The organism is Candidatus Paracaedibacter symbiosus, assembly GCF_000757605.1.
Taxonomy (GTDB): domain Bacteria; phylum Pseudomonadota; class Alphaproteobacteria; order Paracaedibacterales; family Paracaedibacteraceae; genus Paracaedibacter_A; species Paracaedibacter_A symbiosus.
In genome coordinates this window covers 703,153-818,495 of record NZ_JQAK01000001.1, presented here as the reverse complement: position 1 = coordinate 818,495, position 115,343 = coordinate 703,153, and the positions used below count along the sequence as shown (strand labels likewise).

Annotated in this window: 96 protein-coding genes and 6 pseudogenes (2 of these 102 only partly in view); 53 read left to right on the top strand and 49 right to left on the bottom strand. The window is 40.9% G+C overall.

The features are described 5' to 3' along the window. Positions 1-24, top strand: partial view of a pyridoxal phosphate-dependent aminotransferase gene (locus IG80_RS0103760; RefSeq protein WP_232224315.1) — the final stretch only. Its footprint begins 1,221 nt before the window's first position; 24 of the gene's 1,245 nt are visible here — the last part of the coding sequence; its start codon lies beyond the left edge, outside the window; it ends in the stop codon at positions 22-24. A 284-nt stretch (positions 25-308) separates the two neighbouring features. Then, positions 309-1,514, top strand: a complete 1,206-nt coding sequence (locus tag IG80_RS0103750; protein WP_032112627.1) for a cation:dicarboxylate symporter family transporter — start codon at positions 309-311, stop codon at positions 1,512-1,514. A 227-nt stretch (positions 1,515-1,741) separates the two neighbouring features. Here the strand turns inward: IG80_RS0103750 and IG80_RS0103745 are convergent, their stop codons facing one another. Further along, positions 1,742-4,777: a YhdP family protein gene (locus IG80_RS0103745; protein ID WP_032112626.1), complete on the bottom strand. Its 3,036-nt coding sequence runs from the start codon at positions 4,775-4,777 to the stop codon at positions 1,742-1,744. Between the two features lie 113 nt (positions 4,778-4,890). Between IG80_RS0103745 and IG80_RS0103740 the strand changes: the two genes are divergently transcribed. From IG80_RS0103740 to IG80_RS12380, 3 genes and pseudogenes are all read left to right on the top strand, one after another. Then, positions 4,891-5,079 carry a hypothetical protein gene (locus IG80_RS0103740; protein WP_032112625.1) on the top strand — a complete coding sequence of 63 codons (189 nt, stop codon included), beginning with the start codon at positions 4,891-4,893 and terminating at the stop codon, positions 5,077-5,079. Positions 5,080-5,290: 211 nt separating this feature from the next. Continuing rightward, positions 5,291-5,755 carry a thioredoxin-dependent thiol peroxidase gene (gene bcp / locus IG80_RS0103735; protein WP_032112624.1) on the top strand — a complete coding sequence of 155 codons (465 nt, stop codon included), beginning with the start codon at positions 5,291-5,293 and terminating at the stop codon, positions 5,753-5,755. Positions 5,756-5,757: 2 nt separating this feature from the next. Next, a pseudogene (locus tag IG80_RS12380) lies at positions 5,758-6,253 on the top strand (nucleoside deaminase). On the opposite strand, the pseudogene IG80_RS12375 reads toward IG80_RS12380, so the two are convergent. Beyond that, positions 6,250-7,463, bottom strand: a pseudogene (locus IG80_RS12375) (acyl-CoA dehydrogenase). The pseudogenes IG80_RS12380 and IG80_RS12375 sit on opposite strands and share 4 nt — an antisense overlap. Before the next feature lie 247 nt (positions 7,464-7,710). Here IG80_RS12375 and IG80_RS13860 point away from each other — a divergent pair. From IG80_RS13860 to cydX, 5 genes are all read left to right on the top strand, one after another. Then, positions 7,711-7,869: a zinc-finger domain-containing protein gene (locus IG80_RS13860; RefSeq protein WP_075553152.1), complete on the top strand. Its 159-nt coding sequence runs from the start codon at positions 7,711-7,713 to the stop codon at positions 7,867-7,869. Positions 7,870-7,969: 100 nt separating this feature from the next. Continuing rightward, on the top strand, positions 7,970-8,128 hold the full coding sequence (gene cydP, locus IG80_RS15570; protein ID WP_198027155.1) for a cytochrome oxidase putative small subunit CydP: 159 nt from the start codon (positions 7,970-7,972) through the stop codon (positions 8,126-8,128). Continuing rightward, positions 8,119-9,651 carry a cytochrome ubiquinol oxidase subunit I gene (locus tag IG80_RS0103720; RefSeq protein WP_156962021.1) on the top strand — a complete coding sequence of 511 codons (1,533 nt, stop codon included), beginning with the start codon at positions 8,119-8,121 and terminating at the stop codon, positions 9,649-9,651. Before cydP ends, IG80_RS0103720 begins: the two co-directional genes overlap by 10 nt. A 12-nt stretch (positions 9,652-9,663) precedes the next feature. Then, positions 9,664-10,809 (top strand): cytochrome d ubiquinol oxidase subunit II, encoded by a 1,146-nt coding sequence (cydB, locus tag IG80_RS0103715; protein WP_032112622.1) that lies wholly within the window; start codon positions 9,664-9,666, stop codon positions 10,807-10,809. A gap of 50 nt (positions 10,810-10,859) precedes the next feature. Next, on the top strand, positions 10,860-10,970 hold the full coding sequence (gene cydX / locus IG80_RS13855) for a cytochrome bd-I oxidase subunit CydX (protein WP_075553151.1): 111 nt from the start codon (positions 10,860-10,862) through the stop codon (positions 10,968-10,970). Between the two features lie 137 nt (positions 10,971-11,107). Here the strand turns inward: cydX and IG80_RS0103710 are convergent, their stop codons facing one another. The 3 genes from IG80_RS0103710 to IG80_RS0103700 all read right to left on the bottom strand — a co-directional run bounded on the left by IG80_RS0103710 (position 11,108) and on the right by IG80_RS0103700 (position 14,085). Next, a complete protein-coding gene (locus IG80_RS0103710; protein ID WP_032112621.1) occupies positions 11,108-11,839 on the bottom strand; it encodes an HAD domain-containing protein in 732 nt (243 codons plus the stop codon). A gap of 21 nt (positions 11,840-11,860) precedes the next feature. Next, on the bottom strand, positions 11,861-12,640 hold the full coding sequence (locus tag IG80_RS0103705; protein ID WP_032112620.1) for a 3-hydroxybutyrate dehydrogenase: 780 nt from the start codon (positions 12,638-12,640) through the stop codon (positions 11,861-11,863). 77 nt (positions 12,641-12,717) lie between these two features. Beyond that, positions 12,718-14,085, bottom strand: coding sequence for an APC family permease (locus IG80_RS0103700; protein ID WP_032112619.1), 1,368 nt, complete (start codon positions 14,083-14,085; stop codon positions 12,718-12,720). 332 nt (positions 14,086-14,417) lie between these two features. Here IG80_RS0103700 and IG80_RS0103695 point away from each other — a divergent pair, with 332 nt between their 5' ends. Continuing rightward, complete coding sequence (locus IG80_RS0103695) at positions 14,418-14,939, top strand: hypothetical protein (protein ID WP_032112618.1); 522 nt, start codon at positions 14,418-14,420, stop codon at positions 14,937-14,939. 244 nt (positions 14,940-15,183) lie between these two features. Here IG80_RS0103695 and der read toward each other — a convergent pair whose 3' ends face one another. From der to IG80_RS0103670, 5 genes are all read right to left on the bottom strand, one after another. Then, a complete protein-coding gene (der, locus tag IG80_RS0103690) occupies positions 15,184-16,563 on the bottom strand; it encodes a ribosome biogenesis GTPase Der (protein WP_032112617.1) in 1,380 nt (459 codons plus the stop codon). 14 nt (positions 16,564-16,577) lie between these two features. Further along, positions 16,578-17,879 (bottom strand): PQQ-binding-like beta-propeller repeat protein, encoded by a 1,302-nt coding sequence (locus IG80_RS0103685; RefSeq protein ID WP_052045979.1) that lies wholly within the window; start codon positions 17,877-17,879, stop codon positions 16,578-16,580. A 485-nt stretch (positions 17,880-18,364) separates the two neighbouring features. Continuing rightward, entirely contained in the window at positions 18,365-19,204 is an 840-nt protein-coding gene (locus IG80_RS0103680) for a CvpA family protein (RefSeq protein WP_032112616.1), read from the bottom strand. Between the two features lie 4 nt (positions 19,205-19,208). Continuing rightward, positions 19,209-20,597 carry a DNA repair protein RadA gene (gene radA / locus IG80_RS0103675; RefSeq protein WP_032112615.1) on the bottom strand — a complete coding sequence of 463 codons (1,389 nt, stop codon included), beginning with the start codon at positions 20,595-20,597 and terminating at the stop codon, positions 19,209-19,211. Between the two features lie 103 nt (positions 20,598-20,700). After that, positions 20,701-21,993 (bottom strand): hypothetical protein, encoded by a 1,293-nt coding sequence (locus tag IG80_RS0103670; protein ID WP_032112614.1) that lies wholly within the window; start codon positions 21,991-21,993, stop codon positions 20,701-20,703. A gap of 347 nt (positions 21,994-22,340) precedes the next feature. Between IG80_RS0103670 and IG80_RS0103665 the strand changes: the two genes are divergently transcribed. Continuing rightward, entirely contained in the window at positions 22,341-22,904 is a 564-nt protein-coding gene (locus tag IG80_RS0103665) for a LexA family protein (RefSeq protein WP_032112613.1), read from the top strand. Continuing rightward, positions 22,904-24,163 (top strand): Y-family DNA polymerase, encoded by a 1,260-nt coding sequence (locus IG80_RS0103660; RefSeq protein ID WP_032112612.1) that lies wholly within the window; start codon positions 22,904-22,906, stop codon positions 24,161-24,163. The genes IG80_RS0103665 and IG80_RS0103660 overlap by 1 nt, the downstream gene beginning before the upstream one ends. A gap of 358 nt (positions 24,164-24,521) precedes the next feature. Here the strand turns inward: IG80_RS0103660 and IG80_RS12370 are convergent. Further along, positions 24,522-25,597, bottom strand: a pseudogene (locus IG80_RS12370) (enoyl-CoA hydratase/isomerase family protein). Between the two features lie 2 nt (positions 25,598-25,599). Further along, positions 25,600-26,739 (bottom strand): acyl-CoA dehydrogenase family protein, encoded by a 1,140-nt coding sequence (locus tag IG80_RS0103650; protein ID WP_032112611.1) that lies wholly within the window; start codon positions 26,737-26,739, stop codon positions 25,600-25,602. A 79-nt stretch (positions 26,740-26,818) separates the two neighbouring features. Between IG80_RS0103650 and hemB the strand changes: the two genes are divergently transcribed. Next, on the top strand, positions 26,819-27,820 hold the full coding sequence (gene hemB, locus IG80_RS0103645) for a porphobilinogen synthase (RefSeq protein WP_032112610.1): 1,002 nt from the start codon (positions 26,819-26,821) through the stop codon (positions 27,818-27,820). A gap of 381 nt (positions 27,821-28,201) precedes the next feature. On the opposite strand, the gene IG80_RS0103640 is transcribed toward hemB, so the two are convergent. The 3 genes from IG80_RS0103640 to IG80_RS0103630 all read right to left on the bottom strand — a co-directional run bounded on the left by IG80_RS0103640 (position 28,202) and on the right by IG80_RS0103630 (position 31,023). Continuing rightward, positions 28,202-28,687, bottom strand: a complete 486-nt coding sequence (locus IG80_RS0103640; RefSeq protein WP_032112609.1) for a hypothetical protein — start codon at positions 28,685-28,687, stop codon at positions 28,202-28,204. 163 nt (positions 28,688-28,850) lie between these two features. Next, on the bottom strand, positions 28,851-29,933 hold the full coding sequence (locus IG80_RS0103635) for an ATP-dependent 6-phosphofructokinase (RefSeq protein WP_032112608.1): 1,083 nt from the start codon (positions 29,931-29,933) through the stop codon (positions 28,851-28,853). Beyond that, entirely contained in the window at positions 29,926-31,023 is a 1,098-nt protein-coding gene (locus IG80_RS0103630; protein ID WP_032112607.1) for an anhydro-N-acetylmuramic acid kinase, read from the bottom strand. Before IG80_RS0103630 ends, IG80_RS0103635 begins: the two co-directional genes overlap by 8 nt. An 89-nt stretch (positions 31,024-31,112) precedes the next feature. On the opposite strand from IG80_RS0103630, the gene tyrS reads away from it, so the two are divergent. Beyond that, a complete protein-coding gene (gene tyrS / locus IG80_RS0103625) occupies positions 31,113-32,363 on the top strand; it encodes a tyrosine--tRNA ligase (RefSeq protein ID WP_032112606.1) in 1,251 nt (416 codons plus the stop codon). Between the two features lie 100 nt (positions 32,364-32,463). Here tyrS and IG80_RS0103620 read toward each other — a convergent pair whose 3' ends face one another. The 4 genes from IG80_RS0103620 to IG80_RS0103605 form a co-directional block, all read right to left on the bottom strand. Continuing rightward, positions 32,464-32,919 carry a flagellar export chaperone FliS gene (locus IG80_RS0103620; protein ID WP_032112605.1) on the bottom strand — a complete coding sequence of 152 codons (456 nt, stop codon included), beginning with the start codon at positions 32,917-32,919 and terminating at the stop codon, positions 32,464-32,466. Positions 32,920-32,939: 20 nt separating this feature from the next. Further along, a complete protein-coding gene (gene fliD / locus IG80_RS0103615) occupies positions 32,940-35,486 on the bottom strand; it encodes a flagellar filament capping protein FliD (RefSeq protein WP_032112604.1) in 2,547 nt (848 codons plus the stop codon). A 71-nt stretch (positions 35,487-35,557) separates the two neighbouring features. Beyond that, positions 35,558-37,045 carry a flagellin gene (locus IG80_RS0103610; RefSeq protein WP_032112603.1) on the bottom strand — a complete coding sequence of 496 codons (1,488 nt, stop codon included), beginning with the start codon at positions 37,043-37,045 and terminating at the stop codon, positions 35,558-35,560. A 357-nt stretch (positions 37,046-37,402) separates the two neighbouring features. Beyond that, positions 37,403-38,875 carry a replicative DNA helicase gene (locus IG80_RS0103605; RefSeq protein WP_032112602.1) on the bottom strand — a complete coding sequence of 491 codons (1,473 nt, stop codon included), beginning with the start codon at positions 38,873-38,875 and terminating at the stop codon, positions 37,403-37,405. Positions 38,876-38,961: 86 nt separating this feature from the next. Between IG80_RS0103605 and IG80_RS0103600 the strand changes: the two genes are divergently transcribed. Both IG80_RS0103600 and IG80_RS0103595 read left to right on the top strand, forming a co-directional pair. Next, positions 38,962-39,981, top strand: a complete 1,020-nt coding sequence (locus IG80_RS0103600; protein WP_032112601.1) for a hypothetical protein — start codon at positions 38,962-38,964, stop codon at positions 39,979-39,981. 124 nt (positions 39,982-40,105) lie between these two features. Next, the gene (locus IG80_RS0103595) at positions 40,106-41,512 is read left to right on the top strand and encodes a flavin monoamine oxidase family protein (protein WP_032112600.1); all 1,407 of its coding nucleotides are present in this window, start codon (positions 40,106-40,108) and stop codon (positions 41,510-41,512) included. Positions 41,513-42,068: 556 nt separating this feature from the next. On the opposite strand, the gene IG80_RS0103590 is transcribed toward IG80_RS0103595, so the two are convergent. After that, positions 42,069-42,629 (bottom strand): lysozyme family protein, encoded by a 561-nt coding sequence (locus IG80_RS0103590; RefSeq protein WP_032112599.1) that lies wholly within the window; start codon positions 42,627-42,629, stop codon positions 42,069-42,071. A 252-nt stretch (positions 42,630-42,881) separates the two neighbouring features. On the opposite strand from IG80_RS0103590, the gene lpxC reads away from it, so the two are divergent. The 5 genes from lpxC to IG80_RS0103560 all read left to right on the top strand — a co-directional run bounded on the left by lpxC (position 42,882) and on the right by IG80_RS0103560 (position 52,872). Next, positions 42,882-43,820 (top strand): UDP-3-O-acyl-N-acetylglucosamine deacetylase, encoded by a 939-nt coding sequence (lpxC, locus tag IG80_RS0103585; RefSeq protein ID WP_084756119.1) that lies wholly within the window; start codon positions 42,882-42,884, stop codon positions 43,818-43,820. A 354-nt stretch (positions 43,821-44,174) separates the two neighbouring features. Beyond that, positions 44,175-46,775 carry a type VI secretion system ATPase TssH gene (tssH, locus tag IG80_RS0103580; RefSeq protein WP_032112598.1) on the top strand — a complete coding sequence of 867 codons (2,601 nt, stop codon included), beginning with the start codon at positions 44,175-44,177 and terminating at the stop codon, positions 46,773-46,775. Positions 46,776-46,979: 204 nt separating this feature from the next. Continuing rightward, positions 46,980-48,530 carry an efflux RND transporter periplasmic adaptor subunit gene (locus IG80_RS13095; RefSeq protein ID WP_052045975.1) on the top strand — a complete coding sequence of 517 codons (1,551 nt, stop codon included), beginning with the start codon at positions 46,980-46,982 and terminating at the stop codon, positions 48,528-48,530. 11 nt (positions 48,531-48,541) lie between these two features. Continuing rightward, positions 48,542-51,808: an efflux RND transporter permease subunit gene (locus tag IG80_RS12365; RefSeq protein WP_052045974.1), complete on the top strand. Its 3,267-nt coding sequence runs from the start codon at positions 48,542-48,544 to the stop codon at positions 51,806-51,808. 227 nt (positions 51,809-52,035) lie between these two features. Then, positions 52,036-52,872, top strand: a complete 837-nt coding sequence (locus tag IG80_RS0103560; RefSeq protein ID WP_052045972.1) for a class I SAM-dependent methyltransferase — start codon at positions 52,036-52,038, stop codon at positions 52,870-52,872. Between the two features lie 55 nt (positions 52,873-52,927). On the opposite strand, the gene recJ is transcribed toward IG80_RS0103560, so the two are convergent. Continuing rightward, a complete protein-coding gene (gene recJ, locus IG80_RS0103555) occupies positions 52,928-54,727 on the bottom strand; it encodes a single-stranded-DNA-specific exonuclease RecJ (RefSeq protein ID WP_075553149.1) in 1,800 nt (599 codons plus the stop codon). 6 nt (positions 54,728-54,733) lie between these two features. Beyond that, a complete protein-coding gene (locus IG80_RS0103550) occupies positions 54,734-55,105 on the bottom strand; it encodes a hypothetical protein (RefSeq protein WP_032112596.1) in 372 nt (123 codons plus the stop codon). A gap of 58 nt (positions 55,106-55,163) precedes the next feature. Between IG80_RS0103550 and IG80_RS0103545 the strand changes: the two genes are divergently transcribed. The 5 genes from IG80_RS0103545 (at position 55,164) to IG80_RS0103525 (ending at position 61,800) form a co-directional block, all read left to right on the top strand. After that, positions 55,164-56,972 (top strand): PHA/PHB synthase family protein, encoded by a 1,809-nt coding sequence (locus tag IG80_RS0103545; protein WP_052045970.1) that lies wholly within the window; start codon positions 55,164-55,166, stop codon positions 56,970-56,972. A gap of 107 nt (positions 56,973-57,079) precedes the next feature. Continuing rightward, positions 57,080-57,808: a hypothetical protein gene (locus IG80_RS0103540; RefSeq protein ID WP_032112595.1), complete on the top strand. Its 729-nt coding sequence runs from the start codon at positions 57,080-57,082 to the stop codon at positions 57,806-57,808. Between the two features lie 112 nt (positions 57,809-57,920). Continuing rightward, positions 57,921-59,537 carry a flagellar hook-length control protein FliK gene (locus tag IG80_RS0103535; RefSeq protein ID WP_032112594.1) on the top strand — a complete coding sequence of 539 codons (1,617 nt, stop codon included), beginning with the start codon at positions 57,921-57,923 and terminating at the stop codon, positions 59,535-59,537. Positions 59,538-59,556: 19 nt separating this feature from the next. Next, positions 59,557-60,456 (top strand): flagellar hook assembly protein FlgD, encoded by a 900-nt coding sequence (locus IG80_RS0103530; protein WP_032112593.1) that lies wholly within the window; start codon positions 59,557-59,559, stop codon positions 60,454-60,456. An 18-nt stretch (positions 60,457-60,474) separates the two neighbouring features. Continuing rightward, positions 60,475-61,800, top strand: a complete 1,326-nt coding sequence (locus IG80_RS0103525; RefSeq protein ID WP_032112592.1) for a flagellar hook-basal body complex protein — start codon at positions 60,475-60,477, stop codon at positions 61,798-61,800. A gap of 41 nt (positions 61,801-61,841) precedes the next feature. Here the strand turns inward: IG80_RS0103525 and IG80_RS0103520 are convergent, their stop codons facing one another. Continuing rightward, positions 61,842-62,423 carry an LOG family protein gene (locus IG80_RS0103520; RefSeq protein WP_032112591.1) on the bottom strand — a complete coding sequence of 194 codons (582 nt, stop codon included), beginning with the start codon at positions 62,421-62,423 and terminating at the stop codon, positions 61,842-61,844. 280 nt (positions 62,424-62,703) lie between these two features. On the opposite strand from IG80_RS0103520, the gene IG80_RS12360 reads away from it, so the two are divergent. The 3 genes from IG80_RS12360 to IG80_RS13090 all read left to right on the top strand — a co-directional run bounded on the left by IG80_RS12360 (position 62,704) and on the right by IG80_RS13090 (position 66,064). Next, positions 62,704-63,003, top strand: coding sequence for an STAS domain-containing protein (locus IG80_RS12360; RefSeq protein WP_052045968.1), 300 nt, complete (start codon positions 62,704-62,706; stop codon positions 63,001-63,003). A 193-nt stretch (positions 63,004-63,196) separates the two neighbouring features. Further along, the gene (locus IG80_RS0103510) at positions 63,197-64,381 is read left to right on the top strand and encodes a PP2C family protein-serine/threonine phosphatase (protein WP_052045967.1); all 1,185 of its coding nucleotides are present in this window, start codon (positions 63,197-63,199) and stop codon (positions 64,379-64,381) included. Between the two features lie 18 nt (positions 64,382-64,399). After that, positions 64,400-66,064, top strand: coding sequence for a sensor histidine kinase (locus tag IG80_RS13090; protein WP_052045965.1), 1,665 nt, complete (start codon positions 64,400-64,402; stop codon positions 66,062-66,064). Positions 66,065-66,238: 174 nt separating this feature from the next. On the opposite strand, the gene IG80_RS16510 is transcribed toward IG80_RS13090, so the two are convergent. The 3 genes from IG80_RS16510 to IG80_RS0103495 all read right to left on the bottom strand — a co-directional run bounded on the left by IG80_RS16510 (position 66,239) and on the right by IG80_RS0103495 (position 67,974). Continuing rightward, the gene (locus IG80_RS16510; RefSeq protein ID WP_198027151.1) at positions 66,239-66,565 is read right to left on the bottom strand and encodes a PDDEXK nuclease domain-containing protein; all 327 of its coding nucleotides are present in this window, start codon (positions 66,563-66,565) and stop codon (positions 66,239-66,241) included. Beyond that, complete coding sequence (locus IG80_RS12355; protein WP_198027149.1) at positions 66,523-67,272, bottom strand: PDDEXK nuclease domain-containing protein; 750 nt, start codon at positions 67,270-67,272, stop codon at positions 66,523-66,525. Before IG80_RS12355 ends, IG80_RS16510 begins: the two co-directional genes overlap by 43 nt. A gap of 192 nt (positions 67,273-67,464) precedes the next feature. Continuing rightward, positions 67,465-67,974 (bottom strand): hypothetical protein, encoded by a 510-nt coding sequence (locus tag IG80_RS0103495; RefSeq protein ID WP_232224314.1) that lies wholly within the window; start codon positions 67,972-67,974, stop codon positions 67,465-67,467. A 925-nt stretch (positions 67,975-68,899) separates the two neighbouring features. Between IG80_RS0103495 and IG80_RS0103485 the strand changes: the two genes are divergently transcribed. Then, a complete protein-coding gene (locus tag IG80_RS0103485) occupies positions 68,900-69,445 on the top strand; it encodes a hypothetical protein (RefSeq protein ID WP_032112588.1) in 546 nt (181 codons plus the stop codon). 50 nt (positions 69,446-69,495) lie between these two features. Further along, on the top strand, positions 69,496-69,945 hold the full coding sequence (locus IG80_RS0103480) for a hypothetical protein (RefSeq protein WP_032112587.1): 450 nt from the start codon (positions 69,496-69,498) through the stop codon (positions 69,943-69,945). Between the two features lie 241 nt (positions 69,946-70,186). Here the strand turns inward: IG80_RS0103480 and IG80_RS0103475 are convergent, their stop codons facing one another. Beyond that, positions 70,187-70,624: a hemerythrin domain-containing protein gene (locus IG80_RS0103475; RefSeq protein ID WP_052045964.1), complete on the bottom strand. Its 438-nt coding sequence runs from the start codon at positions 70,622-70,624 to the stop codon at positions 70,187-70,189. A gap of 155 nt (positions 70,625-70,779) precedes the next feature. Between IG80_RS0103475 and IG80_RS13850 the strand changes: the two are divergent. Beyond that, positions 70,780-70,926, top strand: a pseudogene (locus IG80_RS13850) (IS6 family transposase); the annotation flags it as partial. A gap of 86 nt (positions 70,927-71,012) precedes the next feature. Here IG80_RS13850 and IG80_RS0103470 read toward each other — a convergent pair. Beyond that, the gene (locus IG80_RS0103470; RefSeq protein ID WP_032112586.1) at positions 71,013-71,504 is read right to left on the bottom strand and encodes a leucine-rich repeat domain-containing protein; all 492 of its coding nucleotides are present in this window, start codon (positions 71,502-71,504) and stop codon (positions 71,013-71,015) included. A 16-nt stretch (positions 71,505-71,520) separates the two neighbouring features. On the opposite strand from IG80_RS0103470, the gene IG80_RS13845 reads away from it, so the two are divergent. Both IG80_RS13845 and IG80_RS13840 read left to right on the top strand, forming a co-directional pair. Further along, positions 71,521-71,811, top strand: a complete 291-nt coding sequence (locus tag IG80_RS13845) for a transposase (RefSeq protein ID WP_075553188.1) — start codon at positions 71,521-71,523, stop codon at positions 71,809-71,811. A gap of 45 nt (positions 71,812-71,856) precedes the next feature. Next, positions 71,857-72,525 carry a transposase gene (locus IG80_RS13840; RefSeq protein ID WP_198027147.1) on the top strand — a complete coding sequence of 223 codons (669 nt, stop codon included), beginning with the start codon at positions 71,857-71,859 and terminating at the stop codon, positions 72,523-72,525. An 82-nt stretch (positions 72,526-72,607) separates the two neighbouring features. Here IG80_RS13840 and pdeM read toward each other — a convergent pair whose 3' ends face one another. Both pdeM and IG80_RS0103445 read right to left on the bottom strand, forming a co-directional pair. After that, on the bottom strand, positions 72,608-73,294 hold the full coding sequence (gene pdeM / locus IG80_RS0103450) for a ligase-associated DNA damage response endonuclease PdeM (RefSeq protein WP_052045962.1): 687 nt from the start codon (positions 73,292-73,294) through the stop codon (positions 72,608-72,610). Then, positions 73,284-75,740, bottom strand: coding sequence for a ligase-associated DNA damage response DEXH box helicase (locus tag IG80_RS0103445; RefSeq protein ID WP_032112584.1), 2,457 nt, complete (start codon positions 75,738-75,740; stop codon positions 73,284-73,286). Before IG80_RS0103445 ends, pdeM begins: the two co-directional genes overlap by 11 nt. A gap of 51 nt (positions 75,741-75,791) precedes the next feature. Here IG80_RS0103445 and IG80_RS0103440 point away from each other — a divergent pair, with 51 nt between their 5' ends. From IG80_RS0103440 to IG80_RS0103420, 6 genes are all read left to right on the top strand, one after another. Beyond that, the gene (locus tag IG80_RS0103440) at positions 75,792-76,790 is read left to right on the top strand and encodes a ligase-associated DNA damage response exonuclease (RefSeq protein WP_032112583.1); all 999 of its coding nucleotides are present in this window, start codon (positions 75,792-75,794) and stop codon (positions 76,788-76,790) included. Beyond that, a complete protein-coding gene (locus IG80_RS15560) occupies positions 76,787-77,761 on the top strand; it encodes an ATP-dependent DNA ligase (RefSeq protein ID WP_052045960.1) in 975 nt (324 codons plus the stop codon). The genes IG80_RS0103440 and IG80_RS15560 overlap by 4 nt, the downstream gene beginning before the upstream one ends. Continuing rightward, positions 77,728-78,447 carry an ATP dependent DNA ligase gene (locus IG80_RS15555; RefSeq protein WP_052045958.1) on the top strand — a complete coding sequence of 240 codons (720 nt, stop codon included), beginning with the start codon at positions 77,728-77,730 and terminating at the stop codon, positions 78,445-78,447. Before IG80_RS15560 ends, IG80_RS15555 begins: the two co-directional genes overlap by 34 nt. A 632-nt stretch (positions 78,448-79,079) precedes the next feature. Beyond that, complete coding sequence (locus tag IG80_RS0103430) at positions 79,080-79,586, top strand: hypothetical protein (protein WP_032112582.1); 507 nt, start codon at positions 79,080-79,082, stop codon at positions 79,584-79,586. Between the two features lie 94 nt (positions 79,587-79,680). Next, positions 79,681-80,040 (top strand): helix-turn-helix domain-containing protein, encoded by a 360-nt coding sequence (locus IG80_RS13070; RefSeq protein WP_052045956.1) that lies wholly within the window; start codon positions 79,681-79,683, stop codon positions 80,038-80,040. A 932-nt stretch (positions 80,041-80,972) separates the two neighbouring features. Then, positions 80,973-82,352, top strand: a complete 1,380-nt coding sequence (locus IG80_RS0103420) for an MFS transporter (protein ID WP_198027145.1) — start codon at positions 80,973-80,975, stop codon at positions 82,350-82,352. A 311-nt stretch (positions 82,353-82,663) separates the two neighbouring features. Here the strand turns inward: IG80_RS0103420 and IG80_RS0103415 are convergent, their stop codons facing one another. Both IG80_RS0103415 and IG80_RS0103410 read right to left on the bottom strand, forming a co-directional pair. Continuing rightward, positions 82,664-83,374 carry an IS6 family transposase gene (locus IG80_RS0103415; RefSeq protein WP_032112581.1) on the bottom strand — a complete coding sequence of 237 codons (711 nt, stop codon included), beginning with the start codon at positions 83,372-83,374 and terminating at the stop codon, positions 82,664-82,666. Between the two features lie 163 nt (positions 83,375-83,537). Beyond that, on the bottom strand, positions 83,538-85,196 hold the full coding sequence (locus tag IG80_RS0103410; protein WP_198027143.1) for an inverse autotransporter beta domain-containing protein: 1,659 nt from the start codon (positions 85,194-85,196) through the stop codon (positions 83,538-83,540). A gap of 893 nt (positions 85,197-86,089) precedes the next feature. Between IG80_RS0103410 and IG80_RS0103405 the strand changes: the two genes are divergently transcribed. The 4 genes from IG80_RS0103405 (at position 86,090) to IG80_RS13055 (ending at position 90,967) form a co-directional block, all read left to right on the top strand. Beyond that, complete coding sequence (locus tag IG80_RS0103405) at positions 86,090-86,680, top strand: PAS domain S-box protein (protein ID WP_032112579.1); 591 nt, start codon at positions 86,090-86,092, stop codon at positions 86,678-86,680. Between the two features lie 26 nt (positions 86,681-86,706). Beyond that, positions 86,707-87,651 carry a sensor histidine kinase gene (locus IG80_RS13065; RefSeq protein WP_052045954.1) on the top strand — a complete coding sequence of 315 codons (945 nt, stop codon included), beginning with the start codon at positions 86,707-86,709 and terminating at the stop codon, positions 87,649-87,651. Continuing rightward, positions 87,629-88,399, top strand: a complete 771-nt coding sequence (locus tag IG80_RS13060) for an ATP-binding protein (protein WP_232224361.1) — start codon at positions 87,629-87,631, stop codon at positions 88,397-88,399. The genes IG80_RS13065 and IG80_RS13060 overlap by 23 nt, the downstream gene beginning before the upstream one ends. Positions 88,400-88,555: 156 nt before the next feature. Then, positions 88,556-90,967 carry an ATP-binding protein gene (locus tag IG80_RS13055; RefSeq protein ID WP_052045950.1) on the top strand — a complete coding sequence of 804 codons (2,412 nt, stop codon included), beginning with the start codon at positions 88,556-88,558 and terminating at the stop codon, positions 90,965-90,967. Between the two features lie 46 nt (positions 90,968-91,013). On the opposite strand, the gene IG80_RS0103390 is transcribed toward IG80_RS13055, so the two are convergent. The 4 genes from IG80_RS0103390 to ltrA form a co-directional block, all read right to left on the bottom strand. After that, positions 91,014-91,889 (bottom strand): SDR family NAD(P)-dependent oxidoreductase, encoded by an 876-nt coding sequence (locus IG80_RS0103390; RefSeq protein WP_032113319.1) that lies wholly within the window; start codon positions 91,887-91,889, stop codon positions 91,014-91,016. Between the two features lie 481 nt (positions 91,890-92,370). Beyond that, a complete protein-coding gene (locus IG80_RS16145) occupies positions 92,371-92,571 on the bottom strand; it encodes a YrrC family ATP-dependent DNA helicase (protein WP_032112578.1) in 201 nt (66 codons plus the stop codon). A gap of 10 nt (positions 92,572-92,581) precedes the next feature. Further along, the gene (locus tag IG80_RS0103380) at positions 92,582-92,833 is read right to left on the bottom strand and encodes a hypothetical protein (RefSeq protein WP_032112577.1); all 252 of its coding nucleotides are present in this window, start codon (positions 92,831-92,833) and stop codon (positions 92,582-92,584) included. A gap of 18 nt (positions 92,834-92,851) precedes the next feature. After that, on the bottom strand, positions 92,852-94,369 hold the full coding sequence (ltrA, locus tag IG80_RS0103375; RefSeq protein WP_032112576.1) for a group II intron reverse transcriptase/maturase: 1,518 nt from the start codon (positions 94,367-94,369) through the stop codon (positions 92,852-92,854). A gap of 424 nt (positions 94,370-94,793) precedes the next feature. On the opposite strand from ltrA, the gene IG80_RS0103370 reads away from it, so the two are divergent. After that, positions 94,794-95,003, top strand: a complete 210-nt coding sequence (locus IG80_RS0103370; protein WP_032112575.1) for a hypothetical protein — start codon at positions 94,794-94,796, stop codon at positions 95,001-95,003. Between the two features lie 466 nt (positions 95,004-95,469). Here IG80_RS0103370 and IG80_RS0103365 read toward each other — a convergent pair whose 3' ends face one another. The 8 genes from IG80_RS0103365 to IG80_RS0103330 all read right to left on the bottom strand — a co-directional run bounded on the left by IG80_RS0103365 (position 95,470) and on the right by IG80_RS0103330 (position 105,657). Continuing rightward, the gene (locus IG80_RS0103365) at positions 95,470-96,561 is read right to left on the bottom strand and encodes a Fic family protein (RefSeq protein ID WP_032112574.1); all 1,092 of its coding nucleotides are present in this window, start codon (positions 96,559-96,561) and stop codon (positions 95,470-95,472) included. A 93-nt stretch (positions 96,562-96,654) separates the two neighbouring features. Then, entirely contained in the window at positions 96,655-96,849 is a 195-nt protein-coding gene (locus IG80_RS0103360) for a helix-turn-helix domain-containing protein (protein ID WP_156962017.1), read from the bottom strand. A 467-nt stretch (positions 96,850-97,316) separates the two neighbouring features. Further along, complete coding sequence (locus IG80_RS0103355; protein ID WP_032112572.1) at positions 97,317-98,687, bottom strand: IS110 family RNA-guided transposase; 1,371 nt, start codon at positions 98,685-98,687, stop codon at positions 97,317-97,319. 642 nt (positions 98,688-99,329) lie between these two features. After that, entirely contained in the window at positions 99,330-100,250 is a 921-nt protein-coding gene (locus tag IG80_RS0103350; protein ID WP_032112571.1) for a phospholipase D-like domain-containing protein, read from the bottom strand. A 151-nt stretch (positions 100,251-100,401) separates the two neighbouring features. Continuing rightward, positions 100,402-100,689 carry a hypothetical protein gene (locus tag IG80_RS0103345; protein WP_032112570.1) on the bottom strand — a complete coding sequence of 96 codons (288 nt, stop codon included), beginning with the start codon at positions 100,687-100,689 and terminating at the stop codon, positions 100,402-100,404. A gap of 121 nt (positions 100,690-100,810) precedes the next feature. Then, complete coding sequence (locus IG80_RS0103340) at positions 100,811-103,774, bottom strand: patatin-like phospholipase family protein (RefSeq protein WP_198027141.1); 2,964 nt, start codon at positions 103,772-103,774, stop codon at positions 100,811-100,813. A gap of 310 nt (positions 103,775-104,084) precedes the next feature. After that, entirely contained in the window at positions 104,085-105,053 is a 969-nt protein-coding gene (locus IG80_RS0103335) for an IS5 family transposase (protein WP_052045949.1), read from the bottom strand. A 37-nt stretch (positions 105,054-105,090) separates the two neighbouring features. Continuing rightward, on the bottom strand, positions 105,091-105,657 hold the full coding sequence (locus tag IG80_RS0103330; RefSeq protein WP_032112568.1) for a nucleotidyl transferase AbiEii/AbiGii toxin family protein: 567 nt from the start codon (positions 105,655-105,657) through the stop codon (positions 105,091-105,093). 175 nt (positions 105,658-105,832) lie between these two features. On the opposite strand from IG80_RS0103330, the gene IG80_RS0103325 reads away from it, so the two are divergent. From IG80_RS0103325 to IG80_RS0103310, 4 genes and pseudogenes are all read left to right on the top strand, one after another. Further along, positions 105,833-106,039: a hypothetical protein gene (locus IG80_RS0103325; protein ID WP_032112567.1), complete on the top strand. Its 207-nt coding sequence runs from the start codon at positions 105,833-105,835 to the stop codon at positions 106,037-106,039. A 75-nt stretch (positions 106,040-106,114) separates the two neighbouring features. Next, positions 106,115-106,405: pseudogene (locus IG80_RS0103320) on the top strand (recombinase family protein); the annotation flags it as partial. A 285-nt stretch (positions 106,406-106,690) separates the two neighbouring features. Next, positions 106,691-107,428, top strand: coding sequence for a M15 family metallopeptidase (locus tag IG80_RS0103315; RefSeq protein ID WP_032113316.1), 738 nt, complete (start codon positions 106,691-106,693; stop codon positions 107,426-107,428). A gap of 592 nt (positions 107,429-108,020) precedes the next feature. After that, entirely contained in the window at positions 108,021-108,380 is a 360-nt protein-coding gene (locus IG80_RS0103310; RefSeq protein WP_032112566.1) for a hypothetical protein, read from the top strand. A 267-nt stretch (positions 108,381-108,647) separates the two neighbouring features. Here the strand turns inward: IG80_RS0103310 and IG80_RS0103305 are convergent, their stop codons facing one another. Beyond that, positions 108,648-109,214, bottom strand: a complete 567-nt coding sequence (locus tag IG80_RS0103305) for a hypothetical protein (RefSeq protein ID WP_032112565.1) — start codon at positions 109,212-109,214, stop codon at positions 108,648-108,650. 254 nt (positions 109,215-109,468) lie between these two features. On the opposite strand from IG80_RS0103305, the pseudogene IG80_RS12340 reads away from it, so the two are divergent. Next, positions 109,469-110,140: pseudogene (locus tag IG80_RS12340) on the top strand (IS3 family transposase); the annotation flags it as partial. Between the two features lie 550 nt (positions 110,141-110,690). Here the strand turns inward: IG80_RS12340 and IG80_RS0103290 are convergent. From IG80_RS0103290 to IG80_RS0103280, 4 genes are all read right to left on the bottom strand, one after another. Further along, complete coding sequence (locus IG80_RS0103290; RefSeq protein ID WP_032112563.1) at positions 110,691-111,614, bottom strand: ComEC/Rec2 family competence protein; 924 nt, start codon at positions 111,612-111,614, stop codon at positions 110,691-110,693. Positions 111,615-111,642: 28 nt separating this feature from the next. Further along, positions 111,643-111,882 (bottom strand): hypothetical protein, encoded by a 240-nt coding sequence (locus IG80_RS16725; protein WP_420887379.1) that lies wholly within the window; start codon positions 111,880-111,882, stop codon positions 111,643-111,645. A 6-nt stretch (positions 111,883-111,888) separates the two neighbouring features. Continuing rightward, the gene (locus IG80_RS15550) at positions 111,889-112,068 is read right to left on the bottom strand and encodes a hypothetical protein (protein WP_032112562.1); all 180 of its coding nucleotides are present in this window, start codon (positions 112,066-112,068) and stop codon (positions 111,889-111,891) included. Positions 112,069-112,144: 76 nt separating this feature from the next. Beyond that, positions 112,145-113,623, bottom strand: a complete 1,479-nt coding sequence (locus IG80_RS0103280; RefSeq protein ID WP_032112561.1) for a hypothetical protein — start codon at positions 113,621-113,623, stop codon at positions 112,145-112,147. Between the two features lie 394 nt (positions 113,624-114,017). Here IG80_RS0103280 and IG80_RS0103275 point away from each other — a divergent pair, with 394 nt between their 5' ends. Together IG80_RS0103275 and IG80_RS0103270 are read left to right on the top strand one after the other, a co-directional pair. Then, complete coding sequence (locus IG80_RS0103275) at positions 114,018-114,620, top strand: F-box protein (protein ID WP_198027135.1); 603 nt, start codon at positions 114,018-114,020, stop codon at positions 114,618-114,620. After that, positions 114,613-115,343, top strand: partial view of a leucine-rich repeat domain-containing protein gene (locus IG80_RS0103270; RefSeq protein WP_032112559.1) — the 5' portion only. 10 nt of this gene lie beyond the right edge of the window; only the first 731 of its 741 coding nucleotides appear in the window; its start codon is at positions 114,613-114,615; its stop codon lies off the right edge, out of view. The genes IG80_RS0103275 and IG80_RS0103270 overlap by 8 nt, the downstream gene beginning before the upstream one ends.

Below are 115,343 nucleotides of genomic sequence, written 5' to 3'. Positions count from 1 at the left end.
GCAGCCGTTGCAGAATTGACGTAAGTTCAAGCGCCTGAAAGAGATTGCCATACCTTAAAGTGAGGGGTTTCACTGATAAGTGAATAAGGCAAATAGAGTATTTGCCTATTTTCTTGTATCGAATTGAGGTTGCTTAGATCTTTTTTCTTGACTTTAGTTGGGAGATATTGAATAGCTAGAAGTATGATGAAAGTATTTTTCTTGACTATTTCCTCCCAAACTACCTCCGCCAAAAGGCGGTAATATCTCTATTTGTTTCTTGAATTCTAATTAAATAATGTTTACCTCACTCTTGAAGGAGTGTAAAAATGCTTAAAAGCTTACCAGTTCAACTTGTTGTGTGTGTTGTCATCGCCTTGTTGATCGGAACCCATCTAGATTTTTCTGTCGTGCAGCTGTTTTTTAGTTTGAGCTGTGCCATTAAAGATATTTTGATGATGATCTTGCCGTTTGTTATCGTTACTTATATTGCCTCAGCCATTTTATCTCTTGAGCAGCGGGCACCTTTACTCCTTATTTGTGTGATGTTGATGGTGTGTCTATCCAATATCACAGCCGTTTTTAGTTCTTATTGTGTGGGGCAATTAGTTCTTCCATGGCTCACGGCAGGGAAAGTGATTGATTTAACCGTCGTCCAAGATGGCATTACTCCCCTGTTCACCTTGCCATTGCCGAAGCTTCTTGAGCCCAGTCATGCCCTGATGATAGGGATGGGGTATGGCTTATTGTTTAGCTTTTATAAACTCTCTCAGGCTAAAGATCTGGCATTAAATTTGCGTGATTATGTTACTTTATTTTTGCGCAAAGGATTTATTCCATTCTTGCCAGTGTATGTTTTTGGTTTTGTTTTAAAAATGCAGGCAGAAGGCAGCCTTGTGACATTATTCACCAATTACGGGCAGATCTTTTTGGTTGTTTGTTTGTTATTGGTGGTCTATATCACCTTTGTTTATGCGCTGGCCGAAGGGTTTAAGCCCAAGCAATTTATTGCCAGTATTCGCACGATGTTACCCGCAGGCTTAACAGGTTTTTCAACAATGTCGAGTGCTGCGAGCATGCCGGTAACACTTACTGCTACCGAACAGAATGTCCAAGATGCTGGCTTTACTCAGCTGGTGATTCCAACAACTGTGAATATTCATTTGCTAGGAGATGCTTTGGGGATTCCCTTGATTGGTCTGGCGATTTTGCAATTGGGTGGCCTTCCGATGCCAGGTATCGAAGAATATATGATTTTTGCCGCCTATTTCTGTATGGCTAAGTTTTCTACGGCAGCCATTCCTGGTGGGGGAGTCTTAGTATTGCTGCCAACATTACAAACTCATCTTGGGCTGACGCCGGAAATGACAGGCTTAGTAGCGACAATTTATATCTTACAGGATTCATTGTTTACAGGCGCCAATGTGATGGGAAATGGGGGGTTTGCCCTTGTCTGCCATCGCTTATTTAAGATGATTCGTTTAGTGCAGTCGCAACCTGCTAAAGCGGATGAGGAAGCGTTGGCTCAAGTGTAAGTATTTTCTATCATGACGTGAGTTGATTTTTAGCCGATAATGAGTTTAAATTCGGCTAAAAATATCTCGAACTTATGCTCATCTTCAAGGGGTTAATCACCTTAAATATATGAGATTTAAGCTGAGTGATAATTGAATAAATCATATCTCTTTCTAAAGGGAAAGCCGATGACCTTCAAGGCTAATTGGGAAAAAGCAGATCAGCAATTTCAATTTCCTTTAGGGGCTTATGAAGCGATGATAAAGTTCTCTCGCCCTTCATTTCCAGGTGCTTGCGACTGATGGGGTTGGCCTTTCTCAACCCCTATTTCTAGCATGCGGCGCATCCCTCCTGGTGCTAAAGTTGTGAGTGGTTGGACATGAATATTCGGATTACTTCTGTTGCCAGAAAGGGCAAAAGGAGTGGAGAAGATGGCATGTTCTGAGTTGCCGCTTAAGATTTGTCCCATCAAGGGGATCCTACTTAAAATATTATTGAGCGCGTAAAAAGGAATGACTTCCCCCGTAAAATGGATGCTCTCCCCAACGATCATCCCTGTAAAGGTAAGGCCTAAAGCAGTGCCTATCACATAAGCATTGTCCAGCAATATTTCCCCTTTTTTCCAGCTAAGATGGGCATGGCCATGATCAAACTTTAATCCATCCCCTGAAAGAGTACGCATAATCCCTTCTAATGACGATAATGATAAAATTTTTGCCAGAGTAGGGGCTTCATGAACAGTTAGACCTTTAATATCAATCTCCCCCTTCAGATGAGAATAGCCTTCTACTTTTCGGCGTTGCCCAACAAAATTGATTTTGCCGCCACTTAAGTCATTTCCAGGTGTTAGTAATTCTAGGAGCTCTGCCGCATTCGTGGATTCAAGGTTAAAATGTTGGATGCCATTTTCTTCAGGTGTTAAGGTGAAATTGAATTCATCAGCCTTATCCTTAATGTTGATTGTTTGTAAATTACCATTAGTGAGTTGGAGAGTGAAAGCTGCTTTTTTAACGGCATAGGAATCTGAGAAGATAAGATTACCAATGGTCAGACGAATATCCGCATCAAGTTGAGAGGGCGTTTCTGGTTTGTCATCAACCAAAGGTAACTCATTAAAGAGGGTGAAAACATCAAATTCATTAATAGATCCCTCGAGTTTTAGGCGATCGTTGTGACGTATTGCACTAAAGTTTCCCTGCATTTCACCAATTCGCACTTTTGAGAGAGTAAGTTTAGATAAAGCAGCGCCCCAGGTGCCAAAAATCTCAGCATTTAAGTCTTTACCTGTTAGGCGCCCATGGCTAAACATAAGTTCATCGGCGGTGTCAGTGCTTTTTGCTTCCAGATAAAGTGAAGCAGGTTCTTGTTCATTTTTGTGATAGCTAAACCAAGGTAAACTTAAGCGCGCGCTCTTCAGTGATGTGGTCAAGCTTAAGGCGATTTTATTTTGCTGGTCTTTTGTATAAATAAGTTCAATAGGCACCTCCCCTATGATGGGTGAGAAATCTTCATTTTTGGCCTTAAAGTCTTTCTTGACTGCCAAACTAAGCTTGCGTGCAAAGGGTGCTTTTACATTATTAAAGTTCTCAGTCCACTCAAGGGTTGCCGGCATAGCATTCAACTCCGCTTCTCCTGAGAGATATAAATGATCATTGTCTACAGCAATTTCCAAACCCCCTTTAGAAAGGTTAATCGATTGTCCGGCGATAACATCTTCCAGAATCACCTTTGCATTCGAGAGATGAGATTGAGCTTCCACCTGCACTTGATCAATGGTGAGGCCAGACTCAAGAGGGAATTTTAGTAAGACACGGGTTGCCATCAATCCTTGAGGCTGATTTAAAGAAAGACCAAGCTTTTGTAACAGCAATAAAGGTTTGGCAGAAATAATTTCAAATGCTTGGCTCACATCACCCAAAAGATCAGTCACAATTTGAATATGTTGATCATTTTTATGAAGATCATCAATAATAATGTGACCCTGGGAGAGGTGAAGACCATTCACCGTGCCAACAATATTCTCGATAATCAATTGCTGTTTTGTGTAATAACAGTGTCCAGACGTACCCCTTACTGGAGGTAAATTTCCCAGATAATTGACAGTTACATCTACGGGATATAAATCACCGGATATGTCCTGAATAATGACATCGGATATTTGTCCCTTGGGGGCGAGGGCAACGACAAAATCACTCTTGATCGTGCCCTTTACTGCTCCGTGAGAAAGGTTGGTTGTTACCCAGTGGCGGGGTTTGGGAGCAAGACCTACAGGCCAAAGTGTGGCGAGATTGTCGAAAGGTATTTCTGTAACATTCCCTAAAAGTTTGATTTCAATTTTACCTCCCTCTACCCAAAGATCAGTCAATGATTCTGGAAAGATGAGCTGTGCTTGAGTATTTAACTCTGACATACCGACGGTGGTTTTAAAAGCTAGGTTCAGAGTATTCGGTTCTGTATTCTTAAATAAGGAGAGGGACAAATCTTTGGGAGAAATGATTGTTGGAAAGTAGGGGAGGAGAGTAAAATCTCCCCCGTCTGATGCCATATTAAGCTCAAAACAACTTAGCTGGTTTTTTTTGAGATCTAATTTGCCAGTAATTTTCAAAGGAAGATGTATGGTTGCTAGAGCTTCTTTTAAATTGTCAGGACATAGGGTGAAATTCGCCAGATTTTTTGGGTTTAGGCTCAAATGGTGGAGGATGAAGTTTTTTTCATCGGTGTGTAACTGAATGGTTAGATTGGCGGTTGCAATTGTTTTTTTCTGATATTGGAAGTTGCTATTCTCGATAATCAGTTTTGAAGGGTTGAAATGCTTATGCAAAAAACCACCCCATGACCAGCTTAGATACAGTCTTTCAATGGACAGAGTTGCCTCATGCGCATCATTTGACTCTGTACACCTACTCTCACCCCATTCATGTTGGCCCTTTTTGATTGAGAATTTCCCCCACTTTCTCGAAGGAGAGGGGCTATTCCAGTGAAACCTTCCCCCATTTTCACCTAAAAAATCCTTAAAATTATCGGTATGTGAAGTAGGTATACAAAACTTAACCTCAAAATTTTTCAATGAGAGCGACAATGGATGTCTAAATCCCCCCCATGTGATTTGTGAGTATGAAATCTTAGAATCTTTAAATGGTGTATTTACAGCGATAATTTGGATTACCGCATCCAGAATTTTTTGTTGTCCCCAAGGAGATTGAACAACTTTTAGACCCGCAATAGCAGTTACTATTATGAGAGAAAAGGCGAAAAAGCTGAATTTTAAATAACGTTGTAACAAGAAACGGGGACGCCTTTATAAAAATTTAAAAAGTTAACAAAATTTTTAATTATGTTAGTTATAATGAGAGTTGTAATGTATTACTACTGTATGATAATGGATGGAGTGTTAAAATGAAAAGAATTTTATTGATGTTGGCGATGGGTGCAGCGGTTGTTGGTTGTGATAACAAACCTCACGAAGGTAAAGACCAATCAGCAGCAGAACACAAAGCTGATGAAGCAAAAAAAGAAGCATCCCCTGAGGTAAAAGCTGAACACAAGGCAGAACATAAAGCTGAAGAAGGAAAAAAAGCTGAGTAGATTTTTACTCGTTTTTGACCTTGATTATAAGGTGATTTATACTTAAGCAAAAACCTTCCTCAGTGGAGGGTTTTTGCTTTTTAAGTACTCATTGATGTATAATTGATTCAAATGCCAAATAGTGCGATCACTAATATCCCCATCTGCATATCTCTTCAAGTCTTTGGGGGATAGTGGGCAAACGGCTATAAATTTTAAGAAAGAGAGAATCATGAAATTAGAAGTTGGTGCCAATGCCCCAGAATTTACTTTGCCTTCCGACACTGAAACCACCGTGTCTTTAAAAAATTTTCGGGGAAAAAACCTTATTATTTATTTTTACCCCAAAGATGATACCTCGGGCTGCACGGCTGAGGCTTGTCAATTTCGCGATATGCTGCCAAATTTTGCTGGCATTAATGCAGCTGTGTTGGGGATCTCCCGAGATTCTGTGAAGTCGCATCAAAAATTTCGTGACAAATATGAACTGACCTTTCCTCTATTGTCTGATGAATCAGGTGAAGTGTGCCAAAGTTATGGCGTGTGGGTTGAAAAATCCATGTATGGTCGCAAATACTTTGGCATTGAACGCACAACATTTTTAATTGATGCAACTGGTGTTATTCAAAAAATCTGGTCAAAAGTAAAAGTACCAGGTCATGCTGATGCAATCTTAAAAGCAATAGGATCCCAATAATAATGGCAGTTGAAGACAAAGAATTTTACCAAGAAGCATTAACCGAAGCCAAGATTGGTTTAGCTGAAGGGGGGATTCCTATCGGTGCTGTCTGTCTTAGTTCATAAGGGCCAAATTATTGGTCGAGGACATAATCAACGAATCCAGTCAGGGAGTGTGATTCGTCATGGTGAAACTGATTGTCTAGAGCGCGCTGGCAGACTCCCTGCAGAGGTTTACGCCGAGTCAACTCTCTACACGACTCTGTCACCCTGCATTATGTGTAGTGGCACTGTTTTGTTGTATAAAATCCCGCGTGTTGTGATAAGTGAAAACCTTAATTTTACAGGAGAAGAAGAGCTTCTCAAATCCCGCGGCGTTGACGTAATGGTCATAAATGATATTGAAACCATTGCCATGATGCGTTCTTTTATTCAGGAAAACCCAACTATCTGGCACGAAGACATTGGTGAGAGATCTGTTGATGAGGAGGGGAGCGGGCCCCCTCTTTATTCTTAAAAGGCGGCGATACCTGTTTGATAGCGACCTAAGATCAATGCATGGACGTCGTGGGTTCCTTCATAGGTTGTGACTGTCTCGAGATTGATCATATGGCGGATAACGTGATATTCATCAACGATGCCATTACCACCATGAATATCGCGTGCCTCTCGGGCAATGTCTCGCGCTTTAAGGCAAGAATTTCGTTTGATCAACGAAATTGCATCAGTGGCTGCATATCCTTGGCCCTTCAACCGGCCTACACGCAGACATCCTTGCAAAGCGAGGGCAATATCTGTTTGCATATCAGCTAACTTTTTTGAATTAACTGGTTAGCGGCGAGAGGTTTATTGAATTGGAGACGCTCTATAGCATAGCTGCGGGCAGCTTGCCAACAGAATTCAGCAGCTCCCAATGCACCCCACGCAATACCGTAACGGGCATTATTCAGACAACCAAATGGCCCCTTGAGCCCCTCCACCTGGGGCAGAAGTGCAGATTCAGGAACGGAGACATTATCCATTACAATCTCGCCCGTAATGGAAGCTTTGAGCGACATCTTGCCAATAATTTCAGGAGCGGACAGTCCTTTCATTCCTTTTTCCAAAACGAAACCGCGGATACGGTCGTTATCACACTTTGCCCAGACAACAAACACATCAGCAATGGGGGAATTGGTAATCCACATTTTAGAGCCATGGAGGATATAGCCGCCGGCGACTTTTTTGGCCCGCGTGCGCATACTCGCCGGATCCGACCCTGAATCGGGTTCAGTCAAACCAAAGCAGCCAATTAGCTCACCACTGGCAAGACCGGGAAGGTAGCGTTGTTTTTGCTCCTCACTGCCATAAGCATAAATGGGATGCATAACCAAAGAAGATTGGACACTCATCGCTGATCTATAACCGGAGTCAACACGTTCTACTTCTCGGGCAACGAGTCCATAACTAACATAGCTGGCACCGGTGCACCCATACCCTTGAATCGTCATGCCCAAGAGGCCCAGTCTCCCCATTTCTCGCATGATCTCGCGGTCAAAGTAGCTGTTTCGAGTAGCTTCAATAATCCTCGGTATTAACTTTTCTTGGGAATAAGTGCGGGCAGTGTCACGGATAAGACGCTCTTCCGCATCTAATTGATCGTCCAGTAAAAGGGGGTCTTCCCAGGGGATCGTCGTTGCTGAGTGATGGGAGGATTTTTCTGCTTGTTTTTGTGCTGACGCTGTCATGGTGCCCGCTATAATTTAAATCTTACTAAATATAGCGTAAATCTGATTTGACTATCGTGCAAGAGCAGACAGGAATTATCCTCAATTTAGCTCAGAAAATATTAACTTTTCGAGTATAGCGGCGTTAAAATAAAACCTTCTAGGAAAGAAGGATGGGTGAATTAGCCCAGCGTCCCCTCAAATCTTGATGGTATAAATCCGCATTTCCAATTATGATGAGTATATTTAAATAAAGTTGGAGTTAAATATGACGCAAGAGATTCGATACGTGGATGAAACTATTGTCAATTGTGATGGCAATGGAAATAGCTTGAGTGGAGGCCATCCTCTGGTTTATTTAAATTTGGGCCAGGCGGGGGAAACTGAATGCCCTTATTGTAGTCGCGTATTTATACTTAATAAATAAACCAAATTTTAACGGTTTGCGCTGCGACAATTTTCTTCATGACAGGGGATTAAAAAGAAGTTACGCTTAAAATATTGGTTTTAAATGTGAAACAACGTTCTTGCGGCAATATTTTCGACAAATTAGCTTTGTGTTGGTGATTAAACTTATCGCCATCACCTCCCTTTATTACTGCTTTTTCTCAAAAGAACATCGATTTAAGATAACGCCGCAGCGCATTTCTGAACAGCTTATAGGATCCCACCAAACATGGAATTAGTTGTTGATTTATCACGCCTTCAGTTTGCTATAACAGCGCTTTACCACTTTCTTTTTGTGCCTCTCACCATCGGTTTATCGTTGCTGCTGGCTATTATGGAGAGTGTTTATGTAATGACCGGTAAGGACATTTGGCGCCAGATGACAAAGTTCTGGGGGGTGCTCTTTGGTATTAATTTTGCCATGGGCGTTGCGACAGGAATTACAATGGAGTTTCAGTTTGGTACGAATTGGGCTTATTACGCTCACTATGTTGGTGACATCTTTGGCGTCCCACTGGCGATTGAAGGGTTGATGGCTTTTTTTCTCGAAGCAACCTTTATTGGACTATTCTTTTTTGGTTGGAATCGTTTATCCAAATTGGGGCATTTGATCTCCACTTGGATGCTCGCATTTGGTACTAATTTTTCGGCGCTGTGGATTTTGATTGCTAATGCCTGGATGCAAAATCCAGTTGGCGCCAAGTTTAATCCGGAATCCATGCGAATGGAATTATCCTCTTTTTATGAGGTGTTTTTCAATCCAGTGGCCCAGTCAAAATTTGTTCACACCATTAGCGCGGGCTATGTGACGGGATCTATGTTTGTCATGGCAATCAGTGCGTTTTACCTTCTGCATAATAAGTATCGTGATATTGCTAAACGTTCCATGACGGTGGCGGCAAGTTTTGGTTTTGCCTCAGCTCTTTCTGTTGTTGTTTTAGGGGATGAAAGTGGCTACGCGCTGACAGAAAACCAAAAGATGAAGATTGCGGCCATAGAGGCAATGTGGGAAACAGAATCAGCCCCTGCTGGCTTGACTCTCATCGGTTTTCCCGATGTAAAGACTCAGACAACTAAGTATGAAGTTAGAATTCCTTGGGCCCTTGGAATAATTGCAACAAGGTCGTTTAACACACCGATTCCCGGGATCAAGGAGTTGGTTGAACATGCTAAAGTACGTATTCAAAATGGAATGGAAGCGTATAAAGCCTTGCAGATACTCAAAAAAACAAAAGACCAACACGAACGTGACACAGCTTTAATTACCTTCGAAGCAAATCAACAAAACCTTGGGTATGCTTTTTTACTAAAGCGTTATATGGAAGATATCACAGCAGCAGGTCAAGAAGAGATTGATAAAGCGGCGAGCTCCATTATTCCCAATGTCCCGGTATTATTTTGGTCATTTCGGATTATGGTTGGGATTGGTTTCTTTTTTATTCTCTTTTTTGGATATGCTTTTTATCTTTCCGCTAAGCGTCAATTGGATAAGTATAAATGGTTTTTGCGTCTGGCTGTATGTTCTTTGCCATTGCCATGGATTGCAATGGAATTGGGGTGGATTGTGGCGGAATATGGCAGACAGCCTTGGGCTATTGAAGGGGTTCTTCCTACCTTCTTGGGGGTTTCATCAACGTCACCGGCACAGGTATCAATGTCGCTATTTGGATTTATCCTCTTTTATACAGTTTTACTTGTTGTAGATGTATTCTTGATGGTGCGTTATGTTAAATTGGGCCCGGTAATCGTCGATAAAGAATAGGATACTGAAAGCATGATAGTACCAATAGATTACGAAACCTTAAGAGTCATCTGGTGGATGATTTTAGGTGTTCTTTTGTGCGGATTTGCTATTATGGACGGGTTTGATCTTGGTGTAGCGATGTTGCTGCCGTTTGTGGGAAAAACAGATACAGATCGCCGTGTTATTTTGAATACTATTGGCCCTGTCTGGGAAGGAAACCAGGTGTGGTTTATTCTTGGTGGAGGCGCAATTTTTGCAGCTTGGCCATTTGTATATGCTGTTGCTTTTTCTGGTTTTTATGTGGCAATGTTTCTGATTTTATGGGCGTTGATTTTACGTCCTGTGGGGTTTAAATTCCGCAGTAAACTCTCGCTGCCCGCATGGCGTCAAGTGTGGGACACCTGCTTATGTATTAGCGGCACTGTTCCTTCTCTTATTTTTGGTGTCGCTGTTGGCAATGTGATGCAGGGTGTTCCTTTCTTTTTAGATGAAAACTTACGTTGTTTTTATACAGGAAGCTTTTTTGATTTACTGGGTGCTTTTCCCCTTCTATGCGGTATTTTAAGTGTTACCATGTTTTTACAGCATGGCGCTCTCTATTTAAGCATTAAAACTGAACCAGAAATGGGCAGTCGGGCTTTAAGCATTCTTCCTTTAACAACTTTAATCTGGTTAATTTGTTTTTCGATTGGTGGTCTTTATGCCGCGGGGCAACTCCAGGGATTTACATTGCTGCCTGGCTATCATGTTGATGGGGCCTCAAACCCCCTCTCTAAAGAAGCACTCATTTTGACTGGGGCTTGGATCAATAATTATTTCACCTATCCCCTTTTATGGCTTGTCCCTTTTTCGTGCTATGTGACAGTGATTAGCGCCTGGTATCTCGCTTCTCTCAGATATCTTAAGAGTGCTTTCGTCTTAAATGGTTTAGCGATTGCCACAGTGATTATTACGGTTGGCATTAGTATGTTTCCCTTTATTTTGCCTTCCAGTATTCATACCTCCAGCAGCTTGACCGTGTGGGATGCCTCTTCAAGTCAGCTGACATTGTTTATTATGTTGTTGGCAGTGATTGTGTTCTTACCAATTATTCTTCTTTATACCCGTTGGGTCTATAAAGTATTGGCAGGTCCGGTGACGGCAGAATCAATTGATAAAGACATGAATAGTTATTAGGCAACTCCCTCAGGCAAGTTGTAAAAGCAGTAGATAAAGCGGAGAATTTAATGTGGTATTTTAGTTGGGTATTAGGACTTGGGTTTGCGTGTTTATTTGCAATTCTTAATGCAATGTGGCTAGAGCATGATCATATGAGTGGCAAGAAAAAATCAGATTAAACTCTCAAGATTATGGAACAGTTACGGCTTTATTTTTTCTTATGAACTCATTACTTTCGAAGGCCAGACAGAGGGAGTCCTTTGATTTTTAACTCTCTGTTAGGCGCCTCGAGAAAGTAATGACCAAGAGCAATCTACTATTTTATAGGTATTGGCTCTGTGAGTAAGTAATTGTAGATCTGTATGTTGGGGTATAAATCAAAAGTGAGTATATCGTTAATAAATACTTCGTGATTTTGTGCACTGTCATCAAGAAAATAGATCGTTTCAATTTGTTCCGGCAAACCTCCCTCCTGCAAAAACATCAGAGAAAATGCTTTATTGCGGAAATACGTTTTCTTTTCCCATGGTTTTTCGTGTTTGACACTAATGACATTGCCAAGTTTCTTGAAATTAATAATATACATGGTTTTATTATGCGTTAGAGAGACTGCTTGAGTTTGCTCTTGCTCTTCTTCGCTGATACTCAGATCCTCATCGGTGAAGCCAATTTGTCGCAATCGTTTAATAGTTTCATCTAACTTATGCCAGGCGCTGCAAAAAACAATCAAAGCACCTTGTTCCATTAATCTTCTCAGGTTTTCAACAGCCCGACCACGTTCGGTGACAATTTGATTCTCACCTAAATTTTCTGGATTGTCTTCATTACTAAGGGTGCCATCCACATCCAAAATAAAAGCTGTTTTATCAGCTTTATGAGAGTTTAAAATCGCCTTATATATCCTGTCAGGATCGTTTATTTCACCATATATCATTGTTTTTAAGGAAGTTTTCTGAAATCTTATTTCTTCTAAACGCCCGTCTATTTCTGCCGCTGTTACACTACTTGTCAACACCCATCCGGTAAAAGCTATTTTTTTTATTAACATCGATCAGAACCCCCAATTTTTCTAATGAGCTGTCCAACCACCATCAATGGAGAGCATCGTTCCAGTTATTGCAGCTGCATGGTCACTGCTAAGATAGGCAGCCAGTTCTGCAATGTCTTCCACCTTAACAAATTCTTTGGTTGGTTGGCTACCCAAAATTACGTCGCGAATTACTGTTTCTGGGGAAATGCCACGGGCCTTTGCAGTATCTTGAATTTGGTTATCAACGAGAGGAGTTTGAACGTAGCCTGGGCAAATAGCATTACAGGTAATGCCATGCTCTGCAACTTCTAAGGCGACGGTTTTGGTTAAACCGGCTAAGCCATGTTTTGCAGCAACGTAGGCAGATTTAAAAGGGGAGGCAACAAGGGCATGGGCAGAGGCAATATTGATAATTCGGCCCCACTTTTTTTCTTTCATAAGAGGGAGGGCATGATGAATAACATGAAAAGCAGATGTGAGATTAATCGCGAGGATCATATCCCATTTTTCAGGAGGGAATTCATCTATAGGCGCCACATGTTGAACCCCTGCGTTGCAGACAACAATATCAAGGCTTCCAAAACTATTTTGCGCCATATGAATCATTTTTTCGATTTCATCAGGTTTGGTCATATCGGCATTCGAGTGGACAACTTCAATCTTATACATCTCTGCGATTGAGTTAGCCGTCCACTGGATTTTTTGGGGATCCCCAAATCCGTTGAGGATAATATTATGCCCACTCTGCGCCAATCTCATGGCTATACTTAGACCAATTCCACTGGTTGAACCGGTAATTAAGGCAACTTTCTGTGTCATAGATCTTCCCCTCTTATCTCTATTAATATCATGAAGATAGTGCATTAGGCTTAACAACTCGTTAAGCGATAAATGGATTACACAGTCCTGGGTATGAGATATCTATTCATCACCAACGGGAAGATCCCAATGGCTATACCGCCAATTCCTAAAAGGATAGATTCTTTATCAAAGCTATTTAAGGCGCCGTAAATTGCAATGGAGATAAGAGAAAAAGCACTTATAAGGGGCCATATAATTAATAAAAGTGTCTTTGAAAAATCTTGGAGGACAACAGCGCGATAGTACCAGGCGCAGGCAAATCCACACAGACTGTAATAAAAAGCAACTTGAAAACTAATCACATTAATCGAAATATCAATAATAGCGCTGACCGTGGGTTCTTGAGAGGCAACAATCAAAAAGACCATTCCCAATGCCCAAATAAGAAGTGTCGCTGTCCAAGGCGTTTGCCACACATTGTGGACTTTGCTCCATCGTTTGTGAAGGGCTCCATCTCTTGAGGTGGCAAAAATTGTGCGGGTGAATTGAAGAATAGAGGTCTCAATAGTGCCGATTGAGCTTAGAATGACACAGATTAAGGCTATATTTCCCCATGGTGAGGGGAGAATTTTGTTCGCAATTTGAAGGAGAACGTTTGTGCCGGACTGTTGGATTTCTTGGTCTGTTAATGCAATCAGCGCACACATTACAAAAGCAACAAACAAGAGGATAGTGATAATCATTGACCACAAGGCTGCTTTGCCAGGAGCGCTATTTGGATTCTTAGTCTCTTCAGTGAGGTTCATGGTTACATCCCAGCCCCAAAAGAAAAATAAAGAAATGAGAGCTCCTTTTGCAAAAAGCTCTAAGGAAAAATTGAAAGGATTGAAAGTTTCAATGGTAATAATATGAGCTGGTTGTTGGATAAAGGTTACAAAAGCAGCAATGATAATGAATATAAGAATACTCACTTCAATTATGGTTAAGATAACTTGTAAATAGCTGGTTGGTCTTATTCCCTTTAAAATAATCGCACTTATAATTGTGAGCCATCCGGCAGCAATTAGAGTCACCCACATAGGATCATTGACCATTTGTGGATTTAAAAGTGCTAACGTTGAGGTGGCTGCGGGAATCGTACCCGAGACCATAAAAAGCGCAGAGGCCACAAGAAGTGACCAGCCAGCAAAAAAACCAAGGTTTTTGTTAAAAATTGTGCTGATCCAGGTATAGGATGCTCCCGCATTGGCAGAGATACGGTTAAGGTACATGAACGAAAACGTTACCCCAAACATGATAAGACCGCAGTAGAGAATGCTGCTAGGCGAATGAATGCCAACGGCAGCCACAAGAGCAGTTGTTGTGGCTGCAGCGCTAAATGCTGGTGCTGTGCCAGAGATGCCCATAATAATAGATTCTGCCGTCCCCAAAGATCCTGTGGCTAACTTTGTTTCTTCTGCCATAACTATAACTTTTTTAAAGTATCAATAAATTAATTCTATAAGAAAAATAAAAAGCTGAACAGAGATTAAGAATTATTATTTGTGTTATGTACTCAAAATACTAGCGTCTATGCCTCTAATTTTCTCCACCTTCATTTTAGTCTCATTTTCCATAACAAACGCGACAAAACCTAAAATTACTGACCGAGACAGTGGTCCTACTCTGACAATTAGTATAAAAAGATTATATTATAATTTTTATTGAAATTTAATATTAATTGCGCTAACTGTTTTCTATTGTTCCTAGTAATTATACATGACTTTATTTTTATTGAACTAGGAGAGATTTTTAGATGTATAAATTCTTATTTTATTTTAGTTTGTTAATAGGCACGACCAGCCAATCCTTGGCGACGCAGATCGAAGATAACTCAACCCCAATTAGTGGGGATGTATTGAATGATCCAAAATCATGGGAGATTATTAATGAGTCACATGAAGATCCTTGGGATTATATATATGACTTAGATATTGAAATAACATCAAAATTAGAAAACTCTTTCATCCAATATATTGCAATAAATTGCACTCCTCCTATCGTTACGACAAAGTTTTTAATATCGTTTAATTCTCTTGAATCTTATCCGGAGCCTCTTCAAAAAAAATATAGCCAATTATTAGAAGCACTAAAACAGATAGATCCAAAGCTTAGAAAATACTCAGGGCCACTATGCTTTAATTTCACCGAGGAAACTAAATTTGGAGACGTTCTGACAATACTCTATGATGGAGAAATCCTTCCAAAGCATCTATTTGATCTCCTCCATTCCGAATTTGAAAAAGGTGAGTATCCAATCAATGATTTAGACAGATAGGGAGATAATTGTTTCAATTAATGAGAAGCTAGTAGAAAAAGAAAATCCTGAGAACTTTAAAATTATAACAATAGAAGATTTAAACAAACTTAAGGATGCTGCTAGCCGCCAGAATATTGTCTTGCACCTCATTCATGAGGAGCAGATGCTCCGTGGTAATCTCTTCAAGGATAGAGACAGAAGATTGCCACGGGCCATACGTCACCCTCGAGGGTGACAAACTATTAAAGCATGAACGTTATAACTACTTTTTCTTTGGATCATAAGGATTAGCGCTTCCTCTGATTTGGATGCGAATAGGCACGCCAGGTAAATCAAAATCTTTGCGCAAATTATTGACCAAATAACGAGTGTAAGAGGTTGGTAATTCGTCGGCTTGGGAGGCAAATAAAGCAAAAGTAGGGGGTCTCGTTTTTATTTGTGTCATATATTTAATTTTGATCCGTCGACCATTGACAGCAGGTGTGGGATGCGCTGTCAAAACATATTCAAGCCACTTGTTGAGTTGGCCGGTGGAAATTCGTTTGTTCCAAAGACGGTAAATATCCAAAACAGCATCCATCAGACGGTCAAGATTTTTGCCTTTTTCCGCTGAGATGGGGATTAAGGAAACGCCTTTGATTTGGGAGAGATGAGTTTCAATGGTCTCTTGCAATTCTTTCAATAGCGCCGTTTTATCGTCAACTAAATCCCATTTGTTAAGGGCAACCACAACCGCACGGCCTTCAGAAGTTAGGTTTTGCGCAATTGTTAGATCCTGCTTTTCAAAGGGGCAGGTGGCGTCAATCATCAACACAGCCACCTCAGCAAATTGGATTGATCGATCTGTATCGAGAATCGCCAATTTTTCAGGCGAAGCAGTCACTTTACTGCGACGGCGAATTCCCGCCGTATCAATCAATTTGATTTGCGTATCTTTATATGTCCAATCAATGCTGATTGCATCGCGTGTCACCCCAGGCATGTCGGCGGTCAAGAGACGGTTCTCGCCAATTAATTTGTTAATGAGTGTCGATTTGCCTACATTTGGTCGACCAACAATCGCCAGCTGAATTGGTTTTTTTGGCCGCTCTGACTCTTCTTTTGCGGGCTCCTCTTCAAAAGAGTCATCCGTTTCTTCTTCTGCAATTTCATCTGCAAAATAAGGGCAAAGCGCCTGATAAAGATCACCCATTCCAATGCCATGTTCGGAGGAAAAAGGAATTACTTCACCCAAAGAGAGGCCGATTCCTTCAGCAATACCAAACTGCTCATGACCGCCTTCAGATTTATTAGCGATCACTAAAATCGGTTTGCCTGCTTTACGCAAGACATTGGCAAGCTCACGGTCGTAAGGAGTACAGCCTTCGCGTGCATCGATGACGAATAACACGACCGTTGCATCTTCAACCGCCATCATGGTTTGTTGGTACATGGCTTTGGTGAGAGACGAGTCATCTGGATCAGCCAAGCCCGCAGTATCAGTGAGGAGGAAGGTAAGGCCATAAAGAGTGGCTTGTTCCTCACGCCGGTCACGTGTCATTCCCGGTTGATTGTGGACAAGGGCGATGCGACGCCCAACCAAACGATTAAAGAGAGTAGATTTGCCGACGTTAGGTCGACCGATGATAGCTATTTTTTTCATTTTTCTTCTATTAATTAATGCCAAGCAGTAATGTCAGCTGAATCGTTGAGGGTATAAATTTTCTTATCAACCACAATAGGAGAAAGCGAGAAATGCTGGCCTGTTTGAATGCCGTGAAGCTTTTTGCCATCCTTAGCAGAGTAAAAGTCCATTGCGCCATTGGAGCCGGTAATAAGCAAGCCATGCGAAGTGGCAAGAGGACCCGCCCAGTTAATTTTAGAGCTACCATCTGACATCGGCAAACTTATCGTCCACACAATCTCGCCAGTTTGGCGGTCTAAACAAACAAGCTCATTATTAATGCTGATGAGATAGAGATAGTTACCAATGATGGCAGGGGTGCGGACGCTGCTGATATCTTTTTGCCACAAGCGAATCCCTGAGTTGACATCGATTGCTGCCATCCGACCACCATGGCTCACCGCATAGAGGATGTCTTGATAAATAATCGGTCGGGCGCGAATGTGACTAATGCTTGACAGGGAATCGGCTGAGATCGTTGGGCTGAGCGTATCTGTCCAGACGGAGTAGCCGTTTTCAACTCGCAACGCATAAAGCTCACCAGAGGAATAGGGGACAATAATCAAGTTATTTTCAACGGCTGGAACGCCCCCACCGAGAAGGCCGGTTGCTTCAGGAAGTCCTGCGTGGGCCCACAAAGATTCACCAGTTTTGGTGCTAAGTGCATGAAGTTCATTGCCAATAGTCACAACAAAAATGCGGCCATTGGTGACAATAGGGGCAATTCGCATAGGCGTGACTAAGATTTGACGCCATAATTCTTTGCCGGTTTTGGCTTCAAGGGCAATCACATCACCAAAGGAGGTTGTCACAAAAATTTTATCTTCGCCGTAAGCAATACCACCACCTAAAGTATCGTTGCTACGACCTTCATGGGATGTTTCTACTGACCAGAGTTGTGTTCCTGTTTGTTTATTAATAGCGGTCACATTCCCTTGGGTATCCATGCCAAAGACAGTATCATTCGCCACAATAATGTTGGAGATCAAGCGTTTTTCTGAGGAGTTACCTGAGCCAATATTTGTTTTCCATGCTTCTTTGGGCGCTGCCGGGGCGTTTAAGATTGGGAGAGCGTGATTCAGATTGCCGCCCGCCACAGTCCACTCCTTATTGGTTGTGGCATTGGAAGTATCAACAGCAGCCGTGTTCATGCCGTTTTCTGCTTTGAGAAACCTATCTGTGGAAAATAGAGTTTCACGTTTGCCGCTCAATGGTTCTTTGGAGGTAAACATATCACAGCCAGCAAGAAGCGTAGATCCAAATAAAGTGCTGAACACAATTTTATTAATTTTCATTGGTCACCCAATCATAAAGTTAACGATGCCTTTCTCATTTAATACCTGTTTCTTTGGATAAGGTAAAGAGTTACCAAACGAGTAGCGGATTTTATATCCAAAATATATGGAGAAGCCTCTTTTGGGCTTCCGGTCTGGGGCTTTCTTCCCTCTCTCTGAGTTCAGAAAAGATCAAAACAATCTGTGTCTTCCTTTTATCTTGGTGCTCCTTCATTGAAGGATACGCTGCTTGATGCCGAATGTGCGTTCAGTGAGATAGATTTATTACATTCAGATTTGATCAGCTGCACCCTCCATGTGAAAGTTTCGGCTTGTAATGGGGTAGATTGCTTCCTACATATTTCTCTATAGCTTACACTTTACCTAATTAAAATCACTATAATTAAACCCCATTTCTTTGCTGAGAAGGAGATTGTCCCATCCCTTTTGTGTCGGGCAATTATTAACTATTTGATGTGAAAGGCGATCAGTAAATATCAATAGGGTTACTGATTAATTTGCACTAACCGATCTAAGTCGCGACGTTGACGTGTATTGTAATCTCCATCGGCGCCTTTGAGGTCCATCGCCTGAGGGGTCAATTTTGCTAAGGATTCAGCGGTTTTTTCTCGATCTTCTTCAGGTTTTGGTGCGAGTGTCGCCTGAGGGGCTGTGACAGCCTGACTCTGCTGTTGTTTGGGTTGTAGAAGTTTTCTGACATGTTCTGGTTGGCCCTGCATCATCTTTTCTGCCACTACATCTGTAAGCGACGTTGAGACAATTTCGTCAAGAGACTTAACGTGAGGATTTTGAGGGTGGTGCGGCGGGTTTTTTGCGCCAGATTCTGCCTGTTGTGTGGTAATAAACTCACGCACCTTATGAGGCAACCATAAGCTTAAGCTATCGGCACCGTGGCGAATCATAGGTATAAATCTGGCGTTTTGAATAGTTTCCGGCTGATTGGGGCGCAAGGTAAAAGTGCTTAAAATAATCTCAGTCCCACAAATAATCACAACAGCACGAACAATTCCAAAAGAAACACCAAGGGCATGATCCACACTACCAAGGCTGCTGCGTTTAACAGAATTTGCTAAAGCACCACTTATAATACTGAAAATAATTAAGAAGAAGATGAATAAAACGACAGCAGTGACAGCATCAGCAATCATCGGATTGGCAATATATCCTTTGGCAATACCGCCCAGCAGTGGAACAGCTATATAGGTTGCAACAGCTGATCCTACCCACGTAAAAACGCCCAAAATCTCCCGTGTAAAGCCACGCATAAACCCAGCTAAACAGGAGATGCCAAAAATAACAAGAATACCAATATCAACCGAATTCATAAAATTAACTCGCTATACATTTGTTTTCAATATGCGACTGATTGCGATAAATGTCCAATAATTCCACTGCATAGCCCAAATTTTGTTGAGAGAGTGTGGATTTAGCGTCAACGATTTTGCTCCGCTGGGCAAAAAAACCTGTTTCAAAACCAAGCTTTTGACTTTCTTTCAAACGGAGATCCGTTTGATGCACCGGGCGAATTTCGCCAGATAAACCAATTTCACCAAAAAAGACACTTTGCGGAGGCGAAGGGGTATTTGTCAACGCCGACACCAGCGCAGCGGCAACGGCAAGGTCAGCAGCCGGCTCATTAATTTTTAAACCACCGGCAATATTAAGATAAACGTCTTTATTGGCAAAAGAAAGACCACAGCGTGTCTCTAACACAGCAATAATCATTGAAAGGCGGCTTGAATCCCAACCTACCGATGTGCGCCTAGGGGTGGCCAGATAGGAAGGTGCAGTCAACGCCTGGATTTCCATCAAAATAGGCCGTGTTCCTTCAATGCCTGCAAAAATCGCAGAACCACTCACCGGGAATTCATGGTGACTTAAGAATAAGGCTGACGGGTTAACAACTTCTTGAAGCCCAATCCCGGTCATCTCAAACACCCCGATTTCATCAGTGGCACCAAAGCGGTTTTTAACCGAGCGTAAGATGCGATAGTGATAGTTGCGATCGCCTTCAAAATACAACACCGTATCCACCATATGCTCAAGGACGCGGGGACCGGCAATCACTCCTTCTTTGGTGACATGACCCACAAGGATGACGGTGATATTTTTCTTCTTTGCCATGTTAATTAGCTCGTAAGTACAGGCACGTACTTGAGAAACCGTACCGGGCGCGGAGTCAACTCCTTCGCTCGTCAAGGTTTGGATGGAGTCGATAATAGCAATCTGTAATTTTTCCGGATGAGATTCAATAGCTTGAATAATTTCTTGAACATGGGTAGCCGAGGCTAATTGTAAGGCAGGGCCATGACTTACATTAAGGCGTTTGGCACGCATCCTGACTTGAGATACCGCCTCTTCCCCTGAAATATAGACGCAAGCGCCATGGTGTGAGTAAGCTGCCACTACCTGAAGAAGGAGAGTCGATTTACCAATGCCAGGGTCTCCCCCTACTAATAGGACCGAGCCAGGGACAAGGCCACCGCCGCAAACTCGATCAAATTCCCCAAGGTTAGTGAGAAGGCGTGGCAATTCTTCTGTCATCGCATTAATGGAGGTAAATTGGGTTTGTAATTGTGTTGGTAAGACAGACTTTTTTGACTGGACGACTTCTTCTACGAGGGTGTTCCAAGCATGGCAGCCTTCACACTTGCCAGCCCATTTAGGATGCCAGGTGCCACATTCTTGACAGACATATTTAATTGCTGCTTTGGCCATTAGTTTATTGTTTTATTAAAGTTCATTTAGGGGCACCATACCCCAATTCCAAACATAAAAAAAGCACCCAATTGGGTGCTTTTAGGAAAAGTTTTTTTGATTCTTAGTAAGCTTCTTGATCTTCCTCTGGAATTTCATAATTTTCATAGCCGTTATAGGCATCCGCTTCCTCACCTTGCTGATAAGAGTGGTCTTCCTCATCACCAACCCCTTGAGTGCTGTCGTCATGATCAGAAGAGTGGTCATCATTTTGATCATGACTGCTATAGGGATCTTGGGCAGAGTACTGGTCTTTCTCAGAGTCATCACCTTGACCAGCATACATATCTTCATGGTTATAGCTTTGATTTTGATTGTCATCACTTTGATCAGCATACGTATCTTCTTGAGGTTGGTTTTTGTAATTTGGATAGTCGGGAACCTCATCATAAAGGCGAGAATTTTGTGCTGGCTTTAAATTTTGACGTGGTTGAGGAGAGCCCCCTTGGTTTTGTGGAGCAATGCGATTGTTCATGGGGCGCATTTGTTGTTGGTTCTGATTCCGATAGTTTGGAACCTCATCATAAAGACGAGAGTTTTGCACAGGCTTTAAATTTTGACGTTGTTGCTGCAATATTTGAGAAGAAACCCCTGGGTTGTGATTGATTATGGTGCGATTGTTCATGGGACGCACATTTTGCTCTGGGAGGCGATTGTTTATTGGTTGAGCAAATTGCCCTTGATTAGGATAGGCGGATTGCCCTCTTTGTTGGGGGCTATTTTGAGGGAAAGATTGTGCCCTGTTTGGCGCTACCCGTGGTTGAGCGCTATAGGAAATGCCTTGTCCTGATCCTTGTTGTTGGTTGGGTCGTACATTGCCGCCGCCTTTGAAGGTGCGGCAACCTTCTTGGATATCTTGCTTGAATAGTGGAAGGACTAAGCTCGTGCCTTTTAGACTACAAAAAGAGTCGAAAAATTTAATTTGGGCAGGATTATTGCCAAAACGACCCTTTTCTAACTGGCGTTTCAAGTGCACTGACACATGTTCGCCATCTCTATAGGTCCATGTCTGGGTGTTGAGACCCCATTTGTTTTGGGATTTGCGGATACAGGTAGAGGCGATAAAGTCTGGTCTATCTCCGCAAATAATAGCGCAAGAAGAAACAAGATCTTTGGAAAACTCACAAGGTATACCTTCAAATTTACGACAAACACCACCCTGTTTACAGATTTGATCTTTTGCACCGTTGCTAATAGCTGAGCCAAGAGAGGCTGTGAAAGAAACCAAATTGAAACCACCACCTCCAGAAGAGTTGGAGCTATCATTTCTATTAAAGATGCTGCCCAGGCTAAAAGCTTCGGCGGGTGCATTGAGAGAGAGTGCAATCATGGCGATGGTAATAATTTTGTAAATCATTGTACATCTTCCCAGTTTTAGATCTATGTACTTAGTAGTATAATTTAAATAATGTTAATAAAAGTTTAAGAACACATTCTCTATCTAGTTTTTGGGACTAAACAGATCATTTTTGAATTTGTACAATAATCAAAAGTGTGCTAAATTAAAAAAAATAGTAATTTTTCGGCTCAATTTTCTATCCCCAAAGAACCTGAAGATCCGGCATTATGGCGAGGAGATAGGGGGCCAGATTTTAGGCAAAAAACGACGCGAATAAAGGCGTTTTTGTCTAAAATTGAACCCATAGATAGGAAAGCAGAAAATGGTATCTTCATGTTCTTTGGAGATATAGCAAGGAGAATAAGATGTCACGGGGTGGATCAAGGCCTGGCGCGGGCCGTAAAAAAAGATATGGGGAGAAAACGGTGGCGATGCGGGTGCCAGAATCAATGGCCCAGCAGTTGCTGCAAGTAAGGCAGGAGGGAGCACAAAGTCTAGGGGAAAGTATTGCGATGATGGCAGGTCTACGCCCAGCAGAGACGAAGGTTTTTTTACCTCTTTATTCTAACTCTGTTTCTGCTGGTTTTCCTTCTCCAGCAGAAGATCATGTAGAAATGGCCCTTGATTTAAATGAACTCTTGATCGCCCATCCAGCGGCTACTTTTTTTGTGAGAGCAAGTGGTGATTCGATGATTAATGCGGGAATTCATTCAGGTGATATTTTAATTGTTGATCGCGCCTTGCCTGTCAAAAACAAAGCAATTATTATTGCGGCGGTGAATGGAGAATTGACAGTCAAGCGCTTTATAAAAAATGAAACCGGGACTTATCTAATGCCCGAAAATGACGCTTATCCGCCGCTTGAAATTCGCGATGAGATGGCGTTTAGCGTTTGGGGAGTGGTCAAAACAGTGATTCACTCTGTATAATGTTTGCATTGGTTGATTGTAATAACTTTTTTGTCTCCTGCGAGCGGGTTTTTCGGCCAGATCTGCAAAATAAACCGGTGATGGTGCTTTCCAATAATGATGGTTGTATCATTTCGAGATCTAATGAGGTGAAGGCTTTAGGGATTCCGATGGGGGTGCCTCTCTTTAAGGTGAAAGATATTGTTGCAAAACATCGGGTGACTTTATTCTCTTCCAACTTTAAGTTGTACGGTGATCTCTCGTCTCGCGTGATGCAGACGCTGAAACACCTCTGCCCGCGGATGGAGGTGTATTCTATTGATGAAGCTTTTATTGATTGTCAGGGGATTGCTGACTTGCGGCAGTTTGCTGAGATGGTGCGACAAACGGTGTTGCAGTGGACGGGGATTCCAATCAGTATTGGTATTGCGCCGACCAAGACGCTAGCTAAAGTAGCTAATTATTTTGCCAAAAAAGATCTTGCCAATTGCCATATTTATATTATGCGGTCAGAAACAGAAATTGACCGGGCGCTCGCAATTATCCCCATTAACGACATTTGGGGAGTAGGGCGCCAGACAGCGGATAAATTAAAGGCCCATGGTCTTTTTACTGGGCTGGACCTGAAGCAGGCGCCTCTTAAATGGATACGTCAACTCTTCACTGTGATAGGAGAGCGGTTATTACAAGAGCTTCGAGGAATTCCTTGCCGAGGGATGGAAAATCACGGAGCGCCCAAGTCAATTCAGGTGACCCGCAGCTTTGATCAGCCAATTCGGAACTTTGAGCAATTGTGCCAGGTTGTTGCCTTTTATGCTTCTTGTGCGGGCAGACGGCTGCGGCAATCGAGGCAAACAGTTAAATCCGTCATGGTTTATGCGCGGACCAGTCGATTTCATTTTCAAACCTATCATTCTAGATCAGCAACTGTGACATTGCCAGGCGGGGTTGATGATGATTCAGCCCTGATTAAGGCTTGTACTGAGGCACTTCAGGAACTGTTTGTGGCGGGGCAGCCTTATAAAAAGGCTGGCGTGATTTTGTTGGACCTCATGCCAAAAGAGGTGTTGCAATATGATTTGTTCTCTTTGAGGCCCACGGCCACTGAGCAGGCAAAAACCGACCAGCTATCTAAGGCAATTGATCAGTTGAATGGGCGTTATGGGCGGGGAACAATTTTTTATGCAGCCTGCGGGAGGGGGCTCAATTGGCGGGATAATAAAGGAAATTTATCCCCCGGATATACCACCAATTGGCAGGAGATTTTGACGGTTAAGTAAGAGACCTCTTGCGAAACTATCGCCTTTTGCTCCCTAGTGGCGATAACCTTTAACTCGCAAGCTTCATTTATTTAAGTAAACTCTCGTTGCTCGTCCCCCTTTACCTAGCGAAAAAACAAAATTCTTAGGCCCGGAGAGAGATTTGCTGATTTTTGGCGTGCTTTCGTCATCTTAAAAACCTTTAAGAGGTCAACTATCTGCGATTTTTAAGATAGGGGGTTTTGGCTAGAGAATGGCAGAAATACTGCTCCCTCTGGATAAGGATAACAATAAGGAGGGATAGGTATCCCTACTTACTTTCTCCTGAAGAACTCGAGACATGACGTCAGCAATGCCTGGCTGTTCTCTTTTTATTGCTTCAGCCCAGCTGCAGCTCCAATGTCCCCAGGGGCAAAAAATACTCATCTATCATTTCGCGAGTCACTTGGCTTAAGTGGCGCGGTTGCCAATGGGGAGTATGATCCTTGTCCACCAAGAGGGCGCGAACGCCTTCAAAAAATCATACTTACGGGAAAATCGTTGGCTGAGACGGAATTCAATCGGCAAACACTTTTTTAATGACTTGCCGCGATTGCGTTGCAGTAGTGCCAACGAGATTTTCAGGCTGGTGGGTGAACGCTTATCTAAAAGATGCAGCCATTTGGATGCTTGAGGTGTGCCATATGCCACAAGATTTTCTATAATTGCCTCAACCGTATCAGCAGCAAAGCAGTGATCAATTAAACTTTGATGCTGCGCTAACGAAGAATTGGGGGCGGTTTCTGTGAGTGCTTCAATATGCTGAAGCGCGTCCTCAACGGAGGTGGCTGTCAACAGATTTTGCTTTAATTTAGGGAAATTGCTTGAGGGGACATAATGGGTAGCAAGATTGGTATAAATTGCATCAGCATAATCAATTATTTCTCCCACAACACCCATAAAGGTGCCGATCTTGCCAGGGCATTGGTTCAAGAAATAGCTGGCACCAATATCAGGAAAATAGCCAATCCCTGTTTCTGGCATCGCCAGGAGTGCGTTTTCACTCACAATTCTATGACTTCCATGAATGGAAATTCCCATGCCACCCCCCATGCAGATGCCATTAATCAAGGCAATATAGGGTTTTGGGTACTTAGAAATCATATAGTTAAGTTGATACTCTTCCCGGAAAATCGCATCACAAAAAGAAAAATCATCTTGGAGTCTTGCCGCATAAACCGCTCGAATATCGCCTCCTGCACAAAAGGCTTTGGAGTCGTTACTGCAAATGACAACAAACTCAACAGCGGGATCGGTTTGCCAATCGTTCAGGGTTTTAGAAAGTGTGCGAATCATCGGCACGTTAATGGCGTTTAAAGCTTTTGGTCGATTGAGGCTGATAACCCCTGCTTTACCAATTATGCTGGTAATGATTTCTGCTTCGATTCCAAGTTTTGTTGCTGCCGTTGTCTGCATGATTAATCCCCTAATAATTTACGTGAGATGATGAGTTTCATGATTTCATTGGTTCCTTCTAGAATTTGGTGGACTCGAAGGTCGCGTACGAATCGCTCAATATGATAATCTTTGATATAGCCATAACCCCCATGAAGCTGGAGCGCTTCATTGACGATCTTAAAGCAAATGTCCGTGGCAAATCGTTTCGCCATGGCGCCGTGGAGCGAGGTATCACTCTGATTATTTGATAAAGAATGGGCTGCTTTGTAGACCATAAGTCTGGCAGCTTCTAACTCAGTTGCCATGTCGGCCAGTTTAAATTGAACCGATTGTAACTCTGCCAACGACTTCCCAAACTGTTGGCGCTCTTTAACATAGGCTAAGCTCAATTCCAAACATCGGGCCGCCCCGCCAAGGGAACAAGCAGCAATATTAATTCGTCCTCCATCAAGGCCGGTCATGGCAATTTTAAAGCCTTCTCCCTCACTCCCTAATCGATTCGCAATGGGAATTCGGCAATTATCAAAGAGGACGGCGGTGGTTGGTTGGGAGCGCCATCCCATTTTTTCTTCAGGTTTACCAAAGCTAAGACCAGGTGTGTCTTTCTCCACAATTACCGCTGAGATGCCTTTAGGTCCTGGCTCCCCAGTTCGCACCATACAGAGGTAAATATCACTGACGCCGCCACCGGAAATAAATGCTTTAGATCCATTCAAAACATAGTGGTCACCCTCTTGAACGGCTTTGGTTTGAAGGTTAGCGGCATCAGATCCTGCTCCTGGTTCAGTCAAACAATAACTCGATAACCAAGAGAGATTTGTCAATTTTGGTAGCCATTGTTGATGCTGTACTTTGCTGCCAAATCGCTGAATCATTCCCACCACCATGTTATGAATGGAAAGATAGGCCGACGTTGGGACACATCCGGTGGCAAGGGCTTCAAAGATCAACGCACCCTCAAAGCGGTTCAAATGACAACCGTCGTAGGCTTCTTCAGCAAACAGCCCGGCAAAACCAAGCTCAGCGGCACGGCGCATTGTCTCCACCGGAAAAAATTCTTGGTCGTCCCATTCTTTAGCGTTCGGTTGTAAATAATCCTTGGCAAACTGGCGTGCTAATTGTTGAATCGAAGTTTGTTCCGGATTCAAGAAAAAATCCATGGCATTCTACCGTAATTTTTTTTAGTGTTAACTCAAGAGTAGCAGTACTTTGCATGAAAGCCAAAGAAAGAATTTTACGATGTTTTACGGTAAATACCCTGCATCCCGCTTAAGACGCTTACGCCAAAGCAGTTGGATGCGCGATTTGGTTAGCGAAACCAGTCTCACGCCAAAAGACCTCATCTGGCCAATTTTTGTTCGTGATGAGTTTTCGCCTGCTGACATTCAAGGCATGCCCAATGTTAAACGTCTCACTATCTCGGAATTACAAGAGGCCGTGCAATATGCAGCTGATCTTGGAATTTCATCTGTTGCCTTGTTTCCCTATACGCCCTTACCGTTACGTTCTCACGATGGATTAGAAGCGGTGAATCCAGATAATTTGATGTGTCGAGCAATTCACGCAATTAAGAATCTCAACCTTGATATTGGTGTGATTACGGATGTCGCTTTGGACCCCTATACTGATCATGCACACGATGGCATCATTATTAATGGTCGTGTTCATAACGATGCGACCATCGAAATTCTTAAGCGACAAGCTCACATTCAGGCTCAAGCTGGTGCGGATGTCCTCGCGCCCTCAGATATGATGGATGGGCGCATTGGGGCTATTCGGGGTCATCTTGATGAAAATCATTTCCATGACAAGATTATCATGAGTTATGCAGTGAAATTTGCCTCAAGTTTTTATGGACCATTTCGCAGTGCTGTGGGGGCTGAGTCCCTCCATGGTCTTTCGGATAAAAAAACTTACCAAGTCAATTTTTCCAACAGTGATGAAGCGATGCGTGAAATTGCCCAGGATATTGAAGAAGGCGCCGATATGATTATTATCAAGCCAGGTCTTCCTTATTCAGATGTTATTCATCGGGCAAAGCAAAAGTTTAATATCCCTATCATTGCCTATCAGGTGAGTGGCGAATATTCCATGATTAAAGCCGCTGCTGCCAATGGATGGATTGATGGCACCAAAGCTATGCTTGAAAGCCTGATGTGCTTGAAGCGAGCTGGGGCGTCTGGCATTTTTACCTATGCGGCTCCGGAAATGGCTGAATTATTAAGCGCGGTGATGGTTTGATTGCCGAATCTACGCTCTCTGCCTGAGTGAGTGAGATTGACAGCCAAACCGGGGAAGTAACTTATACTTATCTAGTTGAAAGATCTCCAAATGCTCTTGCCGTCTTGGTAAGAAAGGATCCTTTCATCATAAAGCTAAATAGTCTTAAAAACGCAGGTGTCTTTAGTGATATTTCCGTTTCTTTTCAAAAATAAAAGTCCTTCCTTAAAGAGGAGCGACTCTTCACCTGGCGCCGCCATCTAGGGCGCGTTATATCTGCTAGCCATGAGTCAGTCTCTTCGAATTTTTTGCCTAAAAAAGGTGAGATTAACTCACCTTTTAAACTTATATGGTTTGAAAATTTCTTTACCGAACTGGCACTAAGATGCCTGGATCAGATAATTAATCCACTGCCCCATCTAAGTATGATGCGACTGACGCATCTGGCATTGCAGATAAATCTGGCTCATGCATTGCAGGCATATCTAGGTGAGGCATTGCAGATAAATCTGACTCATGCATTGCAGGCATATCTAGGTGAGGCATTGCAGATAAATCTGGCTCATGCATGACAGATCCATCTGCCTCATCGAGATCATCATCATTCAGATCATCATCATTCTCTAAGGCCGGGAATATCTGTGGATGGACTTGCTCCCCCATTGCTTGCGATTCAAGCATATTGGAGACCGTTGGTGCAGCTGACCCAACCATATTTGGCTCAACCGTTGTCGCCTCAGGAAGTCCGCCTTGGGAAGCTCCAGGGGCATCCATAGCCTCTGCCTGGATTTGCGGTAATGGTTGAGGAGCGGAATCGGCTTCCATACTGAAAACTTGCGTGGCAACGCCAAGATTTAACAATAATGTCATTGGAATTAAGTATTTCATAATTTTTCCCCAAACTTTGATATAGTATTACGCGCATCTCATGTACCTTAATTTAATGAATAAAAATTAAAAAATGTTTAATTTTATTCTCTCAATTTTCTTTGGGAAGCTCTCTGCATGACTACTCTTCTCCTATGATAGGTTGGCGACATAAAATACCAATCTATTGATCACCCAGACAAATCCCCAGGCCACGCGCTGTTCGCACTAAAACATCCGTTGGTTGTAACGAATGATACGCATCAATGGCTTGCTGAATCGGCACATCAATGATATCGCGATGCTTCCAGGCAACCATTCGGTCAGATTTACCTTGAGCAATTAGATCAACCGCGTGAATCCCAAAGGCAGCAGCGATAATACGATCTGCTGCATTTGGTTGCCCCCCGCGCTGCACATGGCCGAGTACCATAACTCGGACATCTGCGCCTGTTGCTTCAATAATCTTTTCGCCTAGGTAATGGCCAATGCCCCCATAGCGGATTCTTTCTCCCAGCGAGGAAACTACTGCTGGCTGGCCAGCTTCATCCCGCACAGCTTCTGCTACAATCACTAAAGCAAAATTACGACCATTGTCGGTTAGTTTTTTAATTTTATTATAAATATTTTCAAGCTTATAAGGGATTTCAGGAACCAAAATCACATCGGCGCCCCCAGCAATCCCCGAGGCTATGGCGATGTGTCCGGCATCACGACCCATCACTTCTAAAACCATCACGCGTTGATGGCTGGCAGCTGTTGGTTGCAAGCGGTCGAGCGCTTCTGTCGCCACTTCCACAGCAGTCGCATAACCAATGGCGCTTTCTGTTTCTCCCAAATCATTATCAATGGTTTTAGGAATTGTGATGAGGTTGATGTTTCCCTTTTGCGCTAATTGGCGGAGAATGTGCATACTCCCGTCGCCACCAATTCCAATAAGGGCGTCAAGTCCTAGCTCTCGATAGGCTGTAATGAAATCATCAGAATGATCAGAACGCGTACCGTCAGAGTTTGGAAAGCTAAAAGGATTATCTTTGTTTGTGCTCCCTAGGAGAGTCCCTCCACTGCGTAAGACAGCGCTGTCGCATTGCTCAATCGTGAGGGGAATATATTCTAAAGGGCGATTAATGAGGCCTGTTGTGCCTTTACGAATGCCAATAACTTCCCATCCATAATGGGTAATAGCATGATGCGTAATCGACCTAATGGCGGCGTTTAACCCCGCACAATCTCCCCCACTCGTGAGCACTCCGATTCGCTTAACCAATGCTTCCTCCCTGATCCAAAACAGATTGAGTTACTATCCCGCCAGTTAAAGGAACTTTTACCCCAGTCGTCAATGGAAAACTGATGGGAAGACCATAAAAACTTCGAAGGGCCAAAAAGGCAAACGCCTCGGCTTCAATAAAATCTCCCCGTAATCCCAAGTTTTGCGCTAGTGTCATCCGGATACTTCTTAGGTTTTTCTTCAAAAAGGCAATCATCGTTTGGTTTTTTGCGCCACCCCCACATACAATCATTTGGTGAGGAGCCGTGGGAAGCTCTTTACAAGCTAAGGCGATTGTTTCTGTAGTAAAAAGTGTGAGTGTTGCCACTGCATCTGCCTGAGAGATCCCAGCTAATGAGGCGATAATCGGCGTAAAATGATCTCGGTCTAGGGATTTGGGATAAGATCTGCTGAAAAAGGGATCGGCTAGCCATGTTTGAACTAACTTTTGATTAGGGATTCCTGTGGCAGCAATTGCTCCTCCTGTATCAAAAGGAATGCCATAGTTTGTTAAGACATAATCATCAATCAACGCGTTGCCGGGGCCTGTATCAAAGGCAATCAATTCATCAGAGATACCAATATAGGTAATATTTGCAATGCCACCAATATTGACAAACGCAATCGGTTTTGGAAAATCGTGGGCTAGTGCTTGGTGATAAATGGGGACGAGGGGAGCGCTTTGGCCACCATTCCGGCAATCATTTGTTCTAAAATCATAGACCACTCTAACGCCCGTGAGATTGGCGAGTAGTTCCCCATCGCCAATCTGTAATGTTTGGGGTGGGGCATGAAAAATTGTCTGGCCATGAAAGCCAATAAGTTGGGGTTTTATACCGGAAGATTCCATTATCTCAAGGGCGAATTCACCGTGTTTTAAGGTGAGTTGTCGCTCCACCTGGCGCACAAAGGATGTCCGTTGTGATTGTCCGAGACATTGCTTAAGCTCTTGGCGAAACTCGCGATCGTAGGGTAAAAATTTGAAAGGCCCTTTATCCACAATTTGAACGCCATCACTCAAAATAAAGGCAGCATCGATCCCATCAAGGGAGGTCCCACTCATAAAACCAAGGCTCCAGATAGGTTCCAATTGGATTCTCCAGAAAATAATGTTAAAGTGCCCCGATGTCACTTATGTTTAACCTAATAAATCATAAAAATGTAATCGGATAAAGGGCGATGAAATCAGAATTTTTAAAAATTTTACAAGAACGTGGCTTCATTCATCAAACAACAGATGTGGAAGCGCTCGATAACCTGCTCACTACCCAAACAGTTTCCGGCTACATTGGATTTGATGCAACTGCGACGAGCCTGCATGTAGGAAGTCTTGTGCAAATTATGATGCTACGTTGGTTGCAAAAAACAGGGCATCGCCCCATCATTTTGATGGGTGGCGGCACCAGTAAAGTGGGTGATCCTACCTGGAAAGATACGGCACGTCCCTTAATTGACGATACCGCCATTGACAAAAATATCGAAGGTATTGCGAAAGTCTTTGCGAAGTATATCTCTTTTGGAGAGGGGCCAACCGATGCCATTATGGTCAATAATAATGATTGGCTCTCTCATATCAATTATATCGATTTTTTGCGCGATTATGGTCGTCATTTCTCCATCAATAGAATGTTGACTTTTGATAGTGTGAAACTGCGTTTGGAGCGTGAACAGTCATTGAGCTTTTTGGAATTTAATTACATGATTCTTCAAGCTTATGATTTTATGAAGCTCCACCAAACTTATGGTTGTGCTTTACAAATGGGTGGGGCTGACCAATGGGGCAACATCATTAATGGTGTTGAACTGACCCGCCGCACTCTCTCCCAGCAAGTCTTTGGGTTGACCTCCCCTCTGATTACAACGGCTAGTGGCGCTAAAATGGGCAAGACTGCCAATGGGGCGATTTGGCTGAACCAAGAAAGTTTGGCTGCTTATGATTTCTGGCAATTCTGGCGTAATACTGAAGATGCGGATGTGGGACGTTATTTGCGCCTCTTCACTGAATTGCCCTTAACAGAAATTGAGAAATTAGAAAAACTTGAAGGGACAGAGATTAACCATGCCAAGAAAATATTGGCCGACGCGGTGACTGAACTTGCCCACGGAGCTGCGGTTTTACCTGAAATTCATGCGACCATCTCTAAGATTTTTGAACATCAATCAAGGGGGGATATCAGTAGCCTGCCGGCAATTGAAATTTCGGCAACGGACTTATCTCAACCTTTGTTGTTGATAGATGTTTTATGCCGCTTAAACTTTGTCCCCAGTAAAAGTGAAGCTCGGCGTCTGATTCAAAGCAACGCGATTAAAGTTAATGATCAAACGGTGAGTGATATTAATTCAGTGCTTAGCTCTGATCAGCTGACGGAAGAGGGTTATATCAAACTCTCTGCCGGTAAAAAACGGCATGGGGTGGTGAAGGTGGCTTGAGGAGAGGTCAGCTAAAGTTAACATCAGTCCGCCATAAGATAAAGTCAAGGCGGTCTTATCGACCTGATGTTAAAATTACTCCAGAGGGAGATCTTCCCAGTTAAATATTCAACTGAAATGCTTCCCTATTCAGCGATGGCTCAGGAATAGCCATCGGCGTTGCCATACTAGTCGTTGTTGATGGGACCTCGGGCGTCTTATCAGCATTGCGCCAAATCTTTGCCATTTCCATAATACATGTCTGAATCTTACCGCACATGACAGGATCATTGTTGATGTTAACATCGATTAAGCCAACAACCATCCTTTGGAAAAAGCGTGATAATCCTTTGGCATAGGTGGAGCTATTTTGGTCAATATTATTATCAATTGTGTTTAAGATTACCATCACTCGATCAATATTAAGGAAACGTTCTTCAATCTGATTATCCTTCATCGCCTGAATCGCTTTGCTCAAAAGCCGCCCACAGTGATCCAGTAAAATAGCAACGTGTCCAAGTTTACTGGCAGAGATTGCTTCTACTCGTTGATAGCTTTTGGTTTGGTTTAACTTCATCTTGGTTTTTCCTCTGGTGATTAACGACTATTTGCTTTAAGGAAGCTGTTTAACATGAGCTTAATAGATTGATATCTGGCTTTTGCTTCATAGACCTTGTCAAACCTCCGCTCAACCGATTCCATCTCTTTTTCAATAGATTTCTTCATCCGTTCCGTATCTTCGGCGAGCTTCTTGTTTTTCATCTTTACGACTTCGATATCTTGTAACAGCGGTCCGTTCTTATCAAAGGGAGGCAAAAGTTTCTTTCCAGGTGGTACAATCGGTGAATTAGGGTCAGTTGCGGAGAGCAAAAATCCATCCACCTGAGCCATAATACCTGGAGTAATATTGAGAATCGTTGAAACTGTGTTTCCTGAAAGAGGGGGAGTTGCTGAATATTGGAAAACAAACTTATCCAAACAGGTGCCCGTATTTTGAATTGAAATACAAGGAATGCCGTTTTGCAGGGCAACAGTTGCTGGATAGGTTGGCCCATTAGCACTAACTGTGGCGATCAAATTTCCTGAAACGGGATCGTTAGTGAGTGAAATCTTGATATCTTTCCCCATTAGGTTGGGATCAATTATACCTGGTACGCTTGTATAAGAGAAATTTGGATCTGTATTGGTGATTGTATTTTCAAACAAGGCAACAAGCTTACTATAGTTGTCATCCACGGCGGTTCTGTAAAGTTTCTCTTTCGTCAACACCAAGGCACCAGGTTCACTATTATCTGCTGAGCTTCCGTTAAAATCGATCTCAAATCCAATTGAACCTAAACTAGTTAATGTTCCATTCGTAGGACCAGAAATAGTTGTGGAAAAAACTTGCTGCAAATTCGTCATAAATTGCCTGACGTAGGGATCATCATGCAAATAAGCGCCCTCTTTGGGGTTTATAGGAAGTCCATTTGGATCCCTCTCCATAGCTGTTTGCATATTAAAAAATGAATTTAACTCATTATAGGTCCCTATAATTTCACCTAATGCCTCCTCTGCTGCTTTCATATCTTGAGTCACTTCCACAACATTCGGGACGTCTGGTTGAGCAGCTCGTAACTTAAGGACGACGCCATCAACGATATTATCGATTGTGTTGTTGGGCCGTTGGTAATTTATCCCGTTAATCGACACTTTAGAGATCATCCCCTGATAGTCGTTAACGGGCGTGTTTAATCCTAACCCTGTGATCACTGTTGCGTCAGAAGCTGAGGTGATCAATGAGGTTCCATTATTGGTGGCAATGGTTAATTGACAAATATTTAAACTGCCGGCAACACTGGGGTTAGCTGGTGTAATCGTTTGCAGATTGGCAAAAATTCCACTTGTTGAAGTAGTGGCGTTAATTGCTTGGACGATATCGTTTAGGCTTTTGCCAGCAGTAATAATCGGGGGGATAGGGGCGCCAGATCCTGCCTGCAAGATAAGGTTACCTGTGACTGCTTGGTCTTGAGTGGGGTCTGCTGTATTGACGATGGCATTGATTGAAGAATTAATTGTGCTTTTTAGCTGCAATCCTGCAATCGCTGTTGCGTCAGACTTGGCCAGGATCAATGGTTGGTTGTTGGTTGTTGATAGGGATAAACCATAGCCAGTCGGTAAAGTTGCGCTCATCGCATTCACGGGATAAATTGGGACAAGGGCTGCCGTCACATTGGTTGTCCCTGTTTGGGCATTAACGGCATCAATAATATTTTGTAGGCTTAAGCCAGTTGTATTAATAGTGTCCGTTGCCCCAGCAGTACCCGCGCCGATCACAAGATTTCCTGTTAGGCCCAAAGCTGTTGTCGGATCGGTAGTAATACTCTCAGGCCCAGACTGAACGGAGACATGGCTATATGGCATCAAATCCCAACTGGTGAGAATACCACCTGAATTATCTTGCAGTATAATGGGATTGCTCATAGCTGTTGCTGTTAGGCTAAAATTATAGAGTCCTGGTGTGGTCGGGGTGCTTGGTGATAGTTGGGCAAAGTTAGCAATGACTCCGGTTGTTGTGCTTTGAGCATTAATTGTTGAGTTAATTTGTGAAAGTGTCATATCTGGTGTAATAGTAAATTGGACAGCACTATTGGGTAAGATTGTGCCGATAGTGAATGTGCCTGACAATCCCATTGCTGTGCCATTAGGATCAATCACAGAAACTTGCCCTTGATAAAAATCTGTAGAGGCAATCTGATTGATAACCATATTAAATGAGCCAACAGAGGCAGATTCGTAACTTGAAATATCGACCAAAGGGCTGTTGGCCGCTCCATTAATAGTTGTTTTAAATTGTTGCATTAGATTAGGGACTTGTTTGCCGTCGCCATATGCTGAAACGTTGCCAATCAAGCGATTTGACATCTTTGAAACTGTTGTATTGAGTTGGAGTGCTTTTTTCTTAAATTCTTCCAATGCGGCTATTTTTTTTGTATTTTTTTCAATGATATCTCTCTGTTTTTCTACTTTATACATTTTGGCTGCTTTAATGTCTTCAAAGTATTTCCCAACATCCATACCTTCAACGGTTTGGCCAATCTTTGTTCTTCCGGTTTCTTTATCAACGGTTATTTTACCAAAACTGATACCAGCGACTTCTACCATGACGACTTTTCCTTAAAGACTAAAAGAGGACATTTCAAGGGTGTCCCCTTGAAATGTGCCTGAGATGCTTATTACCGAACACCTTGAACCATTTGAACCAAGTTAGATTGGTCGTTCAAAGCTTTCGTAAACACGGTTTGCGAGATTTGACCCAAACCATTGTAAGTTTGCAAATCTTCCATGGACTGAGCAATGTCGGCATCCGTAAAGGTTGATTTTGCCGCTGAGCTATTTTCAATGTTGATCCGAAGTGTATCAGTCATGAATTTGAACTCGCTGGCCTGACCACCAAGAGTACCAATCTGCGAACCCAATGTCTGTGCAGCAGCGTCGATGGCATTACTTGCAAGAGTTGCAGCTGCACTATTCAAAATATTCTGACCTGACAATTGAAGCGCAGCTACGTTTGCCCCAGTAAAGGTCACTTGTAAAACATCTGTTGACTTTTCTGCATATTGGAAGCTTTGAGTAATGGATGTCCCTGCAGAAACGTCATAGATCTCTTGGGCGATGGATGCACCCGAAGCAAAACCGGCAGCTAAGTTTAGAGTCATTCCATTGGTAAATGTAACAGTTGAGCCAGGTATGTTTCCTGTAGCAGTTGCTGTTGACGTATAAACTTCTGTGCCATTGGTAATTTTAAATGACCCATTTCCACCAGCAACTGTGTAGCTTAGGGCCCAAGCACCCGCTGTTGTACCTGCTCCAGCCGTTACACTGGTAACGCCTGCCATCCCACCAGCTGTCGTGTTAGCTGATGAAAACACTGCATTTAATCCTGCAGGAATACCCAAGACTGTTTGAAGGTCTGTTTGAGTGGCTGCAGCTGTACCAAATGCAGCAGCAATCGGGAGGCTAATAGAGTTACCGCTATCTGTCGCACTGGTTAAAATAACAGTCCCTGCAGCAGCCCCAGCAGTTGTCCCTTTAAATGTTTGATTGCCAACTGTTATCGAAATATCAAATAAAGCACCATTTGCGGTAACAGTTGCATCTGATGCTACACCAGTTATCATACCTTGGCTGCCAGCAATGCCAGCTGTGTTGATTTGACCAAAGTATGTTCCAACGGCACCGGAACCACCAGCAACAGTACCAGGTGCAGCCACAACCGCAGCACCGGCTGTTACTGTACCACCACCACCAGAGAACAAGGAAATACCAGCCCAACGAGCATTATTTGCGTTATTGTCTATTTGATTCAATAATTTTTGGAATTCTTGGTTCATCATTTGAAGCTCTGCTGAGCTAACGCTACCGGAGTTTGCTGCAACAGTTAGCTGTTTCATGCGTGTCAAAACGTCTTGGCTGGCGCCCAAGAAACCTGTGGCTAGCTGAATAATAGAGGTTGCTTGGCTCACGTTACGGCTTGCTTGTTGCAAGGATGCAATGTTAGCGGACAAGCTATAGCCAACAGCTGCAGATGATGGATCGTAGGATGGATTGGAAACATTTATACCTGAGGCAAGTTGTTGTGTTGCCGTATTTGCTTTTGCAGAGTTAACATCAATGTAACGACGAGCTGCGTTTGCACCTAAGTTGGTTACTGAAGAAACCATAATAAACCTCTTTCACTTCCTGTGATTTAATAAAATGTGCGTTACTGCACGAACTATTAAGAAGCAAAAGGTATGCCAACTGTAGATTCGTTGGGGAAAATTTGTACGTCAGGAAGCTAGTTAACGTAAGCTCCACATAAGAAATAGAAAAAGATTAGATATTCTGGTTTACATACCTCGGTGGGATTAGCAAAGGTGACGTGACCTACTTTCAATAGCGATTAGTATACACTAAACTAGGCAAATTTTGCCGAGTGCTCGGAAAATTGATTATATAAGCGTGAGAATCATGCTCCAAGTCCACCTTTCCCTCGAGAATGACGAAAGGGGATAAGAAAAATAGTCGGATCTGGTTTATTAATATTCCGGAAGATAATTTTCTGTAAGGTTGCCAAACCGTGTGAGATTACCATCAAAGAAGAGCCGGATGGTTCCTACAGGACCATGACGCTGTTTGGCGATGATGATTTCAGCTTTTTGATAGACCTGCGCCATTTGTTCTTGCCATTCCCTGTACTTTTCCGTCCCTTCTGGCGGTTGTTTACGTTGAAGATAATATTCTTCGCGAAACACGAACATAACGACGTCAGCGTCTTGCTCAATGGAACCCGATTCACGCAAGTCAGAAAGCTGGGGACGTTTATCGTCACGTTGTTCAACAGCACGAGAAAGCTGAGATAGCGCAATAACTGGAACATTCAGTTCTTTAGCAATCGCCTTCAAGCCGCGCGAGATTTCAGAGATTTCTTGAACACGGTTATCGCTGCCTTTTTTGCTCCCACCGGCTTCAAGCAATTGTAAGTAGTCGATTACGATGAGACCTAACCCATGCTGACGTTGTAAGCGACGTGATCGATTGCGCACCGCATTTATCGAAATCGCCGGCGTGTCATCAATAAAAAGAGGAAGTTGATTCAGGCGGCGGGTGACTTCCACAAACTTTGGGAAATCTTCGGTTTTGATATCGCCCCGGCGCATTTTATCGGAAGAAACGCCAGATTCAGCGGCCATAATACGGGTTGCCAGCTGTTCGGCTGACATTTCAAGGGAAAAGAAAGCAACCGGTGCACCATTACTATTATTATTAAGAAAGGCACTGGCAGCATTAAAAGCAATGTTGGTGGCAAGAGACGTTTTTCCCATCGCCGGACGGCCTGCCAGAATCAATAAGTCCGAAGGATGCAAACCACCTAAATACTTATCAAGATCGAGCAGCCCGGAGGTGACCCCAACGATATTACCATCGCGCTTAAAGGCGAGTTCGGCGGTGTGAAGAGCGTGGGAAACAGCAGTGCCAAAATTAATAAAACCACCACTGTTTTGCCCTTTTGTTGCAAGGTCAAAAAGCTGCTTTTCGGCAGACTCAATTTGATTGAGGGCAGATTCATCAAAGTCATAAACCCGGGCATTAACGGAAATATCTTGCGAGATTTTAAGAAGCTCACGCCGGAGATAAAGATCATGAATTAATTTGCCGTAGTCAGTGGCGCTCCCAAAAGAAAGAACGTTGCTGGCAAGATCAACTAGGTATTTGGCGCCGCCCACTGGCTCAAGCGCTTTTTCACGGTCAAAATAGTCTTTTAAAGTGATCGGATCAGCAATTTGTCCTCGCTCAACAAGACGAGTGATGCCTTCAAAGATTTTTGCATGAATCCCATCAGCAAAGTGGAACGCCCGCAAAAACTCACTCACTGCTTCCATTCTAGAATTGTCAAGAAGCAAAATCCCTAACAAACTTTGTTCCGCTTCTAGATTATAGGGAACCTGTTCTTCATGTTTGGTCGGGACAAAAGCATCTGTTTTAGCAATTATTGAGAGTTCTTTCGACATAATGAATCTAACGCGATCAAATTAAACGTATCTTTAATGTTTATGTACCATACTTATTGGCAAAGGTGAAAGAATACTGGTGTAACATGATTAAATTTTTACTTATGAGTCTGGGTGCTACATCCCTTAGCTGCGCGTTAGACTATAATCCTCATTTTTCAGAGACTTATTATAGTTCTTTTAGGGAGCCTACTCACTATTCCCAGTCTTATTCTAAAAGAGTCAATGCCATTGATCTGATGAATGTGAAGATTAAAATTTTGGATGAGTTAAGAATGGCGGCTTACCGGAATAAAGATGTTTCCAGTAATCGTACTGAAGGCTTAAGTCTTGATCAACAATCTCTGCAGTTGGTGCAAGAAAAATATCGACAATATTCTAATTTGCAGAGCTTCTTTGCCGATTTGAAAAGTAAGTTAAATCAAGCGGCGATGGCGGATCAATTTGTCTCAGAATGGGAAGTGTATCAATCGATGAGTGAGACAGCGCGTCAGCAATATCTGTCCGGTGTTCGAATTAACGAGCCGAACCAGTCTGTTGCGACTCTGAGGGGAAAACAGGGGAGAGGACAAGCGATGGCCTCGCCGAATGCTGTGGTGAAATTCAATCTTGATGATTTGAAGATGTATCTGTTGCCCCAAATCGAAAAAAACCATCAACGGTGTGGCGGCAGAGACAATTGTTTGCAATCAGATATAAATCTTGTCAAAGACATGATGCAAACAATCCAACAAGGGAATCCTGATCGAAATACTTTCAGCCAACTCGCCGAACAAATGAAAGAGGAATCCTCTAAGCAATTATTTGATTCAATCAAATTTTATGCTGATTATTATGCCTACTTGGTGCAGAGTCATCCCTTGCTGTATAAAAGTAAAGAACGCCAGGAGTGGAATGATCTCACCAAAACAGTCCGAGTGACAGAGCACCGTGAGGCGCAGATCCTCAATAGGGTTGAGGTCAAAGAAGAATCAAAACCAGAAGCACAGATGAAACGCCAGCTTCAACAAAGCGGTGAAAATATTGTCAATGATTTATTTGGTCAAATCCGCGGTGGTAGCAGTCATCAAGGGCAAGGGATATTCGGCTCTTTATTTGGAAAGTAGGGGATTTTTTAGCTTTAGATTAATCCGATAAAAGGTTGCTTCTTCTCCACAAATTGCTAGGATAGGCACTCAAGTAAATTCTTGATTTATGAGAAACTTATTTTAATCGTTTGTGGGTGTAATAATGGCTGTCGGCTCTAATCAAGCCAGCAGATTGGAAGCTGAATCTTCCTCTTCTGCAAAACCAATAATTGCTATTGTAGGGGCAGGCTTAGCTGGGCTAACGACTGCTTATTATCTTAGGAAAAAGGGGTATGAAGTTGATGTTTTTGAAGCCAGAAACCGTGTTGGCGGTCGTGTCCAGTCAGTCTTTATTGAAAATCTTGATGGGACTGAGTCAATCGCAGAGTTAGGCGGGCAAAATATCACTGATGGCGGCGGAGCCACCCATTTTCTCAATCTAGCTAAAGAATTGGATTTGCAAACAGTTGAGGATCATCTTCAATTTTCTCGTATATTTTATGATGGGAAAAATTTTCATGACCCCCACGAACTCCTCAAACAATTTCCGTTCACACGGAAGTCAATATCTAAAAAGCTCGAAACTCTTCAGAAAACAGCGACATCGATACAAGATATTCTAGATGAGATATTTGAAGAACATGCGGTCCTAAAGCAAATTATTGAGGTGCAGCTCACGGCCTATGAGGGCTCCACACCCCATAAATTATCTGTTTATCACAATATAGAAACGTTGAAGTACTCCATACTTGGCGGAATTTCTGCAGCGCAACAAATGATGGGCTATAAACCACTATTACATCGAATGAGTTTGAAAGAGGGAAACGCCACCTTGCCGGAGAAACTGGCCCAAGCAGTGCAACGTGTTCACTTCAACAAAGTCTTAAAACAAGTTCAACTCACTGAGGACAACCACTTATTATTAGTTTTTCACGATCAGACAAAGGTGATTTGCGACAAGTTAGTCTTGGCAATTCCTGGATCAACTTATGGGGATATTTCTTTTGCGGAAAGGGCCCTCCCTGCAAGTCGCCTGCAGTTGATTCAGCAGGTACAGTATGGCACAAATGCCAAGATTTTGATGTCGACAAAAGATAAAAATCCATCTTATAACACTGTGTTGACACCTAAAATGGTAGCCTTTTTAAATGCTGATCAAAAGGTGCTGAATATGTATTTTTCGGGGGAAAATGGAGCGCATCTTGCCCACACCCAGCAAGAATTGTTTGAGGAAGGAGTTCAGGCAATTCGGTTAAGTTTTCAAGGCGTAAAGGTTGGATATGGGCAACCTGTTGCCGCACGAGATACTCAATTTGAACATTATCAAACGCCTGTTTTAAAGTCATGGTTTATGGATCCCTATGCTAAAGGATCCTATTCTAATTTTGGGTTGAGTTTAGGCGGAAAGCTTGCAGAAACAACAGTTCACCAGGGGATAAGTGTCAAATCTATATTTGCACCCATAGAAGATCGCGTCTACTTTGTGGGAGAACATGCCACAATTCTGAAGGAGATAGGAACAATGGAAGCAGCTGTGGAGTCTGGAGCCCGCATCACTCAGCTGTTTTAGGTCCTATAAATCTACATTTCTCCATTCCTAGACTAAAGCTGCTTTATGCTTGAAAGATAAGGAATTATGCCACGAGAGTGAGGAAGGGTTTCGTCTGATTTTGTTGCTGTGTTTAAAGCTTTGCATGCACCGATAAAGTGACCTCAATTTTTTAAGTTAGGCTTAGTCTTATAAGCTCTTAGCCGATGCACGGCGATAAGCAACCTATCCACCTTGTTTGTCTCGTTGCCGACTAAGCTTGCTTGCGGCAAAGGTTTTAAGACAAGAAGAAAAAGTGTATCTTACTCAGATTAAGATACATTATAAGATGTTTAAAATAGAAGCGATAGCTAACTTTTTCATAGGAAATATTCGTAATGAATAAAATCTCATAATAAAATAATTTTTTTAGTTATGTAGGTATAAAAACTCTTCTATTCAATAAATCTCTTTGGAAACTCTCGCCTTTTGCATCCTAGAATCGCTAAATTTTAACTCGCACGCTTCCTTTACTTTAAATCTAATAAAGGTTTTATTTATTACAGGCAATGAGTAAGGAGACTATCCATCTGCTGGCTTAAGGGAAGTCTGGCTCTGGGAAGATATCATCATACCAAGCAGGAGTCGTCATCAAAAATTTTGAGGTTCGTCTAATGTATTGGGCACCTCTAGAGCTTTGTTGGGAATGATAATCGCCAACGGCATAACCCCAAAGCCTATTTTTAGTTAATTTTTTATGAGCGTGAGTGTGTTGGTTGGCCTCAAAAAGTTGGCGTAAGTAACGAGCTCCGACTAACATATTTTCATAAATATTGCTCATTTCATGAATGTTAGAAAACTTATGACCGTGGTACAAATAATTTAACTGCATACAGCCAATATCCATACTAATATGAGGATTTTTTTTCAATTTTTTATGAATAAAGGTGATCATTTCTTTTTGAGATTTGAAATAAAATGCTTTACCACGAATATTGACCGACCAGGGCCAGGGACCAAGCTTTCCTAGATTGCTCTCGGCACTGGCAACGGCCCAGATAACTTCTGGCGGAACGTTCGTTTCTTTGGAGACTTTTTCGATATATTTACCACATAAGGTATGATCAGGATTTGACCTTGCCAATCCCGGGGAATTCATAAATACATAACAAATAAAAACTATAATTATCAAAATGTTACATCACTCCACTTTCCCTATACAATATAATATATAGATTTATATCTTAAAAAAGGGTTAGGCTTTGTGCCTAATTTTCTCAATGAATTCCTTGACATAAGCTCTAGACAGCTTCGCAGAAGAAGATAAACCTTACTATGTAATAGTTCGTAACATACTAAGGGTGGCATTTTGGGGGGGATTTGAGGCATTCTTGAAGTGAGGAGAACGAATATGCTTCATGATGTCGCCATTCTAGAGCAAACAAAAACAATTAAATCCACCCGACTTGCTCCAGTCAAGATATTAGCGCCTATCCATACAACGCAGCATACAGTTAAAAAGAATATAATCTGTATGGGAATAGGGGTTCATTCTGGTGAATCCGTTACTTTGAGGATTAAGCCGGCTGTAGCCGATACAGGCTATGTCTTTATTCGGACTGATTTGACAGAAAATAACCGCGTTCCGGCCCGTTGGGATACGGTTGCTGATACATCTATGTGTACCAAAATTGCTAACGAAGCAGGGACAACTGTTGGGACAATTGAGCACTTAATGGCAGCTTTCCGTGCCCTTGGCGTTCACAATGCGATTATTGAATTGGATGGACCTGAAGTCCCAATTATGGACGGGAGTTCCATTGAGTTTATTGAGGCTATTTTAGCAAGCGGCGGGGTTAAGCCACTGGCAACACCATTGAAGCAAATTCGTGTTCTTAAACCAATTCACGTCGTTCAGGGGAAAGGGGAGGCATGGTTGCTTCCTTCTGATGAGCCGCGCATTTCTATCTATTTTGATGGTTGTGGCCGTTTTCCGCAAAGTTGGACTTTTGATTACTACCCTGAAAAGGAAGACTTTACCACATTACTTTCGGAAGCGCGTACTTTTGGCTTTTTAGAGGATGGTAACAAGCTTCGCGCAATGGGATTAGCGCAAGGAGCTGATCTTTGCAATACCATTGTCATCGATGACAATAAAGTTCTAAATGCGGAGGGTTTGCGCTTTGATGATGAATTTGTTCGCCATAAAGTGCTTGATGCTTACGGGGATTTAATGTTGGTAGGGACAAGGTTGCTCGGACATTTTGATGGTCGCAACTCGGGCCATGGATTGAACAACTTAATCTTACGGGCCCTATTTGCTGATCCTAACGCGTGGGTCTATGCTTAAAATTTTTTAGTATGTATATATTATATATGTCCCACACCCTATAAATGTTGCTTCTAGCCTCGCCTTGGAGGCTTGTCTTTACCCTACCCGAAGGAGTTTATTTGGGCTCTTTTTACATGGCAAATTTTCCCACCTGTAATGAAGTAATTAAACTACCAGCAAATGAACTCTTCCCCCGAAAGTTGGCCTTATTTTGGGCTAAAATGGTCTGAAAATCATCTTTGGATGAATAAGGGGTGAGAGAATCTCAGTAAGGATTAACCTTATTATTAAAATAAAAAAATTAACTAAACTTTTTTATTTTTCTCAGGCATAGTTTATAGATGGCTTATTTCTATTGTTTAGGTTTTGACCATGGGGTTAAAATTAAAAAATCTTGTCGAAAAATTGAATCCGTCTTCTAAAAAGGCGTTAGAGGCAGCAGCAGCTCTATGTGTTCAAAAAACAAACTATAATGTTGAACTAGAACATTTTTTGTACAAGCTTCTCCAGCAACCCGATTCGGATATTGAGTTATTATTGCGCCATTATGAAATTGATAAAGAATCGGTTCAGCGTCAACTTCTCAACAGTATTGACAAATTCAAGCAAGGCTGTACCATCTCACCAACTTTGTCGCCGAACATCATTATTTTATTAGAAAAAGCTTGGATGATTACTTCGATTCATCTGAATCAACACCAAATTCGGTCAGCAGCAATTCTTTTGGCCCTTATTGACCATGATCCATTGCGGGGTGTAATCCTGGAAAGTTGCCCACTGATTTTGCGCATTCCAAGGCATATCTTGCGAGGTGATTTGGTCGAATTGGTGCGCGTCAGTCCAGAAAATCGCTATGTTGAATCGGTGACTGCACCTGTGCTCCCAACCCTTGTCCCTGCGGCGTCCTCTTCCATTAATGCGGGTGAAGCATTGCAAAAATACGCGCTTAACCTCACGGAACAAGCCTATCAAGGAAAGCTTGACCCTGTTTCTGGCCGCGAGGCGGAAGTTCATCAAATTATTGACGTATTGTCTCGGAAAAAACAAAATAATCCCATTTTGGTGGGAGATGCGGGAGTTGGGAAAACGGCCATCATTGAAGGGCTCGCCCAAAAGATCGTTGCTGGCAACGTGCCACCCAGCCTTCAAAATACGCAAATCTATACTCTTGATTTAGGTTTGCTTCAATCAGGCGCGGGGGTTCGGGGGGACTTTGAAGAGCGACTCAAAGGAATTTTAGAGGATGTGAAGCAGGCAAAAAAGCCTATTATTTTATTTATTGACGAGGCCCACACTTTGATTGGTGCGGGAGGTAACCTTGGCACCAATGATGCCGCGAATCTCCTTAAGCCCAGTCTTGCCCGGGGCGAGCTACGTACTATTGCCGCCACCACTTGGCCAGAATACAAGCGATATATTGAAAATGATGCAGCGCTTAACAGACGTTTTGAACTCATTAAGATTGAGGAGCCAACTCCTGAAAATGCGATGATGATGCTCCGCCGTTTTGTGCCTCAACTTGAAAAACACCATGATGTGCAAGTATTAAATGAGGCAGTTCAAGCGGCAGTAACTCTTTCTAAACGCTTTTTACCGCACCGGCGTCTTCCTGATAAAGCGATTAATCTTTTGGATACAGCTTGTGCCCGCGTTTCCCTTGCTCATAAAGCAACTCCGCCTTTAATTGATGAACTGAACAACGAATTGCAGCTTTTACAAATAGAAGCCTCCATGTTGCAGCGCGAGACAAAAAAGTCGGGTACTCATCTACAGCGTTTGAAAGAAATTACCGGCCGCATTGAGGTTATAAAGCTCAAAATTAAAGATTCTGAAGCTCTATGGCAGCAGATTCGTCTGCTGATTGATCAAATAAAAGCATTACATAAGCAGTTGTTATTGTTTGATCGAACCAGCACCGATGATGCGCTCATTGAAAAGCTCAATCACCTAGAAGAAACAACTAAGACACTTTCTAGAGAATTGAATCTTTCCATAGTAGTGGATCGTGATTGCATTGCTCAAATCCTCTCAAGTTGGACAGGTATTCCTGCCACAACGATGCTTTCTGTGCAACATGGTGTTGATTTTGAGTCGATATTTCAGAATCTCAGATCCAAAATTATCGGGCAAGATCAGGCGCTGAAACAGTTGTCACAGGCGGTTCTCACCTATCGCACTGGCCTTGCCGATCCTGGAAAACCGATGGGGGTTTTCTTACTTGTTGGTCCTAGTGGGGTTGGGAAAACGGAGACAGCTCAGGCGCTTGCCACTTTTTTGTCTGGTAGCCGTGATGCTCTCATTCGTCTCAATATGTCTGAGTTTCAGGAAGCTCACTCTCTTGCTTCTCTCAAAGGAGCCCCTCCCGGTTATGTGGGGTATGGCAAAGGTGGTCTCTTAACAGAAGCTGTTCGCCGTAATCCATATAGTGTTATTTTACTTGATGAAATCGAAAAAGCGCATCGGGACGTTGCTAATCTCTTCTATCAAGTTTTTGACAAAGGTATTATGGAAGATGGTGAAGGCGTTCGTGTTGATTTCCGTAATACTCTTATCATCATGACCTCCAATCTAGGGGCTGAATTGGTTCAAGATTTATCCGTTCCAAGTGAGGGTAATATTGAAACTGGTGATATTTTAGGTCAAGTTTTATCAACCCATTTTGGTCCGGCGTTGTTGGCGCGGATGACGGTTATCCCTTATCACTCCCTAACACTAACACATTTAACAGAAATTACTCATCTCAAATTAAATGATATCAAAGAGCGTATTTTGCAGAATTATCAGGCAAATTTAAAAATTAAAGAGGCGGATATTATTGCTATTTTAGGGCGAGTTGGTAACTCTTCTCAAGGCGCAAGGGCCATCGACAGGATTTTAAATACGCAATTTCTGCCCGAACTATCCAACTTTATTTTAAAAAATAAACAAACAGCGGAACCCTTGACTGAGATTACGCTGGCTGAGTTAATTTAGAGTGAACTCAATGCAAAAAAATCTAAGTTTGTAATAAATCAGTTAAATATTTTCGGATAAATTATATTTTCCTTGCAAAATTGTGAAAGATAGCACAAATCATAGCTATATGCTAATGTTATCGTGTGAATGTTAGTTTGTTACTAAAAGTTAACTTCTTTCATTCAAGATAATTGTAACGACAAGATTAAAGCGATTAAGAACATGCAGCGACCAGATCTTTTCTCTAAAATTACTAAAGACAAAATCCCGTTTATTATCGGTGGTGTCCTTGTGGGGGCTCTTGGATTATGGGTGCTTGGCAAAGTTCTAAGCCCCTGGGTAAGGCCTGCCATTAAAGATGCTTGTTTAGTTTACCTTGAGTTGAAGCAAAATCGGGAGAGCATGGGCGAACGTGTTGTAGATGTGGAGGCTGTTCGGGTTGCCGTTGGCACGATGACCAAGCGCGTTACCACTGTGGGAAAACTTCGCGCTAATGAGGAAGTGATGCTGCGTTCAGAGATGGCTGGTCGCATTTCCGAAATTAGCTTTACAGAAGGCGAAGCCGTTAATAAAGGTGATATCTTGATTCGCTTTGAAGATGCAGATCTGGTCGCCGAAGTGGATCTTGCTGAGGCTGAACTTATTTTAAGAGAGGCAGATCATGGCCGTATCACAAAGCTTCACAGCCAAAACATTGAAAGCGTTAAGAAGTTTGATGAAACAAAAGCTGGTTTGGCCATGGCAAAGGCAAAACTTGAAAAAGCGAAAGCTCAATTAGAAAAAGCCACAATCATTGCACCCTTTTCTGGAAATATCGGGTTAATTGATGTCAGTGTTGGTGCTTATGTTCAAGCAGGCCATGATCTTGTGAAGTTAGTTGATAACACGCCGATTAAGATTGATTTTAAGGTACCAGAACAAAATGTTCATGACGTAGGTGTGGGGCAAACAGCAGAAATGACGTTGGATGGATTTGTCGGGGAAATCTTTATGGCCACTGTTGTTTCAGTTGATGCAAGTCTTGATGGGGTAAGCCACAGTTTATCCTTGCGGGCAACAAATCCTAATGACGACGGTAATCTGCGCGCAGGGATGTTTGTTAATGTCAGCTTAATAGTTGGCGAAAAAGGAAACGCCATTATGGTCCCAGAATCCGCTGTAACTCGTGATGGAGATCGCGAATTTGTCTGGGTTGTTCAAAGTGGGCGTGCTGGACGTCGCCGGGTCATTACAGGGACGCGCGAAAAAGGAAAAGTTGAAATTATCCAAGGTTTGCGTGCTGATGAGTTGGTGGTCATTGCGGGGCAAATTAAACTCGGTGAAGGCACAAGTGTGAATGTTACCAATCTTGAAAGTCTAGAAGAGGCGCTGCAAGAAGAAGGTGAATCAGAAGCGGCGGAGCCAATCAAAGAGCCGGTGAAAGAAATAGCTTCAGCACCAGCAGCGTCGGCATCTTCTGTAGAGCCTAGTATAGAAACGCCGACTGAGGCAAATCCAGCAGTTGAGGCAAATCCACCAGCTGAGGCAAATCCACCAGCTGAGGCAAGTCCACCAGCTGAGGCAAATCCACCAGCTGAGGCAAGTCCACCAGCTGAGGTAAATCCAGCAGTTGAGGTAAATCCAGCAGTTGAGGCAACGCAAAAAGCTGATGAAGTGAACGAGCAAACCGCATCTTCGCATATAGAAGAAGAGCCTAAAGTACAAGAAAACAAAGGTAAATTTGCCAAAGCACTTCATTTTCTCAAGAATTTGTTTTCTAAAAGTAAAGAGTAAGGTAGTCGCCCATGAAATTATCTGAAGTTTGTATTCAGCGCCCCGTCTTTTCATGGGTAATGACGATTGTCTTGCTGCTCGTGGGACTTGTCGGGTTCAGCCGCTTACCGCTGCAACAGTATCCAACTGTAGAACGGCCTTATATTACTATTGAATCAACTCTGCAAGGAGCTGCCCCTGAAATCGTGGAAGCTCAGGTAACGCGCGTCATTGAAGAAGCAGTAGCGGGTATCGAAGGTGTTGTTTCAGTCTCTTCTACTAGCTCTGTTGATGATAGCAAAGTTGTGATGGAGTTTAGCCCAGGTCGCCGTGTTGAAGACGCTGCTAATGATATTCGGGATCGTTTAAACAAAGCAAAAGATCGCTTGCCGCATGAAATGAATGAACCGATTTTGACAAAGTCAAAAGCGGATGATAAGGCGATTATGACTCTGGCATTGACGAGCGATAAATTGGCGGCGAGTGAATTAGCCGACTTTGCCTTGCGGGAAATTCAAAAAGATCTTGAATCCATTTCTGGCGTAGCCCGGGTGGATGTGCTGGGGGGTGATCTTTATAAGATGCGCCTTAAGTTGGATCCTGTTAAATTGGCTGCCTTTAATATTACTGTGGCTGAAGTGATCCAGGCTATTAAACAACAGAACATCGAAAAACCAGCTGGAAAACTTATTAGTAATGACCGTGAATACCTGGTAACAACTGTTGCTGACATTGAAACGCCAGAGGAATTTAATGATTTGCCCATTATGACAAGAGATGGACATCTGGTTTATCTAAGTGACCTTGGGGCAGCTGAAATGTCAGCCAATGATAAAAAAACCAAGACGCGTTTTAACGGGAAAACCGGAATCAGTATTGGGATTATGAAACAAACGATTGCCAACCCTATTGATGTGGCGCGTGAAGTTAAAAAGATGATGCCGTCGATTCAGCAGCACTTGCCTGACTCCATGACGCTGAGCCTTGGAACCGACCGGACTCGATTTATTGAAGAATCGGTTTCGCGTATTTATTGGACTATTGGTGAGGCAACCGTTTTGGTTGTGTTAGTCGTATTCTTGTTCTTACGCTCCGCCCGCGCTTCTATTATTCCTTTGATTACAATTCCTGTGTCGTTGATCGGTACACTGTTTATCATGTATCTGCTTGGTTTTAGCTTGAATCGCTTTACCTTGATGGCGATGGTTATGGCTATTGGTTTGGTGGTTGACGATGCAATCGTGGTGTTAGAAAACGTTTATCGTTATATAGATGAGGGCGAAAAACCCTTTAATGCAGCCGTCAAAGGTGTGCGTGAAATCAGCTTTGCTATCGTGGCGATGACCTTGACACTCGTTGCAGTGTATGCACCAATTGCTTTGTCTAAGGGAACTGTTGGCAAGTACTTTACAGAGTTTGCGGTGACCCTTGCTGGTTCTGTCTTGCTCTCGGGATTTGCCGCCCTCACTTTATCACCGATGATGTGCGCGCGCTTGTTAGGTCAAGGGGAAGGTGCCTTTGCCATTAAATCTGCTGGTTGGTGGGAAAAGCTAAAGGAGAAAGTGCCAACGGATGTGTGGCTTGATAAACTTGAGACAGAATATGCACGGTTCTTGCGCCTCATCTTGTCACAAACAGGTGAAAACTCAGGTTACCACTCTTCTTATATGACGATTATACTGTATGTTGTCGCATTTTTGTTGGCCTATGTGATTGGGGGGCTTTTCTCCCCTGTGATTGGCCGCATTATTGCCATGGTGATTGCATTTGCGATTCTTTTATTGGTTGATCCAATCCGGCAAGGATTAGTCAATTGGATGATGAAAGTTCCTTATAAACCAATTTTTGCCGGCTTCATTGTGGCGTCTATTGGGATGCTCAGCTACTATGGCTTGCCAAAAGAATTATTCCCCACCGAAGATCAGGGTGCCATTTTCATTGATGGTCAATCAGCACAATCGGCAACATTGCAGTATACTGATAAATTCGTTAGTCAGCTGGATGAAGTCTTGTCAACCATTCCGGAAATCGAACGGCGAATTACTCAGATCAATAACCCGACCTACGATGTTAGTATTCAATTAAAAGATGATCGTAGTCGTTCAACAGCTGTGATTGAGGCTGAATTGAAAGCAAAGCTGGCCAAGATCACCGGGATCTCTGTTAAGTTTGAAGGCAGCGGTGGCTCAAGCGATCGCAGTGACTTGGTTGAGTTTATTATTGGGGGGAATAAGACGCACCGTGAAATCAAAGAACTTTCTCGTTTGACTACCAACAAGCTTTATGGGAATACCAATATCGCGGCTGTGTTATCCAATGATCACCCAGATACAGAAGATTTTACCGTCTACATCAGGCGAGACAAAGCGGCCGAGGGTGGAGTGGAACCAGGAGCAATTGCCGATACTATTGACTCATTGGTCCGGGGGCGCAAAGCATCTTCCTTTAAACGTGAAAACAAACTTTATGACGTTTTAGTAGAGGTGATGGATCAGGCACGTCAGTCTCCCAAAGATATTACGAATCTGTTTATGAAGGCGAATGATAAAAAACAAACTCTTATTCCATTAGCTGAATTGGTGGAGGTCAAAGCACGCTCTGGTCCGGCTGAAATTTTCCGCTACAATCGAGTTCGCGCCATTAGCCATACAGTAAAACTTCAATCAGGTATTGGTCAGATGGAAGGGATTAACATGGTGAAGGAGATCACTAAATCTGTCTTGCCTCGGGATGCGCGTATGGAGTTCACCGGGGATACACGCCGCTTCATGGATGAAAGTCAGAATATGTATCTGATTTTCGGGATGGCGTTGATCTTTATTTATCTGATTATGGCGGCTCAGTTTGAAAGTTGGATTGACCCAGCGATCATCATGTTCAGTGTGCCATTATCCTTGGCCAGTGCAGTTGTTACCTTGACTCTCATCAAGGGGGGAACGATCAACGTTTACAGTCAAATTGGTTTGGTGACCTTGATTGGGTTGATCACCAAGCATGGTATTTTGATGGTGGATGTGGCGAATCACTTGCGTACTGAAGGAGTCTCCAAACTCGATGCGATTGTTGAGGCCTCTAAGGTCCGGTTACGCCCTATCTTAATGACAACTTTTGCGATGGTGTTGGGCTCGGTGCCGCTGGCACTTTCTCAAGGAGCTGGGGCAGAGAGCTATCGTCAAATTGGTTGGGTGATCGTTGGCGGAATGACCATCGGGACTTTGTTTACTTTATTGGTATTGCCAGCGATTTATTTGACTCTCTCCCAAAATAAACGCAAGCAGATGCAGGAAATTGCGATTTAAAAGCAAAGGGGGGATGCTTATTCTTATTCAAAACAGGGCTGCTGTACTTAACTATGGGGCTTATTCTCACCCCCAGGCCAATGCTGAGGATAAAGGCCAGCCGGTATCCAGAATGATAAATCGCTATTGGTCTCATTTGAAGCGTTTAAACTCTACCTGGCTTTCTGCTTTCGCGAAAATAACAAGAGTGCAAAAATCCTTCGCGTGGTCAGTGGCGAGCCGTTTAAATGATTAAGTCTGCTGCAACAGCCTATCTTTTTGACCGCCGACTTCTCCGATTGCGGCGCTCGCGCCTGGATGCTATGGGTGTGAAGCGCACTCGTTTGCATCAATATTTACAACACCAACTCATCAATCGGCTTCAACTGATCAAACGTGATTTCCAAGATGTTTTAGTTTTGGGAGATGCTGATCTTGCTCACCTATTTGAAAAATCAAACTACTGGCAGTTTAGCCTCACGGGCAAAGCGTCAACCCTTCAGTTGGATGATGAGTTTTTACCTTTTGGCAGGGGCAAATTTGATCTTATCATCAGCGTTTTAGAAATGCATCACTTCAATGATATCCCAGGATTTTTGCAGCAGGTTAAGTATTGTTTGAAATCCGATGGGCTCTTTTTGGGCGTGTTTTTAGGCCAAGATACCTTATGGCAATTACGTCATGCTACCCAAGTTGTGGAGGAAGAGATTTATGGTGGGGTGTCCCCCCGTGTAGCACCAATGGTGAAATTGTCCGATGCTGCAGCTCTTATGCAACGTGCCGGATTTGCCTTGCCTGTCGTCGATATGGATCAGATTGAGATGAACTATTCAGGGACACAGTCTTTTCTGGAAGAGTTAAAAACAGTGGGGCTAAGCAATGTGATGCTGGAGCGTCCCCATAGGGGTGTGGAAAAAAAATTCTTGAAAGAATTAATTCAATTTTACGATCGTCATTATAGAAATTCGACAGGGATTTCGGCTGGCTTCACTGCTGTTTACTTAAGCGGATGGGCTCCTTCTGAGGCGCAACCTAAAGCGCTTACACGAGGAACAGCGACTGTCTTTCTCGGCGATTTTATTTAACCTTTTCCAAACTGCTGACCTGTAAAGTTAGAGTGAATTGAGCCCAATTCTCTCTTCATTCCAAATCCATGAGATCATCTAAAATAATGGTGACTTCTTCTCGGCCATTCCATTTATCGAGTTTGAGCGTACCGGCAAGGGCGATCATGCGCCCTCCTTGAAGTTGGTGCATTTTCTCCCCTAATTCTGTATCGAGAGCGCGAAACGCCATTATCTTGACTCGAGTCCCATCTTCACCGTAAGCAAACGCACGTAAGTGATTGACGCCAACCCGTTCCACGCCTGTAAGACGGACTTTATGCAGACAGAATTTTGGTGTCGGGTTACCATTGCCGTAAGGTTCAAGTAAGCTAAGCTCTGTCAAAAATTCCACCGTTGCTGCAGCCGGCGATAAAACGGCGTCTAGATCAAGGCGGGGCTCAATACCTGCGACAGCGGTGGCCAAATGATGGCACAAGAAATCCTGAAATCCAGCAAATTGATCCCGCATTACGGTAAAACCTGCGGCCATAGCATGGCCACCACCATGGACGAGCAAGCCTTTTTGGCAAGCAGCATGCATGGCAGCACCCAAATTAACGCCAGTAATGGACCGTCCCGAGCCTTTACCTACCTCCGCATCAAAACCAACAACGCATACTGGTTTTTGAAAGCGCTCTTTCAAGCGGCCGGCCACAATGCCAATGACACCTATGTGCCATCCTTCATCGCCTACCATAATCAGTGGATTTTCATGGAGACGTTGTTGCAGGATTTGCTTGGTTGCTTGTTCCAGAACAATTATCTCAATTGCCTGACGCTCTTTATTTAAGAGATCAAGTTCACGTGCGAGATGTTGCGTTTCGATGGTATCACGGCTGGAAAGCAGCCTTGTTCCAAAATTGGCTTTTCCGACACGTCCCCCAGCATTGATGCGGGGGCCCAACATGAATCCAAGGTGATAGGCACTCGGAGATTCGTCAATTCCCGCAATATCAGCCAGGGCTTTTAAGCCAAGATTAGCTCGATGATGCAGAATTTTTAAGCCTTGCGTAACAAAAGCGCGGTTGAGGCCCGTCAGGGGCATCACATCACAGACAGTCCCTAGAGCAACAAGGTCAAGGTAGGAGCGTAAGTCAGGCTCCTTTTTCCCTTCTCTAAACCATCCCTCATTCCGTAAAGCTCGATGCAGGGCCACTAAAAAGACAAAGCTCAACGCGGCGGCACAAAGGGTTCCGAGCGGACTCGTCTCATCAATGCGATTGGGATTGATGAGTGCCGTGACATCAGGAAGCAGCGGAGCCGACATATGGTGATCAATAATGATGACATCAAGTCCAATGGTTTTAGCATGGGCCAGCGCCTCAAAAGCGGTGGTGCCGCAGTCAACCATAATCACTACGCCATGTCCCTGTTGTTTGAGGTGGGTGAGGGCAGGGAGATTTGGACCGTAGCCTTCTTCAATACGTTGGGGGATATAGACAGTAATATCCACGCCAATATCTTCAAAGTAACGTTTTAACAAAGAAGAAGCCGTGGCACCATCCACGTCGTAATCACCAAAGACGGCAATTTTTTCTTGGGTTCGGATCGCTCTTCCCACACGAGACACCCCTTTATCCATATCTTTCAAGTGGCTGGGATCAGGCATCAATTGCTTCAATGTAGGGTTTAAGTAATCAGCAACCGTTTCGGGAGTGAGACCACGGGTTGCCAATAGCTTACCAACAAAGGGTGATAAATTAAATAGCTGACTAATGGCCAGAGAATCTCGTGTATCAGCGATTTTTTCATACCACTTGCGTCCAAGGGCAGAAAGGCTGCCGGAAAACAATATGGTAGTTGGCACCTTAGGGGAGGGGTTTGCAGTTAACATGGGAAGTTACGGTGCTTGGACTTTAGCAGTCTGATCAGCAGCAGTGCTTGCAGCTTCCAATTGCTTTTGGACATCACCAATGACTTGCTCAGAGGGATATGTGGGTCTCTCGGGCACATCGACAAGGCGTGGATAATCACCCTTCGGCAGCTCGAAACTCTGCTCAGGAAGCCTATCATTCTCACAAGAGGCGACGAGGATGCATAACCCAAAAAAAGTGATAAAAGTAGGTATATATCCAAAATACCTATTTTTATCTTGGGGCTCCTTCAAGAGAAAACAACGAAGAGCGTCGCACGCCCATACAAGCCGCCTCAAAGTTGCTGGCCGCAATCCTGTCTCTTCAGGTATTTTGGATATAGATGATTTTATTTGCATTTAGTTAATCTTTTCACTTTATACTGAGTGTAAGGGCTTTCGTTTTGAGTATGGTATCATGATCGATAAATCAAATAAAACTAATTTATCTGCTGCTTTTGGCTATGCTAAAGAGTGGCAAGATATTTGGATGAATGTTCTAGAAACCAATCGTGCGTTGGTGCGTGAGTCGGTAGAAGCAATGCTTCCTCATTTGAGGCAAACAGAAGAACATCCTGTGACGATTTTTGACCCTCAAATAGTGATTAAAACCTTGAACAAAGCAGTGGCAGAGCTTTCTAAAAAACCACAGTCAATCAAGGAATTGCAAACAGAGCATTTTAAAGGTGTGCTTAAGCTGATGGAAACAGTGACCCAGCACTTGCAGGGCCAAGAAGTTAAACCACTCATTGACGTTGAAACTCGCGACAAACGGTTTAAGAACCCCATCTGGAAGGATCATCCAGCCTTCTTCTTCATGCAACAGCTTTATTTATTGAACGCCCGTCTCTTAAAAGAGGTCTTATCTCAAATGGAAGAACTCGACCCACAAACATCGCAGAAGCTCGCTTTTTATACCAAGCACTTGATTGATGCTATGTCGCCCACCAATTTCCCGCTGACCAACCCCGATGTGATCCGGCAAACCTTCGAAACCAAGGGTGAAAATCTGATTCAAGGCTTCAAAAATTTTTTGAGTGACTCAGTCAATGGCCAATTAAATATCAAAATGACGGATATGGAGGCGCTCAAGCTTGGGGTAGATATTGCCACCTCTCCAGGAAAAGTCGTGTTTCGTAACGAATTGTTGGAGCTGATTCAGTATTCACCCACCACAGCAAAAGTACACTCAGTACCAATTTTAATTATTCCGCCATGGATCAACAAATTTTATGTGTTTGATTTGAAACCAGAAAACTCATTCATTCGCTGGGCGGTGGACAAGGGCTATACCTTGTTTATTATTTCATGGGTGAATCCCGACAAACGCCATTCGGGCAAAACATTGACTGATTATACCCTTCAAGGCGCGAAAGAGGCTTTTGACTTTGTTCGCCAATACACCAATCACAAATCTATTAATATGATTGGGTATTGCACCGGTGGTGTGCTGCTCAATTGCTTGATGACGTACTTGAAAGCTAAAGGAAAAGATAAAGAAATTAAAAGCGCAACCTTGATTGCGGCGCCTACTGATTTTCGGGAGGCAGGGGATCTTTTAGTGTATGTGTGCGAGGCGCAGCTGAAAAAGCTTGAATCCCACATCAAGAAAAAAGGTTATCTTGATGCCGGTTCGATGATGCAATCATTTAACTTATTGCGGGCTAACGATCTCATCTGGTCCTTTTACATCAATAACTATCTGATGGGCAAAGAGCCAATCCCTTTTGATATGTTGCATTGGAATAGTGATGCGGTGCGCATGCCTGGTAAGATGCATTCGGACTTTTTGCGTAAGATGTATCTTGAAAATCGCTTGATCCAACCGGGCGGTATTAAGATTGGTGATGTGCCGATCGACCTCACCACTATCACAACGCCAATGTTTATTATGGCTGCTGCGGATGATCATATTGCGCCTTGGCGGGCAGTATTTCCCCTCAGCACTATGGTGAAGGGTGCAACCGAGTTTGTTTTGTCGAGTTCTGGGCATGTGGCTGGCGTGTTTAATCATCCGGAAAAACACAAATATAATTATTGGAAAAATGGCCAAAAAGCGGAAACTGCCGATGAATGGCTGGCTTCAGCTGAAAAAGTTTCTGGTTCCTGGTGGCCTGTTTGGCAAGAGTGGATGGAAAAATTTTCAGGAAAAATGGTTGAGGCGCATCCTATTTCCGATAAAAATTCATTGGGTGAAGCGCCAGGTACCTATGTGGTAGCAAAATAGAATTCCAGGTTTGCGACTCAAGAAGGGGACAGGATAAAAACCATTGAAATAATTTTTTTATAATTTTACCATGATTTTTAGTTTGTTTATTAAAGGAAACATCGGTCATGTTAAAGATTTTTTTACTTGTACCTGCATTGGCTTCTTCTTGCTCAGCAATGGATTATGTGAGGGGATTTTTCAGCAATGAAATTACAATTCCTAGCCAAGAAGATTACACTCAAACCTTTCATTATCTCCATCAAAATCGTGATGAGTTAAATTTTGAAAACATTCGCGTCTCGGGAGAAATCTCCGTTCTAAATTACTCAATGCCTGCTTTTAAATTGGCTGTAGAAAACCCCCAGGATGTGATTGGTAAAGACTTATTCATGATGGTGGGGGATAGGTGTTATCAGTTCAAGGTCGCCGATTTCAATATGTCTTATGATCATTGGCTGCTAAAACAGGTGCGGTTGCATCCAGAACAAGCGGCGGCAGCTAGTGCTGCAGGATGGGCATTTTCCTATCTTCCCTCATTTCTAACCACTCCCCTTGTGACAGTAGCTGCTTTGGCTGGAGTCGGGTATGTTGGGTTGAAGCGCGGATGGATTTATTTTCCCCAAACAGAGGAGCCAATGCCAACGAGTGAACGTCTAAAAGAGCTGTTTTATCAACAAGTTGGCTATGGGACGACGTTAGCGCAACTCTTACAAAAAAATAAAGATGGCTTCGTCGGTAATTTTTCGCTAACAGGGGATAAGTTGACTTTTGAAGGAACAGTCGAGGATGGTTTCTGGGGGCTGCAAAAGCATATTAAATTGGGATTAAAGCCTGTGGCCTATAAGGTTGAATAAAAGATTCTAGGTAGGATTTTGAAATAAGATTCAACGATATTAATTTTTAAATCATCAAACTTGGCATGAGTTTTGCTTCTTTCATATGTAGAATTGAAAGAGGGAAAATTAGATGCCAATTCAGTCAACCGCTTCCCATATTTTAAAGCCTGATCTGCCGTTGGGAAAGGAGAGTCCTTCACCTTCTGTTGAAAAACAATTGTTGGAGAATCTCGATCTATTGTCGGGGCAAGAATCATTCATTCCACCTAAATTTGGGGAAGTATTAAACAGCTTCAATGATATACAATCAAAAAAATTACCGCCGAAAGATATTCATGAAAAAGCTCAGAGCCGACGTGACTCATCTAGGTTTGGATCTCGCCAAAATAGCCATTCTGTTTCTCGTGATTCCTTGGTGAGGTCAGAAAAAAGGGATAAACAAGCACTATCTTCTCAAGAGAAAATCACTTCCTCTAAAGAAAAACCGGTTTCAACCTCTGCAATTTCAAGAGCTGATAACGGTGAAAGGGTTGGGGTAACAGACTCATCAAGCCCTAATTTTCAAGAGGTTACTGAATCAAGACTTTACATAAAAGAGTCAGATGATTCTTTAATTAATTCGTCGCTACTTGATTCATCATTACCCATTTGTCTCGATTCTTTCTTTATCAATGATACTCTTCAGGGCATCAATGAACAGCAAAATCGTGTGTTTGAACAACAAAATGGGGTTGTAGCAGGACAAAATATTGCGGCAATGGAGACACTCACAGCGCAGACGATGCCTGGATCATTGACTGAAACAGCGGTCCCGACAGTCCATATCGAAGTCCAATCTACGGCCCTTTACTCTGATCCGATCCTTGATGAGCAACAGTTGAGTGCGGTGACTGATTTAGTAACCTCAGCAAAGAGCGAGGGGGAGCTTACCCCAGAACAACAAATTGTGACGGCACAGACAGAGTTGGCAGACGAAAAGGAACAGCGCTCTTCAATGCTTCTTGCCGACCTTAAAAAAGCAATAGACATAAAAGGCCAAGTTGAGACGCAAGGTGACTTACAGTCATTCGAGCGGGAAACCTTTTTGAGGCAAGAAGATGCTACGCTTTTATCACAACCACAGAGCCGGGAAACGCAAGCCACACGCAGTTCTCAGACTCAGCTTCATGTGTCCCAACAAACTCCTCCGAGTACAGTCGTAAACGCCCCAACAGTATCACTCTCACCAGGGGGCTCAAACAATAACCCGGGAGTAGCTCTTGGGCAGAACCCAATGTCAATGTCTAGCCAACCAGAAGCAGTCTCGACGTCTGGGGTTACCAGTCGCTCAAATTTGGATCGCGTCAACGCCCTAACGCAGCTGAAAGATCATTTTCACACGATGGTTGAAAAAGGTGAAACTCACCTGAAAGTCAATCTGCTACCCCAACATTTAGGTCGCATTGAAATCACCCTTGATATTTTAAAAGACACAGTGAAGTCGATTTATATCAATGCAGAAAAGCGCGAAACAATGGAACTTCTAGCGCGTAATTCTAAAGAAATTAACGAGATTTTTCAGGAGTTAGGCCTGGATTCTAATCTGGCGAATATGAACTTTAGTTCGGAACAAGATTCACACCTAGCTGATGATCAAAGCTTACAAAAAGCTGACTCTGGAGCAGTAGAAGAATCGCCAACAGAACACCAAGATCAGGAATTAGAAAACGAGAGTGACCCTGATGCGCTTGTCGACATCAAGGCATAATAATTAAGGAGAGAAACAAATGCCAGTACCTGCATCAGCAAAGACCGCGCTACCACCACCTGGAGGGGCGGGAAAGAAAGTAAAAGAGAAATCAGGCATGTCAAAAATTCTGGATCAAACTCGTGAAGAACAAATGAAGGTGTTTGAGAAAATATTTTTAGCGCAAGTCCAACACCCACAAGACCCGTTAAATCCGCCTAGTAATGAAAGCCTAACCCAAAACATTATGATGTTCCATAGTTCAGCTCAGCAGTCAAGAATGAACGAGTTACTTGAACAAATTAACACCAATCACATTAAAGCACAGGGGATTGCGGCTAAAAGTTATCTTAACAAAGAAGTTGAGTATCAAGGCAACGAATTTAGCTATGAAGGTGGTGAGGAAAATATAGCATTTCTCATGCCTGATAATATTAAAGAAGCAAAGCTGGCGATTGTGGATCCCACAGGAGCTGGGGTGACTTCAATTCCAATTTCAGTCGAGCCAGGGGCAAAAATCTTTAAATGGGATGGGAGTATTCACGGTCGTCCTGAAATCAAGGTGCCACAAGGTCAATATAAAGCAGCCGTCATTGCCCATACCAAAGATGATAACAAGGTTGAAGTACCGCTCACCTTTAAGGGAGTTGTCCGTAAAGTAGGTTATCATGATGCGTCCAGCGAATTTGCTTTGTTGGTCAGGAACACTCCCATTGAAATGTCAGATGTAGCAACTGTGAGTAAACCTGCTTCTCCTGAGCTGATTAGTATGACTGAAGGTGTGCAAGAGCAAATCAAACGTTATAATGAGTTGTCTGGCTACCTCAAAAATAGGCTCGATCAGAAAGTAGAGGCAAATCAGCTTAAAGAATCAGTAGAAAAGGCAAAACAAGTACTTGAGCAAGTTGAAGAAATGATTCCATTGCCAACAGTTAGTTAAAAAATAAGGAGAGTTTTTATGTCATTAACTTCTGCATTAAATGCGGCGATTTCTGGGTTAAATGCTTATAGTAGGTGTGTAGGTACGAATGCTGATAATATTGCTAAAGGGGGTGCTGTTGCAGCTAAAGCGAGAGAATGCTTTGTGGTGACACAAAATAGCAGTGACTCTGTTCAGCAGTTTACGCCGGGAGGAGTGAGCACGTCCATCCAACAATATATTACGGATGTTGGTGACACAGCACCTGCGGAACTCAATACCTTTATGGCCATCAATGGCCAGGGGATGCTTGTGGTTAATAGTTCAGCCACTCCCGCAACAGGAACTATAGGATTTAGCCGTGTTGGCACGTTTGATCGTGATGCAGCTGGTAATATTAAGAACACATCTGGTCAATATTTAATGGTTTTCCCAACAGATGCTACAGGGGCAATAAAGGCAGGGACGGATACGGTGACAACAGCTGGTCTTGTGGTTGCTTCAACGGCGGGTCTAAACGGTGCTCCTGTTGCTTCTACCAATGTTAAGATGGGTATAGACTTACCCAGCGGTGCTACTTTATATCAGAGTCAGACTGTCCCAATAAATGTCGTTGATTCTTTAGGCGTCTCACATATCATTAGTGTTACCTGGACCTTGACGACTGTGGGGACGCCTCTTACCCCTCCAACATGGTCGGTGTCCGCGTCAAGCGCAGAAGCAGGCGTTACCATTGCAGCTCCTTATGTGTACACAACGCCACCTCCCACACCGCCGGCAACATTGCCAGCGCCAGTAGGGGGGATGCCTGTTACTTTTGATGCCAACGGGAATCCGATAACATTTAATGGGGCTACTACTCCACCAAACTTGCAGATTACTTGGAACTCCAATGCGGCACCTACATCATTAACTATGTTTATGGGAACGCCAGGTAATTCAGATGGGGTGAGAGCAAATGCTGCAAAGGCGAATCTGACGGGGGCTACGGTTGATGGTCGTGTATCTGGTAATTATCAATCATTATCGATTAGTTCTACTGGCCTTATTTCTGCCGTATATGATAACCAGTCAATAGTACCCTTTGCTCAGATTCCTATGGCAATGTTCACAAATTTTAATGGATTACTAGAAGCATCGGGAGGTGTTTTTAGTGTTACATCTGACTCAGGTCCTTATCAGTTAACTATTCCTGGTCAGAATGGATCAGGTGGAATTTTAACATCCTTTATTGAAGAATCAAAAATTGATTCCACGAACGAGTTTACCGACCTCATAGTAAATCAAACAAACTATTCCTATAATGGCAAGGTGATTGCAGCGGCTCGCGATATGATGCAAGAACTACTACGCAACATTTCTTAAACAGAGTGCGCCCCCTTTTATAAGGGGGCGTAGATCTGTTTTTAGCCAACACTGGGCTCTTTTAGCCGTGATTCAATGCCATTTTCCAGGATATCTAAAACTTCATCCGGACTATCCACGAATGTTGCAAACAAGGCATGACCTGTTGGTGCAAAGTTTTGCTCAATAATATTATGAATGAGTTTTCTCAAAGGATCCCAATATCCATTCACATTGACGATGATGACAGGTTTATCATGCATCTGTAGTTGTCGCCATGTTAAAATCTCAAAGAGCTCATCAAGGGTGCCAAAGCCACCTGGCAAGACGATAAAAGCATCCGCAAGCTCTGACATTTTTTTCTTTCGGGTATGCATCGTGTCCACAATATGCAATTCTGAAAGACTGGGATGAGCCCCTTCAAAGTTTTCAAGCAGTTTTGGGATGATCCCAATAACGCGGGCACCATTGGCCATAGCATTGTCTGCCACCAGTCCCATCAGACCCAGTTTGCCGCCGCCAAAAATAACCTGCAAGCCTGCTTTGGCAAGGACCTCTCCCATTCGTACGGCCGCATCTTTGTAAATTTGATCGGCCCGGACAGAAGCGCCACAATAAACACAAACACTTTGAATATTTCCCATCAAATATTCCCTCTTGTTATTCGCTCTACATTTTACTGTAACTTATCTATTTAAGATTAGACATATAAATTTTAATTAAAATTGTATATTATTCTGATCGCTTTTCGAGCATAGGAAATTATAGGCATCAGATTGAAGGCAACTTTAATATGGGTGCACTGCGAGGAGTAGGCTCTCGTTAAGATAAAGCCAAACCGACTTCAGATGTGAAGGCAGAAATTCTGAGATCGAAAGGTGATCAGTACCTCCCTATTAAACAAGTATTAAGACTCTTTTTGGTATGATTAAAATCAGAATGATAAAATTTCATTTGATTGAGGGTATTGTGGATTACACAATTAAAGCAGCTGGCGAAGAGATACAGGTAGACCTGAAAGGGCGTCTGACATTTGCCGATTATGGTGCATTTAAAGAGCTAACAGAATTATTCATCGAACACAATCCCAGAAATTGCCTCCTGGATCTATCCAATCTTGAGTTCATCGATTCAGCAGGGTTGGGTATGCTATTGATTGCGCGAGATAAAAATGCGCATGAAAGATGGAAATGTGACTTTAAAAGGAGCGCAAGGACAGGTTAAAAAAATGCTGGATTTAGGGCATTTTGATAGCTTATTCAAAGTTTTGTAGAGGATGTTACATCTCCACAACGATCAGTTTTAAAAAGGGAAGTGACAAGAACTTTCTTTGGTCAAGTTGATCGTATTTTAGCCCACTTTTTAGCGCACTTAAGGATGACCAAATTCAGCTTGTTTTTGAGGCGAGGAGGTAGGGATGGTTAGTACTGATATTTTTAGCCAAATGCCTTCAAGTCTTTATGATAATCGAATTCTCGTAGTGGACGACACAACCATTAATCGCGAGTTGATTTCCAGTTATCTGAAAACAGCTGGCTACAGGAATATAGTGACAGCTGTTGATGGTGAAGATGCTTTGGAAAAAATTAAACAAGTAGAACCTGATCTCTTAATCTTGGACTTGGTAATGCCAAAGATTGACGGGACGGAAGTTATCAAGATTTTAAGAAATGATAAGAAGACTTCTAAACTGCCCATTCTCGTTCAAACAATGATCAGTGATCCAGAGCAACGCAAAGAAGCATGGGCCTATGGTGCAACTGATATTATTACCAAGCCAATTCATAAATTAGAGTTGTTGTCGCGTGTTAAAGTCCAACTGCAAAATAGCTATTTAATCAGAACGTTAGAAGGCTATCAAAGGCTTACCAGTGAAGAAATTACGAGAGCTTTAGACCTGCAGAAAACATTGTTACCTTCCACGCAACAATTGCAGGAGCTTAGCGAGAAATATGATATAAAAGTTGATTCGTTATTTCTGCCTTCTCGCTTTTTAAGTGGCGATATGTGGGGAATTTACGAAATTGCTCCAGGCAAACTTATTATTTGGATTTGTGATTTTTCAGGTAAAGGGATTAGTGCGTCTCTGCTTACTTTCCGTTTACATACCCTTTTTCTTGAATACCGGTATAAAATATTAAGCCCAACTGAGTTGATTCGCAGTATTAATAATCGATTGAAAGAGATGATCCCAATTGGCCATTTTTGTACGTGTTTAATCGGCTTAATTGATCTTGAAACAAAGAAAATGTCCTATGTTTCAGCCAGCGCGACTCACCCCCTTGTTTATTATCCGAACGAGCAAAAATTTGTCATTGGTGATGGTTCAGGGATACCCTTGGGTATTTCCAGCGAAGTTGCTTATGAAACACGCACACTTGAGATTCCTGTAGGTAGCTCATTGGTTTTATACAGTGATTTATTATGGGAGGATATTGGAGCGATTCCGGGGATTTCTTTTCTGCCAGAGAAGTTACCTGAGCTCATTTATGATCTTCAGGGTCGATCGATGTTGAAGGTAATTAAAGAACATATCCATGCTTTAGGTGAGACAAGTTTTTCCGATGATTTAACGCTGATTGAATTAAGTATTTCCCGTTAGCTGAAAGTGAGAGGCCCCATGAAACCAAAAAATCTTATGTTTAAAGACATCTTAATTTATTTTTTGGTGGCTTTTTTTCTCTGTTTTTTATCAGTTTTTATTGTTTCATTTATCAGCTTTAAAAAATTATATCAGCAGTCTGTTGATGAGACTTCCCTTGCTATTTCCGGAGCCTTAAAAAATGAAGAGACAAGATTTGAAAATATTATATATTCTTTGGCTATTTGGAATCAAAGCTATCAAAATATCTCTCTCAATCTCAATAAAAAATGGATTGAAGAAAATATTGTTTACGATATAAAACACAGTCATGATATTCCCCTCTTTGCGGTTATTAATAGTGAAAATGACCAAGTCATCTATTCAACTGATGCCACATTTTTAGAAGTGGGAAAAAGTATTTCAAGTGAGATTAAAAAATTCCTTAATTTATATATCAAACAAGAAGGTTCAGAAAAAACGAAAAGCGGGCTGGTTAAAGTTTACTCCTCACTATACTTGTTATCAGTTGCTTCAGTGAGTGAAGTGAATGTCTTTAACCACCAAGAGACGATAAAACCAACAAAACTTGCCGTATTGATCGGTACTCCTTTTAATGAAACTTTTTTAAGAAAAATGGCAACTAACTATAATTTAGGAAATCTGAAATTTTACTCTTTGGATCAAAAGGACTTTATTGCCGGTCAACCCTCCTACCTCGTGCATGAAGAAGGGAAGAATTTTGGTTATATCAGCTGGTCTCCGCGTGATAAGACGCAAAATTTGTTACTGACGATTATCCCCACTGGCTTTATTGTGATTTTCCTTTTGTCCTTGATTGGTGTTTTAGTTGCCAGAAAACTGGCCCGCGTTTCTTATAATTATGAGCAAATGATTTGGGATCTATCAGAACTTGCCAATAATCTGGAGAAAGAAAAACTTGAAACCAGCTCCGACGTTGAAGCTAAAAATCGATTTATGGCGATGATGAGTCATCAAATCCGCACCCCCATGACGGGATTGGTTGGTATGATTAGTTTATTGAAAGAAACAGAGTTAACCGATGCCCAAATCAAATACGTCAACACGATGGAATTTTCTGCCGAGTCTTTGCTCAAACTTGTTGACTCCATTCTTGAGTTTAGTCGGTTAGAATCTGAGCAAGTAAGCCTTAGTTTTAGCAATATAAATATCCGACAGCTTGTGGATGAGGTGCAGGGACTCTTGTTGCCAATTGCTTTGCAACGCAAATTAAAATTTGAAGTTTTTTTCAGTAAAGAAGTGCCCCTGATTGTTCGTTCGGACGCTATTCGATTGCGACAAATTATCTTGCATTTAGTGACGAATGCTTTGAAATTTACAAAGGTTGGTTCCGTTAAAGTCAACGTGACGGCGGTTCCTTTGCCAGAAAATCGTGCTGAAATTGGAATTCAGGTTATTGATACAGGCGTTGGTATTGCGGAGGGATTGCGCCAATCCTTATTTGAAGAATTCTTTAAGGTGGATAGTGGAAGACCACAATCTGGCGAAGGCATCGGGCTTGGTCTTGCTATTGTCCAAAGCTTGATTAATTTGTTGCAGGGAAAATTAGGGGTTGAAAGTAAGCTTGGCCAAGGAAGCACTTTCTGGGTACAGTTCCAAGTAGATGTCGTTGAGGCTTATGACAGTGGCAATCATCAGGAAGAATACTCATCCGAAAATTAGGCGGGGCTGTTGAAAAAGCCCCGAGGGTTTTCTTTGAGCAGATATTGAAAAGAGGGTAGAGCACTTAAGTATCTGATTTTCTTCATTTATAGAAAGTAAACAAATACAGTTAATAATCCAAAGTAAACTATATGACTTTAACCGAGGCTTGTTGATAAAAATTCACCCTTTATTCTAATCTTCAATAGTTTCTAGTAATTGAGCAAATTCCTGTGGCGAGGGGATATTATTTTTTAGCTCTAAAGGCAAAGCATTTTGAGACAAAGTGTATTTTGATACTCCCATAGGGTTAGTTTTAGTTTTTAAAGCATATTCTACTACTAGATTATTTGCTTCTTTACATAACAATAAACCTATTGTTGGATGATCAGCTGGCTGTTTGAGGTTCTTATCGACAGCTGTTAAATAGAATTCTAATTGTCCTAAATAACTCGGCTCAAATTTACCGGATTTCAATTCTACAACAATATAACAGTGAAGCTTTGTATGATAAAAAAGCATATCAACATAAAAGTCGTCCCCCTCCCCCCTACGGTTAACTTGTATTGGTTGCCTATAAAAGCAAATCCGGTTCCAAGTTCCAAAAGGAATGCACGAATGTGATCAGTAATCTTTTTTTCTATTTGCCGCTCCTGTGCAGTCTCTTCTAAGCATAAAAACTCAAGATTATACTCGCTTTTAAATAAACTTTGCATCAGGTCGGATGTAGAAGAGGGAAGGGTAGATTTAAAATTTGTGAGGGATTTTCCTTGGCGATTATATAAATTGTTTTCAATCTGTAAAACTAAGGCATTTCGGGACCACCCATTTTCGATTGTTTTCTGGATATACCAAATTCGTTGATCAGGGTCTTTTATTTTATCGAGAATAGTTTGATTATGATACCAGGAAATTTGCGCAGGGAGCGCCTGCGTAATTTCTAGATTAGGATATGCAGCAGCAAAAGTTTGCATATAGATTAAATTCCGATCTGATAATCCTTTCATTTCAGGGAACTCGTGATGCAAATCTTTAGAAAGCTGTTGAATAATTTTTGCTCCCCATCCTAATTCTACCTTACGCTTAATAATTTTACGGCCTATTTTCCAATAAAGTAAAATAAGTTCCTTATTAACTGATAGATGGGCGCGAATTCTGGCTTGTCTAATTTCTTCTTTAAGTAAGGATAAGGTATCCATGTAGGAAGCTTGATTTACAATATTTGACATACTATGGAGATCCTTTACCCTTATCTACATTTATATTGGATTAAAGCGTTTATTTAAATTCTATTATATCTAAAGGAAGGATAAAGGAAAATAAAGTAATAGAAAATTTTTGAGCTAATATATTGTATTGTTTAAAATACTTTTATATTTCATTTTTAACCTATTTGATACTATCAGCGAGGTATGATGTAATTAAAGTAGTTTATTTGATTTTCCAGATTTTATGTGCATGTCGCATCGTTTTTTCAATACCTCAGAATAATATTCAACTTGCATTATCCCATCATCCTGAGTAGTTAACTCAATTTTGTAATTTCCAGATGAAAATAAAACTCTTTTGCTTGGTGAAAATGGAAGTCTATTATTTGTTGTAAAAGAATCTACAAGTTTATATTTTTCTGATAATACTTTGAATACTTCATCATATTTTTTCTCACTCATAGCTAATCTTACCCCCTGTAGCAATCCTTTCGCATCAAGTCTAAAGTAAGCAGTATATGCTCCATCTAGGTCGATTAAATTTGGAATTGACAGGATATAACTTCTTAATATCTCATCACATCCTGTGTATCCCTTCTCCAACAAGCCCATTGCTTGTAAATCTTTGAGGGTTACTTCCCCAAGTTCAAAGCCCAGAGGCGCAGGAGCGGCATACGAACAAGAGGTAAAACTTAAAAATAACGTTGGCAGTAATGAAGCCACAAATCTCATTTTCATTTGTCACCTAAACTTTAATTAATATCTAGTTATCTTCTCAGATTTGCAGAAAAAACAACTCATTTTTCATAAAGGTATACTATGGAGATTAGTATAAGCAGATATGACTAAAACTTAAATACCATATTAGCTTGGTGTTTAGAAAACAATGATAAGTGTTACAGGATTCTGTCGCGTTATTGGCAGAAGGGCTTGGTCATCGCTCTGCTCACAGTTAATAAAAAATGGGAAATAAAATGATTTTTGAAAAACGGTTGGCTTTATCTTTTTTCTGAGGTGCAAAACCAGGTTGCTTATTAAATAGTTATTGGCAACAGGTTTAGGTGGCACGATAGAGTATATTTCATAAATAAAAAGCATGAAAGGTGAGGGAGGGAATTAATGTCTCCTAAATTATAAATTTAGAGACACCTTAAATTATATGAAATAGAGTGTCTATAAAATCGTATTTTGACATATTAGTAGACATAAATTCTAATAATCGACTTAGGAGACATAATAGGCTCATGTGGCTGTTCGGATATGCTCGTATTTCAACGAGCCAACAATCTCTCAATATTCAAGTGAAGGGGTAAGGTTCTGTCGCATCTATTGTGTGTCAAGTTATTTAGGGGTTAATTGTATTTTTCCTCATACCAATGGCTGGCTTTGCCAAAACGAAAACCCGTACTATCAAGAATCAAGCTAACCGATTCGCCTCGTTCTATTCTTTTGCCTTGCAATCAGGATCGGTCTATATATGACGGTGCCGGTTATAGACCTACTTAAGAATATCTTTCGCACTTTTAATATTTAGCTTGGCTCCTCCCTAATTTAGCACGCATGAGAAAAATAAATCAGGTTTAATCTGATTTATGTCAGCCTAAGTGTCTATCTTTTGAACGTAATTCAGCAAAAAAAGGAGATAATAATGACTACTGATAATTTAGTTGTTTTAGGGGCTGACAATCTAGTTACCGTTGTATTTAGAGATCCAAGAAGTGCTGAAGTAGCTTATCTCAATCTAATAAAAGAAGGGTATAACAAAGAAGATATTAACTTAATAATGTCTGACGAAACCCGAGATAAATATTTTTCTAATAATAAAATAGTATCTCAAGAAGATATAGGCAATAAATCTTTAGAGGGTATGGGAATAGGAGCCGCTGCAGGAGGTGCAATTGGAGCTATCGCATCAGCAATAGCTGCATTAGGAACCTCTCTCGTTTTGCCAGGTTTAAATCTCATAGTTAGTGGAGCTCTAGCAGCTGGATTAGCTGGCGCAGGAGCTGGTGCTACTGCAGGTGGTTTAATGGGCGGATTAATAGGATGGGGTATTCCTGATGAAAAAGCTAAAATCCTAGCAGATGAAATTGAAAAAGGCGGGGTAGTAATAAGTGTTGAGACCGAAGATGAAAACGATAGAGATTCATTGATACAGAGGTTATCTATGACAGACATAAATAAAATTAGCTAAAGCATCAAGTACCCATTTAGCCAACAATACTTAATAAATAGGAGTATTATATGCACAGAAAATTATGCTTTTCAGTCTTTGCAATTAGTCTCTCATTTTTAAATATCCCAACTTTTATTGCTACAGCTATGGCTGCTTCGGATGAAGCAATTATTTCTGTACCAAAAGGAACAATCAATGTCATTAATGAAAATTTTAAAGACCTCATAGTAGCTTTTACAGGGCAAGGAAAAACCCTAGATGGTAAGCCACCTATTACTTACAATCAAAAAATCGATGCCGGAGAAGAAAGAAAATTTAAGGTTGAGTATTTAGGTGGGGCCCAGTTTTATTCTATTACAGGAGTCCTTGCTGATGGGGTTATAGTGCCATTTACAGAAAGTACTTGCACAAATTTGAATGTTAACCAGCATTATAAGGTAACATTTACAAAAGTTGATGATGTTGTAACCCAGTGTAAAGCAGAACTACTTGACGAGGCAGGCCAAGTAGTAAAATAAAGTATGTACTTTTAAGTCTTATGACACCCTTAAGCAAGCCCCCTAAAGCATATTTTCAAAAAGTGAATGGGGGCAAATTTTACGAATAAAGCCAGTTTAGCTACTTATTTAATTTTCCACTTAATACTAAATAAAAAGCAATCAGCTAAACTAATATTTGTTTAACCATCGCACGAAGCAACTAAAGAAAACTTAACATCCTCCCTTTGATTTACCTGGGGGAGGATGTTAATTCCCTTTTTTAACCTTTGTCAGCTAGCTTATTCTTCTGTAGTCGAAATTGATCACCTAGTTCTTTTTCCTCATTCTTATCAATAATTTTTCTTGCTTCTGGGAAAAGCTTATTTTCTTCTTCTTCTATATGGTGAGAAAGATTTTGCATCATTTCCTTAGCGATTCCTAACCATTCTTCTCCAGAAGAGATTTTGCTTGTAATCTCCTCTAGCTGATTTTCTACTTCTTGATGCTCAGAATAACTATGCTCTATCTGGCTATCTAGAGAATCTCTTTTTTGTAAATGCTTATAAAATATTTCTTCTTCAGCGTGAGCATGCAGAAGAACCTCTGTTTTTATTTGATTGAAAAGATCCTCCTGTTCTTTACCTGAGTGAATAAGCATTTCTCTATATAATTGTTTGACTTTATTGTGATCTACAATTAGCAAGTCATAAATAGTCATTGGGATTCTCCTTAGAGGTATAAATCATTTATAAAAATCCAAGCAATCTAACATAAGGAGAAATTAATTTATTTTTTAGACTTCACTTGCATCAAATAGGGCGCTGTTGCAAAAATTTGTCTCTTCTCGGATAAGAGAGATAAAAGGGGGCGAAGATGAGTGATTTTAAATGGCGGCATTATCAAGGACAGATTATTCTTAGCTGCGTGAGATGGTACTGTAAGTACGGGGTCAGTTATCGAGACCTTGAAGAAATGATGGTAGGGCGAGGTGTAGAAGTAGACCATACAACTCTATATCGCTGAGTACAGCATTACGTGATCAGAGGTGGACCCTAGAATTCGGACAGGATGAAGTTAAAATATACACGAATACTGTTATATCGGGTTTAATCGAGGATAATACGATTTCCAAAATTTTCTTTAAGCTCTGCCTTTTTGATCTCGCTGATATTGTTATACCTTAGGTTGAGAGAGGTGAGGGAGGTATTAACCTTAAGAGCCTTAGCAAGAGCTTGAGTCCCTATAGAGCTAATCTTATTAGTACTTATATCAAGAGATTCAAGAGTGTTATTATGGAGCAGAGCTGCTGCAAAATGTTCAGCGCCCTCATCTCCAATATTATTACTTTCTAAGCCAATACATTGAAGGAATTGGTTCTTTTCGAGCGCTCTGGCAAGGTAAGCTGCGCCCAAAGCACTAATCCTGTTGGTTCCTAAGTAAAGCGCATTCAGAGCCGACTGGTTTTCTTCAAGCGCGGTTGCAAGGTATTTTAAACCTTCATCAGTGATATTGTTAAGTCCTAAGAGGTTTGTTCGGGAGGGAGGTAAAGTATTGCCATATAGCTTTTGAATGTTTAAAGTTTGGCAAGCAAAAAGCAAAAATAGATCACAAGAAATGCCATACAAGCAAAAACTAAAAGACGCCAGCTCTAATCCCAGAACGAAGCCAAGTTATAAAGTAACCAACTGGAGCGCCTACAACAAAAGCCTTAAAAAACGTGGACAATTAAGTTTGTACTTTCCTCAAGGAAACCTCAAATCTGTCTTTATCAATCAAAATCCTTATATCCTTGGTGTTTCAGGACAGCAATCAACGTATACACCCGCTTATATTGAACTCATTTATACCTTTTATCGTTTATTTGATTGGGGGATACGTCAAATAACGGGCTTTTTTGAGGACTAATGGCAGATCAAGGGACTTGATATTCCAGTTCCAAGTTTTGGACACTTGAGTGATTTATTCTCCGTCTTGCCTGTAAAAGTTCGCCAGTTCTGTAACAAGCTAGCCAAACAGATAGCAGGAGGAGAATCAATAACGTTGATTCTTGATAGTACAGGTTTTCGTTTTGGCAAAGCCAGTCATTGGTACGAAACAAAATATGGCAAGCCTTGTAATCAAAAACCTTGGCGCAAGATGCATTTATCGATTGATCCAGAGATGAATATGCATGCTGTTGAGATTACAGATTATGAATCATCTGACATTGGGATGATGGATAACCTGATTCCTGAGAATGAAACTCAATCTACAGACAAGGTTATAGCTGATGGAGCTTATTACAGCAAAGAAGGCGTTGAAAGGCTTCATAACAAAAGAATTATACCAGCCATCCCGCCGCCCTCAAATGCTGTGATTCATGGTCAAGAAACCACAAAGTGGCATGATAAAGTTGTTCAATATATTAAAGATAAGGGAACAGTTTTTGCTTTTCATAAAAAATATGGCTATGGCCTACGGGCTTTAGTTGAAGCTCAGATTTCACGGATTAAAAGATGCATCGGGAGCAGTCTGAAGACTCAAAAGATCGAATCCCAAAAACGGGAAGGCATCATTATTGCTAGCATCATCAATAAGTGGAATTCATTCGGCAAATGCGCGTCCGTTAAAGCAGGATAATTATGTCCAATCAACGGGTTAATCGTACCCTCCCGAACAAACCTCCTTTAAATTAAGACTTTAAATTTCATCAAGTAGATACTCACGACAAATCCAGGTAAAATTGAATAGGTACAGGATTTGTATCTGCGACTGCTATGCTAAACCTTTGTCCTAATATATGCGTTATAGCTGAATGGTGAACATCTAATCCGCCAGTATATGTTCCAAATGATGGCATAATCAAAATGTTTTTGTTCCATGCAAAGCATGGCTTTCTAATAACTGTTTTTTTTAGATTAAGTGTATATTTTGGATGATAATGGCCAATAATAAAGGCATTTCCCTCTGTATAGTTGTCGAGCGAATGATGAAATTCTATCGTTTTTTCTTTTATAAAACGGAGCTTTTCTCCCTCTAAACCAGCAGGTAATTCATAATCATGGTTACCATATATCCAACACCATCTAGGAACAGATTTTATAAGAGAAGCTATAAGGTCTTTTTCTTGCTCTTCAAAATTAGAATAAGAATTGCTTCTGTGGAAATTATCCCCAAGACATATAACCCTTTGCGGTTCAAGTTTATCGACAAGGATTTTCAGCTTACCTAAAGTTTCTTGAATATCATATGGCGGTAAATAAACATTTCGGCTTGTAAACGATATGCCTTTTCCTAAATGAAGGTCAGAAACAATTAAAGAGGATGTCTTAGGCCACCAGATACATTTTTCTGTTAACAACCATAATTCTTGGCTTGAAAAATTAATTTTTAAAAAATTATAAACCATCAATTTTCTTATATAGTTTTTCTGCCTGCTTTTGAAGAAAATGCATTTCCAGAAGAGCATCTTTAGCAGGATTATTTAAACTTTCGCTCAAACTTTGTACAACAATGTGAATTGCAAAGGGGGTTATACTTTTGCAAAGCTGATAATGAATTTTTCTTTGGTAAGTAGATAAAAAATCTATCAGTCGTTTCATGTCTACTAAATTTTTTTCTGCCTCTACCTGATTTCCTTGTAAAAGAATATGATTAGGTTCATATTTCTTAAGAACATCATAGATAAGGTCAGTGCTAAATAAAACCTGTTTTCCTTTTTTTGCATGCCCTGGATACTTACTATAAATTAGGCCTGAAACAGTCGCAGTATTCCTAAAATAACGTTTTAGCATGCTGGATTCCTGTAACCATCGGTTGTAAGATTCCATACACAGATCAATATTCCATAAATTATCTAAGCAACCAGGAGAAAGTGGATAAATACAACGGATGCTTAGACCATAATCAGAAACAGTAAAGCCTAAAGGGTTTACACCGGCCTGTTCTAGCCTATAGCTTAACAAAAACCCTAAAGTTTGATTTATAGGCCTTCCTTCAAGCGTGTAAATCGTTAAGTAGTGCAAACCATCATGCGGAAATAGTTCTACTAGTAATTCTTGTTTCTTAGGCAATGAAGATATCTTTTTTTGAGTTTCCAACCAAGCGTGGACATAGTCTGGCAAATTGCTATTCTCAGCGGAATTTTCAATTGTCTCCCTCAGAAGCTGACTCAAATTTGTGGACAAAGGCATACTTGAGCCAACAAATGCTGGCACCTTAACTTGGTTAACTTTTGCGACAGATACCTCGGCAGCAAGACCATTAACTTCCCTAAAACATAAAGTATGCCCAGCAAAAAAGAAGGTATCTCCCGGTTTTAAATTTAAAATAAATTTTTCTGCAATTTTGCCTAAGAAGGTCCCCTTTCCCTTTTTTCTTTTTCCGCTATTCTTGCCCGTTACCAGCATCACCTTCAGTTTTTCATTTTCAATAATTGTTCCCATATTAAGACGATGTATCTTTTGAACCTGGTTAGAAGCAGGTGTGAAAAAATTTTTATCATTAGCAATTAGTTTATGAAAATTAGTATAATGTTTTAAAACGTACCCTCCATTGACAACAAAATCAAAAATACTTTTAAAAGTTTCCATCTTCATATGTTGGTAGGGATAAGCATTCTTTATTTGAAAAAATAACTCTTTTGGGTTGATTGGTTGCGCACATGCACAAGACATAATGTGCTGCGCTAAAATATCAATAGAACCTTTTAGATGTGGCGGCTCATCATCCAACATCTTTAATTCAATTGCTTTAAGAGCTGCTTCACATTCCAACGCTTCAAAACGATTTAAGGGAACCAGAAGAGCTTCACTAGGTCTCTCAAGGTTGTGATTTGATCGGCCAATACGCTGTAATAAGCGACTAATTCCTTTGGGAGCGCCAACATTAATAACCATATCAACATTGCCCCAATCAATCCCCAATTCTAATGAAGAGGTAGCAACAATGGCTCTTAAAGCTCCCTCAGCCATAGCTTGCTCAACTTTCAAGCGTTGCTCTTTACTTAGGGAACCGTGGTGAATTGTGATGGGTAGGTTATGATTATTAATGCTCCATAGTGATTGTAAAAGGCTTTCTGCTTGAGCTCTCGTATTCACAAAAATAATATTGGTAGAATATTTAAGGATTACCTCATAAATACTTTTCACAACTGGCGCAATAGCATAATACCCTGCCAATGGTAATGGTTTAGAAGGATACAATATTTTTACATTTGGATTAACCTTTTCTTTTTCTCTAATAGTATGGGATTTTTGTGGGCATCCTAGCCACCTAGCAACTGCCTCAGGATCCTTTATAGTTGCTGATAAACCTATCCGCTTAGCTGCCGGTGCTAATTTTGATAATTGGGCAAGTAATAAACTTAGATGATCCCCCCGCTTTGTTGAAACGAAGGTGTGAATCTCATCTATAACAATTACTTCCAGAGTTTTAAATTTATCTAACAATTGAGAGTAAGACAGCATTAAAGCAAGTGACTCAGGGGTAATTAAAAAAATATTAGGTGGCTTTTTATTTTGCTTTTGCCTTTCATAAGGTGACGTGTCACCAGTTCGGATGCCTACGTCAATTGGTAGGTTTATTTCCTCTATAGGTCCACGAATACTACGTGCTATGTCATAGGTAAGTGATCTTAATGGCGAAATGTAAAGAGTATGCATTCCTTTAAATTGGGTTTTTTGAAGAAGAGATAGGTAGATAGGAAGGAATACAGCAAAAGTTTTTCCTGCTCCAGGCGGAGCTGTTAAAAGGATATTTTGATATGTATGATAAGCTGCCAACATTTTTTCTTGATAGGGACGTAAGCGCCATCCTTTTTTATCCAGCCATTGCTGAAAGGTTTCTGGAATCATCTTTTATTTATTTCCCAATTTGCTGTGCTGTGCATCTTAAGCTTTTAAAAAATGGTTGATTGGCTTTATCCAAATGAATACGGGTTGTATTGTAAGCCAGGGAATTTTTATATCGATCCTTGGCGGCCTGTACGTCATGCTTTAATTACACATGGACATGCAGATCACGCAAGGGTAAATAATGAAAATGTTTTATGTACTCTTGAAACCCAACTTATTATGAAACATCGGTATGGAGCTGCGGCTGGAAAGCATTTCCAGGTAGCAAAGTATGGAGAAACACTAAAAATTAATGATACAAGTGTTAGCTTTTTTCCGGCAGGCCACATATGGGGAAGTGCACAAATTCTTATAAGCTATAAAGGTTATAGAACTGTGGTATCAGGTGATTTTAAAAGGCGACCTGATCCAACTTGTTGGCAATTTGAACCTGTGCCTTGTGAGACTTTTATTACAGAAGCTACTTTTGGAATGCCGGTATTTACGCACCCAGATGATAGCATTGAATTACACAAGCTTATTCAAAGTATATCTATAAATGAAGATAGGGTTCACTTAGTTGGATGCTATGCTCTTGGAAAATGCCAACGAATAATTTTACGTTTACGAGAACTAGGCTACCACAATCGTATCTATTTACATGGCTCCATGATGGGGTTGATAGAGCTATATAAGGATCATGGATTTGATTTCGGTGACATTGAGCATGCTTCAAAATTAGAAAAAAATCAACTTTCCAATCAATTAGTATTGTGCCCCCCTTCTGCATTGAAAGATCGTTGGTCAAGGCGTTTTAATAATCCGGTTATTTGTTTTGCCTCTGGTTGGATGCGTATTCTTCAACGCGCCAAGCAAAAAGGGGTTGAGCTTCCAATTGTGATATCAGACCATGCAGACTGGCCAGAACTCGTTCAAACTTTACATGATGTTAACCCCAGTGAACTTTTAGTCACTCATGGACGTGAAGAGTCTTTAATTCACTATGCCAAACAGCATGGATTTAATGCTAGTCCTCTATCAATATTTCATGCAGAAGGAGAAGAAGATTGAAAAATTTTGCTTTTCTTATCCATCAGCTGATATTAACACATTCAAAAAATGAAAAAATTAGGATATTAACAAATTTTTTTAAAAACACACTAGATCCTGAAAGAGGTTATGCGTTAGGGATCTTGATCAATCAGCTTGATTTTCCTCTTGTTAAGCCATTACAATTAAAGGCCTTAGTTTCTACAAAAATTGATCCAGTTCTTTTTAATTATTCATATGAATATGTTGGAGATTTAGCTGAAACTATTGCTTTAATATGGCCATCTGCTCCAAGCGATCCTCTTCCTTCCTTCAATGAAATTATCCATTACCTTCAACAATCAAATCGTGAAGAAGCTCTGCACCAAATTGAATTATGGCTCAACCAAGCAAATGAAATTGAACGGTGGGCTCTTATCAAGCTTATTACTGGAAATTTAAGAATAGGCCTATCAACTCGCACAGCATTTATAGCTTTGTCGCGTATAAACTTGGATATTAAGTTAGAAGAAATTGAAGAAGTTTGTTTTGTTCTATCTCCCCCTTATAAGGCCTTATTTGACTGGCTCAGCGGGAAAGAAGAAAAACCCACCATTAACCACAACCTTAACTTTCGCCCTCTTATGCTATCCCACTCAATTACATCCGAAGAATTAAAAGAGTTAGAACCTAACAAGTTTATTGTGGAGTGGAAATGGGATGGTATTAGAGTATTATTAGTTGGAAATGGTCAGGAAACCCGTCTTTATTCGCGCAGTGGCGAAGATATTTCAATTACTTTTCCTGAAATCACTAAGAATATCAAGCTTAATGGTGCCCTAGATGGTGAGTTGTTAATCAGTAATCAAGAGGGTATCGGATCTTTTAATGATTTACAAAAAAGATTAAATCGAAAGGCACCCTCCCAAGTTTTCAACAAAGATATCGTCCTATCATTCATTTGTTTGATACTCTATTTTTGGAAGAAAAGGATCTTAGGTCTTTTCCTTTAAACCAAAGGAGAAAACTTTTAGAAAGTTGGATTTTAAGTAATCCCTCATCTTATCTAGATTTGTCTGAACCCATTCCTTTTCAAAATATTACAGATCTGCAAGAAGTTTATAGATCAAACCGTTTGCATGCTAAATTTATCCATGCAGAAGGCTTTATGGTTAAAAATCTTTTGAGCCCTTACTTAAGTAGTCGTGTAAAAGGCCATTGGTATAAATGGAAAAAAGAGCCATTTGTTATTGATGCTGTTTTAATGTACGCTCAACGGGGTCATGGTAAAAGAAGCTCTTACTATTCTGATTATACTTTTGGTGTATGGGCAGCTGATGAGAAAGCTGTTCAAGTTTTAGTGCCTGTAGGTAAGGCTTACTCCGGTTATTCTAATGAAGAGCTTATTATTCTAGATAAATGGATAAGGAAAAATATCCTTCGCAAGTTCGGGCCTGTATGCGAGGTTAACCAGCATTTAGTATTTGAAGTAGAGTTTGAAGGAATTCAGCTGTCTACGCGCCATAAATCTGGCCTAGCTATGCGTTTTCCTCGTATTAAAAGGATTAGATGGGATAAAAAAGCTTGTGAAGCAGATACTCTCGAGTCAGTGAAAAACTTACTAAATAAAAAAGATCATTATAATTTGAGTTGTTTAGAATACGGTTTGGAAAAAATGAATGCGTTAAGTTATGAGTAAAAATCAGCTGAATAGCTAGTTATGTGCATCTCGGTTTTATTGCATTCCTCTTAATCATAAGCAAATTGCATCTTTAGCCGGCTTGGCTTCATATGCTTGTGAGAGTGGTAAATTACGAAGGAAAGCTATTATAAAGGAATTAAAGTCAAAATATCCTATTAAGCCGTTTTCATTCTCAGTTTGTTGAAAATTTCCTAATTTTAGTCACGCCAAAATTTCGTGTAAAAGCCCTGAGGAATCACCACAGATAGTATTGTATATCAACTTATTGCTAGTGTGCGCCACGAGGCGCTTGTTTGCTAGTGGCTGCAAGAGCCACCGTGAAAGTGTCGACCCAGCACATCACGTACCGAATCTTGGGTGTATGGAAGTAATGACATGGACTAAGCGTAGAAAGGGATGCGATAGGCCGTAAGCGAAAGCTGAAGTGATTAAGCTCCGTTAATTGAGAAATTTTAGGATCGTCGATGGTGTACTAGCCCCAGAAGACAATATGGAGACCATCCCAAACCGGGGGGGGGGGTGATCTGCAAAGTGAGGAAAAATAAGAATCGGCTATTAATAACTTAGATGATTTTTAAGCGCATCTATCAGTTTATTGCGAGGAAATTAAAACTTGCAAATTTAGGTATTTGTACCATCACCCCCAAGTTTGGGATGGTCTCCTTTCACAAAAAGAAACCGGTTTTTCTATCTCTTTATCTTTGGAAGAACACAATAGGAGCCTAACCCTCAAAACATTTAGCTTGGGGATAGGCGAGCATTTAGAAATCCAATGGTTGTCTTTATATGATACTGCGATGGTTGAAATTGTTTTACAAGGGTTAGAGCTTCTTTTCTTTATTGCCGACTACTTTGATGAGGAAGCAATAAGGCTCATTTTGGAAAAGAAAGATGCTGAAAACTTATCGGCTTTTGATTCTTTTTTTAATCCCCAAGATGCCCAGACTTTTTTGATGCTCACCACATCTCTTGAGGACTACGATGTATTTGTGGAACAAACAGAAAAACTGAAAATCACAATTAGTAAAGAGTTATGGAAAAGACAAAAAGATGATCTTTCCCTCAGACATTATCTCCAAAACAAAACAAAAAAAGACCTTTTTTCTCTTAAGGTTCAAAGCCAGAAAAAAAGTTAGCTAGTTCTAACAGAGAAAACGTAATTCCTTTTCCGATTAGAGAAAGAAAAGCAACTATAAAGAAGGCTATTCAATAAGAAAGACAGATATAAAAATGCCACCGAAAACTTCCCCCCTAGAAAGCCTTATAGGTAAAAGATTTAAAGAACGTCGCCAGCAATTAGGATTACCACAGCATTATGTGGCAAAAGCTCTTGGGGTAACAAGCCAACAAATTCACAAATATGAAAGTGGTTTAGACCGTATTTCGGCAGGCCGCCTTCTTGAACTCGGTCGCTGCCTTTCTGTTCCTATTTCTTTTTTCTATGAAGGATTAGAGAAATTTGTGACACCTGGAAAAGAGATTCTTGTGACGTGTGCCGGTTTGGATGGAAAACAATTTATCATTAAATTTTTAGATCATGAGGGAATTATCTCTGATGTAAAGATTCTGGAAAGGAAAGCCTGTCCCTAAAGCTAATTTTAATTACGTAAGTAGCAAAAAACAAAGCCTGTTTTTAATGAAGGTTGTACGTAAACGTCAATTTGTAATTAATATAAGGGAAACAATAATAGAATCATTTCAAATTGAGCCAGCCGCTCACATAAATGAAAATACAGTAATAAACTGTTCTCAATAAAGCTCTCCATAATATTAATAGGGGAATTTCGATATTTAAGAGGAATAATGATGTCCTATTTAGGAAATCCTCTTCATGGAGATAAATCTAAAAAGACAGGGTATAATATGAGAGTGAAAGCCCTATACTGGCTACTTTGTTGTTGAGAAGCCCTAATCAACCTCCCAACACATGGTAGGGAGGAGAGAAAATCACTCTCACCCTCCCACCTCTGGATAACTTTGACAGGTTTGTTGAGTACAGGGAAGCAATAAAAATCAAGATACAGCTGCGTCTCTGGCAAGAACAAAGAGACGATTATTGTCTGCGCAGTTACCTTCAAAGCGGAAAAAAAGATGCATCTCTTCAACTCCAAGATCTTATACTCCAAGAATCAAAGCCTCTTGCTGAGATGGGGCTGATCATTGTTTTTTCTCAATTTTCTAGACTGGGTTAATGGCATAGCACCTTTTAAAAATACTCATAAACCGAAATGATAAAAATGAGATAGGGTTACCCAAAGAAGAAGTAAAATTAATCGCCAGCTATATTGGGAAAAAATTAAAAAATCGGTGCAATTTTTTCACATTAACACAGCATTTTGTGGGATCCCCAAGGGGAGGACCATGCTATTTTATATCTCAGATGCTACCGTTTTTATAAAGAGAGGCACATTTTGAGAAAACTTAAGCATTTTTCTCTCCCTTTTAATAAGAAAAGAAGGCTTATCATTTACGCAGTTTTAAAGGATGGTTAAAAGTCTTAAGTTTTTAATTATATGGGCTACATGATGAATAATTCAGAACTAATCCCTTCTCAATCTTCTAACAGCTCTAGCGGCTTAAATTCCGATAAAGAAAAGCACACAGAACATTTAACCATAAATCAAAAAGAAGCAATTGGTCTCCTTCAAATTGGTACATTTCTTGAATATTTTGATTTAATGCTGTATGTGCATATGGCTGTTTTGCTTAATGAACTGTTCTTCCCCAAAACTGATCCGCATACTACGGCGCTGCTTTCAGCATTTGCCTTTTGTTCAACTTTCGTTTTAAGGCCATTTGGAGCTTTAATTTTTGGTTATTTAGGTGACAACTTGGGACGAAAGTCTACCGTCATTCTCACCACGATGTTGATGGCTATCTCTTGCATCACTATGGCTAATCTTCCGACCTATGCTCAGATTGGCATCTCTGCCGCCTGGATGGTTACGATTTGTCGGATGGTTCAAGGAGTGGCTTCTCTTGGAGAAATTGTTGGCGCAGAAGTCTATTTAACTGAATCCTTACCAGTCCCTATTCGCTATCCTTACGTCGCTTTTATTGCCGTTGCTTCAGTATTGGGAACTGCCATGGCACTCGTTATTGCTTCTCTTTTTACTTCTTTTGAAATGAGCTGGCGGATGGCATTTTGGATTGGTTCTTGTGTAGCGGCTATTGGTTCTGTTGCACGCACGCGCCTGCGCGAAACGCCAGAATTTGCCGATATAAAAATGAAACGGCAGCGCCAAAAATCCTTGGAGACGGCCAGCAAAAAAGAACTGGTTCAATCTAAAAAATTAATGCAGGCTGCGGTGATATCGAAAGATAAAAAAAGCGCTCAAAAATCGGGGCTCATGTTTTTTCTGATACAATGCGCTTGGCCTATCTGTTTTTATTTTGCTTATATTTATTGTGGGAATATCCTGAAATCATTGGGCTACACTGCCGAACAAGTTATTCACCAAAATCTTGCAGTCACCCTTATTCAACTTTTAAGCCTGACTGGGGTAGCTGTTCTTAGTTATTGGGTTCATCCTCTGAAAATTCTTAAAACAAAACTCTTCCTCTTTCTCATCTTTATTCTTATTTGCCCATTCGTGTTAGAATATGCAAACACTCCCCTTAGTATATTCTTTTTACAAGCCCTAACTGTTGCCTTAGCACCGGACAGCGCACCAGCCATTCCGGTTTTTTTAGTCCATCTCCCTGTTTCCAGGCGTTTTACTTATGCCAGCTTTACTTATGCTCTCTCGCGGGCTTTTATGTATATTGTGACATCGTTTGGATTAATTTATTTGACAACATGGTTTGGTCATTGGGGATTATGGCTAGTGTTTGTTCCTTCTATTATTGTCTTTTTATTAGGTGTCAAGCATTTCGAGCAGCTTGAGTTTCAAAGTGCTTAACGCTTAATGTGAGGATTGACGATGTCACCGTAAGCTGTTTAATGGTTGGTCCAAGTCTAGGTTCCACTAGAGTTCATCAACTTAAATTTTGAAGGAGGGATATCAATTGCCAAACGCCATTTAAGATACCACATTGCAAAATAAGTGTGAAATTTATTTGCGGAGGAAGGATTAATTAGAACGCTCCCTTTCATGCTTTTCCAAGTAGCTCAATTGTTTTCCTCCCTTAAGAAAATGTAATAAAAAATTGGTTAGTGGGGCACCGTCAACTTAACTAATAGAGGGTAGATTGAGGGTGGGAACTGTCAAATTTAGACAGAAAGAAGCTGTAGAGCCGCCTCCAGCCAAATGGCCTTGGCGACAGAGAAAGCAAGTCGTTGATCTGGTGCTTTATTCTTGTACCGACCAACTTCCACTGAAAAGATATTGCGGACCTTTCCCATCAGGGACAATAATCTTTGAACTCCAGGAGCAGACTTAAATTTTATCAAGCATTTTTCTTTACGGCGAGTCGGTTGATGGGCGTTTTCGATACGATTGTTGAGCCGCTTGTGGGTCCTGGGATCTACTTTACGGCACATGAATTGGATCGGCTTTACATAGCTTTTCAATTTGTCGGTAACAATAACCCTTGGGGCTGGGTGCGTCCCCAATAATCGGCTTAGGAATCTGATAGCCGATCTCTTATTGCGACGTTTTTGGAGAAAGACATCGAGCTCCATTCCGTCGCGATCGACAGCTCTCCATAAGACAAACATCTCTCCATTAATCTTAAGAGCCATTTCATCCAGATGCCATTTATCTCTCGGTTTCCTCTCACGCTTCTTTATGACATCTATAAAATGAAGAGCGAATTTAGTGCACCATTTCCTGACCGTCTCATGACTCAGGGTAATTCCTCGAAAGGCTAGTTGTTCCTGGACATCTCTATAACTATGATTGAAACGGTAATAAAGCCACACGGCTTGGCTGATTATCGAGACCGGGAAGCAGTGACGTTTGGGAGCTTTGATTAAGGACATGGCGGAATCATACCAACTTTATTTTTTCCTTACTTTATTCCTATTTTGCTTCTTTGTTAAGTTGACGGTGCCTTTGACGGCTCTTATGCGTAAAATCGTTATCATTGCTAATGCTAAACTTAAATCTCTACAAACATAGTTGATGACGGTGCCCGTGCCGCTTCTAGCCTTTCTTGCTCTTCACGTTTTCCAGACGTGCTGCTGCTTCAAGGCGTTCGGCTTCAAGATGGGCTGCTTCAAGACGTGCTGCAGCTTCAAGGCGTTCGGCTTCAAGACGGGCTGCTTCAAGACGTGCTGCTGCTTCAAGGCGTTCGGCTTCAAGGCGTTCGACTTCAAGGCGCACTGCTTCAAGGCGTTCGGCTTCAAGACGTGCTGCTGCTTCAAGGCGTTTGGCTTCAAGACGGGCTGCTTCAAGACGTGCTGCTGCTTCAAGGCGTTCGGCTTCAAGACGGACTGTTTCAAGGCGTTCGGCTTCAAGACGGGCTGCTTCAAGACGTTCGACTTCAAGGCGCACTGCTTCAAGACGTTCGACTTCAAGACGCACTGCTTCAAGACGGGCTGCTGCTTCAAGACGCACTGCTTCAAGACGTTCAGTTTGTCGACGTTGGTGCTCAAGGTGCAGATGTTCGGCCTCTTGGCGCTGACGCTCTGCAAGTTGATGAGTAGCCTCTACTTGACGAAGGAGGTCGCCGGCTAAAATTTCCCCGTCATACTTCCCATTTGATAAAGAAATCCATTTTTTATCTCCTCCATCTTGTTGTAACTTGCTCTTAAGCGAATCTAAATGGGTTAGTTCTTTTAAACTATAAGGATTTTCATACTGTCCTTGCGGATCTGCGGGGGAAGAAGCCCCATCTTTTTCAACAAAGTAAACATTATTTATTACTGTCTCATCTGTTCTTAAGTGAGATATATCTACAGTAGGAGCCGCCACATTAGTAATAGTATCAATACCAAGTTCAGGAAGGTCAGTCATCCTTTTTTCTAGAGCAGTTAGCTTTCTTACTTTGTTATTGCTTTCTCCCAAAGGAACGCGCAATTGGAAGCCAATGAAAGCATTCCTTTTTCGAACGTTATCATGACTTCCTTCCACAATTAATGAAAAATTATCATGCAGCTGCATATTGGCGCGTGCGCGAACACCATTAATTGATTTTGCACCTGAATGCCCTTGGAAGTGATAATAAGCTCCATACACTCTTAAAAAATTAAGACCTGGAATAGCATTCCCTATTTCCAGATCTAATCCTTTTAAAGGTACTTCTTTAGTTTTAAGGGTTTTTAGAGAGATTGGGGTATAAATATATTCATTATGTCCCTGATATTTTGTCCAAGGTTTACCTTTCACCTCTTCTTTACTTTTTTCAATTTCTTTAGAAGTATTCTGTGTATAGTAAAAGTTGACGCGATAATCCCATGTTTCACTAAGGGCCTCTAACCCAAAAGTTATCTGATTGACAAAATTGGAGAATTCCGTACGCCGCCGATCATAAAAACCATATACGCCTAAAATAAATTTCTGGTTGCCAGTAATCCAACGTTTTCCAATCCCAAAATTTCCTTCTCTCGATGGTTTTGAATCAGCCATAAAGCGGAAATCAACATACAGAAGCTCTGTATCATTTTGCCATAATGGAGACAACAAGGCGAGTTGACCTATATGTCTTTGGTTGCCGTATTTTCCCCCAAGGTTTATCGTGGGTTGCCACTTTTTATCATAAAAATAACCATCTTTATTCTGCGTCTTTTTATCAGAATTACTGTCCTTTGCTGTGTCTGTTGATGTATTAGAAAAAGCTGAATCCGGAAGAAATAAGGCCAAAGAAACTGTAAAAAGGCATATTTTTTTTAAATTCTTAAGAGAATTTTTTTTAATAAAATTTATTTCCATTTTTATATTTTATTTCTTATTCATTAAAATAAACTTATTTAAAAAATTACTATAATTTACTTAAATATTTTTTTATTAAAAACGCTTATTATTAATTTTGTATTGTAGGAGATATTATAATAGTTTTTATGTTATAAAGTAATAATATTTAATGTTGTTTTATACTTAATATTTTAATGAAAATGAATTTCATTTATGTAAAATTTGCATTTATTATAATAATAACTAAAACAAAAAACTTACACATTAACAGTGAAGAAGCTACCAACTTAAGAGTCAAGTAACAGAGCGTGGCTGGGTAGGTTTGTTTGGGAGGGTACGATTAGCTCGTTGATTGGGATAAAATCTCGAGAACTACCATTATAAATTCTTTTACTAAATACTAATATAACTTTTTATTACACTTCTCTTTTGTATAGACTCAGCAAGCAGGATTAGGTCAAAGGGCCGCATAATCTGGCATGCCGATTGCGGCCAAAATCTAATAATAAGGGAGCAATTTATCCTTTTATCTTATTTGCGCAATAAAGCACTTCAATATACTACAAATCTAACTTAACCTTTACTCACGATTCTTGATAGACACTCCAGTTTTCTTTACGCTTTTATATTTCAAGGGAATATTATCTCAGTTTTTACCTGCCATAGTATTGCTTTATATTTTATACTTTTTTAGAAATAAGTTATATTGGAATAAAAACTTCTTTTTTTCTTATTTTATAATTTACTTCATTAAATTATAAAATTTCATATTCTGCTATAAATTAGCTTCTTCTGACTTCCTTAAAGTAATTTTTTTATCCTTCCTCCTATGGAGACATATTATGCTTTTTTCTTCTTTTAAATCTTCTCTAAGTATAATCAATGTCACCTTTTTTCTTTCTACTTTACTTCCTTCCTTTTCAAAAGCCAGTGAGGAAATGGAAAACCACGCACTCTTATCTTCCTCTTCCCAAAAAACTTTATCTGCTCCTGCTCAAAGAGAAGCGACCTCTTTAATCCCTAGCCGTTTGTGGGGAATTCGCGAACAGGAAATCGACTATCTATTCAACACCTGCACGGATTTGGTCTGTATTATTGATGAGAAAGGATGCTTTCAAAGGCTCAATGCGCAGGGAGCAGACATTCTAGGTTGGGAAATGGCAGAACTTTTGGAAAAACTTTTCCTCGATTTAGTGCATCCTAAGGATATAATAAAGACTCGAGAGTATTTATACGGAAAGCATCCCGCAGTTATGGTAAATAAGGTGCGGCGTAAAGATGGCAGTTACTGTTGGCTCGACTGGATAGCTTTACCTGATCTGAGTGAGCCTACCTCTCAAGGTCAACCCATCCTTTTTGCCCGCGATATAACTTTACAAAAAGTTTCCGAGAAAAAACCCGAAAGGCTCTTAAGATTTCGGCGAAGGGGTTAAAAAACTACAATCAGATTCTTAACACCGTGATCCGTATTCAAGCAAGTTGGACACGTGAAATACTTGGGGGGCCTCTAGAAGACGGAAAAAGCTTAAAATCACTTTTAAAAAATTTATTACGGTTAAGTCAAAGCGAATTTGCCTTTTTAGGATATTTTAAGAATACAGCAGTCAGTGCAGAGCTTTTAAATCCTATTTTCTGCCTAAGTCCTAAGGCTTCTCCTGAAATCCAAAAATTTTTCAGCAGGTGTAGAAAAGAGGAACAACCATCTTTACACCCTTTTGAAAGTTTGTTTAAGAAGCTTTTACGGACTCACCAACAGTTTATTCAGACTAAAACTACTGCTTTAAATAAATTAGGGCTGCCGTCTTTAAAGACTTTCATTGGATTGCCTCTTTTGTGTGAAGAAGAAACTATAGGAGTTGTTGGGTTAGTTAATGCGCCTCTCGCATATTGTGGCTCCGCAGTCACGGAGCTTCAGCCTTTAACTCGCTTGGCTTCACGCATAGCTAACGAGTGCCGCTTATATAAAGAAGCAGAAAGTCAACGGATCCATCATCTGCAGGCTCTTAAAGCGGCCAGTGATGCTAAAACAACGTTTATTTTCCATATTTCTCATGAAATTCGCACCCCTTTAAGTGGTATCGTAGGTTTGCTAGATCTCATAAGCGAAGACCCTTTAAACCCTGAGAATTCTGAATATATAAAAGGGGCTCAATCTGCTTCGTTGACCGCACTCAATTTACTTAATGATACCTTAGATATTGCAAAGATCGAGGCCGGGCAATTTAAGCTTGAAAGTATTGAATTTAATCCGTTCCGATTGGCACAAGAAGTTGTTCAACCTTTTTTTCTTCTAGCTAAAAAGAAAGGTATTGCCTTAAATTTGATGATTGCGTCGGAAATCCCTGATCATTTAATCGGCGACCCCCACACGCTTACAACAAATTTTTTTCAATCTTCTTGGTAATGCCCTTAAGTTTACAGAGCATGGCCGGATTAATGTAGTCTTAAAACCGGGCAAGAGAGATCAAGCAAGTTTAGGGGCTAATAAGAATAGTTTCATTCTATGCGGATCTGTAAAAGATACAGGTATAGGAATTTCTTTTGAGGCACAACAACGCCTGTTTCGTCCTTTCTCACAAGCCGACACATCAACAAGTCGTCGTTTCGGGGGGACAGGTCTAGGGTTGTCTATTGTGAAGAATTTATGTGAACTGATGGGTGGAACTATTTACATTAAAAGTCAGCCTCAAAAAGGAAGTACTTTTAAATTCCAAGTTATTCTTCGTCATCCAGAGCGGTTTTTTTCTCCTCCCCTTCCTTCTCCAGAAGTTATTGACCTACATGATATACGCGTATTATTGGCAGAAGATAATCTTATAAATCAAACAGTCATTAAAACAATATTAAGCCGTAAAGGATGCTTGGTAACGGTTGTTGACAGTGGTATAAAAGCAGTCGAAGCTGTTAGAAAAGCAGCCTTTGATTTAGTTCTTATGGATGGGCAGATGCCAGAAATGGATGGCAGGGAAGCTACAATCCACATTCGCCGTTTGTTCTCAAAAAAAGAATTACCAATTATTGCGGTAACAGCAAGTGCTCTGAGAGAAGAGGAAGAAGAGTTTTTTGAAGCAGGTGTTAATGGATATGTGACTAAACCTATTCAAGCAAAAACTCTTATTTCGGCAATAACTAAATGCTTAACACTCACATAATTTATAAGGAAATTGCATAAAGTAAAGTTTTGACGCATCAGGGGCGATTGAGCTCTATATGCTTTTTCAGAGAATCTTTTATGATTTTCTCCTTTAAATAGAAATTAATTCTGTAAGAATAATATCGTTATTTTAAATAATTTATGAGGCGGCGATATGAGAAAGTATTTATTAGCCCTCATTCTGATGGTTGTCACTCTTCCACAAAAACAAGTATGGTCTATGTCTCCCACAGAAGAGGAAGAAAAGAAAACCAATCTGGAAATTACCCCACAACCTCAAATACGGACAGGTGGCCTTTCTCTCCTTGGTGAGGAGGAGGAGGATATGCCTACCCCTATTATAGGTTTACAAGAAGAAGCGGGCAGCTATAGCGGTCCTCAATGGGGTCTGTCGGAAAAAGAGATAGAGTATCTTTTTAAAAACTCTCAAGACTTTGTATGTATTCTCCAATTCGGCGGCCATTTTAAAAGGCTTAATTCTACTTGGCACTATCTATTAGGATGGGAAATTGAAGAGCTCCTGAGTACCCCTTATATCAATTTTGTCCATCCCGACGATATTGAAAAAACATTAGAATATGAAAATAAATTTGCGCCAGCAGGACTAATCAATCGTTATCGATGTAAGGATGGGTCTTATCGTTGGTTAGATTGGATAGGGCTATCAAGGACAACAGAAAAGGTAATAAAAGGTGAGAAAGATTATCCTCTTTCTATTGCCAGAGATATTACTTTAATAAAAAAACTAGAAATAGGTTTAGACCAAAGACTCACACAATCGGCGAGGAAGGAATGGTATATAAAACAAAGAATTTTAGAAGCTGTTACAGAAATTCAAAATTCACATATTAATAGTTTTTTTTACGAAAATGAGGAAAGTAATGAAGGTTATAGCTTACAAGTTATTCTGCAAAATTTCATCAGGTTGAGCGAAAGTGAGTTCGGGTTTATTAAGGAGATAACTTCTGACCAAATTGGTAGCCATCCTTCTCCTTATTTATGGGAAGGCAATTTTTCAGTCGAGAATTCCCCTATCAGACAAGAAACAACAAAAAACTTAGAGGGATTTTTCAACAATTTTATTGAAGATATTCTCTCCACAAGAGAACCTTTGATGGTGAATGATATTAAGAATTATTCTAAAAAAATTGAAATTCCTCTTGAGTTGCCACCATTAAAATCCTTTCTTGGCATACCTTTCCTAGCCCAAGGGAAAGTGATAGGTGTCATTGGACTCTGCAATCGTGTAAAAACTATCAATAGAAAACTCTTGGAAAACCTTGACCTTGTTGCTTCCTTATCAAGCCGCATTATTAATGAGAAATATATGAGGATGACTCAAATAGAAGGTGAGAGGTTACAACAACGCCAAAAACAAGCTGAAGCTGAAAACAAAGCAAAATCAAGCTTCTTAGCCCATATGTCCCATGAAATACGAACCCCATTAACAGGCCTTTTGGGTATGTTGGAACTTATTAACAAAGGAATTTTGCCTGACGAAGACCTAAATTACTTGCAAATGGCTCATGGCGCTGGTTTGTCGCTTTTAAGCATATTAAACGATATTTTAGATACATCAAAAATTGAAGCCGGTCAATTTAAGCTGGAAAATATTAAGTTTAATCCTCTTATTATTGCCCAAGAAGTAGTGCAGATGTTGTCATTAGATGCTCATAAAAAAGAAATAGACCTTACTCTGGTGACAAATTCTCAGCTTCCGCTTTATGTCATAGGTGATCCTACAAGGTTACGGCAAATTTTATTTAATCTAATAGGCAATGCTGTTAAATTTACTAGTAAAGGGAGCGTAGTGGTTTCTCTTAAGGGGAAATCTGATAAAGATCATATTAGGCTTGTAGGAGATGTTTGTCAAATTATCACCGGAAAAGTCACTGATACAGGCATGGGTATATCACCTGAAACTCAAGAGCGACTTTTTAAACCTTTCTCTCAATCAGATGACTCAATACTGCGTAGATTTGGAGGAACTGGCTTGGGATTGTTTATTACAAAGAAATTATGTGAAATGATGGGCGGGGATATAACAATCGTAAGTGAAGTTGATAAAGGTACGACCTTTCGCTTCCATATAAAAGTAGGCTACTCAAAAGATTTAATTTCTTCATTCGGGAGTCCGACTTCCCTAAGAGAAATTGAAAAACTACCAAATATTCGAGTGTTAGTCGCAGAAGATAATGCGGTCAACCAAATTATTTTAAAAACTTTGCTAACCAAAGCAGGATGTTCTGTTACTACGGTATGGAATGGGGCAGAGGCTGTAAAAGCTATCACCAAAGGCCACCCCCCCTATGATCTTGTCTTAATGGATGGTGAAATGCCTGTAATGGATGGTATTGAGGCAACTCAACAGATACGGGATAGATTGAAAATTACGGCGCAAACTCTCCCTATTATCGCTGTAACCGCCCATGCTATGGTAGAAGATCGTGAAAGATTTTTGCAAGCAGGTATGAACGGATACTTAACCAAGCCAGTACAAAAAGAGGGGTTATTTGAAGAAATCCTGAGATGCTTATCTTCTTCCTCTTATTTTGAAAGAAAGTGAAGTTAAACGAGAAATATTACGGTAACCCTCCCCAAAAATCATTTTTTTATTCATTAAACGGATTATACTTTCTCATGAGTTTAGCTGTTTCTGTCCAGAGTAACTGTTGGGCGGTGATATCATTTCCTATATCAATTGGGGTTATTGGTTTACCATCCACTGAAAAATAACCGCCAGATACGTTGGCAAAGGCAGTGTCTGAGGCGAGCTGGACAATTATGCTTGCTCCACGGTTGGGATCCCCTACACTAAATAGCTTTAACACTGTTTCCAAAAGGCCTGCAAAGGGTACCTCTCTTCCCAGTCCGGTTACATTGAAACCTGGACAGAGGCAGTTAACCACCACGCCGGTGTCTTTAAGCTGACGTGCTAGTTCCATTGAAAACATTATATTCATTAGTTTAGTACAACCATAGTACTGCGATGAGCCAAGGAACGTATATGTTGTAGTATCGGTGAGATCTCGTGTTGGGTCTAAGCTTTTACTTTGTCGAGATGCTTCAGATGCTACAGTTACAATGCGAGATGGAGCTGATTCTACTAGGCGCTGACGAAGGATCGAGGTTAATAGCCAAGGAGCGAGGTAATTTACTGAAACCATCTCGCCGAAGCCATCTGCGGTAATGCGCTGTTCGAAGGCATGAATACCTGCATTATTAATAAGAACATCTATACGTTGATACTTCTCAGCAATCTTCAAAGCGGCATCAGCTACTGTGCTGAGTCGAGTAAAATCGGCGTACTCAAAATCAATTTTCGCTGAGGGCACTGATCTAAGAATCTCAGCGTGGGTTTCATCCATCTTTTCTTGACTACGTGCAATTATAATGAGATGAGCATCTTGCTCAGCCAGAGTTTTTGCGGCTATGCGGCCTAAACCATTCGTTGCTCCAGTAATGAGGATGGTTTTGCTCGTCGACATCGGCACTCCCTTCCTATCTAATTGACTAATATCATCCGCTTTCTCCATTGCAAGCAGGCAAGTTTGATGTAGGTATAAAAGGTAAAAAAATACTAAAGAAAATTTAACAGTATTCTTAAAAAATCTGAAAACCATAGTCATCTGCTCCTTGAAGTTTGATAAATTTGATCCTTTTTAAGTAAGCTAGAACTTTAACGGTCTATAAGCAAAGTGAATGGCATCGTCAAGTTAACTTAGGAAGATAGGCTGGTGTGATAGTTTTGGGAAAAATGCTTAAAGGGTTGGAACATGACATTATCCACCGCTCCCCGTCGTCATCGGTTTCCAGTTTCTATTATTAGCCAGGCTGTATGGATTTATCGTCGGTTTAATAACAGTTATCGAGATATTGAAGAACAGATGGCTTATCGAGGGATTCATGTCAGCTATGAGACAATTCGATCTTGGACTATCAAGTTTTCAAGTCATTTCCGAAACGTTATCAAAAAACGAGAGAGGAAACTTTCGGATAAGTGGCACCTTGACGGTGCCGACTTGACCCCACTACGGTCACCAAGTCACGCTGTCCATTGACCTTCACAGGAAGGACACAGAATCCATTGTCAGGATTATGATAAGTTACCCTTTCAATGATCTCCTGAAGATCTTCTGCCTGTGACGTTGATAAGGCGCCTTTTACCATGCGTTCTCTTTTATTCTTCCTCTACCATCGATAAAGCATAGTTTGACCACAGTTGGGATAGTAAATCCTCTTGTTTTTGGAAAACATTCAGCGCTTGGCCAAAAATAGATTTATCCAAGATATGTGGTTGGTTTTTTGTAAACTCCAGTACTTGAAGTTGTCTTTGCGATACCAATAAAAGGTTATCAACGAGTTCTTGTCGAGTAGCAAGCCCAAGATTACTCCTGGGCAGCCCTCTCAGAACTGTGCGGACGATTTTCACCGTACACAGCTCAAGCCCTCAATAAGGCTGAATGGTTTTCAACCCGGTCAGCTCAGTGTCGTAACTGAGTTTACAACGGCGTTGCTTTTCCTGTTCTCTCTTTACAAAGTATTCCTTGTAAAAAGGGTCAAAAGGATTAGCTTTAGCGACAATTTTAATGTGACGGCGAATCTTGGTGTCTATTGCGCGTTTTAGGAAGAGGGTTTTCTTCTTCCCTTCTTTATCCTTTATCAGACAATAGAAACGCCAATTATCGCCCTTATGGCTCTTCCAGTAGTGTTTCATAATCCACTTTATGCCTTTTCGGGAATGCCTTTTGAGCGCCCACCGTTTGAGGGCCTGGAAGAGTTCATGGTCGATTTGAGCGAAGACTTTCGATGCCACGACACTGCGGTAGTAATTTGTCCATCCGGTTATCTTTTCGTTTAACGCATGGATTAGCTTATCTGTTGGCAGTGCTGCCCCTTTTCGGATCAACTCTCTGATTTCTTTTAAAAATCTCTTGATATTTATCTTTGAGGGTTTGGTTAGGACTTTGCCATTCTTGTACTTGCGCATTGTGAAGCCAAGAAAGTCAAACCCCTTTTCAATCGGTGTAATCTTTGTCTTCTCTGTCGATAACTCAAGTCCAACTGTTTTAAGGAATTCAACCAGCTTTGGCATCACTTCGTTTTGGAGAAGCTCTGCTGAAGCCGCTGTGACTATAAAGTCATCAGCATAGGAAATGGTATTGATTTTCTTCCCTTTTCTCTGGTTCTCGCTGGCTGGTCGGAGCTTGCCCTCCAAACCAGCTAAGGTTATAACCGTAAGTGCTGGCGAAATCACTGATCCCTGTGGCGTTCCTTTCGTTGTTGGGTTGAGATGACCTTTTTCCATGAAGCCTGCCTTTAAGAATTTCCTTAGGATTGTTTTGTCCATGGGAATGTTCTCTAATAGCCAATCATGATTGATTTGGCCAAAGCAGTTCCGAATATCACCTTCAAGCACGAATGTCGCTGATTTTGCTCTTCCCAATGCAATGAAGCATTGTTCAATCGCATCATGAGTCGACCGCTTCATACGGAAACCGTAGGCATTCGGGTCGGCTCGTTCTTCGACAATTGGTTCTAGGGCGAGTAGGTGTAGGGCTTGCATCGCTCGACATTTCAATGTTGGAATGGAGAGCGGTCTTTGGCCTTTTCCTGTTTTCTTCGGGATGTAAATGCGTCTTAACGGTTGTGGCTTGTAGCCTTTGCGTTTGAGACTCTTTACAGCTCTCATTTTCTGGAGATCAGTACTCCAGATCACATTATCAATGCCAGGAGTTTTAGCGCCTGCGCTGCTTGTAACTCGCTTAACGGATAAGCATTTACCGTAAAACGAGGTGGTCAGGAGTCGTTGCAAGGCTTTCACCTTGCCCTTTCTTCCTGCCCTTTCTGCCTTGGCGATACGTACTTGGAGTCGAAAGACAAAAGCTTTAATCTGATCCCAATTTATTGTGGACCAAGATTTGTCAGCTTTTGCCGAAAGGGCACCAGTCGATTGTGTCGCTGTCATTTGCGTTCTTTCATAAAGTCGATTCTCCAAGTTCTCTCACCATTGAAGACCTGCTCGAAGTGGGCTCATTTTCGTGCCGGGTAACGTTTAAACCCGTATCCACTTCATTACAAAGAGGCATTTGCTTTCTCGAGCATCCTTTACCGGCAGAACCATAGGTCTTTCTTACGATTGACTGTCCTCCTGGGAGGAGTTCTACCGGCTTACCACGTTCCGCCATAAGAGCACGCTGACTTAGTCGCCTGCTAGAGACCGGGAAACATTGATGACTGCGAAAGCCTTTGGGCCCATGGCTTTCCTATTTCCTGATGAAGGTATCAGCCGTTTACCCTCATTTAACATTACGGTCTTTTGACGCAGATTCAGATATCTTCGACATATCAGCTACCTAGCGCTCACCTGGTTTCGGCTACCAGGAGGATCCTTGGCTTGCGCTTTAAATCCCGTACTTTCGTACTTTGCTACGTTGTCCGATCCGCTCTTGATTCAGGATCGTAGGTTCATCCAGCAGCATGGATGGTGGTGTTTTCTTAAAATTAAGAGCACCACAGCTCTTATTGGCGACTTTCGTGTCGCACGGCCCAGTGTTAAGCTGGTTGTAAAAGCCGCCACGGAAATAGGTCTGAGATTTTAGGCGGGGGATATTTGGATGATGTTTTGGAAGTCAAATCTGCAATTTTTCTATTTTTAAAGTTCCGATTTTTATTTAATGTGAGGAATTGAGCGATTTTTTCTTCTCATACAAGCTTGACAAGCGTCATTTTAAAGGGTATTTCTTCCGATTAACTGCCGACATTAGTTCTTCCACAGAACCCTTAATTGTAAGAGAAAAATGAGTAAGCTAGAAGGGGGCCATTGACAATATCTCATGCAGACTGCCGCTAAATTTCTAAAATATTTTTTATTGTAATTTTTTAGTTTAAATAATCATGAGCAGAAAGCAGTCGAAAAACCTATGTACCCGAAAACTAACCGGCAAGAAACCTTAAATTGATAGTCTTCTTATTAATTGTCACCATAGAATTATTAGTAACCTTAGCAGCTGGGAGAGGGAGGGGTAGTAAGTTATTAGCAAATGCCTTCTGACTCTTTCTATTTATCTAACAAGCTTTAAGAGAATAGCTGGTGCTTCGACCCCCTTCTGGATTTTTTGTTAAAATTCCAAAATTAACAAGTTCGAGGATATCGCGATAGGCCGTATCTTGAGAGCATTTTATAATCTTAGCGAATTTGGAGGAAGTTAACTTGCCTTCGAAACCATTTAACAGAAGATTGATAACCTTTTTCTGGCGCTCGTTTAATTGGAACTTGTCGATCGCTTGCCAAAATCGTGCTTTAAAGAGCACAGCACTCAGAGTGCTACTAGCTCCTTGTATGGCTCGTCCTAAGCAATCAATAAACCACTCTAACCATTCAGTTATTTCCAACTCTCCTTTTTGGGTTTGTTCTAGAATTTTATAGTAATCCTTACGTTCCTGTTGGATCTGGGAGGAAAGACTATAAAAACGCTGGGAACTTTTCTCTGATCGAGCTAGTATATAATCGATGATTGCTCGCCCAATACGTCCATTCCCGTCATCAAAGGGATGGATTATAACGAACCACAAATGAGATATACCTGCTTTAATAATAGGGTCTACGGGTGAAATATCATTCAACCAATCCAAAAATATATCCATTTCATGGTTAACCTTTTCGGGTGAGGGGGCTTCAAAATGGACTCTTTCTTTACCAATATAACCTGATACAACCTGCATATGTCCTTTGCGCCATTGCTCTACAGTAATCCTGGATAATCCACTGCGCCCTGTAGAAAAAAGGGAAGCATGCCAGGCAAAAAGCCTATCCTTAGTAATGGGCTCATGATAATTTTGGGTGGCATCGAGCATCATTTCAACAACGCCTTCTACGTTGCGATCAACTTTATCCATGCCAGCTATCTCTATGCCCAGTCGACGGGCAATTGAAGAGCGAACTAATGAGGTATCTAGAAGTTCCCCTTCGATTTCACTGGACTTCACCACATCTTGAGTAAGTGTCTGAAGGACCGCCTCTTTTTGCAGATTAAATCCCAAAGATTCCATCTTGCCTATAAGCAGGCCTTGTTGATGGCGTACAGGAATCAGTCGCTCAAAAATAGCTTCTCTATTCCAGCGAAATTTTGGCCAATCTGTTAGCTCGTGAATATACATTGGACAACCTTCATCTATACTTAAATAAATTATAGGAACAATTCTCCGCAATCACAACCATAATATCCGCATTTATTGCGTATATTATGGTTGTTATTCTCCGCGCGGCGTACAAACTGTATTTAAATACTGATAAAGAGTGACCCGACTTACGCCGAGAGATTTAGCAATATGGGCTTTTTTCTCTCCGTTGGTGATTCTTTGCTGCATCTCTATTAATTGTTCCTCGGATAACGCCCGCTTTCTACCTTTATAAACGCCTTCCCTTTCTGCCTTGGCAATACGCATTTGAAGTCGAAAGGCATGCTTTTGAATAATAGGCCATGCATAGGTTGACCAACCTTCCTTCAATCTTGTTAAAGATATCTAGAGACTTTCGCTTTCTCAGACATCCCATACCTGCAGAACCATAGGCTTCTCTTACGATTAGCTGTCCTTCCTTTTTTTTGGAAAGAAAGGAGTTCTACAGGCTTATCACGTTCCGCTCTAAGAGCACGCTGACTTAGCCGCCTGCTAGAGACCGGGAAGCTTGTTGGCTGCGAAGAGAGTTACCCCCTTCTCTCTTGCCCGCTTCCGACAGAGGTGTCAGCCGGTTACCTCTGTTAGATCTTACGATCTTTTATCGCAGATTCAGATGTCTTCGGCATATCAACTACCTAGTGCTATCCCGAGTTTCGGCTCTCAGGAGGATATTCCTCTCACGATTCCTATCTTGCATTAGTATGCTTCGCTACATTGTCAGGATAGCTCTCCTCCTAAGAAACACCTATATTAAATCCTTGTTTTTCTATCTTTTCTATCAAATCATATCCGAGGTGTTTTGCCAGTTTTTCCAATTTCCCCACTAAATTTGCTTTATATTTCTTTTCGTAGCATTCTATACCCTGCTCAACATAATCTTGGCCGTATTTAAGCAATCTATAAAATAAACATGCTATTTTTCTGGCAGTTGCCGTAATTGCCTTCGGTGCTCCTGCTTTGCTTTTTACTCGCCTCATGAATGCCCCAATTGCCGTTTGAGTTTTCCCTGCAGAGCAGGCTGCCAATCTAAATGCCTTAGATGCACTATTTTTTACCTTTCTGGTTTTACTCCCCAATATTTTTGCACCGCTAATTTTATTTGCAGGACTTAAACCCAACCATGACGTGAAATGCTTTTCTGTGGGCCATTTGCTCATGTTTGTGCCAATTTCTGCTGTAATAGCTTGCACTGTAAGCTCGTTCAGACCAGGAATAGCCGTAAAATCTACACCTATAAGCGCATATAAGCTTTCCCTAAGATTAAATTTAGGAATATTTGAAGATGATAACCTACGCTTCTTCTTTTTTAATGGTTCTTTATTTTCTTTTTTGTCAAGTTCCTGATAATAAACCTCAATTACTTTATCAAGGTCTTCTATCTGTTTTTGATAAAAATTGTATGATTCAAACTCTTGCTTCAATACAAAGAGATGCTCTTGCCGATAATCACCATTCAATGATTTGGCAATAACGTCTTCGCTGCTTTTGATCCCATTATTTCGTAATTTGGCTAATTTAATCGGGTCACGTTCACCTGTAAGAATCGCATTAATAATAGCTGTACCAGTAGCGCCAGTAATATTGCTGATTACGTTATGGAGCTGTATGTTCATCTCCGTTAAAGCTTTTTGCATACGCAAAACATGGCTTGACGCGCTTTCAATTAAACGTGCTCGATGACGTATATAGCTACGAAGAACACAAATCTGATCATCAGGCCGAAATGAAGCTCTCAACAATCCATAACTATGTAATTTTTGCAACCAACCACAATCTTCGACATCAGTTTTTTTGCGTCCAGGTGCACCTTTTACATGTTGAGCATTAATAAGATTAACTTCAAATCCTGCGCGTTCAAGTATTTGGTATACTGGAATCCAGTAAACACCTGTAGATTCCATAGCTACAGATTTAATTCCACATTTCTTTAACCATGTTGCCATCATATTTATGTCTTCAGTAAAGCTGCCAAATGATCTTATGCGTACACTATCTCTATCTTCTGGGACGCAAACGTAATGTATTTTTGAGCCAATATCTATACCTGCCGCATCAAGATTAATCATTTCCAACCCTTTTGCACTAGCGCTTTTTTTCTTGCTCATTGTAAAACCTCCGGTTATATGGGGCTTAGGCCATTGCCGGAGCTGCTATAGTTGGGGTGGTTTGAAATGTATAATCTCCTAAACGAGGTATCTTACGATCCATCAATATAAAAACCACAAGCCCCAAGACCAGACTTTATTACGGGTACAAGACGCCATTGAGCGGACGGTCATAACTCTCAAAGTAGCTCCGACATCCACACAATAGCAGGGCTGATTCTGTTTCTTACATATAAAACAAGATCCGCCAGGAGATTGTGTGCGACTTTATTCATGTCCTTAGGTTCACCTGGTGGTACAGGTGGTCCTCTCCTTTATTCAACGGAGGACAACTCTCAACAAAGACCTCGTGTCGCAGCCCCAACTTTTGAATGGTCTCCTAGTTGCTAAATGCAACAAACCCTTTTGAGCAGTATGGAAGCTTTTCTTAACCTTTTAAAAGTAGGACGGTATAAAAAGAGTGTCAAAGAGTATCGACAAAAGTTTATCAAGTCTCTAGATATCTTTAACAAGATTGTGGCTTCACACCACCATTATGCCAAATAAGAGAGGGGAAGGAATCCCTTATTTTATTCCCTTTAATAACTTGACGACACCCAAATAATTTGACAATACTCTCTCAATTTGTAGGATTGCGCAAATTTAACTAAGCAATTTTACTGATTTTATCATCCCATTCTTTTGTATCCCATCAAAGTGTCTTTTGTAGTACTCAAAGATGGTATCATTATTCTTGATCGCTATCATATTTTCATAATTTAGATTATTTTGTACACTTTTAGTAAAGCCCGCAGAACCAAGAATAACTATTTTATCTCCGTTATTCTTGATTATTAATAATAGTTTATCATGAAACAATCCCCCATTCTTCATTCCCACTTTATAAATTTTAATATTTTTATTCTTTTTTAGAAAATGGAGAGCAGGTCGCATAAATGAACCATTCTGAGGATCATGATATTGTTGGGCATCAACTCTTATCTTTATAGAAGCTCCGTTTTTAGCTGCCTTTTCCAACCCTGCTATTATATCAGTACTAGGTGAGTTGGCCCGGCTTATCAAAAACATGTTAATAAGGATCTCCCTTGCGCCTTCTATATTTTCCTTTATAAACTCTTTAACGTTAACTATAGGAGCAAGACAAATATTAAGCTCCTTCCCCTGTCTCTCATGAAATAAACGTAGTTGTTTAATAATTTCTCCATTATCCTTGGGGTCTTTTATTATGTAATCAAAATAGGTACTATAAAGATTTGTGAGCTCAGAATTGTTTTGAAAGATGATAGAACATTCTATGTTATTATTGTAAGCTGACCACGTTAAATTAGGTGAGCCTGTCATTAAAGATAGACCATCGATACTCATAAACTTATTGTGCATCTTACATTTACCCGAAGTAGTCACGACGGTAATTTTGTGAGTAAAATCAAAATTATAATTAAAGATGCCAAGTATTTCCGGTGAAGCTTTTTCATTGTCCCCAGTAATTAGTCTTATTAATTCCTTACTTCGTAACAATTGAGCCGTCCCCATATCAGTAAATTGATCAACCGCTACCATCATATTTTTGGTAGATCCATTAAGGAACTCTTTAATCCCCTCCTCTAAATTTCCATAGAGTGTAGAGATAGGAACTATACTGGGTGGAGAAATGGTATCAGAGTAAAGTATACTAGAAGCTCCCCCCCCCTCATCATCAGATTTATTTTTCCCTTTATATCGATAGGCTTAGGTTTCCTATCTTCTGCGAGTTCATCATGCGACTCTTTTTTTCCTTTTCTGAAGTTTGATCGAGGATAGAGGTAGAAATTATGGTAGACAAACTAGGTTTTCTACCCTCTGACAATCCATCATCAACTGGTTTTTCCCCAATTTCTAATTCTTGCTTCTTAACGATCGAAGGGGGGGAATATGTATCAGTGATATGATCTCCTGCGGCTGCTAAAAAACAATTTGATTTACATAGCAGCGTGAATGTTAATATTAAAATAAGTTTATGCATTATTGTCCCTAAATATTTTATATTTTTAAAAAGAAGTTTAAATATTAATTTTCTCTACAGTCTCTTCACTTTAAGAAGCAGGGCATTTTTCTCTTAAAAAATTAAAAAGAATTCCCATAAACTAATTATGTACCCCTTCTATCCGAGCCTCATCACTCATGTTACCAAGGGCTTTTAAAGCTTTTTTTGCTAATTTATTTCCCTTTTCCTTAAGCTTCTCAAGTTCATTCTTACCTTTTTCCTCATCATGTTTGAGATTGTAGCTTCCCTGGAAATAAGCTGAAGCTAGAGAAACTTCTGCTTCTTCATGCCCTAAAACAGCAGCTTCTTGACATAAAGAATAAGCAAGACTCATATTTTCTTCTTCATTATCTTCTTTCAACCCAAAATAATAAGGTGCAGTCTCATAAGCGACACTTAGGTCATATAAAGCTTTAGAATGTCCTTGGGCAGCAGCTCTATAAATATATTCTCGACTGATCTCTGGATCGGCGTTTAAAATGGATGAGGCTAACTCATATTGAGCTTCAGCATGGCCTAACTTTGCTGCAAGCTCTAAACGCGCTTTATCATCCATTATGATATTTGCTAGTTTTATCCATTTAGGAGGTATTTTAAGGGGGAGGTAGGCATGGAGAAGGTTATTAGCAGCACGGGTTTTAAATGAGAGTTGCATTGGATGCCATTTATGTTCTGTTTCAATATTTTCCAATATGTCTTTAATAATAAAGATTGTGGGCTCTCTTTTTAAAAGTATCTGTATTTTTGCTATAGTTTTATCGTCTATCAAATTACCGCTTAATTGCAAGTTAACAAGCTTTGTATTAAGTTTTCTTTTAAATATTCTGCTAAATTCTTGTGCTCCATTATCGGTGATTTTATTATTAGATAGGTCTAATTCCACTAAAGAGGTATTATACTTAAGACTTAAGGCTATCAATTCGGTACCTTCGTCCCCAATAATATTATTAGCTAAATTTAAGTGAGTAAGACATTTATTTTCTTTCAAAAAACTAGCAATTACATTAGCACCTTCGTTTGTAAGGTAGTTATAAGCTAAATTTAAGATAGAGAGAGTAGAGCTTTCCTTAAATGCTTGGAAATGAAAATATAGAGCAGAAAAGTTCCCCTTACCTATATTGTTTTTTTCTAAATTTAGATCTTTAAGCGTAGTATTAAGGCCTCTCCCGAAACATCCTATAATCCTCTCATCCAATTTATTGTCGGATAGGTTTAAACTGTTAATAGCTGCTTCTTGACTAAGAAGTTCCTGTGCGTAATCAGACGCATGATGTGTCAAATCACAGTGAGTTAAATTTAATTTTTTCAAAGATGTATTATCTCTAACAAGTCGAACAACATCAGACATCCCGCTATCTGCTAAGCTATTGTAAGCTAAATTAAGACTCTGAATATTCATCTCTTTAAGAAACTCGGTAAGTTTTTTTATGCCTTTATAATTAATATTATTGTTAGCTACATTTAGATGGGTTAAGTTTTTTCTACGTTTTATCACCCAAGTTAGGTCTTCTATTCCTTCATTACCTATTTTATTAGAGGCTAAATCAAGTGAAGTAAGAATAGGGCTACCCTTCTGGAGTGCGAATGCAAGCTTCTCAGTTCCACTCGTACCAAGTTGAACATTTCTTAAATGCAGGTTTTTAAGAGTGGTAGATTTCTTAACAAATTTTATTATATTCTGAACTTCTTGAGGGAGAAGAACAAGATCTCTTACAAATAAAACTTCCAGGTTACTAGGCGGAGCACTAACAAGCCCTCCAATTTCTTCCTTCGATAAACTATCTATTATTTTTACGTATGGTAAAGAATCGATAATTTCTTTGAAATTTGTATTCGCTTCTCTAGCTTTGGCAACGTCTTGGTAACTTAAAAATTGTAGCACATGATATAAAATTTCAGGAGGTAAATCTAGAATTCTACTATCTAGGGTATTCATAATTTGTGGTTTTTTGGAGATACCTAATTTCTTATATATTTCTCCATATTTTTTTAATTTTTCCACTGTCTGATTGAAAGTAGGATACTGAGGGCTGGCGGGATTTAAAGAGAACAATGCACCTTGTCTCAAGGTCTGTATGTTTTTTTGTGTGCTATCTAAGGACATAAGATTTTCAGCGATATAAATCTGAATTCTATCGTACTCGATCTTTCTGCCTTGTTGCTTCATGCTCTCCCTTAAAGTTTCTAAGACTCTCAGATGTAGGTCTTGTTGGCGTTCTATAAGCTTATCTGCAATTTGGGAAGCCCACTGTATTTTTCCGCCATCCTTAAGTCTTAAGTCACCAAATTTTCTTGGTGCTTCTCCAGTCCCTAATGAAACAATATAAAGGTCACACCCTGGAAACTCTTTTTCAGCTGTTCTTACCGCTTCAAAAGTTGGATCATTGGCATAAAGTCCTCCATCAATAAAAGTATGGACACCAGTTTCTTTCTCATCTTTTATGGTCGCTGGCTCAAAATAAGAAGGTGCTGCAAAAGTTACTCGTGCCACATCTCTCATTTTAAAATTGTGTCCTTTAAACTTTTGGGCAAGATGGCTGTCAAATAAGTAAGGGCAACTTTGCCCTATATTCTCGGCTGGAATAAGGACATGGGAAATAGATTCGCTAAGCCATGTCTCCCCGAACTGTTCTGTCAAAACTTCTTCCAAAGAACGAGCGTCATATTTAGGCGCCTCTAACTTTGATTTTCTTCTCAGAAAAAAAGATTTTATTTTTTTCAAGCTTTCCACAGGCCGAGCTAATCTTTCCCAGTCCTTTAAGTATAATTGAACCATATCTTTTGCTGACTTATCGGCATTCAACCCCAGGACAATAGCCCCTCCTGTAGAGGTCCCTGCCATAATATCAAAATACTCAGCAAGCCTCACTTTTTCTTCTCCAAAATGATTAGATAAACGCTTTTCAATTTCTTCTAGAACAGTTGCTGGTATAATCCCTCTTAATCCTCCTCCATCAATTGTTAAGATTCGAACGACCTTTCTTTCTGGCGGAGAAAAAGCTTCAGCTAATTCATCTTTCTGCATGGCCTGAGCTGAAAGAGAGGAAAGAATCATTAAAGCCATAAGAGGGCGGCAGTAGTTAGAAATTTTTTTAAGTTTACCGGCTGGTTGGCAATGGATCAACATGAGGCCCCTTATTTTAGTAAATTTTAGCTTAGTTATGCTCCCATAATTAGAAAATAAATTTCCCCTTTAAAATAAAAGAATTATTAATCTAGAGGTTCCTTTAGATATGGTGTAAAATTTAATTGTCTTTTTGAGATTAGGGGTAGTTATTATCCAGTAGTTTCTATGTACACAACAAATTTTCATTTTGATGGCATTGTTGCGCAAATAGGACGAAAGAATAAAGTCCCCCTTTTCTCCGTATTTATTAGATTTTAACTGATTCCGGCATGCCAAGATTAGTAAAAGTGTTCATGATGAAGCACCCAAGATGCAATTCTGCATCCTGGTTATCCCATAACCTGGCATTAAGCTTACGACCGATCACCTCTTTATAGCGGTATATCGTATTTTCTACTTTTGCTCTCCTGCCATAATCATTTTTTGTTTGCCAGGCGTATAGTCCCTTTTTATCAATGTAATTAATACCCTTTTGTCTGACAGAGCAATGCTCTTCTGACAGTGAAGGAGATCCTCGAGCTGGAGGAATAATGGCTTGAATGTTGTCTAATTCTAGTTTTTCATAAACACTTTCCCCATCATAGCCCGCATCAGCAATAAGTTGCGTAATATTTGTCGCATCGGCCTGCTTAAGGTGAGCGTCTAAGCAGGATCGATCATCTGTTAAATGACTAGTCATTATCCGAGAAACAATTAATCCCTTGCTGCTAATGCCAAGGTGAAGCTTACGCCAGACTTTGCGTTTGTACTGTTTGCCATATTTTGTTTCGAGCCATTCACTTTCTCCAAATACTTTAATACCTGTACTATCAATGACAAGGTGACCGTGTTCATCCATTTTTTCTAATTGGCGCGTGATTAAAGGGACAGTCCCTCGACGTGATAGTCTTGTGTAATCAGGGACATCCAATTGAAGGCCAAGGAGATGAAACAATGACTTGACCAATCCTTGAGTTTGTCTAAGTTTTTGTTTAAAGATGAGCCTTAATGTTAGCATTAGTGTAATGGCATGATCAGAATAGTGAAGAGGCCGCCCTTTTTTAGAAATAGGAGATTTTTGCGCGTACCACTTATGGTGAAGATCCTCACAAAGCCATAAAGTGAGATCTCCTCTGTTTATTAAAGTTTGATTATAGTCTGGCCAATTCTGTAGGCGATAGTGCTCTTGACGTTTATGAATAGCGCCTGATCGCCTAATACGTTCTTTATAAGGCATAGGTCGTCCTTTTTTATTTTAAAAAAAATACTTCCATTTACCTTTTAATGACAACTTTTTCTATTTGCGCAACAAATCCACATATGATCTCTTCAAGAGAATATGTTTTTATTATCGTAAGGAGAGTTTCATTGTAGGGCGGAGTGATTTCTTGCTCGCAAATGGGAAAACAGGAGCTTTTAGGAAAGCTAAGCTCAATTGTAACTTTTGGGGTGTCGGCGCTTTCCCAAGGGTATCTGAATGACACAAGATAGTTTTTAAGATTATTAACAAGAATCGGAATAGATACGACGCTAACATCATGTCCTCTTCTTTGTAGGGATTCTTGAGTGAATTGGCAAGCGGCGCGAATTAATCTGTTTAACTCGTCTTCATCAGGATGATCACCTATGATAGAAAAATCTATATCCTGTGAGAATCGATCATAGCTTTTAAAATAGCATTTTCGAAGACATGCACCTCCTTTAAGTACCAAATATGGACGAAGCTCTTGGATTTTTGAAAAACCATATAACAACCAAGATATGGCATAATCCTGTTCTATTAAGGCCCTGTCAATAGAGGCTTTTTCTTGCTGCTCTTCAATTAATTTACTAATTAACATTGGTTAATAGGCTTACTAAATATCTTTCTTATTTTTAGTTATACCAGAGCAATTATCACTTTTTTTAATTTTAAAAAGAATAATAGCAGCATTGATATAGATGCAATGGTTAATGCTCTTGAAAAACACTTAAAACAGCACTTCTGGAAAGCAGCCTAGCTCAAAACGAACACTTTTGGGGGTTAATCTGCAGGCCCCCTATAATGCCTCAATTCATTCATGTATCCTCGATGCTGATCCTCATAGCCAAAAGAAGCTAAAAATCCTTAAGAAAACATCCCCTGTTGCCTGGCGGCATATTCACTTCACAGGAAGATTTACCTTCTATACCAACAAAAACCCAATTAACCTTAGTCATCTCATTGAATATATTGAATTATAATCCCTTGTTTTCTCCAAAATAATCAACCTTTTTGACTCGCTCGGAATTTTCGGGGGTTTGTGGCTGCAAGGCCTATTTGGAATGTTTGCGGCTTTAGCTGAGTTTGAGCGGGAGCTCATTGTTGAAAGAACGCAAGCAGGATTAGCGGCGGCTAGAGCTCGAGGAAGAAAAGGGGGGAGGCCTCGAAAAATGGATGTCCATTTACTTCGCATGGCTATGGCCGCGATGACAGATCAAAAAGCAGTGGCACAAGATGTAGCTAAGCGTCTCGGTACTACCACAACGACATTATATATGTATGTGAATGGAGATGGATCAGTTAAAGAACCAGAGCAAAAACTTCTTCATAATATCAATGTAATTTAATTTCAAATTCGTTTATATGATTTATGAACAGTTAGAAATTAACTTATTTTCTAGTTATTTTAAATGTTCAAGCCATACTATTGGCCCCTATTTTAGTCACTTCTTCCATAGAAAACCTAGGGATAGTCAAAGGAAATGAGCTGCTTTTTGAGGTAGAAAGATTCTACAGCACGAAAAAGAAAAGGTAAATTTAACTGAAAAAATTAAAAAAAAATTTATGATTATTGAGACAACAAGCCATATTTTCTGGAGAAGAAGATGATACTAAGTTTTTCAAAAAAAGCCATGTTTCTATTATGTTTCTTACTTATTCCTACAAGCTCCAACTCTCAACAAGCAGAGCTTCCTGAAGGATTTGTCTTTTTAAAAGATATCGATCCTAAAATCATCGAAAGTCCCCGCTATTACTCAGACCAGAACTTCTTAGGAAAACCGGTACCAGGATACACAACACCACGGGTTATATGTACTCAAGAAGCAGGTGAAAAACTAAAAGTGGCCCACGAGGCTCTCAATAAAAGGGGGTATAGGTTGGTGGTCTATGATGGATATCGACCTCAAAGGGCCGTTAATGAGTTTATGAGGTGGAGCCAAGATGAGAAAGATCAACTGGCAAAAAGACTTTATTATCCGAGTGTGGACAAAATAGATGTCTTTAAGCTAGGATATGTGGCCGAGAAGTCAGGCCATAGCCGAGGGAGCACGTTTGATTTAACAATCATTAAGGATGGCCAGCAGCTGAAACCCCTAACTATTTCCTTTCGCCAGTTGGCAAATGGCGAGTCGATTCCCTTCTTGGATGATAATACAGAAGATATGGGATCATCTTTTGACTTGTTCCATAATGTTTCACATCATGATAGTAAACTTGTTAATGTAGAGAAGTTGGAGAAGCGCAAATTCTTGCGAGATGTGATGAAACAGTGCGGTTTTAAAGAGTACCCCTATGAGTGGTGGCATTATACTCTCGAGAATGAGCCCTATCCAGAGACTTACTTTGACTTTATTGTAGGGAAGAGTTAATTCAGTTCTGATACTCCGTGAGAAATCTAGAGTTATTAATATAAATATTAGGGATTAAAGGCTATAATAATAAGTACCAATGATATAGTCCTCATTATTATGATTTCTGAATATTGATAGATTAACTGATTTTTTGGTTATTCTAAATCGCTTATGCTATACCATTGGGACCCTTTTATTTCTATGAAAAACATAATAAATGTAGTTTTCGTATACAATGAGTTCACTCGAGGGGGTCTGTTGCATCTTCAATAGTTAATTGACGCTTCCGCCCGGAATGGATAGAGCTCCACAAAACGATAATTAAAATAAAGATATTCTAGAGCATTTTCGATGCTTAGGTGTAAATGCTTGATATCATAAACGTCCATGCTTGATTTAGAGCGTCATTTTGTACCCAGAATAAATGAGAATATACATTTGGGGCAAAATGGCTTTGTGGCCATAAGTCATTCTCCTCTATCAATAAGAGTAAAATCTTTCAGACTAACTAAAAGGCAAAGTTAATTTGACTATACCCTTTAAGACCATTAAATATAGGGGAAGATCAAGAAATGGCATAATAACAACCTTCGAGTAACTTTTCGTTCCAATGATTGTCAGACTCCCTATCCTATTAGCAATTATTTTATTATGTCTTGCAACTTCCCATCCGCAAGCCGAAGCACCTGCATTCTCATTAACTGCTACAAAAAGCACTGCGAAACTCATCAAAAGCATTGAAGGCGTTTATAAATTTCTACATGGGGTAGATTCGTCCATTCCTTATCCTCCGACTGGAGATCCTGAGGACATCCTTGAGATTGTAAAAGTCTCAGAGCAGTCTATCTATTTTCGAACACGTATTACGTCAGCTTGGGCGAGGGTAGGTGCGCAATGGGGAATTGCCTCTTATACCTCAAACGATACTTTTATCTATGATGCGCTTAAAAATCATCTAAGTTATCAATAGCCGATCCTTATTTTTCCTCACTTTGCAGATCACCCCCCGGTTTGGGATGGTCTCCTATTTGTGCAATTTAGAAATGTCCCCTTTTGTTGATACCTTATCCATTGAGGAATCCCAACGAAAGGTGGGGGATCATGGAAGGTTACATAACAATGAGCAAACAAGATCTAACTTGCCTCGAGCTTATTCAAAAAGTCACGTTAAGCTCTTGTTCTTAGCGGACAAGAGGCGTGGCCCCCATTGACAATAGCAACAAAGCTCGGGGCTGGGTTAATGGAAGGATGCTTCAGCTAAAGCTTTTTTGTACTGTTGTGAGTTCAGCAACCGGTTCATGTATCTAATTTTTCTTTTTCTTTTGCGATCAAAGCTGTAGGTGTAAGATCCCACTCCTCCCCCGAGATGACTCAGGCTACAGCCTCCATTGTCCCGCAACTCAATTTTATCTTCTGTTACTTTGATTGTAAATTGACACCTAGGTTTATTCCTAACTTGGGTTCCATCGGGCTCTGTATAGATAAAAGTATCGTTTGAGGTATAAGAGGCAATTCCCCATTGCGCACCTACCCTCGCCCAAGCTGACGTAATACGTGTTCGAAAATAGATAGACTGCTCTGAGACTTTTACAATCTCAAGGATGTCCTCAGGATCTCCAGTCGGAGGATAAGGAATGGACGAATCTACCCCATGTAGAAATTTATAAACGCCTTCAATGCTTTTGATGAGTTTCGCAGTGCTTTTTGTAGCAGTTAATGAGAATGCAGGTGCTTCGGCTTGCGGATGGGAAGTTGCAAGACATAATAAAATAATTGCTAATAGGATAGGGAGTCTGACAATCATTGGAACGAAAAGTTACTCGAAGGTTGTTATTATGCCATTTCTTGATCTTCCCCTATATTTAATGGTCTTAAAGGGTATAGTCAAATTAACTTTGCCTTTTAGTTAGTCTGAAAGATTTTACTCTTATTGATAGAGGAGAATGACTTATGGCCACAAAGCCATTTTGCCCCAAATGTATATTCTCATTTATTCTGGGTACAAAAATGACGCTCTAAATCAAGCATGGACGTTTATGATATCAAGCATTTACAAGTAATTGGGGATTTGGGTTATGTTTTTTGTACTTACGTAATGTGAAAGGGTTCAAGTGGAATCACAAACGTGTCTATCGCATTTACAAAGAGCTGAGCTTAAATTTAAGAATCAAACCTAAGAAACGTCTGATACGTGAGAAACCAGAAAAGCTTGTTGTGCCTAAGGCGATTAATGAGGTGTGGTCGATGGATTTCATGCATGACCAACTCGGTGATCAAAGTGGTTACCGGCTATTCAATGTGATTGATGACTATAATCGAGAAGGTCTAGGGATAGAGATTGATCTATCCTTGCCGGCTGAACGGGTGATAAGATCTTTGGATCAAATTATTGAGTTGCGAGGCAAACCCAAGGTTTTGTGATGTGATAACGGTCCTGAATATATTAGCGGCAAATTGCAGAAATGAGCATCCAAGCATGGGATAAGCCTGGCATATATCCAGCCGGGCAAGCCTCAGCAAAATGCTTATATTGAGAGATTCAACAGGACAGTTAGATATGATTGGCTCAATCAGGAGATATTTGACAGCATTGGGGAAGTTCAGGAAAAAGCAACAACTTGGCTATGGCATTATAACAACGAAAGACCTAATATGGCCTTAGGTGGGATAACGCCTATGCAAAAGCTACATGGGGTGGTCTTTGGCAATTCTACTTTTGACTCCCTTTAATTTGGGGAGGATTACCTAACCATATGAGGCTCAAGGCTCAGTACATAGTAAGATGGGTCTTCTTTTCTATCACGATACTTCCAACCGTTAGTCACAAAGCGCTTCGTGGCGCACTCAGATCAGGTCTTAACTTTTACAACTTATGTGAAGAATTGGGTATTGCCAGCCAAACTCTTTACCTCCATGCAGGCCCTCAAGGCCAACTATCCGCCCCGACGGCCAAAATTTCCTGGAGCAAAGGAAAATGCAGGTTTTGTAGGAAGAAGGTTCTCATCAATTACGTTTTTATTATGCGTTAGCTTCTGATCCCAAAGCAATTTTCTTCTGAGATTGGCTTAAGGAAAAAAGAAATTCCTTCTTGTTTACTTTGAAAATTTTTTTCTTTCTTTACCTTTCTTTTTTTCTTTAGGATCGGCTTTGGTTCTTGCTTTTTTTATGCTTGTACTGCTTCCAGCTTCTTCTTCTTCACTTTCCTGTTTCTTTGCTTCCTGCTTGTGTGTCTTTGATTTTTTGTGGCTTTTGATGAGAGTTGGTTTAGCCTCTTCTTTTGCTATTTTTTTCTTTTTTCACGACTGCTTGATAAATTCTGAGAAGCTGATTTTTCTTCTTCCTCTTCCTCTTCTTTCTCTTCTTCTGGAGATTTGGTAGGAGCCTCTTCCTCAACTGCTTCCTTAATTTTTCCTTCTATTTGGGTAATCAGTTTGACTGTGCCGTTTATAAAAAGTTCTGTTGCAAGATCCCCGCTGTCATAAGTTAGAAAAATAGCATCTGTTGTATCTTCCTTATCCCTGTGTGTTCCTCTTTTCGTCCAAGAAATTTGATGGTTTGTTATATTTTTTTTAAGACTTGCCAAAGAGCGGAATGCTCTTAAAGCTTTTTTGTGGGGATGGCCATAGGTATGGCCCGCGCTGATCAGGATGTATTCAGGTTGTATCAATCCAAGCCATACATCATTGTTAGACCCTTCCGTATAAGCCCCATGATGAGCTAGAAGAAGAACTTGGGATCTTAGAAAACCAGGAGAATAAGTTACTTGGATTCTACTCGTAGTTATACCTGTTGCATCCCCTGGAAGAACTGTATGAGCATTCCCATAGGCTATTTTTAATACCAGGCTATCAGTGTTTGTTTCTTTTTCTTTCTCCTCTCTAGTCGTTGCATTTGTCAATCGGACTGTCCCTCCTGGTCCGCTGTCATGGGTAGGATTAACGGATAAGAAATAAAGCCTAAAATCATCATTGATGACTTCTAAAGCCTTTATAAACTCTGGGAAAGGGTGGGAAGTGTAGTCTTCGGATGTATACTTGCGTTCTCCCCAAGATGGATAAGGATTGTAGCTTTCAGGATGAATAGGCAGAATCTCCTCAAATGCCTTAATGGGCTCGTAACTGATAGCTGGGAAGTAAACTTGAGAGCCATTCTTAATATATCCATCTATCCATTTTTCAAAATTTCCATGAGATTTTATATACATCTCAGGTAAGCCCCCACAAATGATATAATTAAATAGTATCAATCTCTTGATTGAATAAGGATGGAAGCTTATTAATATGATCCGAATCAGGGTGAGTTAGGATAACTCCTTTGATGTGCATAGGCTTTTTTGCTTTCGGGCAACCAAAGTTGGTAAATCGTTTTTTGTTGAGAATTTCGTCCAGCGTAGGTAAGGGCTGGTCCGTTTTGTCTGTTTTTTTAGCTAGATGTTTAAATTCTTTCTGGGAAGAACCAGAGCCACAATCAATAACAAGCTATCCTTTCTTATTCTCTGTCTTGTGTGGGATCTCAATTGTGGCAAAGTTTCCTTGTCCCACATTATGAACGTGTATTGTTGCTTTGTCCGTTTGGCTGCTTGTTGAGCCCTGCTCCATAGCGAAAACAGATAAAGCAGTGAATATTGCGAGGAAAAAGGTAGGTAAAATAGCCATCATTAACCGTATAAAGAAAAAGCTCTTATGTACTTTGTAGATAAGAGCTTTTTCTTTATATGCAAGTGGCTACTTGCTTTTATTTTAGGAATGTCTTCTCTATGTGCTTATAGTAGCTGCCATAAGTGGCAGGCCCATAAGCCTTGATAAGGGCATTGTATTGTTCAGGAAAACCTCGAGCCATCATAAAACAATCAGGAGAACCCAGCTTTACTCCTTGTTCAATGGCCATTAGAGCTTGGGCTCGAAACTCTTGCTCATGCTCTTTATGGCCTTTTAAAGCATCAGGCACTAGAAGAGTCATACAGTATTTCGCCAGATAAGCCCACCCTTCCGGATCATTAGCTTTGCCTGCTGCCTCAAAATATCCCCTGGCTTGGTTAACCTTCTCTTCTGGCAAAGCCGCAAGTTCGTCATATTTTATTTTAGAGCCAAGAGTAAGAGGGGGGAAGCGCCCCCCTACTAGCTCTCCGCATTGAATATAACCATAAGTAACGCCATTTCTGCCGGCTTCTTCATAATATTCCATGGCTTCCTTAAGGCATCCTTTTTGTTCAAAATAAATTCCCTTTTCAATCAAAGCAGGATAATAAGCTAATTTCACAGCGTCTTGCAGATAGCTCAGCTTTCTTTCTTCATCTTTTACAAGATCAGCTGCTTTTATATAGGCGAGACCATATCCTTCCTCTTTAGTAGCCAGAGTGAGATATTCTTCTAAGGTTGGAGGGATGGGAAAATCGACTATATAACGATGCCTTACCTGAAGGGCAGCAAGCTTGTTCCGTGGGGTTTGGCCTTTTTCGAATAGCTCGTAAGCTTTAAAAGTATTAAAACCAAGGATAAAGATACCACCCTTACAACCATAAGCATAATTTTCTCCCAAGACATAGTAAGCATCTGGATGATCCTGGCATTGCTCTAATTCCTCTAGCGCATGCTTGTAACGGCTACGGAAATAGTCAGAATCTTCTTTCCTTTTCTCAGTAGACTCCAAAGACATCTCGTCTAAAGTACTTGTTAAGTAATATGTAGCTAAAGAATTATGGTACTTTGTGGCAATCGCCAACCCTGCAACAAAGTCATTTCTCTGAAGAAGATGCTTGGTATAGTATGAGTCAAGAAGTTTATTCAGATCGGGTGGGTAAAAGAGATGGCCACCAATTACTTCTTGATCATTTGCCTGACAAGGCCATTGGTAAAGGGTGAGAGAAAAAGGGGGCTGTACCCATTTGTTGCTTTCCTCCCTCACTTGATGCCAATGATCAGGTGTATATTTGTGATTTGTTGTAAGTTTTGTAAAAGTTGAATAGGCTTGTTCGATGCCTTTCTCGCTCGCATCTTTATAAGCCTTATGAATAGATAGGCATAGGTGGCTTAAGCGTGAACCAAGCTCCTCTGTAAAGTCTGTTGGTTCTGGAGAAGTAATTTTAATGAGCTTACAAGGGCCATTGGAAGTTGGCATCGATCTTTTTCTACCTTCTTGTAGTTCCATCGCTTTCACAGTTAAAGGAGACAGACAGCAGACAAGAATTAAAGTGGAAATAATGGGGCCAAGCATTTCTACCTCCCTTTATTATAATAATGCGAAGATACATGTGGCATTAATACAACAAAAAATCTAAAGTTAATACAACAAAATATCTAAAGCGAATAGGGTGAAAATTCTTCCTATATTCATGAGTTTTTCTAATATTGCAAAGCTTTTCTAAAAGGTTGGTTTGAAACTTATGCTAAAAATAAAAGGTAAATAAACCGCAGTAGAAAATTAGTAATTTATCCTTCTATTGATATAAGAAAGGATCAGAACCTGTCTGGGAAAAGATTAAACCAATTTAGCAAGCATAATTTTTACCATAGAGATGCGTACCATATTTTCAGAGTTGCCAGGGATAACTAGACAGCGTCAATGGGGCACGGGCGATAATAAAAAGCACTTTTTATATATTATTGAAATGAAGAATTACAATTACGCAAGAGAAAACGTTACGGGGAATAACTATAAGAAAATTAGGGGTTTATTGTTGCTAAGCGCCATAAATCTTTGTTGGCAGAGCACAGCTTTGGCTATGGATAATCCCAATCCTATGGGTAAAATAGCAGCCGACCTTGAAGATTGCGGCCAGCAAAGGCAACCGTTTCTAACGAGGCAAAGGGTAGAGGACGATACATCACCTGAGAGTCTAGCTGTAGGTGCTTTGGTGGTCGATCATGGAATACAACCATTGCTTGCCATAGAGTCCCCTAATAACCCCCCACGCTCTAACTTTGCTGAAAGTACCGTCCATACTACTGGAGATAACCCTTTTGAATGGCTTCCATTGGAAGTAAATTATCACATTTTTCAATTTTTAGATTCGAACTCTGCCAAACAAGCTGCATTGGTATCTCATGCTTTTAATAGTTTGGAAAATCTAACAAGAAGACATTTAAGGGTTAAGGATTCCATCACAGCTGAGAAGCTCATAGAATTTGTAACGAAGTACCCACACCTGACATCGCTGGATCTGGGGGGGGTGCCGACAGATCAAGGATGCAGCCCTCATCAAGGTGGCTGAGAGTTGCCCGAACCTGACTTCACTGGATCTGTCGGGGTGTCGAAAGATCGCGGATGCAGCCATCATCAAGGTGGCTGAGAAGTGTAAGAACCTTACCAAGCTGGATCTATGGGGGTGTCGAAAGATCAAGGATGCAGCCATCATCAAGGTGGCTGAGAAGTGTAAGAACCTTACCAAGCTGGATCTATGGGGGTGTCGAGAGATCAAGGATGCAGCCCTCATCAAGGTGGCTGAGAGTTACCCGAACCTGACCTCACTGACTCTGTCGGCGTGGCCACAGATCAAGGATGCAACCCTCATCAAGGTGGCTGAGAAGTGTACGAACCTGACCTCACTGACTCTGGAGGGGTGTTGGCAGATCAAGGATGCAGCCCTCATCAAGTTGGCTGAGAGTTGCTCGAACCTCACCTCGCTGAATCTGCGGGGGTGTGAAAAGATCACGGATACAGCCATCATCAAGTTGGCTGAGAGTTGCTCGAATTTGGCATCACTGAATCTGCGGGGGTGCGGCAAGATCACGGATGCAGCCATCATCAAGTTGGCTGAGAGTTGCTCGAACCTCACCTCGCTAAATCTGCGGGAGTGTGAAAAGATCACGGATGCAGCCATCATCAAGTTGGCTGAGAGTTGCTCGAACCTCACCTCGCTGAATCTGCGAGAGTGTGAAAAGATCACGCATGCAGCCCTCATCAAGGTGGCGCAGATGTGTCCTCATCTTAAAAT

Excerpts from the sequence above, each read along its gene's own strand:
- IG80_RS0103750 (WP_032112627.1), top strand. The coding sequence starts at position 309 with ATGCTTAAAAGCTTACCAGTTCAACTTGTTGTGTGTGTTGTCATCGCC.
- IG80_RS0103740 (WP_032112625.1), top strand. The coding sequence starts at position 4,891 with ATGAAAAGAATTTTATTGATGTTGGCGATGGGTGCAGCGGTTGTTGGT.
- bcp (WP_032112624.1), top strand. The coding sequence starts at position 5,291 with ATGAAATTAGAAGTTGGTGCCAATGCCCCAGAATTTACTTTGCCTTCC.
- IG80_RS13860 (WP_075553152.1), top strand. The coding sequence starts at position 7,711 with ATGACGCAAGAGATTCGATACGTGGATGAAACTATTGTCAATTGTGAT.
- IG80_RS0103720 (WP_156962021.1), top strand. The coding sequence starts at position 8,119 with ATGGAATTAGTTGTTGATTTATCACGCCTTCAGTTTGCTATAACAGCG.
- cydB (WP_032112622.1), top strand. The coding sequence starts at position 9,664 with ATGATAGTACCAATAGATTACGAAACCTTAAGAGTCATCTGGTGGATG.
- cydX (WP_075553151.1), top strand. The coding sequence starts at position 10,860 with ATGTGGTATTTTAGTTGGGTATTAGGACTTGGGTTTGCGTGTTTATTT.
- IG80_RS0103710 (WP_032112621.1), bottom strand. The coding sequence starts at position 11,839 with ATGTTAATAAAAAAAATAGCTTTTACCGGATGGGTGTTGACAAGTAGT.
- IG80_RS0103705 (WP_032112620.1), bottom strand. The coding sequence starts at position 12,640 with ATGACACAGAAAGTTGCCTTAATTACCGGTTCAACCAGTGGAATTGGT.
- IG80_RS0103700 (WP_032112619.1), bottom strand. The coding sequence starts at position 14,085 with ATGGCAGAAGAAACAAAGTTAGCCACAGGATCTTTGGGGACGGCAGAA.
- IG80_RS0103695 (WP_032112618.1), top strand. The coding sequence starts at position 14,418 with ATGTATAAATTCTTATTTTATTTTAGTTTGTTAATAGGCACGACCAGC.
- der (WP_032112617.1), bottom strand. The coding sequence starts at position 16,563 with ATGAAAAAAATAGCTATCATCGGTCGACCTAACGTCGGCAAATCTACT.
- IG80_RS0103685 (WP_052045979.1), bottom strand. The coding sequence starts at position 17,879 with ATGAAAATTAATAAAATTGTGTTCAGCACTTTATTTGGATCTACGCTT.
- IG80_RS0103680 (WP_032112616.1), bottom strand. The coding sequence starts at position 19,204 with ATGAATTCGGTTGATATTGGTATTCTTGTTATTTTTGGCATCTCCTGT.
- radA (WP_032112615.1), bottom strand. The coding sequence starts at position 20,597 with ATGGCCAAAGCAGCAATTAAATATGTCTGTCAAGAATGTGGCACCTGG.
- IG80_RS0103670 (WP_032112614.1), bottom strand. The coding sequence starts at position 21,993 with ATGATTTACAAAATTATTACCATCGCCATGATTGCACTCTCTCTCAAT.
- IG80_RS0103665 (WP_032112613.1), top strand. The coding sequence starts at position 22,341 with ATGTCACGGGGTGGATCAAGGCCTGGCGCGGGCCGTAAAAAAAGATAT.
- IG80_RS0103660 (WP_032112612.1), top strand. The coding sequence starts at position 22,904 with ATGTTTGCATTGGTTGATTGTAATAACTTTTTTGTCTCCTGCGAGCGG.
- IG80_RS0103650 (WP_032112611.1), bottom strand. The coding sequence starts at position 26,739 with ATGGATTTTTTCTTGAATCCGGAACAAACTTCGATTCAACAATTAGCA.
- hemB (WP_032112610.1), top strand. The coding sequence starts at position 26,819 with ATGTTTTACGGTAAATACCCTGCATCCCGCTTAAGACGCTTACGCCAA.
- IG80_RS0103640 (WP_032112609.1), bottom strand. The coding sequence starts at position 28,687 with ATGAAATACTTAATTCCAATGACATTATTGTTAAATCTTGGCGTTGCC.
- tyrS (WP_032112606.1), top strand. The coding sequence starts at position 31,113 with ATGAAATCAGAATTTTTAAAAATTTTACAAGAACGTGGCTTCATTCAT.
- IG80_RS0103620 (WP_032112605.1), bottom strand. The coding sequence starts at position 32,919 with ATGAAGTTAAACCAAACCAAAAGCTATCAACGAGTAGAAGCAATCTCT.
- fliD (WP_032112604.1), bottom strand. The coding sequence starts at position 35,486 with ATGGTAGAAGTCGCTGGTATCAGTTTTGGTAAAATAACCGTTGATAAA.
- IG80_RS0103610 (WP_032112603.1), bottom strand. The coding sequence starts at position 37,045 with ATGGTTTCTTCAGTAACCAACTTAGGTGCAAACGCAGCTCGTCGTTAC.
- IG80_RS0103605 (WP_032112602.1), bottom strand. The coding sequence starts at position 38,875 with ATGTCGAAAGAACTCTCAATAATTGCTAAAACAGATGCTTTTGTCCCG.
- IG80_RS0103600 (WP_032112601.1), top strand. The coding sequence starts at position 38,962 with ATGATTAAATTTTTACTTATGAGTCTGGGTGCTACATCCCTTAGCTGC.
- IG80_RS0103595 (WP_032112600.1), top strand. The coding sequence starts at position 40,106 with ATGGCTGTCGGCTCTAATCAAGCCAGCAGATTGGAAGCTGAATCTTCC.
- IG80_RS0103590 (WP_032112599.1), bottom strand. The coding sequence starts at position 42,629 with ATGAATTCCCCGGGATTGGCAAGGTCAAATCCTGATCATACCTTATGT.
- lpxC (WP_084756119.1), top strand. The coding sequence starts at position 42,882 with ATGCTTCATGATGTCGCCATTCTAGAGCAAACAAAAACAATTAAATCC.
- tssH (WP_032112598.1), top strand. The coding sequence starts at position 44,175 with ATGGGGTTAAAATTAAAAAATCTTGTCGAAAAATTGAATCCGTCTTCT.
- IG80_RS13095 (WP_052045975.1), top strand. The coding sequence starts at position 46,980 with ATGCAGCGACCAGATCTTTTCTCTAAAATTACTAAAGACAAAATCCCG.
- IG80_RS12365 (WP_052045974.1), top strand. The coding sequence starts at position 48,542 with ATGAAATTATCTGAAGTTTGTATTCAGCGCCCCGTCTTTTCATGGGTA.
- IG80_RS0103560 (WP_052045972.1), top strand. The coding sequence starts at position 52,036 with ATGATTAAGTCTGCTGCAACAGCCTATCTTTTTGACCGCCGACTTCTC.
- recJ (WP_075553149.1), bottom strand. The coding sequence starts at position 54,727 with ATGTTAACTGCAAACCCCTCCCCTAAGGTGCCAACTACCATATTGTTT.
- IG80_RS0103550 (WP_032112596.1), bottom strand. The coding sequence starts at position 55,105 with ATGCAAATAAAATCATCTATATCCAAAATACCTGAAGAGACAGGATTG.
- IG80_RS0103545 (WP_052045970.1), top strand. The coding sequence starts at position 55,164 with ATGATCGATAAATCAAATAAAACTAATTTATCTGCTGCTTTTGGCTAT.
- IG80_RS0103540 (WP_032112595.1), top strand. The coding sequence starts at position 57,080 with ATGTTAAAGATTTTTTTACTTGTACCTGCATTGGCTTCTTCTTGCTCA.
- IG80_RS0103535 (WP_032112594.1), top strand. The coding sequence starts at position 57,921 with ATGCCAATTCAGTCAACCGCTTCCCATATTTTAAAGCCTGATCTGCCG.
- IG80_RS0103530 (WP_032112593.1), top strand. The coding sequence starts at position 59,557 with ATGCCAGTACCTGCATCAGCAAAGACCGCGCTACCACCACCTGGAGGG.
- IG80_RS0103525 (WP_032112592.1), top strand. The coding sequence starts at position 60,475 with ATGTCATTAACTTCTGCATTAAATGCGGCGATTTCTGGGTTAAATGCT.
- IG80_RS0103520 (WP_032112591.1), bottom strand. The coding sequence starts at position 62,423 with ATGGGAAATATTCAAAGTGTTTGTGTTTATTGTGGCGCTTCTGTCCGG.
- IG80_RS12360 (WP_052045968.1), top strand. The coding sequence starts at position 62,704 with ATGATTAAAATCAGAATGATAAAATTTCATTTGATTGAGGGTATTGTG.
- IG80_RS0103510 (WP_052045967.1), top strand. The coding sequence starts at position 63,197 with ATGGTTAGTACTGATATTTTTAGCCAAATGCCTTCAAGTCTTTATGAT.
- IG80_RS13090 (WP_052045965.1), top strand. The coding sequence starts at position 64,400 with ATGAAACCAAAAAATCTTATGTTTAAAGACATCTTAATTTATTTTTTG.
- IG80_RS16510 (WP_198027151.1), bottom strand. The coding sequence starts at position 66,565 with ATGCTTTTTTATCATACAAAGCTTCACTGTTATATTGTTGTAGAATTG.
- IG80_RS12355 (WP_198027149.1), bottom strand. The coding sequence starts at position 67,272 with ATGTCAAATATTGTAAATCAAGCTTCCTACATGGATACCTTATCCTTA.
- IG80_RS0103485 (WP_032112588.1), top strand. The coding sequence starts at position 68,900 with ATGACTACTGATAATTTAGTTGTTTTAGGGGCTGACAATCTAGTTACC.
- IG80_RS0103480 (WP_032112587.1), top strand. The coding sequence starts at position 69,496 with ATGCACAGAAAATTATGCTTTTCAGTCTTTGCAATTAGTCTCTCATTT.
- IG80_RS0103475 (WP_052045964.1), bottom strand. The coding sequence starts at position 70,624 with ATGACTATTTATGACTTGCTAATTGTAGATCACAATAAAGTCAAACAA.
- IG80_RS13845 (WP_075553188.1), top strand. The coding sequence starts at position 71,521 with ATGCCATACAAGCAAAAACTAAAAGACGCCAGCTCTAATCCCAGAACG.
- pdeM (WP_052045962.1), bottom strand. The coding sequence starts at position 73,294 with ATGGTTTATAATTTTTTAAAAATTAATTTTTCAAGCCAAGAATTATGG.
- IG80_RS0103445 (WP_032112584.1), bottom strand. The coding sequence starts at position 75,740 with ATGATTCCAGAAACCTTTCAGCAATGGCTGGATAAAAAAGGATGGCGC.
- IG80_RS0103440 (WP_032112583.1), top strand. The coding sequence starts at position 75,792 with ATGGTTGATTGGCTTTATCCAAATGAATACGGGTTGTATTGTAAGCCA.
- IG80_RS13070 (WP_052045956.1), top strand. The coding sequence starts at position 79,681 with ATGCCACCGAAAACTTCCCCCCTAGAAAGCCTTATAGGTAAAAGATTT.
- IG80_RS0103420 (WP_198027145.1), top strand. The coding sequence starts at position 80,973 with ATGATGAATAATTCAGAACTAATCCCTTCTCAATCTTCTAACAGCTCT.
- IG80_RS0103415 (WP_032112581.1), bottom strand. The coding sequence starts at position 83,374 with ATGTCCTTAATCAAAGCTCCCAAACGTCACTGCTTCCCGGTCTCGATA.
- IG80_RS0103405 (WP_032112579.1), top strand. The coding sequence starts at position 86,090 with ATGCTTTTTTCTTCTTTTAAATCTTCTCTAAGTATAATCAATGTCACC.
- IG80_RS13055 (WP_052045950.1), top strand. The coding sequence starts at position 88,556 with ATGAGAAAGTATTTATTAGCCCTCATTCTGATGGTTGTCACTCTTCCA.
- IG80_RS0103390 (WP_032113319.1), bottom strand. The coding sequence starts at position 91,889 with ATGTCGACGAGCAAAACCATCCTCATTACTGGAGCAACGAATGGTTTA.
- IG80_RS16145 (WP_032112578.1), bottom strand. The coding sequence starts at position 92,571 with ATGGTAAAAGGCGCCTTATCAACGTCACAGGCAGAAGATCTTCAGGAG.
- ltrA (WP_032112576.1), bottom strand. The coding sequence starts at position 94,369 with ATGACAGCGACACAATCGACTGGTGCCCTTTCGGCAAAAGCTGACAAA.
- IG80_RS0103365 (WP_032112574.1), bottom strand. The coding sequence starts at position 96,561 with ATGTATATTCACGAGCTAACAGATTGGCCAAAATTTCGCTGGAATAGA.
- IG80_RS0103360 (WP_156962017.1), bottom strand. The coding sequence starts at position 96,849 with ATGCGTATTGCCAAGGCAGAAAGGGAAGGCGTTTATAAAGGTAGAAAG.
- IG80_RS0103355 (WP_032112572.1), bottom strand. The coding sequence starts at position 98,687 with ATGAGCAAGAAAAAAAGCGCTAGTGCAAAAGGGTTGGAAATGATTAAT.
- IG80_RS0103350 (WP_032112571.1), bottom strand. The coding sequence starts at position 100,250 with ATGATGGTAGCGGTTGATCAATTTACTGATATGGGGACGGCTCAATTG.
- IG80_RS0103345 (WP_032112570.1), bottom strand. The coding sequence starts at position 100,689 with ATGCATAAACTTATTTTAATATTAACATTCACGCTGCTATGTAAATCA.
- IG80_RS0103340 (WP_198027141.1), bottom strand. The coding sequence starts at position 103,774 with ATGGCTTTAATGATTCTTTCCTCTCTTTCAGCTCAGGCCATGCAGAAA.
- IG80_RS0103335 (WP_052045949.1), bottom strand. The coding sequence starts at position 105,053 with ATGCCTTATAAAGAACGTATTAGGCGATCAGGCGCTATTCATAAACGT.
- IG80_RS0103330 (WP_032112568.1), bottom strand. The coding sequence starts at position 105,657 with ATGTTAATTAGTAAATTAATTGAAGAGCAGCAAGAAAAAGCCTCTATT.
- IG80_RS0103315 (WP_032113316.1), top strand. The coding sequence starts at position 106,691 with ATGTTTCTATTATGTTTCTTACTTATTCCTACAAGCTCCAACTCTCAA.
- IG80_RS0103310 (WP_032112566.1), top strand. The coding sequence starts at position 108,021 with ATGATTGTCAGACTCCCTATCCTATTAGCAATTATTTTATTATGTCTT.
- IG80_RS0103305 (WP_032112565.1), bottom strand. The coding sequence starts at position 109,214 with ATGATTGTCAGACTCCCTATCCTATTAGCAATTATTTTATTATGTCTT.
- IG80_RS0103290 (WP_032112563.1), bottom strand. The coding sequence starts at position 111,614 with ATGTATATAAAATCTCATGGAAATTTTGAAAAATGGATAGATGGATAT.
- IG80_RS15550 (WP_032112562.1), bottom strand. The coding sequence starts at position 112,068 with ATGATGGCTATTTTACCTACCTTTTTCCTCGCAATATTCACTGCTTTA.
- IG80_RS0103280 (WP_032112561.1), bottom strand. The coding sequence starts at position 113,623 with ATGCTTGGCCCCATTATTTCCACTTTAATTCTTGTCTGCTGTCTGTCT.
- IG80_RS0103275 (WP_198027135.1), top strand. The coding sequence starts at position 114,018 with ATGAAGAATTACAATTACGCAAGAGAAAACGTTACGGGGAATAACTAT.